Below are 114967 nucleotides of genomic sequence, written 5' to 3' on the forward strand. Positions count from 1 at the left end.
CGATGCAGACTGGTACATCAGGGTGATCAATGCGCAGCGGGAAATAAGCTCGCCCAGCAGCTGAGCCAGCACCTCGTTGCCCATGAGCTCGGCCATGCGCACGTGGAAGTCGCCCAGCAGCTCGGTGCACTGGCCCACGTCATTGGCTTCCATGGCCTTCTTCTCGGCTGCTACATGCGCTTTGAGCTCCAGCAAGCGGGAGGGTGTCTGCTGAGCGGCAAAATTGCGCACCATTTCGGCTTCGAGCATGCGACGCACAGCGAAGACCTGGCGCGCTTCTTCAACCGAGGGCGTGGCCACAAAGGCACCGCGCGTGGGCTCGAGCTTGATCAGCCGGTTCTGTGATGCCTGAAACAAAGCCTGGCGAACCAGCGTGCGGGAAACACCAAAATGATTGGCCAGCTTCTGTTCCGGCAACTTGGTGCCTGGCATCAGTCGATGTTCAACAATTGCTTTGGTCAGACTTTCTGCAATGGACCAAGTGAGTGAGGTTTCCATTGCTTCATCATAAATCTTGAACTCAACACTTGTATACAACATTGATTGTGGAAAAGCTAGGTGTTCTCCCTTAAGGCGTATCGGGCGCTTCCTGAGGCAATCGCAGGAGAAGAAAGATGAATAGCCCGCCAGGCGTATTTAACTTACGCTCCTCCTTCAGCCAGCTCTGCCACATGCTCTCTGGAACGCAAGATTTATCAGCGGCTATTGCGGGCGTGGCCGAATTTATTGACTCTTCCGATCCTCCACTTGGTAACAGCTCGGTCGCATAAAATCAATTTAATGAGTACTCCAGTCATCACCAAAACCAAGATCGCCGAGCGTCTCATAGAGTCGATCCTGACAGCCAAGCTCCGTCCGGGAGAGAAACTTGGTGAACAAGACATTGCGGACTTGTTTCAGGTCAGTCGAACCCTGGTCCGCGAGGCATTGATGCACCTTCAGACCCGGGGTTTTGTGGAGGTCCGCTCCAGGGTTGGCTGGTATGTTGCAGAGCCTTCGTTTGAGGAGGCTCAGGAAACCTATGCAGCGAGGCGCGTCGTTGAGCCGGGCATGCTGCGTGACGCTGGTCAACCCTTGCAGGCAACACTGAAACGCCTGCGCAAGCACATCGCCGAAGAGCGCAAAGCCATTGCCTGTGGGGACGCAGAAGCCCGCAGCTGGCTGCTGGCCGACTTTCATATTTGCTTGGCAGAGTGTCTCGGCAATCGGTTCCTGACCTCCATGATGGTCGATCTCTCGGCGCGAACAACTCTGATTTCAGATCTATACCAATCGAAGACTGAGGCCAGAGTCTTCAATGACGATCATGCCGCCATTGTTGAGGCGCTGGCAGATGGAGACAATTTGCGGGCTGAACAATTAATGATTGCTCACATTGATGCATTGGCATCGCGCCTTGATGAAAGCCTGATCGGTCGTCGCGGAGCACGCAACCGACTCCGCTCCATTCTGGCTCCTGAAGATTCGTCCTCAGCTAAATAGGCGTTTCAAAGCCGACGGGGGCCTTGGCGGGACCCAGCCTGGTTGAGCCGCCAGGCCGCGTCGCTGATCTCGAGCTCCCAGCACTTTGCGGCGAGCCAATATTGAGGCTTGAAGCGCTTGCCCCTACCAGGGAGCGATTGAGCTCGCCATCTGTGCCGGTGATGACTTGCGCGTTCGCTGATCGTACCCGGCAGCATTCATCAAGGAGCCGCCTCGGTCCATGGTGATCATGGCACCGGCGCTGCGCCAGTTCCTCGACCAGGACTTGGAATGGCTCGCGTTGCAGATGGACGCCGTCACGGTTTCAAGAGGGCCATGACCACATGGATAGCCATCGCAGCGTGGAATGGTCTTCCAGCAAGCATCGCCAATGCCACCGATCGCAACAAAGCGCTCGTCTTCGCATTACTGCCGAATGGACTATCCATCTATCTCGACTGCCGCCACGCATTGGTGAATGCAGCTGCCAAGGTCTTGCCCTGCATTCCAACTGATCTCAAAGCCATGGGAGCATCAGCGCCGATTGCTCGTTGGCGAGCAATATTGCTGCGATGGACGCGGGCTGAATGCCGGCTTTGCAACAACTGACCAGTGACTACTGGTACTCATTCCGGTGTGTGACTTCGAGAGTACTTTCTATAGCCCCTTGATACGCACAGCAACCTGGCTTTGCTCAGCGGGGATCGTGGAGAGGTTCATAGATGGGTATCTACGCAAAACAGCCATGATCAAAGTGTAGGTTTCAGCACCTCGCCCAGGGCAGAAATGCACGCCAGGGCTTGCTGCGCCTGCTACTGACCGTTTGTCCTCCCATCTGAGGACTCCATCGAACCAATATCTCTGGCCGATAGAACCAGGGTTCCTACTAGCATCTTGAATTCATGTCTTGTATACATTGCATGCATGTCAGCGATGTGTTCAAAGCATTTCTGGACAAGCTTGCTGAAGCAGTGGACATGAGGCAGATTCGATTCGCTTCATAAGCATCACAGCTCTTCAGCAGCGAAAACATGGCTGCAGGCCTGCGTCGCCCGTAGCCGCTAATAACGGTAGACAAGCATGACCCGCTCAGCCGAAATGAGGTCATGGCAAAGGGGCTCCACGGAGCACCCTGATGGAAGGCGGCATATGAACAACCTAGTACTGGACACCCATGGTGAGTCACTAACCTCGGGGGCCAACACCACCAGCCCAAAGCGAGATAAAGGCTTGCCGGCCGGAGTTTCTCCGGCGCTGTACAACCACGATCTGGCACCTACCTCGAAAGAGGGGCGTACCTGGGGGAGCTACAGCCTGTTCACTCTTTGGGCCAACGATGTACACAGCCTCGGCAACTACGCGTTTGCCATCGGTCTTTTTACACTTGGGCTGGGAGGGCATCAGATCCTGATGGCGCTTTTGCTGGGTGCGGCATTTCTATTCGTGCTGCTGTCCCTCTCGGGCTTTATGGGGACCCGTACAGGGATCCCATTTCCGGTGATGAGCCGCATCAGCTTTGGCACACGCGGTGCGCAGATTCCTGCATTGATCCGCGGCGGAGTCGCTATTGCCTGGTTCGGCATTCAAACCTATCTGGCATCCATGGTCCTCGACGTGATGCTGATCACGCTGTTTCCCGGCTTGCAGTCGCTGAAAGAGCAAATCGTGCTGGGCCTGCCATTGCTGGGCTGGCTTAGCTTTTCCATCTTGTGGATTGTGCAGGTGCTCATTGCCTGCTGGGGCATGGAGAGCATCCGAAAGTACGAGGCCTTTGCCGGGCCTGTAATTCTGTTGACTTTCATTGCCCTGGCAGGATGGATCTTCTACAGCGCCAAGTGGACTCTGCACTGGTCTGCCCCTTTTGAAAGCAGCGGCGGAACCATGTGGCTGCAAATCCTGGGCGCAGCGTCACTGTGGGTTGCTATCTATGGCACCTTCGTGCTGAACTTCTGTGATTTCACACGGGCAGCTACCTCAAGCAGCGCTGTGGTGAAAGGCAATTTCTGGGGCATTCCGATCAATATGCTGATCTTCGGTTTGATCGTCGTCATTCTGACAGGGGGACAACTGGCCATCGATGGCACGCTGATTCAAAGCCCGACCGACATCGTCCAGAACATTCCCAACAAGCCACTGTTGATTCTGGCGAGTCTTTCGCTGCTGATTTTGACCATCGCCGTGAACCTGATGGCAAATTTCGTGGCTCCGGCCCTGGCGTTGGCAAACCTCATGCCCAGGCATCTGAACTTCCGCCGGGCAGCTCTTGTCAGTGCAGTTCTCGGTTTCGTGATCCTGCCCTGGAATCTCTACAACTCTCCACTGGTCATCGTCTACTTCCTGGGAGGGCTGGGTTCATTTCTGGGACCGCTGTTCGGCATCGTGATGGCCGACTACTGGCTGATCCGCAAGCAGCGCGTGAACGTGCCGGCGCTCTATACGCAGGACCCCGCAGGCCCCTATCACTACCGAAATGGCATCAACCCCAAGGCAATTCAGGCTCTGATTCCTTCATCCCTGATCTCGCTGCTCTTTGCATTCCTGCCGACGCTGCAATCACTGTCCCAGTTCTCCTGGTTCATCGCAGCCGGACTTGGTGCCCTGTTCTATTGGATGGTTGCACCGAAAGGGCTCACCTACGAAGACCAGGATGGCGAAGCCATCTCCGTAGCCTCCGCCAAACACTGAGAAAGAAAGTTGAAAATCATGCGCATTCTGATCGTGAACGTGAACACCACTGAGTCGATGACCCATGCCATTGGCATGCAAGCTCGGAAAGTTGCTGCGCCTGGAACAGAGATAGTCGCGCTGACCCCGCGCTTTGGTGCCGAATCGGTCGAGGGGAATTTTGAGAGCTATCTTGCCGCGGTCGGCGTCATGGACGCCGTGATGAGCTATGGACAACCCTTTGATGCAGTCATTCAAGCCGGCTACGGTGAACATGGCCGCGAGGGCCTGCAGGAGTTGCTGGACGTTCCCGTTGTGGACATCACCGAGGCGGCGGCCACTGCGGCCATGTTCCTGGGCCACAAATACTCGGTGGTCACGACGCTGGATCGTGCTGTGCCATTGATCGAGGACCGACTCAAGCTCGCTGGCCTGGACGAACGCTGTGCATCGGTTCGCGCCAGCGGCATGGCTGTGCTGGAGTTGGAGACTCAACCCGAGCGCGCGGTGGAAGCGATTGTTCGTCAAGCGGGACTTGCCGTCAGCGAAGACCATGCTGAAGTCATTTGCCTCGGCTGCGGAGGCATGGCCGAACTGGATGCCAGGATCCGTGAACTGACCGGTGTACCAGTGGTCGATGGAGTAGCTGCGGCCGTGACCATTGCCGAGTCGCTGGTGCGCCTGGGCCTGAGCACCTCCAAGGTCCGTACCTACGCTCCCCCCCGAGCCAAGCGCGTGACCGGCTTCCCATTCGTGAGCCAAGTCGCAGGATGAATTTCCCGGAGCGGTGTCAATCGTCCTGGCCTCTTATTTCCATTCAGATAAGAGTTCATTGTGGGCGGTCAATGCGATTTCGAAGAACTCGGCAGTGAAGCGTTGAAGTAGATCCGGGCAGGCCTGCCGGTCAGCGATGATCAGGCCTGACCTGGCGTCATAGCTCCGTCACGGCCTGCTGCAGGCAGGCTAGCAATGCCTGCACCAGAGGATTGGCCGGCGTACGACGCCACATGGCCAGCATCTCTGATGATGGGTGCGAGCCTTTGAGCGGACGGAACACCAGGCGCGGCATGCCCACGCGCGTCAGCGCCTGGGGCACCAGTGCCACGCCCTGACCCAGCGAAACCAGCGAGATCACCGACAGCCAGTGCCGTACCTCGTGGCGTACTTCGGGTGCAAAGCCATGGGCCAGGCACATCTCGTAGATGCGCTGGTGATAGGTAGGCGAGACCAGGCTGGAGAACAGGATCAGACGGTCGTTTTTGAGTTCGGCCAGATCGATGGCGGCGCTGGCCTGCAGCGGGTGGCGGTCGGGCAGGCAGACCACGAAAGGCTCTTCCATCAGCAGCCGGCTGGCAATTCCTTCGGGCGGCTGTATGGAGTGGACCAGGGCCATGTCCAGCCGCATTTGCTGCAGGTCCAGGATTTGCTCTGCGCTGTTGGCCTCAAGCATGTCCACGCGCACCAGGGGGTGGTCGTGCTGGAATCGTTCCAGCGCCTGTGGCAAGCCGCGGTACAGGCTCGACCCCACGAAGCCCAGGCGCAGATGGCCGCGCGTGCCCTGGGCCACGTCGCGCGTTTCCTGTGCGGCCTGCTGACTCAGGGCCAATAGCTGGCGTGCCTTGTCCAGCAAATGTTCACCGGCCGCAGTCAGCCGTACGCCCTTGCTGCTGCGCTCGAACAACTGGGCCTGCAGTTCCTGCTCCAGCTGCTTGATGGCCACGGACAGCGGGGGCTGGGAGATCGACAGCCGCTGCGCCGCACGGCTGAAATGAAGCTCTTCGGCGAGGGTGACGAAGTAGTGCAGCAACCTCAGTTCCATGATTTATTGATATTTAAAAAGTATTGAGAAAGATTTTAATAATATTTGACGTGAATATATGAGGGTGCTGAAATTCGTGGCAGTCCTTGCCTCAATTGCCGGCTTTGTGTGCGGTACATACCGCCTGAATTCGTCATGGCCGAACCCAGAGACGGCAAGCAAGGTAAGCCCTGTAGCGAGGTTGTCGTCCTCTTTCCAATGAGAGGGTGCTCAGCTCCTCAGGGGATATTCGAATTCAGCAGGAGACGTTCATGTCCGCCAACGATAAGAGCCAGATGCATGCCGTGGCCCAGGCTGCCCATCCCGTGCCTGATCGCCACGGTGCCAATTTCTATGCCACCGATCCTGAGTTGCAGTCGCTGCTGGCGCTTTATCTGCCAGCCGATCTGCTGGCCCATCTGCAGCCCTATCTGCAGCGCATGGGCGAGTTGGCCGGTGGGCGCATCGACGAGCTGGCCGGCATGGCCGACAGGAATCCGCCCACGCTCGAGCACCGCAGCCGCGCCGGCCAGGACAGCCAGCGCATCATCAAGCATCCAGCCTATGAAGAGCTTGAGCGCATCGCCTACGGAGAGTTCGGCCTGCAAGCCATTTCTCACCGGGAAGACATGCTGGGCTGGAGCGGCAAGATGCCGCCCATCGTCAAGTACGCACTGACCTTTCTGTTCGTGCAGTCCGAGTTCGGTCTGTGCTGCCCGTTGTCCATGACCGATTCGCTGACGCGCACGCTCAAGAAGTACGGCTCCCCCGAGCTGGTGGACAAGTATTTGCCTCAGCTGCTCTCACTGGATTGGGAGAACCAGGCCCAGGGCGCGATGTTCATGACCGAGCAGGCCGCAGGCTCGGACATCGCGGGCACGCTGACTCTGGCCGCCCCGCAGGCCGACGGCTCATGGCTTCTCACCGGCGACAAGTGGTTCTGTTCCAACCCCGATGCCGAGTTCGCCATGGTGCTGGCTCGTGTGGAGGGCGGGGCGCCGGGCATGAAGGGCATCTCGCTGTTTCTGCTGCCGCGTTCCCTGGACGATGGCAGCACCAACCGTTATCGCATCATCCGTCTCAAGGACAAGCTGGGCACCAAGTCCATGGCCAGCGGCGAGATCCGCATGGACGGCGCCGTGGCCTATCTCGTGGGCCAGCAAGGCCGGGGCTTTGTGCAGATGGCCGACATGGTCAACAACTCGCGCTTGTCCAACGGTGTGCGTTCCGCCGGCATGATGCGCCGTGCTGTGGCCGAGGCCGAATTCATCGCCCATGAACGCATTGCCTTTGGCAAGCGCCTGGAGCAGATGCCGCTGATGCAGCGCCAGCTCGACAAGCTGCGCGTGCCCGCCGAACAGGCGCGCACCATGGTGTTCCAGACCGCGCAGACGCTGATGCGCTCCGACGCGGGCCAGCCGGATGCCTATGCGCTGCTGCGCATTCTGACGCCGCTGATCAAGTTTCGCGCCTGCCGCGATGCACGCAAGGTCACTGGTGATGCGATGGAAGTGCGCGGCGGCTGCGGCTATATCGAGGAGTGGAGCGATCCGCGTCTGGTGCGCGATGCCCACCTGGGCTCCATCTGGGAAGGTACAAGCAATATCGTGGCGCTGGACGTGATCCGCGCCATCAAGCGCGAAGGCTCGTTACCTGTGCTGCAGCAGTATCTACATGGCTTGCTCGATCATGCCCGCCTGGTGCCCGGTTACCGCCAGGCGCTGGAAGATGCATTGGCCCGCGCCAGCATCCTGGCCGACAGGGCCGCTCGGGACGGCGGCGAAGTGCTGGCCCGCCAGGCCGCCACAGCGCTCTACAACTGCACCACGGCCATCGCCATGGCCTGGGAAGCCGCACAGACCGGATCAAACGAGCGCCTGCGCCTGTCGCAACTGGTGCTGCTGCACCGTGTGCTGCCACGCGATCCGCTGGACGATGCGGCTGCCGTGCCGGCGCAGTGGCTGGAGTGATTGCCGGCGGCCTTGAAATAAGTAGAAGAAACGGCTGAAACGCTTCGTGAAAAGGCGTTATCGGCTCTCGGATTATTTCTGCAAGGAGACAAATATGCGCAATCACGCAAGAGAGCGCCGACGGCTGCTGGCCGCAGCCTCGGGAGCAGTGCTGTTGGCGGCAGCCCATTCGGCCGCACAGGCTCAGGGTGACTCCTATCCGGCTCGGCCGATACGCCTGGTGGTGCCCTATGGCGCCGGCGGACCGACGGACGCGCATTTGCGGGTGGTGGCACAGCAAGCCTCGCAGTTGCTGGGGCAACTGGTGGTCATAGAGAACAAGCCAGGCGCCAACGGCACGTTTGGCGCGGTGGAGCTGGCGCGCGCTCAGCCGGATGGCTACACCCTGGCGGTGCTGCCTGCCAGTGTCTATCGCGAACCGTATCTGAACCGGGTGAGCTTCGACCCCTTGAAGCTGAGCTACGTGATCGGTATGACCGACTACACCTTCGGGCTGGCTGTGCGCAGGGAAGCGCCGTGGAAGAGCTGGAAGGAGTTTGCCGAAGATGCGAGCAGGCGTCCCGGCCAGATCTCCGTCGGTGCGGCCGGTCCGGTGCAAACGCCCAGCATCGTACTGAGCGAGCTGGTGCAGTCCACGGGCCTGCAGCTCAATCGCGTGCCCTACAAGGGAGATTCGGAGCAGGCCAGCGATCTGCTGGGCGGCCACATCGATGCGGGCGTGCTCTCCGGCGTAGCCTCCCAGCATATCCAGTCGGGCCGATTGCGCTACCTGGCAATGTTCACGTCCAGCCGTGTTCCGCAGTTCCCCCAAGTGCCCACTTTGAGAGAGCTGGGCGTGGACGCGGTGATCGAGTCGCCCTATGGCATTGCCGCCCCTGCCGGCCTGGCGCCGGCGCGGCTGCGCATCATTCATGACGCCTTCAGGGCGGCGCTGGAGTCGGCACAGGGGCGCAAGATCCTCGAACAACTCAATCAGCCGTTGAACTACCGCAGCCCGCAAGAGTTCGAGCAGTACGCGAGGAGCGCCTACGCACGCGAGAAGACGCGCATGGAGCGCTTCAAGGCCGTTGCCGGCGGCACCCCGCAGTGATTTTGCCGGTTCATCGGCAACACCCTTCCAAGGAGACAGACATGCATAAAGCCAGACGCGCAGCGCTGGGCCTGATGGCATCCGCCGCCCTGTCGGCGGCACTGCCCGCGCTTGCCCAGGAGAAGTATCCGACACGCCCCATCACGTTCATCGTGCCGTTTCCGCCCGGCGGCCCTACCGATGCCATGGCACGCATTCTGGCGACCGAGCTGACCAAGGAGCTGGGCCAGAGCGTGATCGTGGAGAACAAGGCCGGCGCCGGCGGCAATATCGGAGCGGACTTCGTGGCACGTGCCAAGCCTGACGGCTATACGCTGATGTTCGGTACTTCGGGTCCGCTGGCCATCAACAAGCCGCTGTACAAGTCCATCAGCTACGACCCGCGCACCAGCTTCACGCCCATCATCTACGTGGGCTATCTGCCCAATGTGCTGGTGGTTCGGCCGGACTTGGGCGTCAGCAACGTCAAGGAGCTGATCGCGCTGGAAAAGAGCAAGCCCGGCAAGCTCAATTTCGCGTCTTCGGGCAATGGCGCTTCATCCCATCTGGCGGGTGTGCTGTTCAACGGTCTGGCCGGCACCCAGCTGCAGCATGTGCCCTACAGGGGCACGGGGCCGGCACTTAACGACCTGCTGGCCGGTCAGGTGGACATGACTTTCACCGACATCCTCACGGCCATGCCTTATATCAAGGCCGGCAAGGTCAAGGCCCTGGGCGTGGCCACGTCCAGGCGCTCCAGTGCCATGCCCCAGATCCCCACGATCGCCGAGCAGGGGCTGACCGGCTATGACGTGAGCGTGTTCTTTGGCGTGGTCGGTCCCAAGAGCATGCCGGTGGAGCGGGTGGAGCTGCTCAATCAGGCCTATGCCAAAGCGCTGGATTCCGAGAATGTGAAGAAAGCCTTTGCGGCCCAGGGCCTGGAGCGCGGCGCGGATGCCAAGCCCGCCTATCTGGCCGGCTTCGTGAAGAGCGAACTCGACAAATGGAGCGAGGTGGTGCAAAAGGCCGGCGTGAAGCTTGACTGATGGCCCTGTCGCTTGGGCCCAAGCGCAGGCATGCCATCGAAGGTTGGACGTGTTAGAACTTTTCGAAACTCCTCACCTCGGCCGTGAGGAGGACACTGTTTCGCACTGCCTGCCACTGCCCGAGAGCCCATGCAAGGCATGAGCCGGGTATTTCACCTATCCATACCATGACACCTTCAACTTCCCTTCTGCTCGCCCAACTGCAGTCCGTTGCAGCCGAGTTCGTGGAGATCCGCCGCAGCATCCATGCTCATCCCGAACTGGCTTTCGAAGAAACGCGTACCAGCGACATGGTGGCCGCATCCCTGGCTCGCTGGGGCTATGCCGTGCACCGGGGCCTGGGCGTGACCGGTGTGGTCGGCGTGCTCAAAAAGGGCTCGGGCAGCAAGTCGCTGGGCATACGCGCGGACATGGATGCCTTGCCTATCCATGAAAGAACAGGCCTGGACTACGCCAGCCGCCTGCCCGGGAAAATGCATGCCTGCGGCCATGACGGACATACAGCCATCCTGCTGTGCGCGGCAAAGTACGTCGCCGAGAAGCTCGATTTCAACGGTACGCTGAACCTGATCTTCCAGCCGGCCGAGGAGAACGAAGGCGGTGCCATGCGCATGGTGGACGAGGGGCTGTTCGAGCTGTTTCCCTGCGACGAGATCTATGCGCTTCACAACGCACCGGGTTTGCCCGTGGGCCGGATGGCCATCAGCCAGGGACCGGCCATGGCATCGTTCGACCGCGTGACCGTTACGCTGCGCGGGCGCAGTGCTCATGGCGCCATGCCGCATCACGGCATAGACAGCATGCAGTGCGCGGCCAGCATAGTGCTGGGTCTGCAGTCCATCATCACGCGCGAGATCGATGCCCAGCAGGCGGCCGTGATCACGGTGGGTTCCATCCAGGCCGGCGAGGTTTTCAACATCGTGCCTGAAAGCGCCGTGCTCAAGATCGGCGTGCGGGCCCTGCACCCGGACGTGCGCAGCTGGGTGGAAAAGCGCATCAAGGCCTTTGTGCAGGCCCAGGCCGAGAGCTATCAGCTCAGCTGCGACATCGACTACGTGCACAAGTACCCGGTGCTCGTGAATTGCGAAGCCCAGACCGAATACGCGCGGCAGGTGGCCATACGCCTGCTGGGTGAGGACAAGGTGGGCGAGCGCACGCCGACCATGGGCAGCGAAGACTTTGCCTACATGCTGCAAAAGCGCCCCGGCGCCTATATCCGGCTGGGCAACGGCGTGGGCGAGGACGGAGGCTGCATGGTGCACAACCCGCTGTACGACTTCAACGACAAGGCCCTGCCCATAGGCGCGGCCTTCTGGACTCACTTGGTGCAAAGCTATCTGGCCTGAGCGGTCGCACCCTGAACGGGAGAGAAGAGATGAACACATGGAACCGCCGCGGCTTTATGCGGCACACGCTGTGGCAGACGGCTGCCCTGGCGGCAGGTTCGAGCTGGGTCCGGGCTGCAGAAAGATTTCCTGCCAAGCCACTGATTCTCATGGTGCCTTTTCCCGCAGGCGGGGCCAGCGATGTGGCGGCGCGCATCTTTGCCGAATCCATAGGCCGCAGCATCAGGCAGCAGGTGGTGGTGGAGAACCTGGGCGGCGGAACGGGCCTGATTGCCGCAGCCAAGGTGCTCAACGCGCCTGCAGACGGCTATATGTTCTTCCATGGTTCGGCCAACGAGATCTTCCTGGCACCTATGCTTAATACGGCAGCGCGCTACAAGCCGGGGGACTTCACGCTGGCCGCTCCCACGACGGAGTCGCCCATAGTGCTCATGGTCAAGAGCGGGTTGCCGGTCAACAGCTATGACGAGTTCATTGAATATGCACGCGCCAGCAAGAACGGCCCGCTGACCTATGGCACGGTGGGAGTGGACTCCATGTACAACCTCATGGGCGATGCTCTCGCAGCCAGACTGAGGCTGCCGTTTTTGCATGTGCCCTACAAGGGCGGCGCGCCGGCCCTGCAGGACCTGGCAGGAGGGCAGGTGGACTTCGCCATCCTGCCTTATCAGGCAAGCTTCGAAGGCATGGCCAAGCAGGGGCGCCTGAAGATTCTGACCAGCTTTTCCAAGGTCTTGCCCAAGGAGCTGACCCATGTGCCGCTGATATCGCAAAGCCGCCTCAGCCCCGACTTCGAATACACGGTCAGCGCTGGCTACTTCGTGAAAAAGGGCACCCCTGCCGACCGCGTGGCCGCGCTGCGCAGTGCCATAGGGCAGGCGCTGGTGAATCCGGAAATCCGCGCCAAGCTGGAACTGGAGGGCAAGCACCTGCGCCAGCCTGTTGCCTCGCAGCTAGAGGCGGACCAGAGCTTCCATGCCATCCATCAGCGCCTGAGCGCGCTGGTGCGCAGCGTGGGCCGAAAGCCTCTGGCCTGAGACATGGGCTGCCGCGACTGGCGGTGCAAGCCCACGAGCAATCTTTGATCAACACGCAGGCCATGGGCCCGCATTCTGTCGGAAAGTGAAACATGCACAATCCAGCCACGATTGGCGCCGGAGCCCTGCAGGGCGTCAAGGTGCTTGATCTGTCACGCATTCTCGGCGGGCCGTTCTGCGGCCAGATACTGGGCGACCATGGCGCCGATGTGCTCAAGGTGGAGCCGCCGCAGGGCGATGACACCCGCACCTGGGGGCCTCCGTTTCGCGACGGCGTGGCCTCCTACTACTTCGGCTTGAACCGCAACAAGCGCCTCCAGTTTCTCGACCTGTCCGCGCCCGAAGGCCAGCAGCGCGTGCGCGCCTTGATGGCCGAGGCTGATGTGGTGGTGGAGAACTTCAAGGTCGGCACCATGGAGAAATGGGGCATAGGCTATGAGCAGATGCGCGAAGAGCTGCCGCATCTGATCTGGTGCCGCGTCACGGGCTTCGGCGCCGACGGCCCTCTGGGAAGCCTGCCCGGCTACGACGCCGCCATCCAGGCCATGGCCGGCATCATGAGCATCAACGGCGAAGCCGACGGCGACCCGCTGCGCGTGGGCCTGCCGGTGGTGGACATGGTGACCGGGCTGAATGCCACGATAGGCGTGCTGCTGGCCCTGCACGAGCGGGGGCGCAGCGGACAGGGGCAACTGGTGGATGCTTCGCTCTACGACTCCGGGCTGTCGCTGCTCCACCCCCATGCGGCCAACTGGTTCATGGGGCGCAAGGTGCCGCAGCGTTCGGGCAATGCACATCCCAATATCTATCCCTATGACGTGCTCAGCACGGGCGGTGCACCCATCTTTCTGGCCGTGGGCAACGACAGGCAGTTCCGTTTGCTGTGCCAGCATGTCGGGCAGGAGGGACTGGCGCAGGACGAGCGCTTTGCCACCGCAGGCCAGCGCTCCGTCCATCGTGCCGAACTCAAGCCCTTGCTCGAGCAGGCGTTTGCACCGCTTGATGGCGTGAGGCTTGCCGACGAGCTGATGGCCATCGGCGTGCCTGCCGCGCCGGTGCTCGATGTAGCTCAGGCGCTTGAGCACCCGCATACCGTACACCGCGAGATGGTGGTGACGATGGGCCAATACCAGGGGCTGGGCGCTCCGGTCAAGCTCAGCCGCACGCCGGCCAGCTACCGCTTTGCGCCCTTGAGCGAAGGAGAGGAGTTTCTGCCGGACGCCGGCGCCTGAGCTTGCTTCGGCGCGACTCCAGCCCGCCCCGTGCGGGCTTTCTTTTCTTGCGCCCATGTGAGCCGGTTTGCGTTGCCGGCGCCCTGTCCCACCCTTTTCACGGGCATTGTGTGCACAATGGAATGCAAAAGCGTTTTCCCTGTGTTCTGTCCATGGAGAGTCTCACGATGTCGCATGCTTTTGCCAAAACCCTGAAGTCCTTTGAACTGGCCGAGGGCAAGAAGGGCAAGTTCTATTCCTTGCCGGCCCTGGCCAAGCAGTTCCCGGAGATCAAGCGCCTGCCTGTCTCGATTCGTATCGTGCTCGAATCGGTGCTGCGCAACTGTGACGGCAACAAGATCACCGAGGAGCATGTGGCGCAGCTGGCGCGCTGGCAACCCAAGGCCGAGCGGGTCGACGAGATTCCGTTTGTCGTCGCGCGCGTGGTGCTGCAGGACTTCACCGGCGTGCCCTTGCTGGCCGATCTGGCCGCGATGCGCAGCACCGCTGCCAAGCTGGGCAAGAAGCCCAAGTCCATCGAGCCGCTGGTGCCCGTGGACCTGGTTGTGGACCACTCCATCATGGTGGACTACTTCGGCACCAAGAAGGCGCTGGACTTGAACATGAAGCTGGAGTTCCAGCGCAACCAGGAGCGCTACCAGTTCATGAAATGGGGCATGCAGGCCTTCGACACCTTCGGTGTCGTGCCGCCGGGCTTCGGCATCGTGCACCAGGTCAATCTGGAATACCTGGCGCGCGGCGTGCACAAGGCCAGGAGCGGCAAGGGCGAGGCGGTGTACTACCCCGACACCCTGGTCGGCACCGACAGCCATACCACCATGATCAACGGCATAGGCGTGGTGGCCTGGGGTGTGGGCGGCATCGAGGCCGAGGCGGCCATGCTGGGCCAGCCCGTGTACTTCCTCACGCCTGATGTGGTGGGCTTCGAGTTGACTGGGCAGTTGCGCGAAGGCGTGACGGCCACCGATCTGGTGCTCACCGTCACGGAGCTGCTGCGCAAGGAAAAAGTGGTCGGGAAGTTCGTCGAGTTCTTTGGCGAAGGAACGCGCAGCCTGTCCCTGCCGGATCGCGCCACCATCGGCAATATGGCCCCTGAATATGGGGCGACCATGGGCTTCTTCCCAGTCGATGAAAAGACCATCGAGTACTTCAAGGGAACGGGACGTACCAAGAGCGAGATTCAGGCCTTCGAAGCCTACTTCAAGGCCCAGCAGCTGTTTGGCGTGCCCAAGGCCGGCGAAATCGACTACTCGCATGTGGTCAAGCTGGATCTGGGCAAGGTGGCACCGAGTCTGGCCGGGCCCAAGCGCCCGCAGGACCGCATCGAGATCGGCCATGTGGCCGGGCAGTTCGACGAGCTGTTCAGCGCTCCCGTGGCCCAGAATGGCTTCAATCTCCCAGCCGATCAGCTGGCGCGTCGCCACGTGGTGAGCCCCGATGGTCCCGAGGCCTTGCAGCCCGAGAGCAAACCCCTGTCGGCCGGTGCGGAGCGCAACAAGGCCGAGATGGTGAGCAACACACCCGAGACAGGTAAGGTCGAGGCCAGTGCGATTGCTGCTGATGCCAGCCATGCGGTTGCAGCGCCGGAAAAGAGCTTCGATATCGGCAGCGGCGATGTGCTGATTGCAGCCATCACCAGCTGCACCAATACCTCCAACCCCAGCGTCATGCTGGCGGCGGGCCTGCTGGCCAAGAAGGCGGTGCAGGCAGGCCTCAAGGTCAAGCCGCATATCAAGACCTCGCTGGCCCCGGGCTCTCGCCTGGTCACCCGCTATCTGACCGAGGCGGGCTTGCTGCCCTACCTGGAAAAACTGGGCTTTGCGCTGGCAGGCTACGGCTGCACCACCTGCATCGGCAATGCCGGTGATCTCACCCCCGAGATCAATGCCGTCATCACGCAGAACAATCTGGTCTGCTCGGCCGTGCTCTCGGGCAACCGCAATTTCGAGGCTCGCATTCACCCCAATATCAAGGCCAACTTCCTGGCCAGCCCTCCGCTGGTGGTGGCTTACGCGATTGCCGGCACGGTGCGCAAGGACCTGATGACCGAGCCCGTGGGCAAGGGCAAGGGCGGCAAGGATGTGTATCTGGGCGACATCTGGCCCAGCAGCGAGGAAATTCAGGAGCTGCTCAAGTTCGCCATGAACGGCAAGGCCTTCCGCAGCAATTACGAGCAGGTGGCCAGTGAGCCGGGCAAGCTCTGGGAAAAGATTCGGGGTGTGACGGGCGCCACCTATACCTGGCCCGAGAGCACCTATATCGCCGAGCCGCCGTTTTTTGCCGACTTCGCTCTGGATTTGAAAGCACCACCCGAAGACGGGGCCAGCGCTGCAGGTCAGAAAGGCTCTAACTCCAGTGCGGTGCACGGTGCTCGCATCATGGCCTTGTTCGGTGACTCCATCACCACCGACCATATCTCGCCCGCAGGCTCCATCAAGGAGTCTTCGCCGGCAGGCAAGTGGTTGCTCGAGCATGGCGTGCACAAGGCCGACTTCAACAGCTATGGCTCGCGCCGGGGCAACCATGAGGTGATGATGCGCGGCACTTTTGCCAATGTGCGTATCAAGAATCTGATGATCCCCGCCGCAGGCGACGGCTCGCGCGAGGAGGGCGGTGTCACCCTGTTCCGCGACGACCATGGCCGGGCCGAGAAGATGGCCATTTACGACGCGGCCATGAAATACCAGGCCGCGGGCCGTGCCACGGTGGTGCTGGCAGGCGAGGAATACGGCACGGGCTCCAGCCGCGACTGGGCGGCCAAGGGCACGCAACTGCTGGGCATCAAGGCCGTGGTGGCGCGCAGCTTCGAGCGCATTCACCGCTCCAATCTGGTGGGCATGGGCGTGTTGCCGCTGCAGTTCAAGGGCAATGACAGCTGGCAAACCCTGGGTCTGACGGGCGAGGAGTTCATCGATGTGATCCCGGCCGCCGACCTGGCGCCGCAAAGCGATGCCCAGTTGGTGATCACCAGGCCCGATGGCAGCAAGAAAACCGTGACCGTGAAGCTGCGCATCGATACCCCCATCGAGGTGGACTACTACCGCCATGGCGGCATCCTGCCCTATGTGCTGAGGCAGTTGCTGGCCTGATTGCGCCAGCTTGCCAGGTAAAAAGGCCTGTCCTCCTCGGAGGCAGGCCTTTTTCGTGGGCTGGCGCGAGCCCTATTTCATCGAGTGCAGGCCGAACATATTGCCTTCGGTATCGATGGCCAGGGCAATAAATCCATAAGGGCCTATGGAGACTTTGTCGCGGTGCAGGCTGCCGCCGTTGCGTGCGACGCGGGCGGCCTGCTCGGCGCAGTCTTCACAGACGAAATAGACCAGCGTGCCGCCGCCGCCAGAGGGGCATTCCGGCATGCGGACCAGCGCTCCGGTGGCACCAGCGTTATCCGGCTGTCCTGGAAAGGCCCACATCTCCATGTCGGGGTGCTCGCCGCCTTCCGGCATGGCCAGCGCTTGCAGCCGACAGCCCAGCACGGCTTCGTAGAAGCTCCTGGCGCGCGACATGTCCTGCACGTAGATCTCGAACCAGCCAACGGGATTCATAGCCATCTTCAGCTCCTTGTCTGCTCATCGGTGGAAGTCCAGATGCTGAGGCAGCAGAGGCTGTGATGCAAGCAGACCCGGCCCTTAACAGGGGCTTCGAGCCTGGAACATGGGGCAAGGGCCGGGCGCGGGCTGCCGGGCGCCGGCCCGCACTCTCAGGGCTTTCTCTGGGCGGCAAGCTTTCTGGCCTTGCGGCGGTGCCACCAGAGCCAGATTCCGCTGATGCCCAAGCCGCCCAGCACCAGGCCGTTGAGGCCGGCCAGGATTTCCATCAGTACGCCACCCAGCTCGCCCGTGTGCAGCGGATAGGCCACGGCCACCGCCGCAGCGCCGGGGTCGAGTTCATTCCAGCGTCTGACGTCCAGCACGGCACCATTGCGCGGGTCCAGCCATACCGAGCTGATGCCGTTGGGGTGCGGTTCACCGGGGGCGCGAAAGCGGATGCGTACTGCCTGCTTGGCATTGGGCGGCAGCTGCACGAAGCTGGCCTGGGCATCGGGCATGGCCGCGCGGGCCGAGGCCAGCATGGCATCCACATCGGCTGGCAGCGCTTGGGCGGCGCCTTGCGCAGCCAGTGCGGGCAGCTTGGGTGGCTTGACTGCCGTGCTGCTGCTGAGCACATTGAGCCAGTCGCCCAGCGGTCGCCATGCCATATAGGCACCGGTGACGACCGACACCGCTATCAGCAGGCCCATGATCACGCCGCCGATGCGGTGCATGTCGAACAGGGCACGCACCAGGCTTTTATTGAGTTCTATGCGCCAGTTGCCCGGCCAGCGCTTGGGCCACCAGAGAATGACGCCCGTCAGCAGCAGCAGCACGTAGGCCAGGGTGGTCCAGGCCAGTATGGCCTTGCCGTTGGCGTCCAGCAGCAAGGTGCTGTGCAGCTTGAACAGCGTGTTGACAAAGCCCTCGGTCTCGCCGCGGCGGCCCTGCTCCGCTCCGGTGAAGGGGTCCAGGTAAATGGTGCCGCGCCAGTCCGCAGCCTGAACGCGCAGCCACAGGCTGTCCTGTGTCTCCTGAGGCAGCCGGAAGCGCAGAGTGGCTTTGCTGCCGAACTCCTCATGGACTCTTGCCAGTATCGGCGTCAGTGCTGCGGCCTGCTGCGCATGCGTCGTGCGGGCCTGGAACAGCTCGGGGTGCGCCATGCGGTCCAGCGGCTGGCCGATGATGAGCAGGGTGCCGGTGAGCCCGGCCAGAATCAGAATCCAGCCCAGGCCCAGGGCAAACCAGCGATGCAGCCGCAGCCACAGAGAACGTAGCGAAGTCATTGCGCGTGATGGTGTGATGCCCCGCGAGGTGGGCTCGCGGGGCCGCCGCTTAGAACGGCAGGGTGGCCTGAACGTACAGGGTGCGTGGCATGCCCACGTATTTGCCACCGCCGTTGTTGTCGGTGGAGCGGGTGAAGTAGCGGCGGTCAAACACGTTCTTCATGCCCACGGTCAGGCGCAGATTGTTCAGCTCCTTGCCGGCCTGGTAGCTGGTGCGCAGGCCCAGGATGGCAAAGCCCGGGATATCGCCCAGATTGCCATTGGCGTCTTCCTGCGTGATGTAGGGATTGGGCTTGGCGCTGGTGCCGGGCGTGCCGGGCGAGCGTTGCTTGGACTGGGCGTTCAGATCGGCATTGAAGGTCCAGCGCTCCATCGCATAACGTGCCGACAGGCCGGCCGTGTGGCGCGAATAAAGCGGCAGGTCGCGGCCTGCGAAGGGACCGGCCTGGCTGGTGGCCTGGGTGAAGGTATAGCTCATGCCCAGCGACAGGCCCTTGAGTGCCGGGTAGTTCTTGCCGAAGTCATAGCGCAGCGCCGATTCCAGACCACGGTGGCGCGTGGCACCCAGATCGGTCCAGATGCCGTTGCCGGTGCCGTCGCCCGGGCGGTCCAGGAACAGCTCCTTGTTGAAGTCGATATTGAACAGCGTCAGCTCGCCATTCCAGGTGTCGCTCTTGTAGTGCGTGCCCAGCTCATAGGTCTTGGCCGATTCGGGATAGAGCTGGTTGTTGGACGACTGGGCCAGCTGTGCGTACTGCTGGGGCCCGAAGGACTTGCCGGCATTGGCGAACACCGACCAGTGGCTGTCGACGCGGTAGAGCACCGACAGCGTGGGCAGCAGTTCGTTGGCGGCCGCCGTCGGGTAGATGGCCGCTGCGGTCGCGCCCTTGTAGTCCACCACATTGTTGAAGGAGCGGATGCGCTCGTAGCGCACGCCGGGCGTGATGGTCCAGTTGCCCACATCGATGCGGTTGTCGATATAGAAGGCATTGGCCGTGGTGCCGCCCTGGCTGGTCTGGGTGGTGTTCAGCGGCAGGGCCATGGCATCGACCTGGCCGGGCACATAGAAGCCGGAAGTGGCCAGCGCCGTTTCTGAGCTCTTTTCCTTCAGATAGCGATAGCCCACGCTGACTTCCTGCACCACGGAGCCGGTCTCGAAAATGCGCGAGTAGCGCGGCTCCACGCCGTAGTAGCTGTAGTCGCGCGGTGCGGCCGTGAGGCTGCGCTTGCCGGCATTGGCGCCGGTGGCGTCGCGTTCGATATAGCTGCCGCGGAAGGAGTCCACGTAGTAGCTGAGCACTTCGAAGTTGTTGCGACCGTCCTTGTAGCTGTACTTGAGCGAGCCGTCGGTGCGGCGGCCCGTGAACTGGTCATAGTTGCGCGTGCTCTGGAACGGGTCGGCGGCGTACTGGGCCGTGGTCAGACCGCCGGGCATCTGGCCCTTGCCCTCGAAGTGGTGCAGCGAAGCGGAAATGCTGCTGTTGTTGCTGAGCTTGTAGCTGCCCTTGACCAGCAGATCGTCGATGTCGGTCTTGTCGTTGCTGCTGCGCCAGCCCTTGCCGTGCGTGCCCGAATACAGCACGGCCAGGCCCAGGCCCGACTCGTTGGTGCCGCCCACAAAGAAGCTGGGCGTGGTCTTCACGTTGCCGCCGTGGCTGTAGATCTCGGTGCCGATGGAGGCTTCGGCCGCAAAGGTCTTTGGAATGGCACGCGTCGTGAAGTTGATGATGCCACCTACGTTCTGCGGGCCGTAGCGCACCGAGCCTGCGCCGCGCACCACGTCGATGGAGTCCAGATTGCCCAGCGCCACGGGCGCCAGCGACAGCTGGGGCTGACCGTAAGGAGCGTAGGAAACGGGCACGCCGTCCTGCAGCACATAGGAGCGTGGCGACAGGCGCGCGGTCAGACCGCGCACGCTCAGGTTCAGAGAGATATCGCTGCCGCCGGTGCCGTTGCTGTCCTGAACCTGCACACCGGGCACCAGGCGCAGCGCTTCGCGCAAGGTGGCCGCGCCGCTTTCCTGAATGCGCTCGCGCTCGACGATGGTGCGGGCGCCTGGATGCTCCAGCACCTTCTCGGCGCTGGACATGTCGCCATCCAGCCAGTTGCCGGTGACGGTGACCGAGTCCAGGGCGGCCTCGGCAGCGGCGGCGCTGGCCGTCTGTGCATGAACGGGGCTGGCGAGCACGCCAAGGGCTGCGGCAACGGCAGCGGCGGCGCTGCTCAGGCGAAAAGCGGGGGAGTCGGAAAGATGGAGGTTAGCCATGGGTGTTGTAGGGGAGTGCACACAGCACCTGGCTGGCATGAACAGCGCGCTGCCCCAGCCTTGCGCTGGCGGCATCTCTTGTCTTCAGTCGGGGCCGGAGGGGGCTATGTGGCGTTTATTGGCAGGCGCAGATATTAATGAGAATGGCTGTCATTTGGCTGTATGTGGTTATGTTGAGACACAAAAAACAGCCTCCCTGTCCGGCAATCGGGCCGTCCGGGGAGGCTGCGTGCGGGAGCTGGACGCTGGCACGGCCCTGCGAGGGCTCAGACGTATTTCCCTGTCAAGCCGCCGTCGGCCACGATTTCCGTGCCCGTGATGTAGCTGGCGGCATCCGAAGCCAGGAAGGCGCAGACGTTCGCCACCTCCCACGCAGTCCCCATACGTTGCAGTGGCACCTGCTGTGCCCGCGCAGCCTTGGCCTTGCCCAGGCTGTCGGAGAACATATGTGCCACATTGGCGGTCACGCGTGGCGTATCGATCAGACCGGGCACAACCGTGTTGGCTCGAATTCCGTGCGGCGCGTACTGCTGTGCAATCATGCGCGTCATCTGGATGACGGCAGCCTTGGTCGTGCAATAGGCGAGATGCGGATAGCCGAGATAGCGCAGTCCCGCGACCGAAGCGATCGAGATGATGGTGCCGGAGCCACGCTGCACCATCGCCGGAAGAACCGCCTGGCAGCTCAGCATCAGACTTTTCACGTTCACGCTGTGAATGCGGTCCAGGTCATCTGCGCTTGTTTCCAGCGGTCCACCCGTCTTGCCTATGCCTACGTTGTGATGGAGCACGTCGATGGCCTGGTGCCTGGCAGTTATGTCTCTGAAGGCCGAGAAGATGTCCTCTTCGCGCGCCATGTCGGCCTGATAGGCAAAGGCGCTGCCACCTTCGGTTTCGATCAGGTGCACGGTCTCCTTGGCGGAGGCAAGATCGCGGTCGATCACGCATACCGTCGCTCCCTGTCGTGCATAGGTGATGCACGAGGCTCGGCCGATGCTCCAGCCAGGGGCGATGGAGCCGCCACCGGCGACGGCGACCGTGCGGCCAGTCAGGTCAAGCAGTGCGCGCAAAGGTGGTGCCGTATCGGGAGTTATGCCGGACATTTCACTGCTCCTCTGCCGCACCTGGGCTTACGTACGCAATTGCATGTTCGACGGTTTCCCAGATGAATCGGCCCGAAGGGTTCTGCTGCTCTTCGGCGATATGTGCAACCAGTCCTGCCGCGCGCGATATCACGGCAAACCCGCGCATGATTCTGGTGGGCACACCGATCTCCCCCAGCAGGGCAGCCACGGCGCCCGTGGCATTGATGGTGATCGCGCGGCCGGCACTTTCGTTCACCGCCTGGGACAGCATTTCCAGGGCACGAATCCTGTCACCTTTCAGATCCGCCTCCTCGCGTCCCATCTCCAGCAGCTTGTAGGCGCGGGGGTCGACCGGCTTGTGAAGGTGGTGTCCGAATCCGGGGACGGGCGACTTTTGCGACTGGTAGTGACTGGCGATGCTGCGGGCTTCCTCCATGGGGCTGGAGGCCGCGATGATGCGGTCGAGCAGTCCCGAGCAGTTCTCCATGGTGCCGACAAACGAGCTGCCCACGGCCAGCAGGCCCGCAGAGACGGCTCCCTGAAGATTCTCCGGTGCGCTCATGTAGACGACGCGGGTGGCAATGGCGCTGGGAGTGAGGCCATGCTCCATCAGCACAATCAGCACCACATCGGTGATGCGCAGGTCCACGGGGCGTGGGCTGCGTCCGAGGATCTGCATGAGCATCACCTCCGTGAACGTCTTCTTGCCCATGAGATCCTGCACGAGATCGGCATCGCCGTAAGTCAGGCTGGTGAGCGTATGCGTGCACAGGCTGGTGGTAGGAGGCTGTTTCATTTGCTTCATGGCTTGCTTTCTTCAGGTGTTGCTGCCGCTGGCAATGGCCAGGTCGCGCACGGCATTCTTGAGAACCTTGCCCACGGGAGAGCGTGGCAGTTCGCTCATGAAGTGGATGCGTTTCGGGGTCTGGACGGGGCCAAGCCGTTCGCGCAGAAAGGCCGCGAGATCGGCCTCGGTGGCCTGTTGGTCCGGCCGCAGCTGCACTGCGGCCTGGACGCTTTCGCCCCATTTGTCGTCAGGAATGCCGAAGACTGCGCATTCATGCACGGCCGGGTGCTGGGCGAGGGCGTTTTCAACGTCGATCGGGTAGACGTTGAAGCCGCCCGTGATCACCATGTCCTTCAGGCGATCCTTCAGATAGAGGTAGCCGCGCTCGTCGAACATGCCGCGGTCACCGGTGTGCAACCAGCCATTGACCAGCGTCTCTGCCGTCTTCTCGGGCAAGTTCCAGTACCCGGTCATCACCAGCGGCCCGCGCGCGACGACCTCGCCCACCTCGCCGGTTTCAAGCAAGAGTCCATCGGGAGACATGATGGCCACGTCGCTGTACCAGGTGCGTCGTCCGACCGCTGCCCAGTTGGCTTCTTGCTCGAAGTCCTCGGGGCGCATCACGGTGAGAATCTGAGGGGCCTCGGTCTGTCCGTAGGTGGTGCCGAGCACGGGGCCGAAGAAATTCCGGACCTCGCGAATTTTTTCCGGAGGCATCGGTGCGCCGCCGTAGATCAGGCGCTTGAGGTGAGGGAAGTCGGCGCGCGTCGTGTCTTGCAAGCCCATCAGCATGTACACCAGGGTTGGCGGCATGAAGCACACCGTGCCGCCGCGATGCTTGAACGTGTCGCGCACCGCCTGCGCGCCGGCACCGTCCATGATCACGTGGCAGCCCCCCTGCGCAAGAATCGGAAGCACATAGGTCGAGGTGCCGTGGGTGATGGGGGCGGCCATGACATAGCGGTCCTGTTCATCGAATGACCAGGCATGGATCTGATTGACGATGTTGGCCATCCACGCGCGGTAGGGCTGCATCACCCCCTTGGGCGCTCCGGTAGTGCCTCCCGTGAACTTGATGGCTTGCGTTGCGTCTTCGTGTAGATCGAAGCTTGGAATCGGTGCGCCTGCGTGCCGGGATATCAGCTGTGCCAGAGTGGGCTGCTCTGCCTCGGCCGTGCCGATCAGGATGCGCCGAGCCCGTGCATCGCTGACCAGATCCCCGTAGCCCGCCTCGACAATCAGGATGCTGGCGTCGACGATGTCGGTGATGCGGCGGATCTCGGATTGCGTGCTCTTGGGGTTCAGGGGCACCCACACCTTGCCGCAGGCCAGCACGGCCAGAAGTGCAACGATATGCTCGGCGCTGTTGGTTGCGCAGATGGCCACGCGCGATTGCGGCCTGGGGTCCAGCGCCAGCAATCCGCTGGCCGTGGCGCAGACCTGCTGTGCCAGCTGTTCGAAGCTCAACTGCTCAAGCGGCGTGTCGATGGCGATGCGCTGCGGCCAGCGCTGTACTGCGCGCCAGAAGAAATCGATGGGATACATAAACCTTGTCCTGGTGAGTTAGTTCGCCTTGGCGCCCGATGCCTTCACGACCTCGCTCCAGCTCTTGAGTTCGCTGGCGACGAATTTGCGCATGTCGTCGGGCGTTCCTGGTGCCGTGGTCGCGACCAGTTCAGCCAGTCTTTGCTTGATGCCGGGGTCTTTCAGTGCCTGGTTGAGTGCGGTGTTCAGACGCTTGATGATGACTTCCGGCGTGCCAGCCGGAGCGGAAATGCCGAACCAGGACTGCACTTCGAAGCCGGGGAAGCCCGATTCGGCCAAGGTCGGCACATCGGGCAGCAGGGGGGAGCGCTCCTTGCTGGTGATGGCCAGTGCGCGCAGCTTTCCAGCCTTCACATGCGGCATGGACGAGGGCGAGTTGTCGAACATGGACTGCACCTGACCGCCAAGCAGGTCGGAGACGGCTGGCGCACTGCCCCGGTAGGGCACATGCAGCATGTTCAGCCCGGTCCTCATTTTGAACATCTCGCCGGAGAGATGGATGGAGGAGCCGCTGCCCGAGGAGGCGAATGTCAGGCCGTCGCTGGAATTTTTCGCGAACCTGACATAGTCCTGCACCGAGTGGATCGGCAGGCCCGGATTGACCACCAGCAGATTGGGAATCTTGGCGATCAGGCCTACCGGCTCGAAGTCCTTGACGGGGTCGTAGCCGAGCTTGTTGTACAGCGATGCATTGATGGTGTTGGCGATCGTGTAGACGTACAGGCTGTACCCGTCGGCAGGAGCGCGGGCGACGATTTCTGCGCCCACATTGCTGTTGGCGCCGGTACGGTTGTCCACGATGATGGACTGCCCCAGCTCCACGCCCATCCGGTTGGCGACTAGGCGCGCAACGACATCGGTGGCGCCGCCGGCCGCATAGCCGACGACTAGCTTGAGAGGCTTGGTGGGCCAACTGGTTTCCACGGCCGGTGCCGCTGATGCCAGGCATGAGCCCAGCGTTGCGGCGATGGCGATGCAGATGTTTCTGCGATGCCTTTCCTGCTTCATCATTGTCTCCTTGAAAGGGTTATGAGGGTTCTTCAGCGCTGTCGAACCCCATATGCCGAGAGCCATGGCTTGTCGGCGATTGTTTCAATGAAGCGGGGAAATGAATGAATGAAAACGTCTGCCTGCCGGACGAAATCACTAGGCGAAAACCCTCTGCAGGAGAGGAGAGCAAGACCTTGAGCCGTGGCTTGGCGGTGATGGATGCCGTGCTTGCCGGGCCGCAGGAGGGGATGCGTGTGGCCGAGCTGTGTCGTCAGACCGGTCTTGAGCGCGCCACCATCTATCGCCTGCTGGCGGCATTGCAGGAGGCTCGCTATGTGACGCTGGTCTCACGTTATCGCTACGGGCCCGGCGAGCGCTGGAAGGCGCTGGTGCCCTGCAGCAAGCAACGCGAGGATCTGGCGCAGCGGCTTGCGCCGGTTCTGGCCGCCATCAGCGAAGGGTGTGGGGATGCCGCATTTGCCGTGGTGCGCGACGGTGGTCTGTCCCACTGTATTGCGCGGCATGTGGGCAGCTATCCCATCCAGATTCTGGTGATACAGGTGGGTACGCGCCAGCCCCTGGGGGTCGGTGCCGCCGGGCTGGCGCTGCTCTCGGCGCTGGCAGACCGCGAAGTGGAAGCGGTGCTCGACGTCAACGCGCCGGCGCTTGCCTTGTACGGCGGCATGACGCAGCAGCGCCTCAGACTTCTGGTTCAGGCCACACGGGAGCGAGGCTGGTCATTGGTGGGCAATCATGCGACCCAGAATGTGCTGGCGGTGGGCCTGCCGGTGTGCGATGCCAGCGGCGATGTGCTGGCAGGCATCAGCGTGGCCGCCACCGAAAACCGCATGCCGCGCGAGCGCCAGCGCCGGATCGTGCAGCTCATGCGCAAAAGCCTGCGCGCCCATGGTTTCGACGCGTTCTGAGCGGCAGGCAGGGGCCATCGCAGCTGCTGCGGCTTAACCCTGTTCGGCCAGCAGGTCCTGCAAGGTCTTGACCTGCAGGCGCAGGCGCTCGTTCTCGGCTTCCAGCTCGGTGACGCGGGCCTGCAGCTCTTCGGGGCTGGCGGCTGGCGCGGCTTCTGCCGATTCTTCGGCTTCGGGCTTGGCGGCCTTGGGCTTTTTCTTGGCATCGCGCACCCGCTTGGCTGCCTGCTTGAGGGCATCGGCGCCTTCGGCGGCCACGGCTTGCTGCTCTTCCTCGGGCAGGGTGGCGACCACGGCTGCGGCATTGAGCGAGAGTTCGCCGGCCTTGACCGCGGCCACGACTTCGGGCGCGGCCTTTTCCTGGATGGTCTCGATCATCTTGACCTGACCGGCCGACAGGCGGGCGGCGCGTGCCAGGGCTTCACGTGTGTCCAGCGCTTCGTCGGGCACCTTGGCCACGCTGGCCAGAGCCTGGGCCACCACGGGGTCGGTCTCGCCTTCCCATGGGGCTTCCTCGCTGGCCGGCTGGGCGGCCTTGGCGGCGTTCACGGCAGCGGCTGCTGCAGCGCGTCGCTCGGCAATGATCTCGCGCTTGCGCAGCGCCAGCACGCCGCGCTGGAAGTCCGAGACCGAGCGGCGACCCAGATGCTGGTCGATCATCCACAGATGCACGTCGTCCATGTTCTTGAACTGCGTGGCCTGCACGGTGTTGAAGGGCAGGCCGTGTTTCTGGCAGATGCCGTAGCGGTTGTGGCCGTCGATGAGCAGATCGCCCCAGACCACCAGGGAGTCGCGGCAGCCTTCGGAAAGGATGCTGCGCTCCAGCGATTCGTGCTCGTCCGGGGTCAGAGGGTCGATATAGGCCTTCAGGCCTTCGTCAATCTTCAGTTCCATGTGTGTTCTTCAAATTGAGGAGCTGCCTGCACTTGTTATCGTTGATTTTCAACATGAATTCAATTTGAATTCAAGAAAAGACGAGCGAAAGCAGCTATAGAGAAAAGAGCAACGCCCCAGCGTATGGGGCGTTGGAAAAGCAAAGCCGGTCGAGCTTACAGCAGACGCGAAATCAGCGCACCTTCCACAGGGCCTTCCAGCGGAATGCGCACGCGCACGGGGTTGCCTTGTGCGACTTCCACGGGCTGGCCTTCGAGGTTGAACATCTTCTCCAGCTTGACTTGGCGGTTGCCCTGGGGATGAATCACTTCGATGGTGTCGCCCACGGCGAAACGGTTCATGGTTTCAATCTCTGCCATGCCGTCGGCATAGCCGCGCACCGCGCCCACGAAGTGGCTGCGCTGCAGCACGCTGTGGCCGGTTTCGTAGTTCTGGTAGTCGTTGGCAGGGCGGCGCTCCAGCAGGCCGCCGGTATAGCCGCGGTTGGCCAGGCCTTCGAGTTCGGTGATCAGATGCGGGTTGAACGGACGGCCTGCCACGGCGTCATCGATGGCGCGGCGGTAGGTCTGGGCTGTGCGAGCCACATAGTACAGGCTCTTGGTGCGGCCTTCGATCTTGAGCGAGTCCACGCCGATCTTGGTCAGGCGCTCCACATGCTCCACGGCGCGCAGGTCCTTGGAGTTCATGATGTAGGTGCCATGCTCATCTTCCATGATGGGCATCATCTCGCCGGGGCGGCCTTTTTCCTCAAGCAGATAGATGGCATCGGCCTTGGGATGGCGCTGCTGGTCACCGCAGGTGCTGGTGAACTGGTTGTCCAGATCGTTCTTGGCTTCTTCGAAGTTGAAGCCGTTTTCCATGGTCTGGCCCAGCGCCTCGCCGGTGTTGGGGTCCACGGCCGCGTCATGCGTCTTGTAGTCCCAGCGGCAGGCGTTGGTGCAGGTGCCCTGGTTGGGGTCGCGGCGGTTGAAGTAGCCCGACAGCAGGCAGCGGCCCGAGTAGGCAATGCACAGCGCGCCGTGCACAAACACTTCCAGCTCCATGTCGGGGCATTCCTGGCGGATCTTCTCGATCTCGTCGAGGCTCAGCTCGCGCGACAGGATGATGCGCGAGACGCCCATCTTCTGCCAGAACTTCACGGTGGCGTGGTTGGTGGTGTTGGCCTGCACGGACAGATGAATTTCCTGCTCGGGCCATTTTTCCTTGACCATCATGATGAGCCCGGGGTCGGCCATGATCATGGCGTCGGGCTTCATGGCGATGATGGGTTCGATGTCGCGCAGATAGGTGCGGACCTTGTCGTTGTGTGCAATCAGATTGCTGGTCAGGAAGAACTTCTTGCCGCGTGCATGCGCCTCGGCAATGCCCTGGCCGATCTGCTCCAGGCGGAATTCGTTGTTGCGCGCGCGCAAGCTGTAGCGCGGCTGGCCGGCGTAGACGGCGTCGGCACCAAAGTCGTAGGCGGCGCGCATCTTGTCGAGCGAGCCGGCAGGCAGCAGCAGTTCGGGGGCTTTGAGGGTCATGATGGCGCTATTGTCCCGCATAGCGCTTTTCACCGTGGCTTGCTAAGGCTACGCGGTCTGTAGCAGCTGAGCGTGCAGCTGCCGCGCAGGCAATGACAGGGAGGTCGTCTCGGCGGGCGTGCACAGCAGCAGCTGGCGCTGCGCCCAGGCGTCGGACAGCGGCACAGCCACCACGCCGGTGGCGGCGGCGTGGCGCTGCACGGCGGCCAGCGGCAGCACGGTAATGCCCACGCCCTGGCCCACGAGCTGGCACAGTCCCTCGAAATGCTGCAGCTGGACCTGGATGCGCAGCAGCCTGTCGTTGATCCGCAAGGCCTGTTTCTGCAGCAACTGCTGCAGGGCGGAGTCGCGTGGCAGGCCGACCCAGTTCTCGTTCAGCAGCTCGGCCAGCGGAAGGTGCGCGCGCCCGGCCAGCGCATGGCCCAGCGGCAAGGCGGCGGCCAGCGGGTCCGGCCTCCAGGGCTGGCAGTGCAGTCCTGCCAGCGCCGCCGCGTCTTCGACATCCCAAGCGGCCACGCCGATATCGCACAAGCCCTGGCGCAGTCCGGCCAGCACTTCACTGCTCGGGCATTCCTGCAGCTCCAGCGCAATCTGCGGGTGCTGGCGCAGAAAGCCGCTGACGGCCAGCGGCAGATGCTCGCGCACGGCCGAGGTATTGCCGCGCAGCCGGATCTGGCCGGCCAGGCCGGCGCCGAATTCGCCCATGGCCCCACGCAGGAGCTGCATCTGGCTGAGCACCTGACGCGCATGCTGGCCCAGGGTGTGGCCTGCAGCCGTGGGCTGCACGCCGCGTGCCTTGCGAATGAGCAGCGCCGTGCCCAAAAGCTGTTCCATGCCGCGCACGCGCTCGCTGGCCGAGGCCAGCGTGAGATGGCTGCGCTGTGCCGCCGTCGTCAGCGTGCCGCTGTCGAGGATGTGCACAAACAGCTGGAGGTCGGTCAGGTCAAAGCGCATTTGATTCAAGCCTAAGGTTTATACGAAGTCTAGTTTTGGCAAATCCCGCTGGTCAGGCGCGTCTTGCAGCCGGATTATCTGCGTTATGCAAGGTATTGATGATTCCTGCTTGGTTTTTATGGTTCGGATGATACGAAGGATTGATGATGTGGAATGAAGGCTGGATGGCTGCAGCAGCCATTGCCGTGTTTGGACTGGCGGGTTGTGTCAAAGGCGTGGTGGGGCTGGGCCTGCCCACGGTTTCCATGGCCTTGCTGGCGGTGTTCATGTCGCCCGCGCAGGCGGCGGCCTTGCTGCTTTTGCCTTCGCTGGTGACGAATCTGGTGCAGATGCGGCCTGTGGCGGGTTTGCGGGCCTTGTTGCAGCGTCTGGGCTGGATGCAGCTGGGCATTGTGCTGGGCACGCTGGGCGGTGTGGCCCTCTGGGGCGGGGTCGGCAGCCTGCCCGCAGCCAGGCCGGCGCTGGGCCTGGCGCTGGTGATGTATGCGCTGTGGGGTCTGTCGGGCCTGCGCTGGCAGACGCCGGCGCCGCACCAGGCCTGGCTGGGTGCGCTATGCGGCTTGCTGACGGGCGCCATCACGGCGGTGACCGGTGTCTTTGTCGTGCCAGCAGTGGCCTTTCTTCAGTCACTGGGCCTGGCCCGTCCCGGTCTCATGCAGGCCATGGGCCTGTGCTTTACCACCTCCACGCTGGCCCTGGGGGCCGGTTTGTTCTGGAAGGGGCAAGGCCTGGGGGCTCAGGTGCAGGAGATGGGGCTGGGACTGCTGGCGTCGGCCCTGATGCTGATTCCGGCACTGGCCGGCATGCACTGGGGCGAGTTGTTGCGAGAAAAACTCTCGCCCGAGCTTTTCAGGAGGCTGCTGATGCTCAGTCTGCTGACCCTGGGTGTCTATCTGTGCTTCTGAGTGGCCGGGGCCGTAGCTGCAAGGGATGCAGGCCCAGCCACAGATTGCCGCGCAGCAGCCCGGTGGGCCGCAGCGACATTGCCGCCGCCCCTGCGTTCGGGAGGAGGGCGGCAATGTCATCTCGGGGCGGTTAAAGGCGGAAGACCTTGACGGCCTGGCCGCGCTCCACTTCCCAGTGCTGCTGGCTGCGCAGGCGCTGCGCCTGCCCCTCGCTGCGCGCATTGTGCTGCGCCAGCTTGATGGCCAGCAGCTCGCGCGCCAGCCGCTTGTTGGCATGCTGGCTGCGTTCGCTCATGACCTTGACGGCCATCCCGCTGGGCACATGCAGGGCATGGACGGCCGAGTCCGTGGTGTTGACATGCTGGCCGCCCTTGCCCGAAGCCTTGCAGGACTGGAACTGGATCTCGCCGTCCATGGCCAGCTGGCGCGGCGGCTCGCAGCGCTGCACGGCGACGAACCAGTTCTTGCGCAGATGCCGGGGCCGGAAGGGGCTGGCGAAGATCCACTGGATGGTGCCCAGCCATTCGCGCAGGGCGGGCGTCTCGCGCTCGCAGCGCAGCAGCACCGACCTGTAGCCGGCCGGGGTGCGGAACTCCTCCAGCACCTCGACCGCGAGATCCTCGGCGGCGCAGGCCTGTAGCAGTTTGCGCAGCGTCAGCTGCAGCGCGTATTCGCACTCGGCGGGGCCATGGGCGGAGCTCAGTTGCATCAGCAGCATTGCATGGCTCCCTTCTTGTAGGTCAGCAGGGGCCTGAGACGCGCGACCAGTTCCACCAGGCCGGCTTGCTGCAGGCTGGCGACCACGGAGTCCACATCCTTGTAGGCCTGGGGAGCCTCCTCGTAGACCAGCTCGCGGTCGGCGCAGACCACGGCGCTGCCAAAGCGCGTGCGCAGCAGCTCGTCCAGCGTGAAGCGGGGCCGCAGCCGGCCCACGCAGTCCGTGCGAGCCCATTTGCGGCCGGCGCCGTGGGCCAGCGAATCCAGGGCCTCGTGCCGCCCGGCGACGGGCCGCACCAGATAGCTGTAGTCGCCGCGCGAGCCTGGAATGACGACCAGACCCCGGTCTGCCGGCGTGGCGCCCTTGCGGTGCAGAAAGCCGTCCTGGCCCTGCCAGTGATGGGCAAGCACATGGTTGTGCGTGATGTCGAGCACGGCCTCGCCCTGGATGCGGATCGCGCGCAGCAGGCGCTGGGCGATGCTGCGGCGGTTGAGCCGCGCATAGTCAATGGCGGCATCGTGCTGCAGCAGGTATTGCCTTGCGGCTTCGCTGCCGGCGGCCAGGCCGTCGTGGCTGAAGCGCTGCACATGCTCGCGCAGTATGGCGCCGCCAAGGCCGCGCGAGCCGCTGTGCACCATGAGGTGCACGCGCTTTTTGTCGAGCGCGCCTTCCTCGTAGAGGGTCTCGACCTGCTGCAGTTCGGCAAAGTGGTTGCCGCCGTCGATGGTACCCAGACTCTGCAGCAGATAGGCCGGATCGGCGACACCGCTGGTCTGCGCGATCTGCTGCAGCTGCTCCATGTCCACGGTCTCCAGCAGCTCCTGAGGCAGAGGGCCGTCGATATTTCCCACGGCTTTTTCGAGCCTGGCGCCTGAAGTCCTGTGCACGGCCAGGTCGGTCGCGTACAGGGACATACCGCAGCCTATGTCGCCGCCGACCAGGGCAGGGTAGAAGCGTCCTGTCGAGAAGAATGCCGCGCCCACGGGATAGCCCCGGCCCGGATGCAGGTCGGGCAGGCCGACGGCGGCGCGGATGCCGTCCAGATTGGCGGCTGTGGTGTGAAGTTGCTGGATGGCCGCGTCCTCGATCCAGACGCTGCTGTTGGCGAACACCTTGACGTAGGTGTCCGAAAAAGAATTGCCCATGAATGGCCCTTGGTCGAATGCATGAAATCAGCGATGGGGCAGTCGCGACATGCTCGGCCGGCAGGCATCCGGGAATTCACGCGCAGCACAAGGCCTGGCTCCATGGCGTCGATGGGCCGGGCGAGGTCTGCAGCGTGGCGGGAAGCGCTAGAAGGCTTTAGGCGGGCACGACTGCAAAGGGATTTGTCGTCTGGGACATGGCTCTCTCCTTTGCGTGAGTGGGTGAAGCGCGCAATCCTGCATGGAGTGCGGCAAAGAAAGGCATGCTATGGACTGGCGGGCGGCGGCGCAAGCCATGCAGCTCGGTGCGTTGCGGATTGGCCACAGATAGAGAAAAGCCCCGCAGGCCGTGCCTGCGGGGCTTGGGGGACAGCGCGGGGAGCAGTCCCGCGTCAGTCCTGGGGTCTGAAGCCTATGACCAAGTCCGACGGCACCTTGCCGTCGATATCGCGCGGCAGCTTGTCGGTCTTGTGCAGGGCGCGCACCACGGCTTCATCCCAGGCCGCGTTGCCGCTGGACTTGGAGATCGTGGCACTGGTGATGGTGCCGTCCGGTGCCGTGCGCACGCGGACCTCGGCACGCGGATTGCCGCTGACCGCATCGGGGTAGACGATGTTGGGTTTGACGCGCGCTGCCACCTTGGCGGCATAGCCGGCCGATGGTCCGCCGCTGGCACTGCTGCCCGCGCCGCCCGTGCGGCTGCCGCCGCTGCCGGCCTGATCGCTGCCGCCGGACCCGCCGGCCAGCCCTTGCAGGCGTGCCAGCTCGGCCTTGCGACGGTCATCGGCTGCCTTGGCATCCTTGGCGTCCCTGGCCGCCTTCTCCTTGGCTTCCTTGGCGGCTTTTTCCTTGTCGGCCTTGTCCTTCTCGGCTTTTTCCCTGGCAGCCTTGTCCTTGGCGGCTTTGTCGGCTTTCTCTTTTTCAGCCTTTTCCGCTTTTTCCTTCTCGGCCTTGTCCTTGGCAGCCTTGTCGGCCTTTTCCTTTTTCTCGTGCTCGAGCTTTTCCTTGCGTTCCTTCTCCGCCTTTTCAGCCTTCTGTTTTTCCAGCTGAGCCTTTTCGGCCTTGTCCTTCTCGGCCTTGTCCTTTTCGGCTTTTTCCTTGCGCTCTTTTTCCCGCTGTTCGCGGGCTTCCTGCTCGGCCTTTTCCTTCTTCAGCTGCTCCTGCTTTTTCTTTTTGGCCAGGGCAATCTCGGCCTCATGATCGTCGTCATGGGCCTGAGCCTTGGGGGCAGGCGCAGGAGGAGGCAGCGGTGCCACCACGGGCTCCGGCGGAGGTGGTGGCGGCTCGGGAGCCGGAGCCGGCTCCGGCGTGGGCTCCGGCGTGGGCTCCGGAGCGGGAGGCGGCGGTGTCACGGCGGCTGCGGAAGCCGGGGCGGAACTGCTCCAGACCTCGGCTTCGACCATGGCTTCGTCGGCTTCTTTGGGGGGGCGCACCGTCCACAGCAGGGCCGCGATCAGCAACCCGTGCGCGGCCAGGGCGAGCGACCATGAGCGCGCCCGGCCTTTGGGGCGGGGCGGGGCAAACTGATCGCGATCTTGCTGGTTAGGCATGGTGAATTGGTGGTCTGCGCGGGCTGCGGCTTCAAGGCATCAAAGTCGCGGCCGGCGGCAGAGCTTCCTGTAGGGGATCAATTGCTGGAAGAGGAAACGACGCCGAAGGCAATGCGCTTGACGCCGGCCTTGGACAGCGTGGTGTGCGCCTTCATGACGTCGTCAAAAGGCAGACCCTTGTCGGCGATGATCTGGATGGCGCTGTCCTCGCCCTGGCCTTGCTGCCAGGACTGGGCCAGACCCTTGAGGTCGTCGAGCTTGATGGTCTGGGTGTTGCTGCCGTTCTTGAACTGGATGCTGCCATCCTTGTCGAGCAGCACATAGGCAATGTTCTTGGTCGGCGGGCGCGAGGACTTGCCCGCGCTGGGTACGTTGATGGAGCCCGGCGTGAGCATGGGGGCCGTCACCATGAAGATGATGAGCAGCACCAGCATCACGTCGATGAAGGGCACCATATTGATTTCGTTGACGGTGCGGCGATTGCGACCGCGTGAACTCATGGCTGGCATGGATCACACTCCTTACAAATAGGCTGCTTGGCGCGCAGCCGTCCTGCTTGCGCGAGGCTCAATCCAGAGGCGCAGTGCAAAGGCCCGCGGGCCTTGTGTCCTGTCAAGGCCAGAGGCCTGAAGCGACTCGGGAACAGTTTCATCTCAATGGCCGGAGGCGGAGCCGCTGGCAGTGGCACCGACATTGCGCTGCAGGATATTGGAGAACTCTTCGATGAAGGTTTCTTCCTGGCTGGCGATGCGGTCGATGTGGTGGGCGTAGCGGTTGTAGGCCGTCACGGCGGGGATGGCCGCAAACAGGCCCATGGCGGTGGCGACCAGGGCCTCGGCAATGCCGGGGGCCACGGTGGCCAGAGTGATCTGCTCCATGTTGGCAAAGCCGGTGAAGGCGTGCATCACGCCCCATACGGTGCCGAACAGGCCGACGTAGGGCGAGACCGAGGCCACGGTGCCCAGGAAGGACAGGCCGGATTCGATCTCGTCGAGTTCGCGCTGAAAGCTTGCGCGCATGGCTCGGCGCGTGCCGTCCATCAGCGTGGCGACATCGCCGATGCGGCGCTCGCGCAGCTTCTGGTACTCACGCATGCCGCTGGCAAAGATGCGCTCCATGGGGCCGCCGGTCTTGGCGTTCTGCGCGGCAGAGGCATAGAGGTCGTTGAGGCTGGTGCCCGACCAGAAGTCCTGCTCGAAGTTGTCGTTGAGCGAGCGCACTCGCTTCAAGGTCTGGGCCTTGCGAAAAATGGTGGCCCAGCTCGCTATGGATGCGATCACCAGGATCAGCATGACCAGTTGTACCACCCAGCTGGCCTGCATGATGAGGCTGAGGATGGACATGTCTTGGGAGTTCATGAAAGTTGCTCCAGGATATGGTTCGGAATTCTCGCGGGGCGCATGGTCTTGCCATCCACCCACCCAATTCGGATGGAGCCCGTGCACAGCGGCGTGGGCTCTTGGGCTTGACTGTCGGAATGGACCAGCAGCGCCTGCTGCTCGATTGTGAGCGAAGCGCGGCCGGCACTTTTCAAGCTAGCGGTAACAAAGAGTTGGTCATCGAGTCGCGCCGGGTGCAGATATTCAAGCTGCGCAGACGTTACGACAAAGATGCCGCCGGTTTGTTCCCGCAACTTTTGCTGGGCGATGCCCAGCGAGCGCAACCACTCGGTGCGGGCACGCTCGAAGAACTTGAGGTAGTTGGCATAGAACACGGCGCCGCCGGCATCGGTGTCTTCCCAGTAAACGCGCATCGGGAATGTGAACACCCCGGCTGCGGCGGCTTGCATGGCATCGGCCCCGTCAGGCAAAGGCGCTGGTTGGCTCTGCATCATCACGGATTCAGCAGAAGAGCTTTTTCATGCGAGCAATGGCTTCCTGCAGCTGCTCCATGGAGTTGGCGGTGGAAAAGCGCACATAGTTCGCCGTCTCGGCCTGACCGAAGTCGCGGCCGGGGGTGATGGCCAGGTGAGCCTGGTTCATCAGCGCATAGGCAAAGTCCCAGCTGCCTTTCACGCCGAGCTTTTCGGCGGCAGCGCGGCAGTCGGCCCAGGCGTAGAAAGCGCCGTCGGGCTTGACGGGCACGGGCAGGCCTATCGATTCGAGAGCCGGGATGAAGTAGTCGCGGCGGGCCTTGAACTCGGCGCGGCGGCGCTCGTATTCGGCAATGCTCTCGGGCTCGAAGCAGGCGAGGGCCGCATATTGCGACACGGTGCTGGCACAGATGAACAGATGCTGGGCCAGCATCTCTATGGGCGCGACCAGCGACTCGGGCACGACCATCCAGCCCAGGCGCCAGCCCGTCATATTGAAATATTTGCTGAAGCTGTTGATGGAGATGATGTCATCGCCCAGCTTCAGGGCCGATTGGCCAAAGGCTTCGTCGTAGGACAGGCCCAGGTAGATTTCGTCGACGATGATCAGCCCGCCTTTGGCGCGCACGACGTCGTGGATGCGGCGCAGCTCATCGGGAGCAATCGAAGTGCCCGTGGGGTTGGACGGCGAGGCCAGCATCACGCCGCGCGTGCGCTCGCTCCAGGCGGCTTCGACCTTGGCGGCGCTGAGCTGGAAGCGCTCCGCCGCCGAGGAGGGGATGAGCACCGGCTTGCCCTCGGCCGCCGAGACAAAGTGGCGGTTGCAGGGGTAGCTGGGATCGGGCATCAGCACCTCGTCGCCCTCGTCGATCAGCGCCAGACAGGCCAGCTGCAGCGCGGCCGAGGCGCCGGCCGTGATGATGATGCGGCGCGCCGGCACGTCCACGCCGAAGCGGCTGGCATACCAGGCGCTGATGCGCTCGCGCAGCTCGGGCAGGCCCGGTGCCTGGGTATATTGCGTGCGGCCGTCGCGAATGGCGCGCTCTGCCGCTTGCTGCACCAGAGGCGGGGCACTGAAGTCCGGCTCGCCAATGTTCAGATAGATCATGGGCGTGCCGCTGGCGCTGGACTGGCGGGCCACTTCCTGCGCGTGCTTGGCCATTTCCATGACGTAAAAAGGCTCGATACGTTGGGCGCGGCGGGAAAGCTCGATGACGGACATGGACGACGTTATTCTTTCAATCAATCAGCGTTCGGGTGCAGTCTGATGCAGGAGGATGCAGCCGGTACAGCAGCCTGGCACCCATAAAAAAACTGCAACCAGCCAGCCGGTGCACGATAGCACCTGCGGCCCTGTTGCAGTATTTGCATTGACTATGCATGTGGCGCCAGCAGGGCCGCGCAGGCACGGCGCTGCAGATCAAGCGGTTCAGCTCGCAGACTTGTTGGCGCGGTCATGCGCCACTTCGGTGGCGCGCAGCTCGGGAGCCAGTCCGTTGAGCACGGCGTTGACATACTTGTGACCGTCGGTGCCGCCGAATTCCTTGGCCAGCTCGATGCACTCGTTGAGCACCACGCGCCAGGGCACGTCGGGGCAGTTCTGGAACTCGTACACACCAATCCACATGCAGGCATGTTCGATGGGCGAGATCTCGGTCAGGCCGCGATCGAGCTTGGGCGTGATCAGTGCGTCCAGTGCAGCTTCGTTTTCCACGCAGCCGCGCAGCAGTGCATCGTAGTGCACCACGTCGGCCTTGTGAAAGCCGGCCAGATCACGCGTGAAGCGGTCGATGTCGAGCACCGCATTGCGGCCCACGATGTGCTGATACAGGCCTTGCAGTGCGAACTCGCGTGCGCGGCTGCGATTGGATTTGGAGCCCGCCTTGCGTGCGCCGGTGCTGGTCAGGCCGGTGCGCTTCTGGGGAGGGCGGCGCGAGCCGGACTCGCTGGATTGTTCTTCACTCATGATCGTCGTAGGAGTTGAGCAGATTGGCCATTTCCACGGCGACCTGGGCGGCGTCGCGGCCCTTGTCTACCTGGCGGGCAATGGCTTGCTCCATGTTTTCAGTGGTGATGATCGCGTTGGCGATCGGCAGGCGGTAGTCCAGGGACAGGCGTGTCACGCCCGCGCCCGATTCGTTGGCTACCAGCTCGAAGTGGTATGTCTCCCCACGGATGATGCAGCCCAGCGCCACCAGGGCGTCGTACTGATCGGTGTCGGCCAGTGTCTGCAGCGCCACGGGCACTTCGAGTGCGCCGGGGACGGTGACATGGTCGATGTTCTCGCTCTTCACACCCAATGCCAGCAGCTCATCGCGGCAGGAGGCAAACAGGGTGTTGGTAATGCTTTCGTTGAAGCGTGCTTGCACGATGCCGATCTTCAGTTCGGCTCCGTTGAGGTTCTGGCCTTGGCCTTTTTCTGCGTTTTGCATCTGGTGTTCCGTCTCTTATTCTTTGGGGATGTAACCCGTGATTTCCAGGCCGTAGCCTGCCATGCTGGGCATGCGGCGGGGCTGGCCCATGAGGTGCATCTTGCTCACGCCCAACTCGCGCAGGATTTGCGCGCCCACGCCATAGGTGCGCAGGTCCATGCGGCCACGCTCCGGCGCCTGGGCCGAACGGGCCTTGCCTTCGAACTGGGTCAGCAACTGCTCGCCGGACTCGCCGCAGTTGAGCAGCACGGCCACGCCCTGGCCATTGCCGTTGATGTACTTGAGACTCTCGTCCAGGCACCAGGAATGCTGGTTGCGGCCGGTTTCGAGCGCATCGAGCACCGATAGCGGCTCGTGCACGCGCACGGGCACTGTGGTGTCGGGCTGCCATTCGCCCTTGACCAGTGCCAGATGCACGGAGCCGCTGGGCACGTCGCGGAAGGCATGGGCGATGAATTCGCCATGGGCCGTCTGCATGGGGCGGCTGCCCACTTTCTGCAGCAGCGATTCGTTGCGGCTGCGGTATTCGATGAGGTCGGCAATCGTGCCGATCTTGATGCCATGCTCGGCGCAGAACAGCTGCAGATCGGGAAGGCGGGCCATGGTGCCGTCGTCCTTCATGATCTCGCAGATCACGGCCGAGGGCGTGCAGCCTGCCAGCGCGGCCAGATCGCAACCAGCCTCGGTATGGCCGGCGCGCATGAGCACGCCGCCGTCCACAGCCTGCAGCGGGAAGATATGGCCGGGCTGCACCAGATCGCTGGGCTGGCTGTTCTTGTTCACGGCCACCTGGATGGTGCGTGCACGGTCGGCGGCCGAGATGCCGGTGGTCACGCCTTCGGCGGCTTCGATGGAAATGGTGAAGGCCGTGCTGTACACGGTGCCGTTGCGCGCGGCCATGGGAGGCAGCTTGAGGAATTCGCAGCGCTCGCGGGTCAGCGTCAAGCAGATCAGGCCACGGCCGAAGCGGGCCATGAAGTTGATGGCTTCCGCTGTGACATGGTCGGATGCCAGAACCAGATCGCCTTCGTTCTCACGGTCTTCTTCGTCAACGAGAACGACCATGCGGCCGGCACGCATTTCCGCCACGATTTCTTCGACGGGCGAGATGGGCACAGGTTGGAGGGAGCTGTTCATGGAATGCCTTCTTGGACGTGAACTGGATGCGATGCACTGCAGTCGGCGGCTGGCGCATGACACGCACCAGTGAGGCATTGCCGACGCCGCCATGGGCGCAGGCAGGACTTCCAAAGAACGTGTGAGGCGGGAGGCCGCCTGGGCGGAGCCGCTTTCTGCAGGACAAGGCCTTGCGGAAAGCGCTCATTCTATTGCAGAGCGGGCTTTGAGCGCGCAAGCCGACCCTGAAACCATGATGCAGTGCAAGAACCGGATGCAGTTCCAAGGCGTGGCATCCGGCAAGAGCCGCCCCGCCCCATGGCCTGCCCCAGCAATGATGCCGTCCCCCTTGGGGGGAAGCGGCAAGGCTGCTCAGGGGGCTTACAAATACTCATGATCCTTGAGCACCACATCGCTGTCGGGATAGGCACAGCAGGGCAGCACATAGCCTTCGGCCTGCTCTTCGGTCGTCACCCCCGGCCACTCGATGTCGTAGTGCACGCTGCCCGACACCAGTTGCCCCATGCAGGTGCGGCAGGTGCCGTTGCGGCAGGAGCTGGGCCAGTTCACGCCGCCGCTCTCCAGCGAGTCCAGCAGGGACTGATCGGCCCAGGCGTCGACCTGCTGGCCACTGGGCTCGCACTTGGCGATGAAGAAGGGAGGGGCAAAAGCAGAGTCGTTGGACATGAGGCGCTGTAGTGATTCTTTGCAAAACCCGTTGTTTTAGCCGGTTTGCCAAGGCCGTGGGCCCGGTACGGATTGCCTGTTTTTTCAGCGCTGAAAAATGAACCTTTTGAAATCAATGACTTGCCTGACTTATTCATGGGGCGGTTGCAGTTGTTCACAAGGATGTCCAGCGTAGGACGGGATAAGTGGCTGGTTGTCGGATAGGAGCTGATCAAAAAATAGGCAGTTTGAGAAATTCCATATAAATCAAGTGCTTGAGCCATTGCTGCAAAAGCTATTCAGGCTTGTCCACAGGCTTGTTGAGAAAAATTGGGGAAAAGCTCGACGCTTGTGGATGAGTGATATTTGCTATTAAAAAAAGAGCTTCTATCGCTTGCAAATATTGAAATTTGAATAGTTTTAATATTGAAACCAAGTGATTTTTTGCGGTAAAAGCTCCCGGATTAATAGCATTCTCCAGACTTACCCGCAGGCAGTCGCAAACGCTACGCTGCGCTGCAGCATGGGCGCTTAAAGTGGCTGCATCAATGCACAAGCAAGGAGCAGGACATCATGGCAATGGATTTTCAAGGTCGTGTGGCCATCGTGACGGGAGCGGGCGGCGGTCTGGGGCGTCTGCATGCGCTGGCCCTGGCCAGGCGCGGTGCCAAGGTGGTGGTCAACGATCTGGGCGGCGCGGTGGACGGCTCGGGCGGTTCGGCCACGGCGGCGCAGCAGGTAGTGGATGAAATCCGCTCGGCGGGCGGCGAGGCGATTGCCAACGCGGCCTCCGTGACCGACTTCGACGCCGTGCAGGCCATGGTCAAGCAGGCCATCACGGCCTGGGGGCGCGTGGACATTCTGGTCAACAATGCCGGCATTCTGCGCGACAAGAGCTTTGCCAAGATGGACATGGCGGACTTCCGCCTTGTCGTTGACGTACACCTGATGGGCGCGGCCAATTGCTGCAAGGCGGTCTGGCCTTATATGCAGGAGCAGAACTATGGCCGCATCGTGATGACGACTTCGTCCACGGGCCTCTATGGCAATTTCGGCCAGGCCAACTATGGCGCGGCCAAGCTGGCCCAGGTGGGTCTGATGCAGACGCTGGCCATCGAAGGGGCCAAACACAATATCCGGGTCAACGCACTAGCCCCCACGGCGGCCACACGCATGACAGCGGGTCTGCTGCCCGAGCCGGTGCTGGAAGCCTTGAAGCCGGAGGCCGTGGTGCCTGCCATGCTGGTGCTGGCGCACGATAGCGCGCCCACGCGCACCATTGTCTGCGCCGGCGCCGGCGGTTTCGAGGCTGCTCATATCACCATGACCGAAGGCGTTTATCTGGGCATGGGTGAGACCGTTCCCGAAGAGTTGGCCGCGCGCTTGGCTGAAGTCACGGCCAGCGAAGGCCAGCAGGTGCCGGCCAGCGGCGCCGTCCAGGGACAGGTGGAAGTGGGCAAGGCCATGAAAGCGCATGGACATTGATCAAGGCCAAAGTCGCAGCATTTTTTGCCCTGCACGAGCGGCAAGAGCAGTTGGCGATTGCGATTAGCACAGCTGAAAAAAGCCCTCCTGCGAGGGCTTTTTCTGTTCTGGAGTGAGCATGTGCTCATGTTTCGGATTCGGTTAACCTGACAAAATTCTGGCAGAGACCCTGGCTTGTATCCGCTCAACAGGCCGAAAAACGTGGTTAAGCGGCCAGCCGCCATCGCGTTGCGTCTTGTTTCTCTATCATTCGCCGTCTGGGCGCGATTGGGCAGACGAAGTTTGTCGTCAGCGTCTTCACTAAGAAGGTAAGAACAATGAAGACATCGCAGGCCGCCGTGAATATGCCCACCGCCGAAAGGCTGCTGGGCATTCGTCGCGGCATCGAGAAAGAGGGGCTGCGGGCATTGGCTACAGGCTCGCTGGCCCTGACGCCACACCCGGCGGAACTGGGCTCGGCTCTCACGCACCCGCACATCACCACCGATTACAGCGAGTCCCAGCTGGAACTCATCACCGGCGCACGCCTGGGTGTCGAGGAATGCCTGGACGAGCTGACCGAAGTCCATCAGTTCGTGCTGCGAAATCTCAGCGAAAGCGGCGAGCTGATGTGGAACTCCAGCATGCCCTGCCGCCTGCCCACGGACGAGACGATTCCGTTGGGCCGCTATGGCAGCTCGCACTCGGGCCGTTCAAAGAGTGTGTACCGCATGGGTCTGGGCCACCGCTATGGCCGCCGCATGCAGACCATCTCCGGGATTCATTACAACTGGTCGTTGCCCGGAGTGAGCAGCGACCAGTACTTTGCGCTGATCCGTAACTTCCGCCGCAACGCCTTTGTGCTGCTGTATCTGTATGGCGCCTCTCCCGCGCTGTGTCCCTGCTTTGTGGAAGGGCGCGAGCATCGCCTGCAACCGCTGGGCGACGGCAGGCATGCGCTGTATCTGCCCTATGCCACATCGCTGCGCATGGGACGCCTGGGCTATCAAAGCGACGCGCAGTCCAGCATCAATGTCAGCTACAACGGACTCGACGGCTATGCGGACTCCCTGCATGAGGCGCTGACCCGTCCTTACCCGGCCTACGAGCAACTGGGCGTGAGGAACCCTGGTGGCGACTACAACCAGCTGGGCACGGGCCTGCTGCAGATCGAGAACGAGTTCTACGGCACCATCCGCCCCAAGCGCACCGTCAAGAGCGGCGAACGCCCGCTTCACGCACTGCGCGAGCGCGGTGTGGAATATGTGGAAGTGCGGCTCATGGACATCGATCCCTATGAAACCGTGGGCATTGCCCCGGCCACCATGCGCATGATCGACGTCTTTCTGCTGCACTGCCTGCACAGTGATAGCCCCGATGACACGCCCCAGGAAATTGCCGACCTCAAGCACAACCAGCATCTGGCCGCGGAACAGGGCCGTGAGCCGGGCCTGAAGCTGGTGCGCAACGGCCAGCAGGTGCTGCTGACCGACTGGGCGCAGGAAGTGCTCGAGCAATGTCGTCCCTATGCCCAGGCGCTGGACGCGGCTCATGGCACAAGCGACTACAGCGCTGCGCTGGATCAGGCCCTGGCCCGCGTGCAGGACGCGCAGTCCACGCCTTCGGCCCATGTGCTCAAGGAGCTCACCGGCGCCTATGACAATCGTTTCATAGACTTCATGACCACGCAGTCCGCCAAGGCGCGCGATGCCTTGCTGGCCATGCCCTGGACGGCCGAGCAGCAGGCGCGCTACGAGCGGATGAGCCAGGAGTCGGTGACCGCGCAGCAAGCCATCGAGGCTGCCGACACCATGACGTTCGAAGAGTGGCGCCAGCGCTATATGGATCCAGCCAGCCTGCTGTAATTCTTGGAATTTGATAGCTGGGAGCGCTTGCAATCTCTGGGTTGCAGGCGCTTTTTTTATTGCATTAGGTGCTGCGGCTGTCACGTCACTGTCATCTGTGTTTCATATCGTAACGATCAGCGGAGCACTGCGCTCCGCGCTTGATCGGCGGTGTGCTCATGTTGTTGAAGAAATTCCAGAACCTTTCGGTGGCTCGCAAGATGTGGGCCTTGTTCCTGGGGCTGTTGCTGTGCAATGTGCTGGTGGCAGGCGGCCTGTTCAGCTATCTGCAGAATGTGGAGCAGCGGGTCAGCGCCGCTGTTCAGGCCACGGACAAGCGCATCAATCTTGCGCTGCGCTGGCAGGCGCTGACGCTGCAGAGCGTGGAGGCTGCGTTGGCCAGCGTGCTCTCTTCCGAAGAGCATCTGATTGCTCAGCTCTCGCAGAAAGCTCGCGGGCTGATGCAACAGGCTGGCGGTCTGCAGCAACAGGTGCAGGCCGATGCTCAGAGCGAAGTCGATCGAAGCGGCCTGGCCAGGGTGGAGCAGGAACGCAAGGCAGTGCTCGATATCTACGAGCAGGCCTATCAGGCGCGTGATCTGGGCAAGGCCTGGGAGGCGCAGAAGCTGGTGGACGAACAACTGATTCCCGCTTCCAGGCGCTATGTCCAGGCGCAGGATGCCTTTATCGAGGCTCAGCAGCAGCAGCGTCTGGACGCCGAGCAGCATGGGCGCGAGCAAACCGCCATCGCCAAGCGCATGGCCATGGGTGTGGGCCTGTTCATGGGCCTGGTGGGGGCGTTGCTGTCGTTGACGACGATTCGCTCCATCACCACGCCCTTGAGCGAGGCGGTGCAGCTGGCGCAGACCATTGCGGCGGGCGATCTCAGCTATGCACCGCCGGCGGCGGAGCGCGGCGACGAGCTGGGTCGGCTCATGCAGTCGCTGGCGCTGATGACTAGGCAGTTGCGCGGCCTGGTAGGCGAGGTGCAGGGTGGTGTGGAGGCCGTGGCTGCCGCATCCAGCCAGATGGCGCAGGACAACAGCGATCTCTCCGATCGCACAGCCCATGCTGCAGAGCAACTCAAGGCCACGGTCAGCAGCATAGAAAACATGGTCACCCTGGTCACCCATTCGGCCGACAGTGCGCGCCATGCCGACCAGAGTGCGCGCAGTGCCGCCGAGGCGGCGGCCAGCGGAGGCAGCGTGGTGCAGGAGGTGGTTCGCAATATGGAGCACATGGCGCAAAGCAGCCAGCAGGTGGCTGCCATTGTGGGGGTGATTGACGGCATTGCCTTCCAGACCAATATCCTGGCGCTGAATGCCGCCGTGGAAGCGGCGCGGGCAGGCACTCAGGGCCGTGGCTTTGCGGTGGTGGCGGCCGAGGTACGCGAGCTGGCCCAGCGCAGTGCCGAAGCGGCCAAGCAGATCCGCCAGCTCATGGAGCACTCCACCAAACAGATGAAGTCGGGACAGACATTGGCGCTGCAGGCCGGCCAGCGCATGGAGCATATCGTGCGCGATGTGCGCACGGTCAGCGGTCTGATCGCCTCGATCACCGAGGCTGCCCAGGCCCAGAACCAGGGTATCGCCCAGATCAGCGAGGCGGTGCAGGCACTGGACCATATGACCAGCCAGAACGCGGGTCTGGTGGCCGAATCCAGCGCAGCAGCGCGCGAGCTATTCCATCAGGCGCAAAGGCTGGAGGCAGGGGCGGGGCGCTTCCGTATTGACTATCAAGCGCTGGATAACGAGATCGCCGATATCGAGGTGGACGTCATGGAAAAAGAAGTCCATGTGCCTCGCCTGGCTGCGCTGGAAGCCGAAATGGCATGAGTCCCGAGTAGCGGGTTTCAGGCCTCGGTCATGGCTTGGGCCGCATCCTCCAGCCAGAAAGTCAGCGCGCCGTAATAGCCTTCCCAGACGCAGCCGTTGCAGCCGCGCCCGCAGCAACTCGTGGGCTCGGGCGGCGGCTGGCGCAGCGTCACCGCCGCTGCTGCTGCGCGCTGCTGCCACAGCGCAATCTGGCTGCGCGCCTGTGTCAGCGGCTGCAGCAGGGCTGTGTCGCTCATTTCTTGAAGCGAACCCAGAGAAACTGGGCTATGAAGGCCAGACCCAGCACCAGAGCAAACCAGCCCACGATATGGGACTGGGCAAACAGCTGGGCAATACCGCTTTCAGGCTTGAACACAGGGGCCAGCAAGATGATGATGCCGATCAGTGCAATCGTCAGGCCCTTGATCAGAATTTCGTTGCGGGCTTTGGACTTTTGGGGGGCGGAGGGCAAGGGCATAAGCGAGCTGGCAGGTCAGAAAAGCAGAGGGAGATTATCCTTGCGCGCCTGAATTCACTGACATAAAAGGGTGTTTGCGCCCATTGCGTGCTCGCACCCTGCAAAAAAGAAAGATCTCCGCTTATGGCCATCCAATGGTTTCCCGGTCACATGCATCTGACGCGTCAGGCCATCACGGAGCGCGTCAAGGAAATCGATGTGGTCATCGAGGTTCTGGATGCGCGCTTGCCCGGCTCCAGCGCCAACCCCTTGCTGCAGGAGATGACGGGCCACAAGCCGCGCCTGAAGATACTCAACAAGCAGGATATGGCCGATCCGGTCCAGACCAAGGCCTGGATGGACTGGTACAACGCCCAGAGCGAGACGCGCGCCATTGCGCTGGACGCCTCGGAACCTGCTCCCACCAAGCGTCTGATCGAGCAGTGCAAGCTGCTGGCGCCCTCGCGTGGCGGTCTGGCCAAGCCCATGCGGGTGCTGATCTGCGGCGTGCCCAATGTGGGCAAGTCCACGCTGATCAACTCCATGAGCGGCAAGACCCAGGCCAAGACCGGTAATGAGGCCGGTGTGACCAAGCTGGAGCAGCGCATCGTGCTGGCCGACGACTTCTACCTCTGGGACACGCCCGGCATGCTGTGGCCGCGCATCATCGTGGAGAAAAGCGGCTACAACCTGGCGGCCAGCGGTGCCGTGGGGCGCAATGCCTACGACGAAGACCTGGTGGCGCTGGAGCTGCTTTTGTATCTGCAAAAGCACTACGCTTCCATGCTGGAGGCGCGCTACAAGCTGGGCATTTCGGCCGATGAAATTGCGGCGTTGCATGATGACGAGCTGCTGACAATGATCGGCAAAAAGCGTGGCGCCGTGATGAGCGGCGGCCGCGTGAACCTGCAAAAGGCGGCCGAGCTGGTGCTGACCGACTTCCGTGATGTGAGCATTGGACGCATCACGCTGGAGACTCCGGCCGAATTCGAGGTCTGGCTTGCCGAGGGCCAGCAAAAAGATGCGGAGCGCCAGGCCAGGAAAGATGCACAGACCAAGGCACGCCGAAGCGCGCGGCGGCAGCAGCAGCAGCGTTAGGCTGCAGGCGACAAGCCTGATGCGGCCAGGCCAGGCCTGGCATGCACTCAAGCCGGGCAGGCCGTGCGTCTGGGCTTTCAAGACCTGGCTCGCCGGACGATTGAACTAATTGGCAACTGCCCCTAGCATTCATCATTCAGTCTGAATGCCAAAGGGCTTGCATGCAGCGTCACTTCGTTGAGGCCAGATACCGGTTGCCCATGCGCCGCATGGTGTGGCTGGGCTGTCTCTGGATGTGGGTTCTGGGCGCTGCAATGAGTCTGGTCTGGTTGCTGATGCCGGCGATGGACGACATGGATCTGGCGCTGTCCGGCGGCGTCATGCTGCTGTCGCTGCTGTGCATGGGCCTGGCCAAGGCCAGGCAGTGGGTCTGGGCAGTGTCCTGCTTTGTCTGGGGCAACTGGCTGTTGAGCTTGCTCTGGGTTTGGCACATGGGAGGGCTTTATGGGCCGGCCGTGATGGCATTTCCTGCCTGGTTGGCTGTTGCGCTCTGGGTGCAGGGTACGCGTGCCGCCCTGACGATGCTGGGGCTGTCCTCCATCGTCGTTGCCTCTCTATGGTGGCTGGCGCCGCATATCGGCACGCCATTTGCGGCTCTATCGGCGGCCGAGCATCTGCTGGCGATGATTCATTTGCTGGGCATGATGATGCTGGTGCTCATCATTTGCTTGCAGGCAAGAGCCAGCCTGGGGCGGCGCGTGCAGAAAAGCCAGGAGATGCTGGCCGCACTGGAGACCAGCCAGAACGAGTTGCGCAAGTTCTATCGGGCGGTCGAGCAGAACCCCGAGAGCATCGTCATCACCGATCCCGAGCTGAAGGTCATCTATGTCAACGAGGCCTTTCTGCTGCGCTCGGGCTATGCGCGCGAGCAGGTGCTCGGCCAGTCTACCGAACTGGTATCCACCATGGGCATGGACCGCAGTCACCGTCAGCGCGCGCTCAAGCAACTGGCCAAGGGAACGCTATGGCGTGGCGAGATGACCAATCGCACGAGCAAGGGGGAGGCCTTGCGGGAGTCGGTGCTGGTGACGCCGATTCGCACGCCTCAGGGAGAGGTCGTCAACTATGTGGAGCTCAAGCGCGATCTCTCCGAGCGCGTTCTGGCCGAGCGCCGTATCCACGACCTGGTCTACCTGGACTCGCTCACGGGGCTGCCCAACCGCCATTCCCTGACCTTGCATCTGCGCGAACTGGCCCTGGTTCGGCAGGATGCCAGCCATGGCCTGCTGCTGCTGGATGTAGATCGCTTTTCCGTCTTCAATGATGTGCATGGCATGCAGCACAGCGACGAGTTGGTGCAGGCCATGGGGGCCAGACTGGTCGAGGTGCTGCCTGACGATGCCTGGATTGCGCGTATTGCGGCCGCGGAGTTTGCCATCGTCTTCGATAGCCTGCACAAGCATGCCCAGGGCGTGGAGGAGCAGCTGCAGCAGTACGCGCTGACCTTGAAGAAGTCCTTGCAAAAGCCCTTTTCCCTCAACAGCTGGGTGGAAACCGAGTTTGTCAGCTGCTGCATCGGTGGTGCGGTGCTGGAGCCGGCCATCAGAGGCGGCAACAGCCATGACGTGCTGCGCTTTGCCAGCGTGGCCCTGCATGAGGCCAAGCTGGGCGGTCCGGGCAGCGTGGTGTTGTTCGAGCCGCGCATGGCCCAGGATGTGTATCGGCGCGTGCGCATTGCCAGGGATTTGTACCATGGCATCTCCGACGGGGAGCTGCGTCTGTATCTGCAGAGTCAGACCGATGCGCGCGGTCGCTGTGTGGGTGCCGAGGCACTGGTGCGCTGGCAGCACCCCGAATGGGGACTGGTCAGCCCGGGGGAGTTCATTCCGGTGGCCGAGGAGTCCGAGCTCATTGTGCGTCTGGGCGATTGGGTGCTGCGTCAGGCCTGCATGCTGCTGGCCAGACCGGCCATGGCAGAGCGCGGACTGCGTCTGTCGGTCAACGTCAGCGCCCAGCAATTTGCGCATGACGACTTCATGGCCACGCTGGACAAGGTCTTGAGGGAAACCGGTGCCAATTCGCGCCAGCTGACACTGGAGATCACCGAAGGCACCTTGCTACGGGATCTGGATCAGGCACGCCGGCGCATGCTGGCACTGCGCGGCCTGGGCATAGAGATTTCTCTCGATGACTTCGGGACCGGCTATTCCAGCATGTACAGCCTGCAGCACCTGCCGATTCAGGAACTCAAGATCGACAGAAGTTTTGTCAGCGGCAGTCATCGTTCCGAAAAAGATGCGGCTCTGGTGGAAGCCATGTTGCTGGTGGCGCGCCGCTTGCAACTGCGCGTGGTGGCCGAAGGTGTGGAGCTGTCCGAGCAGGCGTTGCAGTTGACGCAGTGGAACCCGGACATCGTGCTGCAGGGCATGCTGCTCGGCATGCCCATGCCGCAGCAGCGTTGGCTGGTCGAGGTGTTGGGCGAGCCCGATGCCGCAGCCAAGATATGAAAAAAGCCCGCAACCATTGCTGGTTGAGGGCTGTCAGCTATGAATGGCGTAGTTGTTGGCTGTCGTCAGGCGGCAGGCTGCTCAAAATAGCGACGTGCCAGCAGATCCCAGAACCTGGAGCCGCGGCCGATGTTGTCATCGTTGAAGTCGTAGGCCGGATTGTGCAGGCTCACGCCGGGCTGGTCGCCCTTGGCATTGCCAATCCAGCCATAGGCGCCGGGGACGGCCTCCAGCATGAAGCCGAAGTCTTCGGAGGTCATGGCGGGCAGCACATCGTCAAAGGCGTTGTCATCACCGACCACTTCACGCATCACGGCGGCCATGAACTTGGCTTCGCGGGCGTGGTTGGTGGTGTTGGGGTAGGCGCCAGGGCGCAGCGTGAACTCGGCCGTGCACAGATGGGCGGCTGCCACATGGCTGCTGATGCGCTTGAGGCCTTCGACAAACATCTCGCGCGTTTCCTTCTTCAGGGTACGCACGGTGCCGGCGATGATGGCGTCGTCGGGAATGATGTTTTCCACGGTGCCGCTGGTGATCTTGCCCACAGTGAGCACGGCCGAGTCCAGAGGGTCGGTGCTGCGCGAGACCAGGGTTTGCAACTGGCTGACGATGGCGCAGGCCACGGGAATCGGGTCCAGCGTGGTGTGGGGCATGGCCGCATGGCCACCCTTGCCATGGACCCTGATCTGAAAGCGCAGGGTGGAGGCCATGATGGGGCCAACGCGCACCGCCATTTGACCTGCCGGCAGCGATGGCCAGTTGTGCAGCGCAAACACGGCTTCGCAGGGGAATTTGTCGAACAGGCCGTCATCCATCATGGCCTTGGCCCCAGCGCCGCCTTCTTCGGCTGGCTGGAAGATCAGGTGCACCGTGCCGTCAAAGTCGGGTTGCTGCGCCAGGGTGGTTGCAGCGCCCAGCAGCATGGTGGTGTGGCCGTCGTGGCCGCAGGCATGCATGCGGCCCTTGTTCTGGCTGATGTGGCCGAATGTGTTGATTTCCGTGACGGGCAGGGCATCCATATCGGCGCGGATGCCGATGCTGCGGCCGGGGTTTTCCTTGCTGCGGCCCTTGCCGTAGATGCTGGCGACAACGCCAGTCTGGCCCAGGCCGCGATGCACGGTCAGGCCCAGGGCGGTGAGGTATGCGGCGATCTTGTCGCCTGTGCGGTGCTCTTCGTATTTGAGCTCAGGGTTGGCGTGCAGGTCGCGGCGAAAACTGAGCAGCGTACCGAGGTGAGGAGTGATATCGGGTGTAGATCGCATACAGGGGCCGCGGAGCACCCAGCGCTGTAACTGTCGTGGCAGGCAAGCGTTGCGGGCCTGCCGGTGACCGCAGCATTTCAATAGCAAGACCCCCATCATAGGCGTATGCGAAGAGTGGGGGCTTAGGTAGATACCGAAATCAGGGATTTCAGCGCTTGTGCTAACCGGGAAAAAAGCAAGTGGTGACTTACCAGGCGTGAGACCTCTTGCGTACGGCCGGATGCGCCCTGCTGGTCGCGTCTGGCAGGGCGAAACACCCGCCAGATGCAGTCAGCCGCGAACCCGCAATGCCCCGTGCGTCGCCTCGTTCCGGCGCAAACGGCGAAAATACCGGGTTATGACCGCACAGAACGCCAAAATTTCCCTGTTCCAGCAGTTGCTGGTGCGCCCTGATCGCAACGATCCCAACCCTCTCATCCTCTACCATGGCCGTCGCTGCCCCGATGGCTTCGGCGCGGCGCTGGCGGCCTGGCTGTTCTATGAAGGCCAGGCCGAGTTTCGCGGTCTGGATCACGGCGAGATTCAGACGGCCGACGACCTGGGCGATCTGGCCGGTCGCGCCGTCTATGTACTGGACTTTGCCTTTGAACCCACGCTGATGGCCGAGATCGAGTCGCGCGTGGCCAAGCTCGTGGTGCTGGACCATCACAAGAGCGCCGCCGAGAAACTCAGCGGCTACCAATGCCAATGCGGCGTGGTGCATTTCGATATGAGCAAGTCCGGCGCGCGTCTGGCCTGGGAGTTTTTCCAGGCCGACAAGCCCGTGCCCGGTCTGATTCGCTACATCGAGGACCGCGATATCTGGAAATGGGAATTCCCCGAAAGCGCGGCGTTTCTCGCGGCTCTGGACATGGAGCCCGTGCGCAGCTTTGAGCGCTGGGCCGAGATTGCGGCCTTCACGCCCGAGCAGGAAACCGTCTACATGGCCCGTGGCGGCGCCATGGACGAGAAATTCCAGAAGCTTTGCGCCGATATTGCCGACGGCGCCCAGGTGCTGGTCTTCAACGGCAGGCAGGGCCTGATGGTCAACTGCCCGGGCATGTTCCACAGCCAGGTGGGTGATTTGCTGGCGCGCCAGAGCGGCAGCTTTGCCTTGATGTGGCATGCCAATCACAAGGGCACCAAGGTGGGCCTGCGCTCGCGTTCGGAGTTCAACTGCATTCCTCTGGCAGAGAGCTTTGGCGGCGGAGGCCATGCCCAGGCCTGTGGCTTCAAGATGGGCAACGAGCGTCTGGTGGAGTTGCTGCAGGGTGAGCTCAAGGCCGAACCCGAAGCGCAATACGAGTTTGCGGCCGCACCAGGCCTGCAGTTCGACGAAGAGGGCAAGTGGATTCGCGCTACGCCCAAGTCTGCGTAGTTGCAGAAAATCATAGCTGTCAACGCTTGAGATACAAGCGCTGACAGCTGTTTCTTATGCTATGGGTTGCCAGCCCGGCAGCGCCAGCAGCTTTTGCCAGTCCCGCGCTTCCTGCAGCTGAGTCAGACTGGACCAGTCGGCCTCGAAGCGCATGAGCTGCCCGCTCACGGGGTGGGCAATCTCCAGTGCCCTGGCATGAAGCCATAGCCGCTGTTGACCCAGGCGTTCGGCCCACCAGCGATTCAGCGGCCCCTTGCCATGGGTGGCGTCGCCGATGATGGGGTGGGCCACATGCTTGAGATGGCGGCGTATCTGGTGTCTGCGGCCCGTGGTCGGCAGGGCTTCGACCAGGCTGATGCGGGTTTCGGGGTGTCGGCCGTCATAGCTTTCGGGCCAGGACAGGCGCGCCAGACAGCGCAAGTGCGTGTGCGCGTCCTGCACCGGGGCATCCTCGGGTGCATCGTCGGGCTTGAGGGGATGATCGACTTCCAACGTTTCGGGTAGCCAGCCGCGCACCAGGGCCCGATATTCCTTGCGGGTTTCATGGGCTGCAAAGCTGGCAGCCAGAGCCTGGGCCGCTTGCTTGTGCAGTGCCATGAGCAGCACGCCGCAGGTGCCCTTGTCCAGCCGGTGCACGGGCCAGACATGATGGCCCAGTTGGTCGCGCAGCGTCTGCATGACAAAGCGGGTCTCGTGCGCATCCAGGCCCGTGCGATGCACCAGCCAGCTGGCGGGTTTGTAGACCACGACCATATGCTCGTCCTGCCAGAGTATGTGCAAAGGCGGATTGGCAGAGCCGTCGGGCAGGGCGGTATCGGGCATGTGGAAGGCAGACAGAAGAGGGCGAGCCGCACTCTAGCGCACAGTGCAAAGCTTTGCTGACCAGGGTCTGCCTGCCGACAGGCCGCTTCGTGGCCGAGAATCGGTGTGGGCCGCTCGACGTCGGCTCATTTTTTTTTTGAAGTAGCTGCCAGCGCTTGACGGATCAATGCTGGCCGCCATTTGGAGGCTTGATCTTGTGTCTGTGATGTTCAAGGGGGTGGTGGTTTCGGTCCTGGCGTCCGTGCTGTTCGCCTCGCTGTACTACCTCTCGCCTTTTCTCGCCCCGCTCGATGGCGAGCAGATCTTTGGCTGGCGCGTGCTGGTGACGTTGCCCTTTACCACTGCCCTGCTGTTCGCTCTCAAGGAGGTGGCGGCGGTACGCGACTTGCTGGCGAGAGCTCTGGCCCAGCCCCGGTTTGGAATGCTGCTGGTGCTGAGCTCGGCGCTGCTGGGCGTGCAGCTATGGATTTTCATGTGGGCACCCATGAACGGGCGTGCGTTGCCAGTGTCGCTGGGCTATTTTCTGCTGCCGCTGGTGATGGTCGTGGCCGGGCGTGTGCTGTTTGCCGAGCGTCTGACGCTGGGCCAGAGCCTGGCTACGCTCCTGGCGGCTGCGGGCGTGGCGCATGAGTTCTGGCAGGCCGGCGGCATGTCCTGGGAGACCTGGGTGGTGGCGCTGGGCTATACGGTGTATTTCTCGCTGCGCCGCTGGCTGCAGACCGATACCCTGGCCGGTCACTGGATAGACATGGCGCTGCTGGTTCCGGTGGCCATTGCCTTCACGCTGCGCACGCCCGACAGTTGGCCGCTGGTCGCGGGTCATCCGACGTTATGGGGCCTGCTGCCCTTGCTGGGCATCGTCAGCGCCGTGGCGCTGGCGCTGTACATGATTGCCAGTCGCTGGCTGCCGCTGGGCCTGTTCGGTCTGCTGTCCTATGTGGAACCGGCCTTGCTGGTCGTGGTGGCCTGGCTGCTGGGCGAGAGCATGGAGCCGCAGCAGCAACTGAGCTATGCGCTGATCTTTGCCGCCGTGGGCCTGCTGATCGGCGATGGCTTGCGGCATTCATGGCGTGGGCGTTCACACACATCGGACTGAGATTGCTGCAGTTCCAGCCCCAAGTTGGTGCATCACAGGGCAATAATTGAAGTTTTGTTTTGTTTGAAGGAATAGCTCGTCATGGCATCGACCTCATCCCCTATCCGCGTTGCTATCGTCGGTTACGGCAATCTGGGCCGCGGCGTGGAAGCTGCTGTCGCCAAGAACCCCGATATGCAGCTCAAGGGGATTTACACCCGTCGCGACCCTTCCCAGCTCCAGCCCCTGAATGCAGATACGCCTGTGCATTCCATGGATGTTTTGCTGTCGCACAAAGGTCAGGTCGATGTGCTGATTCTCTGCGGCGGCTCCAAGGACGATTTGCCCAGGCAGGCGCCCGAGCTGGCGGCTCATTTCAATCTGGTCGACAGCTTTGACACCCATGCCCGCATCCCCGAACACTTTGCCAATGTGGACAAGGCCGCTCAGGGGGGTCAATGCACGGCCCTGATCTCGGCCGGCTGGGACCCCGGCATGTTCTCCATCAACCGCGTGCTGGGTGAAGCCCTGCTGCCTGACGGCGCTACCTACACCTTCTGGGGCAAGGGCCTGAGTCAGGGCCATTCCGACGCCATCCGCCGCGTGGAAGGCGTGGCCGGCGGCGTGCAGTACACCATCCCTGTGGAAGAGGCGGTCAACAAGGTGCGCTCCGGCGTGCGCCCCGAGCTGTCCACCCGCGAGAAGCACCAGCGTGAATGCCATGTGGTGCTCAAGGATGGCGCCGACGCCGAAGCCGTGCGCAAGACCATTGTGGAAATGCCTCACTACTTCGACCAGTACGACACCACGGTCCACTTCATCAGTGCCGAAGAGCTGGCTCGCGATCACTCTGCCATGCCCCATGGCGGCTTTGTGATCCGCAGCGGCAATACCAGTGCCGAAAACAAGCAGGTCATCGAATACCGCCTGCAGCTGGACAGCAACCCCGAGTTCACTTCCAGCGTGCTTGTGGCTTATGCACGCGCCGTGCATCGCCTGGCCCAGGCTGGCCAACATGGCTGCAAGACGGTATTTGACGTGGCCCCTGGCCTGCTGTCGCCCAAGAGCGCCGAACAACTGCGTGCCGAGCTGCTGTAAATCAGCCGCCGCGATCAGCAAAAAGCCTCGCAGGGTCTGCGAGGCTTTTTTGTGTCGAAGCGGGTTGCAGCGTCAATTGCCCGATGATTGGCAGCTATTGATTTTCAAGTGCTTGCGGGGGCTCGAGGCCGCTTACGCGCGCCGCATCTTCGAGCCTGTCCACATCGCGCAGGGGCTTGAACAGTGCCATCCAACCACCCACCACGCCCAGTGTGCACAGGCTGCCCAGAATGGCGGCGGGAACTGCGCCGAACCAGGACGCGCTGCTGCCTGCGCGGAACTCGCCCAGCTCGTTGGAGGAGCCGATGAACAGCATGTTCACCGCATTCACGCGGCCGCGCATATGGTCGGGCGTGGAAAACTGCACCAATGCGCCGCGAATATAGACGCTGACCATATCGGCCGCACCGGCCACGGCCAGTGCCAGCATGGACAGTACAAACCAGTGCGAGAGCGCAAACACCAGATTGGCCAGTCCGAACACTGCTACGGCGGCAAACATCACCTTGCCCACGCGGCGGTTGATGGGGCGCGATGCCAGCCACAGGCCCATGCAGACCTCTCCCGCAGCCATGGAGGAGCGCAGCAGGCCCAGGCCTTGCGGACCTACCTGAAGCACCTCGTGCGCATAAACGGGCAGCAGGGCCACAACGCCACCCAGCAGCACAGCAAACAGATCGAGCGAGATGGTGCCAAGGATGATGGGGCGGGTACGCATGAAATGCAGACCTTCGGCAAAGCGTTGCCACATGGTGGTTTGCACGTCAGTGAGGATCCTGGGGCCGGCAAAATGTACGGGGACCTGGCTCAGCAGGCCGGCTCCCAGAAGCAGAGCGACGCCGCAGACCGCATAGGTCAGCACGCCGCCGCCGAGCGCGTACAGCAGGCCGCCCAGCACGGGAGCGGCAATCGCCGAGATACGCATCAGCATGCTGTTGGTGGCCAGTGCCTGGGCCAGTTGCTCGCGGGCAACGATCTGCGGCAACAGGCTTTGCAGCGCCGGACCGCTGAAGGCGCGACTGCAGCCAAACAGCACCAGCACTGCATAAATCCAGTGCACATTGTGCGCGCCGCTCTCGGCTAGCAGCCAGAGCAGGCCCGAGCAGACTGCGGCCACCAGCCAGCTGATGCCAAGCAGGCGCTTGCGGCTCATGCGGTCGCTGAGATCGCCAGCGGGAATCAGCAGACCCGCCATGGGCAGGAACTGCGCCAGCCCGACATAGGCCAGAGACAGAGGCTCGCGGGTGATGTCGTACACCTGCCAGGCCACCACCACTGCCTGCATCTGCTGGGCAAACATGGCAAGCATGCGTGCCAGCACGAAATTGACAAAAGCGGGATCGCGCAATGGCGGGATGGAGGAGGCCTGAGGCGCTGTAGAGGTGACGGGGGTGGACAAGGTGAGATCCGTGAGTGCGGCTGAGGAGGCGGGAGTTGGCCTGGGCCGACGTCCTGCCTTGGCGACCTGAAATGTCAGAGGGCCGAGTATGCGCGATCGCCTTGTTTTCTGCAGTGCCTATGGCCGTTCTGAGCATTCACTTCTGCTGCGGTTCATATCCGGCAAGCAGGCTGCGGATTAACCTTCATGCCATGCAGGAGAGAAGCCTTGTTTGTCAAAAAATGTTTACCGACGAAGGCATGAGTCACTTTCCCACACGCAAAGAAACGGCGGCGATTCATCATAGCTTCACACAAATGGTTTGGCGTTATGAATAGCGAAGCTTTCTCTCAAGGAGTCACATCATGTCCATGCTTTCGATGCAATACGCAGGAACTCTTCTGGGCCGCGAAGCAGTCATTGAATTCCCGGACAGCCAGGCCCAAGTCCGCTACACCGCCAGCGGTCAGATGCGCTGGCGCGTGGTGGACTCGCAAGGGCATATTTCCGAGGGCTGCGAGAACCTCAGCTATCTGCAACTGAGCGACCACCTGCATTTTTTGAACTGGATCGAGAAAACCGGCTTCACGGTCAGCCAGGTCATAGATTCGGCCAAGGGCACGGTGCAGGCTTTCTGGTCCTATGCTGACAACCAGTGCGAAAGCGGCCATCGTTCCTCCATGTTTGTGGAAGGTCGTTTCCGTCTGCGTTGAATCTGTCGGCTATTGCCCGGGGCATGGAGCCGGGGCAGGAGCCAGCTCAATGATTTGTGTGTGAGGTCAGTGACTTTCCTCTCTTGCCGGCATCCGAAAGGTGTCGGCTTTTTTCTCCGTGAAACATTGCAGGCTCAATCATCCCTGCGTATTTTTTGATCGCAGGGCCCGAAGTCAATGCCTGTGCGGCCTCGCTCTGCTTTTCCGAGGCTTGTCCACAGGCGGCTCCACAGACGCTGGGCATAACCTGTAATCCTGTTTTCCGAACTACTGCGTTCAGAAAACATTCCCTAAGTAGTTATTGCCAAAAGAAAATCGTCCTTTGGCAACGAACCATGTTTGATGAAACGTGGTGCGTGAAACATCGGCGTTGAATGTACGCATGAAAATAGAAAAGCCGGCACCAGGGCCGGCTTTTTCAATGCCTGAGCGCCGGCTTACTTGCGCTTGTCGGCGATGGCCGAGGACACCACCATGTCCAGCACATAGACATAGCTTGAAGCATCGGCGGGTACATTCTGGCGCTTGAAGCGGTTGATGCGCAGCACATTGCTCACACCGGTTTCGTGCTTGTAGCCTTCAATCTCGCTGTAGAAGTTCTCCCACTGGCCGGTATAGGTCTTGACGCCGTTGTCGCCGTAGCGGATCTCGCGTACCTGCAGACACTGATGGCGGCCTGCACCTGCACTACAGGCCTTGCGCTCGGGACCGACCTCGAGAAATATGCGTTCGGGCGCGCTGCCGTATTGGGTCTGGGCAGTGGGCTTGCCGTTGAGCTGCCAGCGCGTGCCATCAATGAACTGCAGCGTCAGGCGAGGCTGTTCAGTAGTGGCGCCGCCGAGCTGCACATTCCATTGCTTGGCCGTAGGCAGAATGCGCGCTACCTTCTGCTCCAGCATCATCAGCTGGTTGTCATTGCAGGCACGCAGGGTGCTCATGCCGCGCTGCAGATTGATGCGCTGGCCCTCAACGGTGTAAGCCGACGAGATGACGTTGCACAGATTCTTGACGACGACGCGCTGATCCACGAAGTCCAGCTCGATAGGTGCCTGGCTGGAGCCCAGAAACCAGCTTTGGTCCTCATTGCCAGCCGGTGTGTAGGCCTGCTGCAGTTTCCAGTGGTAGGCGGTCAGCGACGCGGCATCGCCTGCGGAGCCTGTAGGGCCGGGCTTGCTTGCACCGCCACCGCTTGTCGTACCGCAGGCGGCAAGCGTCATGGAAGCAACAAGGGGAAGGCACCAGGTCCAGCGAAATTTCATAGGGTTTCCTTAAGGTCGAATAGAGGAATACGGCAAACCGTGTCAGCAGAAACAGAGTCTCTGTTGACCATATCAGTTCCCTGCGGGTTTTATCTGACCTTAACCCAACGTTGCGGTTGTTTTGCGCTTCGACAACCTCAGAGTGTCAACAAATGCTGCACGCGGAAGGGCGGAGAAATCAGATGTGCCGCCCGGGCGTGAAGCCCCTGTAAAGATCGAAAAAATCCGTACGACTAGACAGCGCTTCGTCAAATTAGTCTTTGCCAAGCTGCTACGCTTCAAAGGTTCGGGCTATGAAGAAACTACGGCCCAGGCATCAAGGAGTTTCTGTGCGCTTAGGTGGTGTTGCTTTGTTTGGGCTGAATTGGGGGCGGCTGGGTTCTGTGGGCATATTGGCAGGTTTGCTGGGGGCATGCTCGGCAACCGCACCTCAGCATATGCCGGTACAGGAGACTTTCGACTCCAGTTCCACGTTTTCCCGCGGCTTTGATGCGACACCGGCACAGACTTGCGAGGCCGCACGTCGCGCCTTGTTGAGCCAGGGTTATATCGCAACGGCCAGGACGCAGGAGCTGATAGAAGGGCGCAAGAACTTCCAGCCCAATACGGAGACCAATCTGGAAATCAATTTCCGTGTGGTCTGCGTGCCGCAGACCAGCGACGGCCTGGTCAGTCTGGGTTTTGCGACAGCGTTGCAGGATCGCTATTCGCTAAAGAAGAGTGCAACCTCGGCCAGCGTGGGGGTGAGCGCTCTGGGTTCGCTGTCTCTGCCGTTTTCCTCCAGCAACGATTCGCTGGTCAAGGTGGGCAGCGAGACCATTTCCAAACGCAGCTTCTACGACAGTTTCTTTGAGCTGGTGGAGAACTATCTGAAGCAGGATCGGGATGCACCATAGTTTCGAGCAAACCGGTCTGTTGCGCCTGATGGGTATGCGTTGGAGGTCCTGAGCTGGTCGTGAGAATTTAAAAAGCGGCTCGCTGAGCCGCTTTTTCGTCTGCGAGATCCGTTCAGATGAACAGCGCCGGGTCCACCATGGCGCGGTTCAGCATCACGCTCCAGTGCAGGTGGGGACCGGTCACGCGGCCTGTGGCTCCGACCTTGCAAAAGGAATCGCCTGTCTGCAACTGGTCGCCCGGCTTGCAGTCCACCTGGCTCAGGTGGCAGTACATGGTGAGCAGGCCGCCGCCATGGTCCAGCCAGACCGTGCCGCCGTTGAAGAAATAGTCGCCCACATCGATCACCTTGCCGGGTAGCGGTGCACGCACCGGCGTGCCCGTAGGGGCGGCGATGTCCATGCCGCTGTGCGGATTGCGCGACTGGCCGTTGAAGACTCGGCGCAGGCCGAAACTGCTGGAGCGGCGACCCGGCACCGGCACGCGCATGTGCAGGCTGCCGGAAGGCAGCGGCTCTGTGAAGGTGGCCATCACGGTCTTCAGGTGGGCGGCCTCGCGTTCGTAGCGGGCATTGTCTTCGGCAGACAGGTCCACCGTCTTGGGTGAGACCTTGAGGCGTTGCTCCACATACTGTTTGTCGCGCACCGTATAGCTCATGGTGTGCAAACGGCCGTCGGCCTTCACGCCAACGCTTTGCTCACCCGGTGTGGTGGCAAGCGGTATGCCCACGAGTGCGGTCCATTCGATCATGTCTCCCACCACCAGAACCTCGGCCTCCGCTGCCGTGACCAGGGGACGTGCGGAGGCAGGGCCCAGCGACAGGCGTGCGACGCCGCCGGGAACCCTGCTGTCCTGCGGCCAGAGCGCGCTGTCCGAGTTGGCGCTGCGCGCAGCCCAGGCTGGTGCTGCGGCAAACAGCGCCGATTGCGCCATCCATTGCAGCAGGCGACGGCGCTCGGGAGGGAGAGAAAGGTTGGAAATTTTTTCGGCTGGCATGGTGCTTATCGGGTTGTGCAGGCATTGTGCTGTATTGCTATCGATAGCGGAGCTAAAGGCGATACAGGGATGGGAGCTTTACGCATGTCTATGACTTGCAGGTCGGCAGCGGCGATCAGGGCAGGCGCATGCTCAGGGCCAGATCCAGCTGTCCCAGTTGCTCCAGGGCCTGCACTGCACCGAGCCGGTCGCGCTGCTGCTTGTTCTGGCTCAGCTTGAACTTGGCTTCCAGGCGGTCGACGGTAATTTCCAGGCCCACGATGGCGCCGAGCATGCGTTGCAGATAGTCGGGCGGAGCATCGCTCATTTTCCACGGGGCCTGGGCATTGTTCCGAGCCTCATGGCGGCGGGTGAGCCGGCCCACCACGCCGCGCACGAACTTTTCATCATCGCGCACACCGATGCGGCCGTGCGCATGGACCACACGGTAGTTCCAGGTCGGGACCTGCTCATGGTTCTCGTGCTTGCTGGGATACCAGTTGGGGGAGATATAGGCCTGCTCGGCACGGAAGATCACCAGCACGGAGCTGTCGTCCCGGATCTGCTGCCACACAGGGTTGGCGCGCGCCACGTGGGCGATAAGGCGCAAAACGCCGTCCTCGTCCTGCAACAGCTCGAAAGGCAGGTGATTGGCGTCCAGCCCCGAGTCGGAATGGGTGACCAGGCAACCCAGCGGGTGAGCCTGGATCAGAGCATGCAGGGCAGTGGGGTCGTCGACCTTGAAATGGCAGGGGTTGTACATGAAGACCTGCTGCAGTGAGTGGCGCAAAAACGAATGAGCTTCTATGAGCTTGTTTATACCGTCATGCAGGCTGCGCACTGACAAGCCGCCTGCATGGCAGGCGGCATGGTACGAAGGCGAGTGGCGTTTCAGCGGTGCTCGCGATCCCCGCGCGAGCGGCCCTCAGACCGCGTCGCTTGCATGCGAGCCTGTTGCTCGGCCTGGTGCTGTTGAGCCTGCTGCTGGCGTTGGGCCTGTTCCTGTGCCCGTTGTTGCTGCATCTGGGCTTGCTGCTGGCGCTGCTGTTGTTCACGAGCCTGTTGCTGCTGCATTTGCTGCTGGCGCTGAGCTTGCTCCTGGGCGTGCTGCTGTTGCATCTGCCGCAGCTGTGCCTGTTGCCGATGCTCTTGCTGATCACGGGCTTGCTGCATTTGCTGTTGGTATTGAGCCTGCTCCTGGGCGCGCTGCATCTGCATCTGGGCTTGTCGCTGGCGCTCCTGCTGCTCGCGGACTTGCTGCATCGCTTGCTGGCGCTGGGTTGGCTCCTGTGGGCGTTGCTGCATGGCTTTCTCCACCATGGCAGCCTGCATCTGCGGCGCCTGAGGTGGATGGCGATCATGGGGGTCTTGCGGCGGCATCAAAGCATTGCCATTGGATGCGCGCGGCCCGCCTGGAGCATGGTTGGGTCCCTGGGCAAAGCCCGGCCTGCCCTGTAGCTGTGTAGCCAGGGGGCTCTGTGCTGGCTGTCGCTGGTTCAGGCCATGGCCACCGGCTGTCATGGCGGCGGCACCGACGGCAGCGCCCACAGCCATCGTCCCCGGCCCAGCAAGGACGCCTGCCGCCTGGGGCGGCCCGGCCGGCTCGCGGCGCTCGCCTGCGGCATTTTCATGGATGCTGTTGATATAGGTGTTGTCCGTGCGATGGATGTTCTGCACCACGGTTCGCGACTGCGATATATAGGTGGTGTTGTTGTAGACCACGGCCGGACGGGCTTGCGGGGGCGGGGGGCGCTCGCCGTGACGCCAGGGCCTTTCGGGATCGCCCCAGTGCATATTCCAGGCATTCCAGCCCCAGGACGGATGTCTGTCCATGGACCCGGCCAGCACGATGGCGGTGCCAAAGCCCAGCAGGCCGGCCATTACTGGCACGCCTGCCACGGGAGCTGGAGGCGGCACCTCCACATAGCGGTAGCCGCCATATACGGGCAGCGGCTGACCGTAGACCGCAGCCGGGTCGTACTGAGGAACGTAGACCGTATCCACTTGGGTGGGGCTGATTTCAATGAACTGCTCCGGCGGCTCTATGACCGGGTCGGGCAGCGGTGTGACCACGGCTCCTGGCGTATAGGCCACGGCGGCAGGCGTGGACGCCAGGTTGACCTTGAGCTGGCTGGAGGTCTTGAGCGTGCCGGCCTTGTAGGCACGGTTGCGCATGACCTGTATGGCGTTCATCACATCCGAGGGATCGTTGTAATAGGCTTTGCCCAGCGCCGTGGTCCAGGGCAGGTTGGAGGCCATCTGTTCCAGCACATTGGGAAACTGGGTCAGTGATTTGACGGAAGGGTCCCAGTTCTGGGCGTTGACGGCATTGCTCATCGCAGTCTTGTGCAGGCCGGGGTTTTGCCCCAGCCAGGTTTCGGCGGCGCTGATCTGGTCTGGATAGGTGGCACCGGCCAGGATCTGGGCCACAAGCTTGTCCGGGTAAAGCGCAATCGGCGCCACCATCCGGTAGAGCGCGTCAGCACCGGGTGGCACATAGGCTGCGGGCTGAGGCTGGGCGGCATCGGGCGTGGCGGAAGGTGCCGAGGCTGGCGGCGCACTGTCCGCCTTGATCGGCGAATCCTTGTCGTTGCAGGCGCTCAGCGCCATGGCGGCGGCCAGGGCAATCATGCCTGGATGCCATAGGCGGGCGACCGTTTTTGGCTGCAGTTCCGGCTGCTCGGGCCGGGTCCTGGGGAAATGCGACATCTGACGCTCCTTGCGCCGCGCCGTGCAAATCACGGTGCTTTGGCGGATGCTGTTTTAACGCCAGTTTTGAGCCGTTGTTGACAGAGTGTTGTAAGCAAATAAAGCGTGTGGTTGCAGGCCATGCTCCGAGAGATATCGTGAATTTTGATAGCTTCTTTCGCAGTGTGGGTAAGGGCTGAAGGCTGAAAACAATGAACACTTCGGGCAGGAGTTGCTGACGGTGCTTTCTCGTCTGCATCTCCATACTCGGGGGGCGTTCTTCCCATGAAAAAGGCCTGCGCGAGGCAGGCCTTGGAGCTATCCGCGAAGCAACACGCCTCCCGGGTCTGGGTCACATCATTCGGTCATGGTGCCCATGAGTGTGCTGGTACCCATGGCGTCCAGCGGCTTGCCGTTGACCTGGAATTCGCCCTTGGCATAGACGATCTCGGTGCGCATCTTGCCGTCCTTGTCTTCAAAGATGCCTTGCTCCTTGAGCATGTCCAGGCTGGCTTGAGTCTGGGCTTTGGCGGCTTCCTCGATATCCTCGGGTTTGTACTCGCTCTCGTCTTCAAACACGGCCAGCAGGCTGGAACGTCTGCGCGAGAGCATCATGTTTTCCATGAAGGGCTTGGGCATATCGGCCTTGAGGCTGACCTTCAGATCCTGCAGCAGAGTGCCCATCTTCTCGCCATCGCCCAGATACTGAATGGCTGCCGCGAACTCGCTCACGCCGTCGGGGGTGCGCATGGACAGGCGTTTGAGCTCGATCACGGGCTGGCGCGCCAGGGCCTGTGTCAGCGACTTGAGCATTTTCTCGCGCAGATCGCCGCTGCCCTGCTCCTCGGCATCTTCGTCGTCAGTGGCCTCGCCGAGCAGCGGGTTCTTGCGCTTGCTCATTTCCACGACCTGGTTGATCCAGTTGGCATCGACATTGTTGAAGGCCATGTCCAGTATCAGGTCGTCAGCCTGTTTGTCTTCGAGTTTGGCGGTCTTGATGCCGGTCTTGAGCGTCATTTCCACGACCTCGCCTTTGAGGATGGTGTCCGAATCCATGGTGATGCCTTCGAAGTGGCTGGCAGAGCTTTTGCCTTCCTCTTCCTGCTTGGTGGCGGCAATCTTGGCAATCGTCATGGCAAACGGGCCGGTCCAGAACTGCTGGCCCGGGGGCTGTTTCATGTCGAAGCGCATATCGGCCTTGTCCAGCGTCACGCTGCCTTCCTCGTCCTTGAACTGCAGGCCGGCGAAGCTGCCCGTGCCCTTGGCGGCCTTCATGTCGGCGGGCATGTCCCAGACGATCTTCATGCCGCCCCAGTTCATTTCGCTGTCCTTGATCTTGCTGCTCACGGCCGGCGACGTCATGACGTTGGAGCTGCTGCGGCCCCAGCCGACCTTGGTGTCGACTTCCAGCGGAGAGCGGCCGTTGAGCGCGGTTTTCAGCGCCGGGTCCGCGTCTTCGGGCAGATTGAAGCTGGTGTGAATCTCGGCGGCATGGCCAAGGGGCAGCGGACCGTGGCTGATCTTGTGCTCGGCGGTGAACTGGACGGGCTCGTCGCCGCTGTCCAGGGTCCATACCGTTTTGGCGGTGGAGGAAAAAGCGCCGCGGTCATAGCTGGTGACCTGAATCTTCACGCCATGCTCGCTCCACTTGTCCAGGCCTTCGGTAAAGCTTTGCTGCAGTTTGCCGCCCATGTAATAGCTGGTGCCCAGTGTTCCTGCCACGATCACGGCGATGGCCGCTGCAATGCCTGCTCCTGCTTTTCTGTTCATTCTTGACCTTTGATGAAAATAAAAAATCCGCGAATGAATTGCGGATTGGTAATGTTGCGGTGAGCAGGATTCTAGAAAGAAAATAATCAAATGCTCTGAATTTCAGAACATTTTATGCAAATGTTTATCGAGTATTGAAAATCAATACCGGCGGTATTCATTTCAATATGTAACCAGAATTCATTGGGCGCTATCCATTTTCCTATCGGAGAACCGAATAGCTTTTCTTGGGATAAATGCCGCGGCAGTTTGCGCAATAAAAAAAGGCCGCCAGTGAATCCTGGCAGCCTTGTTGAGACTGGGTGGAGCGTTTATTTGCCCCAGCTGTCCTTGAGTCCGGTGATCTTGTTGAACACGGGCTTGTCGCTGCGGTGATCCTTGCGGTCGGCCACGAAATAGCCAAAACGCTCGAACTGGAACTTGTCGTCAGCCTGGGCCGCCTTGAGTGAAGGCTCCACATAAGCGGTGACTACCTTCAGACTGTCGGGGTTCAGCAGGCTCAGGAAATCCTTGCCGCCGGCATCGGGTTGCGGATCGGTGAACAGACGGTCGTACATGCGCACTTCGGCCTGCAGGCCATCGGCCGCGCCCACCCAGGTGATGGCGGCTTTGACCTTGACGCTGTCGGCGCCCGGTGTGCCGCTCTTGGTGTCGGGCACCACGGTGGCCAGCACCTTGGTCACATTGCCATCGGCGTCCTTTTCGGTGCCGGTGCATTCGATCACATAGCCGCCCTTGAGGCGGACCTTGTTGCCGGGGAACAGGCGCTTGTAGCCCTTGGGCGGCACTTCGGCAAAGTCTTCGCGCTCGATCCAGACTTCGCGGCCAAGGGTGAAACGGCGCTCTGGCACGGTTTCACCTTCCGCCGCGTGGGGCAGGGCGGGCAGGTGGCAGTCCTCCAGATGTTCGGCGCTGCCAAACACTTCGGCCCAGTTGCTGAGTTCGAGCTTGACCGGGTCCAGCACGACCATGGCGCGGTGTGCCTTGTTTTCCAGATCTTCACGCAGGCAGCCGTCCAGCGTGCCGTAGTCGATCCAGGCGTAGTCCTTGGTCACGCCGATGCGTTCGCAGAAGTTGCGGATGGACTCCGGCGTGTAGCCGCGGCGGCGCAGGCCGACCACGGTGGGCATGCGCGGGTCGTCCCAGCCGGTGACGAACTGGTTGTCCACCAGATGCTTGAGCTTGCGCTTGCTGGTGATCACATAGGTCAGGTTCAGGCGCGAGAACTCGTACTGGCGGGGCTGGGGGGCGTCGATCAGACCGCCTTCGCGCAGGTGGTTCAGCAGCCAGTCGTAGAAGGGGCGCTGATCCTCGAACTCCAGTGTGCAGATGGAGTGGGTGATGTGCTCGTAGGCATCCTCGATAGGGTGCGCAAAGGTATACATCGGGTAGATGCACCACTGATTGCCAGTGTTGTGATGCTCGGCGTGGCGCACGCGGTAGATGGCAGGGTCGCGCAGATTGATATTGGGCGCGGCCATGTCGATCTTGGCGCGCAGCACGGCGGCGCCATCGGCCAGCTTGCCGTCCTTCATGTCGGCAAAGCGCTGCAGGTTTTCGGCCACGGAGCGGTCGCGGAAGGGGCTGTTCACGCCGGGACGGGTGAAGTCGCCTCGGTTGGCCTTCATCTCGTCGGCCGATTGCTCGTCCACGTAGGCCAGGCCTTGCTCGATCAGGTAGACCGCACAGCGGTACATGAAGTCGAAGTAATTGCTGGCGAAGTAGAGGTTCTCGTGTCCGTCGGCATCCTTCCAGTCGAAGCCCAGCCAGCGCACGGCATCGATGATGCCGTCCACATATTCCTGGTCTTCCTTTTCTGGATTGGTGTCGTCGAAGCGCAGATGGCAGACGCCGCCGAAGTCGCGTGCCAGGCCGAAGTTCAGGCAGATGGACTTGGCATGACCCACGTGCAGATAGCCGTTGGGCTCTGGCGGAAAGCGGGTGCGGATCTTGGCTTCGTCTACCTTGCCGCTCTGGTGATGCTGGGCATCGCCGGGCGCGCCGCCCCAGTGACGGGCGGCATAAGTGCCCTTGTCCAGATCCGATTCGATGATCTGGCGCAGGAAGTTGGTGGGCTTGACCGCTTCGGGGGCGGTGTTGTTGGATTTGGAGGCGTCAGCAGAGCTCATTGCACCATTTTAGGCCGGCTGCCATGACCTCATGTCGATCTGCGGACACTGCAGCTTTGCCGCGTGTGCATTTGGACACAATGTTTTGGAGGAACCGTGCCATCCTGACGGGACTCTGAAACGTTATATCCCCAAGGGCCGAAGGCGCAGCACAGATTTGCAAGCTTGCCCCGGTGACACATAAACAGAGGAGAGATTGTGATGTCCAGAACAACTTCCCCCCGCATGGCCAGGCTGCTTGCCGCTGGCTCTATCGCTATTGCTGGCCTGATGGCTGCCGCAGGCGCCCAGGCGCATGGCGGCGTCAGCCTGTCGGTCGGCATCGGCGTGCCCGGCGTGGCCGTGGGCGTCGGCGCTCCCGTTTACGCCACACCCTATATGGCGCCCGCCCCGGTCTATATGCCGCCGCGCCCTGTCTACTATGCGCCTCCGGCACCGGTCTACTATGCGCCGCCGCCTCCCGTGTATCGTCCCGCACCCGTGATGGTTGTGCCCGGCCCGGTCTATTACGGTGGCGGCCCGCGCTGGCGTGGTCATCGCCATCATCATCACTATCGCTGATGACATCGATGACGGAGCCCTGAAAGACTCTGCACCACAGACGGCTGCCCAGGCAGCCGTTTTTTATGCCTGCGGGTTGGTTGCAGCGCTCGCATAATCCGGGCAGTCCTCAAAAATCAGGAGAGTGCTTCCGTGAAAACCGTCTATGTCCTCAATGGCCCGAATCTCAATCTGCTGGGCATGCGCGAACCCGCCATCTATGGATCGGCCACGCTGGCCGATGTGCGCCAGCTTTGCGAAGAGGCCTGTGCACGCCATGGCCTGAAGCTGGAGTTCCGCCAGAGCAACCATGAGGGCGAGCTGGTGGACTGGATTCACGAGGCAGGCCGGTTGCACTCCAAGGGGGAGTTGCAGGCGCTGATCATGAATGCAGCGGCCTACACCCATACCAGTGTGGCAATTCTCGATGCCGTCAAGGGCACGGCCGTGCCGCTGGTGGAGTTGCACATCAGCAATGTCCATGCGCGTGAGAGCTTTCGCCACCATTCCTATCTGTCGGCCACGGCGCGCGCCGTGATGTGCGGCTTCGGCGTGGCAGGCTACGGTCTGGCCATCGATGCGGTGGCGCAGTGGTGACATCGGCGGTTGAAGCAGCCTGTTCGCTGGAGCAGGTCTCGCAGGAACTGGGGGTCGAGCTGCCGGCAGCCATTGCCCGGCTGCAGGCCACGGCGCAGCGCGTGCAGACCCGGCTTGGAGAAGCCGCCGACAGCGGCTTGATGGTCTGGCATGGCTGGCAGCCCCCGGCCGGGGTGGTGCAGCGCGGTCTGCCCCTGGTGCTGCTGCATGGCGGCAGTGGCAGCTGGACGCATTGGTTGCGTGTGATTCAGCCGCTGACCGAGGCGGGCTACAGCCTGTGGCTGGCCGATCTGCCGGGTTTTGGTGAATCCGATGGAGTGCCCGGCGGCATGGATGTGGACACCATGCTGGAGCCTCTGGCCTATGGCATTCGGCAGTTGCTGGGCAATGCCGATACGGGTCCGGTCTGCGATCTGGTCGGCTTTTCCTTTGGCGGCATGACCGCCGGTCTGCTGGCTGCCGAGCATCCGGAGCTGGCCCGGAGGCTGGTGTTGGTCGGCGCTCCAGGCATGGGAATGACCGAGGGACGCAGCGTGCGCCTGCTGGGCTGGCGCCACCTGCCGGGGCTGGAGGCACAGATGCAGGCCCATCGTCACAATATCGCGGCCCTCATGCTGCATGACGAGGTGCTGATCGATGAAGAGACGCTGGCACTGCATGCGCTCAATGTGGCTCGCGACCGACTGCCGCGCAGACGGCTGTCGCGCACCGATGTGCTGGCCCGGGCCCTGACCCGTATCAAGGTGCCGGTGGCGGCGATCTATGGCGAGCATGACCCTCTGTATGCGGGCTGCCTGGCCGAGCTGCAACTGCTGATGCAGCGTCAGTGCCTGGGGGCGCTGGACTGGCAGGTGATGCGGAACGTCGGCCATTGGGTACAGCACGAGGATCCGGCCACCTTCTGCGCCGCGCTGCAGGAGGCTCTGTCGTGAGCAATGCGGCCGCCTTCGAGCTGACCGAAGCTGATGTGCAATGGAGCGCCGTGCGCGCTCAAGGCCCGGGCGGCCAGAATGTGAACAAGGTGGCCAGCGCTGTGCATCTGCGCTTTGACGTTCGAGCCTCGCGTCTGCCGGTCGATGTGCAGCAGCGCTTGCTGGCGTTGGGCGATTCGCGCATCACCACCGACGGAGTGGTGGTCATCAAGGCGCAAAAATACCGCACTCAGGAACACAATCTGTGGGATGGGCTGCAGCGCCTCAATGCGTTGGTAGCCACGGTTGCAAGGCCGCCACGCCCGCGCAAGCCCACCAAGCCGACCTGGGGCTCGCAGCAAAGACGCTTGCAGGGCAAAAGCCTGCGCTCCGGCATCAAGGCATTGCGCGGGCGGGTGCATGACTGAGCTTGTGTAGCGGCAAAGCCACGCTCAGGTCGGTCAACTGTATCAAAAGGCATGCGCGCACCCTGTCGGGCCGAGTACGGATCGGTCAGCCGGCTGCGGGTCTGCGCTATATTGTTTTGATAGCTGCAGTCGCAGAATGCAAAAGCGCTACAGCCTGTTTCCCATCAAATTCCGTGCTGCCTTCGGGAGTTGTCCATGAGCACATTGCCTTTGACTTATCTGGAGCGGCCCGCGCAGCTGGACGCCGGCCGGCCTGCCTGGCTGCTGGTGCTCATGCATGGCGTGGGCAGCAATGAGCAGGACCTGTTCGGCCTGGTGCCCTATGTGCCGCCGCAATTTCATGTGCTCAGTCTGCGTGCGCCCTTTGCCATGGGTATGGGTGCTTATGCCTGGTTTCAGTTCACTGTGGATGCCGATGGTACGCGCCATATCAATGTGCCGCAGGAGCAGCAGGCGCGTATCTTGCTGCAGCAGACGGTGGAGCAGGCCGCGCAGCAACTGGGCATTCCGCCCGAGCGGGTGGTGCTGGGGGGCTTCAGCCAGGGCGGCATCATGAGTCTGAGTCAGTTGCTGACCCAGCCCCAGACCTTGCGTGCCGCACTGGTCTGGCACAGCCGTCTATTGCCCGAGATCGCGTCGCTGCACGCGCCCGCTGCCGCATTCGAGGGCAAGTCGGCCTGGGTCAGCCACGGCACTTATGACAATGTGATTCCACTGACCAGCGCCCATGCCGTGCGTGACCGCCTGGCCTCCTTGCCCTTGCAGCTGAGCTATCACGAGTACCCGGGCGCCCATGAGATCCGGCCCGAGGAGCTGCGCGCCAGCATGCAGTGGTTGCAGGATCTGACGCAGTCAGTGGAGGACTTCGGGGGCGAGGGCGATCAGTGACCGGCGGTCTTTGAAAACAGATTGATCACCAGCACGCCCCCCACAATCATGGCCATGCCGGCCAGAGCGGGGGCATCGAGCTTCTGGCCCTGCCAGAAGTAGGCAACGGCCGAGACCAGCACGATGCCCACGCCGGACCAGATTGCATAGGCCACGCCCGTGGGCACGGTACGCAGCGTCAGCGACAGCAGATAGAAAGAAATCGCATAGCCCACCAGGGAAGCCGCGGTAGGGCCGAGCCTGGAGAAGCCTTCCGACCTGGCGAGGAAGGAGGTGGCAATCACCTCGCAGATGATGGCCAGACCCAGATACAGGTAATTTGTCATGCCGGGCACTGTAGTGCGGCTGGGGCCGGGCTGTTTCCAGGCTGGTTTCAAGACCCCGGACCGCTTCTGGCCGTTATTGCCAAAATCCAGCGGCTGTGCGCACATAGCCGAGGGCAATATGCGCGGTTCGCCGCGCTTGATCAGATGGCGGGGTAGTCGCCTGTACCCTCGGGCCAGGGGGTCAGCACCTCAAATCCGGTCTCCGTCACCAGCACCATATGCTCCCACTGGGCGGAGAGCGACTTGTCATTGGTGATCACGGTCCAACCGTCCGCCAGTTCGCGCGTGGCGGCCTTGCCGGCGTTGAGCATGGGCTCGATGGTGAAGATCATGCCGGGCTGCAGCGTCAGGCCCTGACCGGGCGTGCCGTAGTGCAGCACCTGGGGCTCGTCGTGATAGACCTTGCCGATGCCATGGCCGCAGTACTCGCGCACGATGGAAAAGCGCTCGCGTTGGGCCACGGTCTGGATGGCATGGCCCACATCGCCCAGCGTGGCCCCGGGCTTGACGGAGCGGATGCCGGCCACCAGCGCTTCATAGGTGGTGTTGACCAGGCGCTTGGCCAGATTGCTGGGCTGGCCCACGTAGTACATGCGGCTGGTGTCGCCGATCCAGCCTTCGGGCGTGGTTACTGCGACGTCGACATTGATGATGTCGCCGTCCTTGAGGACCTGCTTGGTATCGGGGATGCCGTGGCAGACCACATGGTTGACCGAGGTGCACACGGTTTTGGGAAAACCATAGTAGCCCACATTGGTGGGCGTGCATTTCAGCTCGTTGACGATGTAGTCGTGGCAGATCTTGTCCAGTTCCTCTGTGCTTACGCCGGGCTGCACATGAGGGGTGAGCATGGCCAGCACCTTGGCGGCCAGGCCGCCGGCCTTGCGCGAGAGGTAGATGTCGGTGGCGTCATGAATGGGTACGACTTTCTGTTTGCCGCGCTTCATTGCATGCCTCCTACCAGGCGCACCGGACGGGGGCGGCGCACGACTGTGTCGGCTTCATGAGCGCTGGCAGGCTGCAGCTCACGCTCGGCTTGCTGCAGCAGCAGGGCGCAGATGCCTTCGTAATTGAGCTGGGGGTGATGCTCGGCCAGCTGGCCTACACGCAGCCAGTGCTCGGCCTGGGCATTGATGGAGCGGCCGAGGGCCGCGCTGGAGACACGAATCTGGTCGTGCAACTGGTCTGAAATTTTGACGATTCCCATGGCCGAGCATCATAAGGTCTGTATACGTTTCGTATATTGACAAACGCAAATTGCATGGTTGAAGCAGCGGTTTTGCCGCTACTTGACAAGCGCTGTTCGTCGAATGGGGTTTTAAGGCCACGTCGTACGACATGGCGCTCAAGAAGTTGATAGCGCGCCACGCTTGATTGACATTGCTTGCAGCCAGGGTTATTCAGAAAATTGAAAGCTTTCAAGGCAGACCTTGCATTCGTGTAGCTCAAGTCTTATAAAAGATATATATCATCAGTATTTGCCTTGTCCATATTGAGTTTCATGCTATAAAAATTGAAGAACAATCAATGCGTGCCAGATATCTTGAGATGTTCTGGCGTCCGGTCACAACAGACGCAGAGTCAGGGTCGTTCATGGAAAACGCAGTCAATCAAGCAGAGCAGGGCGAGCAGCCCATCACCGAATCGCAGGAGCCGCAAGCTCGAAAGCCACAGCATCCACGCAATGGGCATGCGGCCCGCATCGTGGTCGTGGGCGGGGGCGTGGCGGGGCTGGAGGTGGCCACGGCCCTCGGCAAGCTCAAGAGTGAAAGCATTGACACGGTGACGCTGGTGGACAGCGACTCCGCCCATGTCTGGAAGCCCATGCTGCACACGATTGCCGCCGGCACTCGCGATCTGGCCCAGCAGCAGACCACCTATCTCGCCCAGGCCACCGATGCCGACTTTGCCTACCAGCCCGGCGAGATGTGTGGCCTGGACCGCGAGGCGCGTGAAATTCTGCTGGCCCCCATTTATGCACCCGATGGCCGCGAGCTGGTGGCGGGCCGGCGTCTTGCCTATGACAAGCTGGTGATTGCGGTGGGCAGCGGTGCCAACGACTTCGGCACGCCTGGCGTGCATGAGCATTGCTTCATGATCGATTCGCGCCGCAAGGCCGATGCCTTCAACCAGGAAATTCGTTTGCGCATGGTGCGCTGCATGACCAGCGGCGAGCAGTTGCAGGTGGCCATCGTGGGCGGCGGCGCCACCGGGGTAGAGCTTGCGGCGGAGCTGGTTCAGCTTGCAGAGAGTGCCACGGCCTACGGCGCCTTGGGCGAGGCCGCCAAGTTCCGCATCGTGCTGATCGAGGCCGGCTCGCGCCTGCTGCCCAGCTTTCCCGAGGAAATCTCCGAAGCCACGCGTGTGCGGCTGCAGGCCCTGGGCGTTTCCGTGATCGTCGGCGGCCGCGTCAGCCGTGCGACTGAGCAAGGTTTCGAGCTGGCCAATGGCGAGCTGATTCCTGCCAGCCTGCGTGTCTGGGCAGCGGGGGTAAAGGCCCCGGAATTCTTGATGCAGCTGGGTTTGCAGACCACGCGCAGCAATCAGCTGCTGGTCAATGACGAGATGCAGACCAGCGACCCCGATATCTATGCCCTGGGCGACTGCGCCAGCTATACCCTGCCGGGCAAGCAGGAGGCTTTGCCTCCTACGGCCCAGGTGGCCCACCAGCAAGCCCGCTATCTGATCGAGACTCTGCCTCATGTGCTGGAGCGTCCCGGTGCCAAACCCGTAGGCTTTGCCTATCGTGACTTTGGAGCCCTGGTGTCGCTTGCGCATTACGACGCCTATGGCTCGCTGGGCAAGTTCGGCCTGTTCAACGGCGGCGTGATCCGCGGCCGCATGGCCATGCTCAGCCACATCATGCTGTACCGCTCGCACCAGGCGCGGCTTTACGGCTTCTGGCGCGGCGGCCTGCTGTGGCTGATCGACCTGATGAACGCGCGGCTGCGGCCCTCCATCCGCCTGGACTGAGTTACAAAAATCCTTCGATGGGCAGCCAGCTCAGCACCCGCACCATGAAGCGCTGCCACCAGCTGGTGCCGGGGTCGGCACTGAAGGTCTGGGCTTCATGGGGCGGCTGCGGACTCTGGCCCGTCCAGCTCAGCCTGCCCTGCGCGTCCAGTTGCACCTTGTAGGCCATGTACGGCAGATGCTGATCCAGCGAGGTGCTGACCTGCTGGCTCAAGGCCGGGTCTTTGATGACCAAGCCCATTTCGGTATTGAGCATGGCCGAGCGCGGATCGAAGTTGAAGGAGCCGACAAAGAGCTGCTTGCCGTCGACCGCGAAGGTCTTGGCATGCAGGCTGGCGCCCGAGCTGCCCGTTGTGGCGGAGCTGCCGCTCAGCGCTGCAGGTGAGGGGGCTTCGCGCTTGGGAGTCTTTTCGGCAGGCTCGCTCTTCCGGGTCTTGTCCGGCTCGTTGGCTGCGGGCTGGTTGCGCAGATCGATCTGGCGGCGCATTTCGTAGAGCTCCACGCCCATCTTCAGCAGCGGTTTGCGGTATTTCTCGTAGCCGGCATGCACCACGGCCACATCGGTCGCCTCCAGGCTATTGGTCAGAATGCGTACTCGCACACCTTGCTGGCGCAGGTGAGCAAAGGCGTCGACTCCGGCCTGGGTGGGCACGAAATAGGGCGACACCACTTCCAGCAACTGCTGCGGCTGGCCAATCACAGGCTGGAGCTGGGACAGCAGCAAGTCCTCGGGCGCGGCTTCGCGCAGGACCTTGGCCGGGTCGTCGCTGACCAGGGTGGTCTCGGCCCATTGCAGCGGCAGTTGACCTGCCAGCAAATCGGTGCTGAAGCGGCTGCGGCTGACGGCCTTCACATAGGCCTGTGATTCGGGGCGATTCACATCGGCGTGCAGGCTTGCATAGACCTTGTCCACGGCCTGCTGTGGCATGGCGGGCAGCAGGCTGGCTGCCGGGTAGGCGGAGGGGCTGTTCCAGTAACGGTCGAACTCCGCTGCCACCTCGCCCACCACCGAGCCTGTTGCCACCACATCGAGGTCGGCGAACAGCACGCCGTCGGATGCGGCAAAGTACTCGTCGCCGATATTGCGCCCGCCCACGATGGTGGCGGAGGAGTCGGCCGTGTAGCTCTTGTTGTGCATGCGCCGCTGGGTGCGTGCGAAGTCCGTCACATAGCCAATCGCCTTGGGCGTGCGCAGGGCGAAGGGGTTGAATAGCCGCACCTCGATTAGAGGGTGCTGGTCCAGGGCGGCCAGGGTGGCGTCCGTGCCGCCGGTGCCGCCATCGTCCAAGAGCAGGCGCACGCGCACGCCGCGGTCTGCCGCAAGCAGCAGCTCATCGAGCAGCAAATGGCCGGTGGTGTCGTTGCGCCAGATGTAGTACTGCACATCGAGCGTGCGCTGCGCGGCTCGGGCCAGCAGCGCTCGGGCGGCATAGGCGTCATGGGCATCGGCCAGCATATGGATGCCGCTCTGCCCAGGATGTGCCTGCTGCAGCGGCGCCAGCGCCTGGCCGAGCCGGGTTTGCAGGGCCTGCTCGGCGGTCAGGGCCTCGCTGGCCATGCGATCCGGCAGGGGAGGCAGGCCGCAGCCTGTGAGCAGCCCCGCGATCAGCAGGGCGGCCGCCGTACCGCGCCACAGGGGAAGTTCGGGTCTCGAGGCCTGTGTGTTTTGCATGACCCGAGTATGCCGCAGCGCATCAGGCAATCTTTACAGGACCGGGGCGGCGGTCCTCGACCACAAAGCGTGCCAGCGTATAGAGGCTGCTGTTGGCGTGAAGCGGGTTGCTCACGGCGCGCAGCTCCGTGGTCATGGACTGCGGCGTGATCTCCACGAGGCTGTAGCCGCGCTCCTCGCAGCGCGCGAAAAGCACCTGAGGGTTGTGGGCCGCGATGGCATCGACCCTGGCTTGCGTGGTGCCGCTGTGCGAGCTGATGGAGGTGCCGCAAAATTCGCTGGCAATCACCGGATTGACCCTGTCCGGGGCCTGGTCGGCCTGGGCCGCAATGGCGCAGACATAGTTCTGGTGAATGTCCCCGCCGAGCAGCACGCTGTTGCGCGGCTGGCTTTCTGCAATCTGGCTCACCAGGCGTTGGCGTGCCTGAGGGTAGCCGTCCCAGCTGTCGGTCGACTGCCGGCCATTGGGATGCTTGCGGGCCGAGAACAAGGTGGTCTGCACCACGGTGCTCCAGCGGGTGGCGTCGACCCTCTCGCGTGCATCGTCCTGCAACTGCCGGGCCAGCCAGCGCTCCTGGTCCCAGCCCAGAAAGCTGCGTGCCGGATCTTGCAGGGCGGGGCATTCGGCCGGGTCCACGGTGCCGGTGCTGGCCTTGCCCTCGGGGCGGCAGGCCTGCAGATCGCGGTATTGGCGGCCGTCCAGCAGATGCAGCCTGGCGAGCTTGCCCCACTGCAGACTGCGGTACAGCGCCAGGCCTTGAAAGTTGCGCTGCAATGCGCTGTCACGCAGCGGCATGTTTTCGTAGAAAGCCTGCCAGGCCGCCATGCGCCTAGCTAAAAAGTGAGCGCTGTCCCCCCGCCCGTACTGGGCTACATAGTCGTTTTCAACCTCGTGATCGTCCCAGATGACGGACCAGTTGCATACGGCATGGGCGGCCTGCAGATGGGCATCGCTTTTGTGCAGCGCATAGCGGTCGCGGTAGTCCTGCAAGGTCTGGGCGGTACGCAGCGGCTGCGGACGCGCCAGTCCATCAGGCTTCGCTGGTTGCGCATATTCATAGATGTAGTCGCCGAGAAACAGCACCAGATCGGGCGAGGCCTGCGCGGCATCGGCCCAGGCACTGTAGAAGCCATGTTCCCAGCGCTGGCAGGAGGCCACGGCCAGACGCAGCTTGCGTACATCTGCCCCGGGCACCGGGGCGGTACGGCAGCGTGCGGTGGTGCTGAAGGCGTCGCCACAGCGGAAGCGGTAGAAATACCAGCGGTCCGGACTCAGGCCGTTGACCTGCACATGGACGGCATGGCCCCATTCGGCCCTGGCCTGAGTCTGCCCATGAGCCACGGGCTGGCGGAACTGGGCATCATGCGCCACTTCCCAATGCACGGTCTGTGCTGCCAGGTCTGGCGCGACCGCCGTACCAAGATAGGCCAGAGGCGCTGTGAGCCGTGTCCAGATCAGGATGTTGTCGGGTTCCGGGTCGCCGCTGGCCACTCCCAGGGTGAACGGGTTGTGGGCCAGTGATTCCGTGGCACGGGCCCAGGCGGGCAGGGCGCCCACGGCCGTGGCAAGGCTGGAGGCAATCAGAAAGCGCCGGCGATCCGGCGCGGGCGTGTGGGCAGGAGAAAACATGGCGATGCTGCGGTGTCGGGGTTTTGTAGCCAGTGGCTGGAAGTATCTCCCCGAGCCCACAGGCATCGCCGCGGTTTACCGCAGCTTTACGCGTTGACCAGCACCAGCTTGCCCTGTACCTGGCGCGAGCCCATGCGCTCATAGGCCGCGAACAGCTCGCTCATGGGCATGGTGCGGTCGATTACGGGCTTGATCCTGCCTTGCGCCCACCACTGTGCCAGCTCCTGCATCATGGCGGCATTGTTCTGCGGCTCGCGCTTGGCGAAATCGCCCCAGAACACGCCGACCAGGGAAGCGCCCTTGAGCAGAGGCAGGTTCAGCGGCAGCGAGGGGATGGGGCCGGAGGCAAATCCTATGATTAGATAGCGGCCGCGCCAGGCAATGGAGCGGAAGGCAGGTTCGGCAAAATCGCCGCCTACGGGATCGTAGATCACGTCGGGTCCCTTGCCGTCTGTCGCTGCCTTGATGGCTTCACGCAGATCGCCCTGGCTGTAGTTGATGGTGAGGTCAGCGCCCTGGGCCTTGCACAGCGCACATTTCTCGTCGGTGGAGGCAGCGGCAATCACCCGGGCACCGGCCGCCTTGGCGATCTGTATGGCTGCCGTGCCAACGCCCCCAGCTGCGCCCAGCACGAGTACGGTCTCGCCGGCCTTGAGCTGACCGCGATCGATCAGCGCATGGTGGGAGGTGGCATAGGTCATGATGAAGGCGGCGGCATCGACAAAGGGGAAGTCGGCCGGCAGCGGCATGCACATGGCAGCGGGTGCCAGCGTATGCGTGGCGAACCCGCCCGTGCCCGAAAGACAGGCCACATGCTGGCCTGGCTTGAGATGTTTGACCCCTTCGCCCACGGCCTGCACCACGCCGGCATATTCCGAGCCCGGCACAAAGGGCAGGGGCGGCTTGATCTGGTATTTGTTCTGCACGATCAGCAGATCGGGAAAGTTCAGGCTGGCGGCCTTGACTTCCAGCAGCACCTGGCCGGGGCCGGGCTGTGGCGTGGGCTGCTCGGTCCATTTCAGGGTCTCGACGCCGGTGGGGGTGGTGCAAAGCCATGCGTGCATATCTTGTCTCCTGATCTTCTTGAGGTGAGATTGGGGGGAATCGGCTCGCAGATGATAGAAGTGTGGTGCGAATGCCGCGTGTCTCTGTCGTGACCTTGGAGCCGCCTACAATCCGCCTCATCCATGAAGATTCTTATTTGCAATGACGACGGCTTCCAGGCCCCAGGCATCGTGGCCCTGCACGATGCGCTGCGCACCGTGGCAGACGTCGAAGTGGTGGCGCCCGAGCACAACAACAGCGCCAAGTCCAATGCCTTGACGCTGAATGCACCGCTGTATGTGCATCAGGCCTATAACGGCTTTCGCTATGTGAACGGCACGCCAGCAGACTGCGTGCATATCGCGTTGACCGGCCTGCTTGGCTACCGGCCCGATCTGGTGGTCTCGGGCATCAACAACGGCGCCAATATGGGCGACGACACGATTTACTCGGGCACCGTGGGCGCGGCCATGGAAGGCTATCTGTTCGGCATTCCCTCGATTGCCTTCTCGCAGGTGGACAAGGGCTGGGCCGAGCTGGAAGCGGCAGCTGCCACCGCCCGTCAGATGGTTCAGCAGATGCAGGCCCAGCAACTGATCGGTACTGCTCCCTGGCTGCTGAACGTGAATATTCCCAATATGCCGCTGCATGCACTCAAAAGCGTCAAGCTGTGTCGCCTGGGGCGCCGTCATGCGGCCGAGCAGGCCATTCAGCAGCAAAGCCCGCGTGGCGAGACCATGTACTGGATCGGCAGTGCCGGCGCAGCAAAGGACGACTCCGAAGGCACGGACTTCCATGCCACGGCCCACGGCCATGTCTCCATGACTCCGCTCAAGGTCGATCTGACCGATCATGAAAACCTCGGCTATTGGGCACAGACGGCCAGCAAGCTGGCAGGTCCATCCAACACATCGGCGGCCGCATCGTGAGCGAGCGTCGTCCGCCTCAGGTCCCGGGCTGGATTGCACGCTCGGTGCAGACGGGCACCGGCGCGGCACGGCCGCTTGTTGCTCCCAAGCCCATCAATCCCTTGCGTGTGGCCGCCTCGCCGGTGGGCGTGGGGCTGGACTCATCCACGGTGCGTGCCCGCATGGCCCAGCGCATCGGTGCGGCCGGGGTCAGCAACCCTGCCGTGCTGCAGGCCATGGCCACGGTGGAGCGTCACCGCTTTGTCGACAGCGCTCTGGTCAACCAGGCCTACGAAGACACCAGTCTGCCTATCGGCCTGGGCCAGACCATCTCCAAGCCCAGCATCGTGGCCCGCATGATCGAGCTGCTGCTCGACTCCGATGCGGCCCGCAACGGGCAAGGGCGCGTGCTGGAGATCGGTACGGGCTGCGGCTATCAGGCTGCAGTGCTGTCCATGCTCACCAAAGAGGTCTATTCGATAGAGCGGCTGCGCGGCTTGCATGAGAAAGCACGCAGCCATCTGCGCCCCATGCGCCTGTCGAATGTGCATCTGATTCTCGGAGACGGCATGGTAGGTTTTGCCAGTGGCGCGCCCTATGCGGGCATCATCTCCGCTGCCGGCGGTGACGTGGTGCCGCAAGAGTGGTGCGATCAGTTGGCGGTGGGCGGGCGTCTGGTGGCTCCGGTCGTGGTGGGTGCGGGTAAGCAGGCACTGCTGGTGATTGACAAGAGTTCACACGGTTTTACGCAGACAGTTTTGGAAGCAGTCAACTTTGTCCCTCTAAAATCGGGGATCGCCTAGAAGGGAATAGCTTATGTTGGTATCGCGAAGTCTTGGTGCATGGGGAACGGCCGTGCTGGCAGGTGTCATCCTGGCCGGTTGTGCTGCCCAGGCAAACAGGGCTCCTGTGGAGGATCGCGGACAGTCGGCCTCCTCGTCTTCAACTGTGGACGTCAAGTCGCTGCCCGGCGCTGAAAATGCCGGCAAGCCGGGTTACTACACGATCAAGCCTGGCGACACTCTGATCAGGATTGGTCTGGAGCACGGCCAGAGCTGGAAGGACATTGCTCGCTGGAGCAATCTGGACAATCCCAACGTGATTGAAGTCGGTCAGGTGGTGCGTGTGGTACCACCCGGACGCGAGGCGCCTGTCGCATCGTCCGGTTCGGGCCGCGGTGTCGCGCCCGTGGTTGTGGGTGGTGGCAGCGCCGCAACGACGACCACACCCGTGACTCCCCCGGCTGCAACCGCAACGCCAGTGCCATCCACGCCTGCAACAAGCCCGGCGCCTGTTGCCAAGGGAGCCGATGATGTGAACTTCATCTGGCCTGCCAGCGGCTCGTTGATTGCCGGCTTCGACGAGCAGCGCAACAAGGGCTACGACATCAGCGGCAAGGCCGGCGATCCCGTGCTGGCTGCTGCCGATGGCCGTGTGGTGTATGCCGGTGCCGGCCTGCGTGGCTACGGCAATCTCATCATCCTCAAGCACAACAACACCTATCTGACCGCCTACGCCCACAACCAGTCTCTGCTGGTCAAGGAAGATCAGGCCGTGAAGAAGGGACAGAAGATTGCCGAGATGGGCAGCACCGATGCCGATCGCGTCAAGCTGCACTTCGAGGTGCGTCGCCAGGGCAAGCCTGTCGATCCTTCGCGTTATCTGCCCTCGCGTTGAGCATGGCCTCGCAACGCAAGCAAGCCGCACAAGCCCCTGCCCCGCAGGGGCTTGTGCCTTCTGACGCGGTCGAGCAGAGTTGGGACGAAGCAGCCGAAGACGCCATTGCCTCGGCCGAGGTCGAGAACCGCGAATTCACGGTCGCCGCCGAGCATCATGGTCAGCGTGTGGACAAGGTGCTGGCGCTGGGGGTGTCCGAGTTCTCGCGCAGCTATCTGCAGCAGTTGCTGGCCGACGGTGCGGTCACTCTCAACGGCAAGGTTTTGCTCAAGCCCTCGGTCAAGGTGGCCGTGGGCGACCGCCTGAGCGTGGAAATGCGGCCCACCCAGCAGAGCATGGCTTTCCAGCCCGAGACCATGGATCTGCAGGTAGTCTATGAGGACGAGGATCTGCTGGTCATCAACAAGCCTGCGGGTCTGGTGGTGCATCCAGCGCCCGGCAACTGGACGGGCACATTGCTCAACGGCCTGCTGGCGCGTGACGAAAAAGCGCGTCAGGTGCCGCGTGCCGGCATTGTTCACCGGCTGGACAAGGACACCAGCGGTTTGATGGTGGTGGCGCGCAATCGCAGCACCATGGATGCGCTCATCAAGATGATTGCCGCGCGCGATGTGAGTCGCCAGTATCTGGCGCTTGCCCACAAGCAATGGGGCAGCCGCAAGCGCCGCGAAGTCGATGCGCCGATCGGCCGCGATCCGCGCAACCGTCTGCGCATGGCGGTGGTGGACCTGAATCTGCATCCCGGCAAGCAGGCGCGTACCGACTTCGATCTGCTCGATGGCGATGCCGCGCACAGCCTGGTGCGCTGCACGCTGCACACCGGACGCACGCACCAGATCCGGGTGCACATGGCTTCGCTTGGTCATCCGCTGATAGCCGATACGCTGTATGGCGGCCAGCCCGAGGGCGGGCTGGAGCGCCAGGCACTGCATGCCTTCAGGCTGGCCTTTGAGCACCCTGTGACGAAAAAGCCGCTGGTCCACTATGCGCCGCTGCCACAAGACATGGCCGGTGCACTGGATTTATGGGGTCTGCGTTACAATCTGCCGGAAAGCCTCTGACCATCACTCGCATGGCATCTTTGGGGCGCTTTCCTCTCTTCTTAGAATCAGGCGTCCCACCGCAGTCGGTGCGACAGCCGCTCCCGAAACGCTGCGCCCATGAATACGGTAGATGCCAAGCGGGTTCTTGAAACAGCATTGATTTGTGCCCCGCAGCCTGTGACGCTGCGGGAATTGCGCTCACTTTTTGATGATGTGCTGGGCTCGGACACGGTTAAGGATTTGCTGCTGGACCTGCAAAAGGACTGGGCCCTCAAGGGCGTGGAACTGGTGCAGGTGGCTTCGGGCTGGCGTTTCCAGAGCCGGCCAGAGATGCGCGTCTATCTGGACAAGCTTCACCCCGAGAAGCCGCCCAAGTACACGCGGGCGACGCTGGAGACGCTGGCCATCATTGCCTACCGTCAGCCGGTCACGCGGGGTGATATCGAGGATATTCGCGGTGTGACCGTGAACAGCCTGATCATCAAGCAGCTGGAAGACCGAGGCTGGATCGAGGTCATCGGCCATCGTGAGACCGTGGGACGGCCCGCGCTGTTTGCGACCACGCGCCAGTTTCTCGATGATCTGGGTCTGCAGTCGCTGGATCAGCTGCCCATGCTGGAGGAAACCCAGGCCCAGCAAAGTCTGTTCAAGGCGCTGGATGGGGAGGAGGGCGACCAGACCGCCGTGCCGCAGATCGGTGCAGAGGATGCCCAGCCCCAGGAGGGTGTGGAAGCCTTAGAGCCGGCCGAGGTCGCTGAGGATACGGATGTCGCTGCAGAGTCCGATGCTGCTGAGAGTGAAATCCTGAGGGCCCCGGACGAGGAAGGTGGCGCCGAGGAGCTGCTGGATACCGATGCCGACCCAGTGGCGCGAGCGCCTGCAGAGCTTGTGTCGGGGCTTCAGCCTGAGGCCGATGCGCCAGAGTTGGAGTCATATCCGGACCAGGCGCAGAGTCATATTGAGCAAGATGTTACTGAAGATATAGCGATTGAGCTGCCGGATTCGGAGCCAGGGCCGACTGAGGGGCCGCCATCCGTGAGCAAGCCCAAAGCGGCCAGGCCCGCCAGGACTGCCAAGGCAGCAGAGCCGGAGCCCAAACCGGCGGCCAAGAAAACAGGCCGAACCGAGTGGGTGGGCCTGAAGGCGTTTCTCGAGGATGACTACGGCAGCGACGACGACGAGGCCGAGGACGCAAAGACGAAAGCGCGGGCCGACGATGCCGTCGGGTCAGCAGAACAAGGAATTGTGGAGGGTGACGATGGCGTCATCCCCGAAGGAAAACTGGAATGAACAACGAGACATCGAACCCGATGCCCGAGTCCGCAGCCGCTTCGCCCGAAGCCGAGCCGGTCAAGAAGACTCGCAAGCCCCGCGCAGCCAAAGCCGATGGGGCCAAGGATGCCGCCGAGGCCAAGAAGCCTGCCGCACCGCGCAAGCGCGTCGGCGTCAAAAAGGACGCTGCTGGCGAGGCCAAGCCTGCGCGCAAGCGAGTGACCAAGCCGCGTGCCGAAGAAGCCGTGGTCGTCGAGGAGCCGGTTCAGCCCGTGGTCGAGCAGGAGCTGCAGTCCCGGGACCAAGACCAGGGTCATGACGCAGCAGATACCGTCGTTGCCGAAGTGGCTGTGCAGAGCGTTGCCGCTCCTCATGGGTCCAAGGGGCGCAAGGGTCAGAACATCGACTTTGCCGATGTGATCTCGGGCGACTTCGACGACGAGGAAGAGAACGGCAGCGCCATGCCCGCCAAGCGCGTGCTTGCGCCCCAGGTCGATTCTCCCAAGCTGCACAAGGTGCTGGCCCAGGCCGGCATGGGGTCGCGCCTGGAGATGGAGCAACTGATACTGGAAGGGCGCATCTCGGTCAACAACGAGCCTGCCCACGTCGGCCAGCGCATTCAGTTCGGCGATATCGTCAAGGTCAACGGCCAGCCCATCCGCTTCCGTATCGACCCGCCGCCCGCACGCGTGATTGCCTATCACAAGCCCGTGGGCGAAGTGGTGACGCATGACGATCCGCAAAACCGCCCCACTGTGTTCCGCAAGCTGCCCAAGCTGCAGCATGGCAAGTGGCAGTCGGTGGGTCGCCTGGACCTGAATACCGAAGGTCTGCTGCTGTTCACCAGCTCGGGCGAGCTGGCGAACTCGCTGATGCACCCCCGCTTCGGCCTGGAGCGTGAATATGCGGCCCGCGTGCTGGGCGCGCTGAGCAAGGAAGAAAAGCAGCGCTTGCTGGACGGCGTGCAGCTTGAAGACGGCGAAGCCAGCTTCGGTGCCGTGGAAGATGGCGGTGGCGAAGGTGCCAACTGCTGGTACCGCGTGACCATCTCCGAAGGCCGCAACCGCGAAGTGCGACGCATGTTCGAGGCCGTGGGCCATGCCGTCAGCCGTCTGATCCGCATTCGCTACGGCGCCATGATGCTGCCGCGCGGCCTCAAGCGCGGCGCCTGGGTGGAGCTCGATCAGGCCGATATCCAGGCGCTGATGTCGGCAGCCGGCGTCAAGGAGCGCGCTCCCGTCGAGCGCAACAACGGCGGTGCCCGTGGCGCCAACAATCGTGGCGGTCGTAACAACCGCAGTGGCGGCCGCGGCAATGGCATGAACGCCGATCGCGCCCCTCAGGGCCGTCGTGAAGGCGGCGGTCAGCGCCGAGGCGAGTGGGACGGAAATCGTCCGGCACCTAGCGGCATGTTGGGCGACAACCCGCGCAACAAGTCCGGCGGTCGCTCCGGTGGCTCGGGCCGTTCGCAGGGAGGCGGTCAGCCCGATCCCATGCGCACTTCGGTGGGCTATATCGGCAGCGACAGCCTGTCGCGGGCCCGCCAGAACGCCAAGCGTCGCCCTGGTGGCGGCGGTGGCGGTGGTCGCCGCGGCGGCCGCTAAAAAGGCGTCCGTAAGGATTTGAGTGCTGCCCGGACTTCAAGGTCTATGGCGGCACCGTTAAAATCAACTGTTTTGCTTTTTCGGCAAAAACCCATAGTAACCCTGATTAGGAAATAATCATCATGGCTATCGAACGTACCCTCTCCATCATCAAGCCCGACGCAGTTGCCAAGAACGTGATCGGCCAAATCTACGCCCGCTTCGAAGCTGCCGGCCTGAAGATCGTGGCTGCCAAGCTGGTGCACCTGTCGCGCGGCGAAGCCGAGCAGTTCTACGCTGTGCACGCTGCCCGTCCTTTCTTCAAGGATCTGGTGGACTTCATGGTCTCCGGCCCCGTGATGATTCAAGCTCTGGAAGGCGAGAACGCCATCCTGAAGAACCGTGAACTGATGGGCGCCACCGACCCCAAGAAGGCCGAAAAGGGCACCATCCGCGCCGACTTCGCCGACAGCATCGATGCCAACGCCGTGCACGGCTCCGACGCTGCTGAAACTGCTGCTGTGGAAGTTGCCTTCTTCTTCCCCGGCATGAACGTGTACTCGCGTTAATCCACGCTAGCTTTACAGCATGCTCTCGCTGACGCCAGCGCTTTGCATTCGTGCAAAGCGGGTGTCAGCACTTGAAGATGCTGGCCACGGCGTGGCAAACACCGTTCGCAAGACGCCTCGCCACATGCCGATATGACTACTAATTTGCTTGATTTTGACCTCGAAGGACTGACCGCTTATTGCGAGCAGCTCGGGGAGAAGCGTTTCCGTGCGACGCAGCTGTTCCGCTGGATTCACCAGCGTGGCGCATCCGATTTCGACCAGATGACCGATCTGGCCAAGTCTTTGCGCGAAAAGCTCAAAAGCCGGGCCCACATTACCGCTTTGCCTGTGGTGACGGAGCATGTCTCTGCCGATGGCACCGTGAAGTGGCTGTTCGATGTGGGTGACGGCAATGCCGTTGAATCCGTTTTCATTCCTGAGGACGACCGCGGCACGCTGTGTGTATCGTCCCAGGCAGGTTGCGCCGTGGGCTGCCGCTTTTGCTCGACGGGGCATCAGGGCTTCAGCCGCAACCTCAATACCGGCGAAATCCTTGCCCAGCTCTGGTATGCCGAGCATTCGCTGCGCAAGCGTTTCGGCACCGAAGATCGCATCATCTCCAACGTGGTGATGATGGGCATGGGCGAGCCTTTGCAGAACTACAGTGCGCTGGTGCCTGCCTTGCGCGTGATGCTGGACGACCATGGCTACGGCCTGTCACGTCGTCGCGTGACGGTGTCCACCTCGGGCGTGGTGCCCATGATGGACCGACTGTCGCAGGACTGCGCCGTGGCGCTTGCTGTGTCGCTGCACGCGCCCAATGATCCGCTGCGTGACAACCTGGTGCCGCTGAACAAGAAGTACCCGATTGCCGAGCTGCTGGACGCCTGCGAGCGCTATCTGGAGTTCGCGCCGCGTGACTTCATCACCTTTGAATATTGCATGCTCGACGGCGTTAACGATCAGCCTGAGCATGCGCGCCAGCTGATAGAGTTAGTGCGCGCGCGCGGCGATGGCAAGAGCTGGTGCAAGTTCAATCTGATCCCGTTCAATCCCTTCCCCGCTTCGGGTCTGCTGCGCTCGCCTTCGGCCCGTGTGACCGAGTTCGCTACGTTGCTGAGCAATGCCGGCATCGTGACCACGGTGCGTAAGACCCGCGGTGACGATATCGATGCGGCCTGTGGTCAGCTCGCGGGCGATGTGAAGGACAGAACTCGCGCTGCCGAGCGCATGGCCAAGCAGCGTACTATCCCGCTCAAGCAGGTGTCTTGACGGAGTTTTGAATAAAGGACAATCAATGAGGGCAGTGGTACAGCGACCGGTTTGGCAACATTGGGGCTTGTTGGCCCGGTGGGGGGTACCGGTTGCGGTCGCGGCACTTGTGGGTTGTACTTCGACAACGACCACCACCACTTCCTCTACGTCCGTACCCCAGGCTTCCGTGGTTGGCACGGCCGGGACCCAGGTCGCCGATGCCAATCGCCGTGCCCAGATTCGCCTGGAATTGGCTGCCAATTACTTTCAGGCCGGGCGCCTGGATGTGGCCATGGACGAGGTAGGGCAGGCTTTGGCTGCCAAGCCCGATTACGCCGATGCATACGGCCTGCTGGGCCTGATCCTCATGCAGAACCAGGACTGGACACAGGCGGAGATCGCCATGCGCAAGGCCGTGGATCTCAATCCGCGCGACGGCAACCAGATTCACAATTACGGCTGGATGCAATGCCAGCAAAAGCATTTCGACGTAGCCCAGCAGTGGTTTGATAGAGCCTTGCAGGCTCCGGGCTACCGTGAACAGCCCAGGACCCTGCTGGCCAAGGGCATGTGCTACCAGCAGGCGGGACAGTTGGAGCAGGCCTACCAGAACATGTTTCGTGCCTACGAGATGGATGTGGGCAACCCCGCCGCAGGCTACAACCTGGCAAATGTGCTTTGGCTCAAAGGTGATCTGAAGAAGGCGCAGTTCTACATCCGGCGCTTGAATAACAATAGCAATCAGGCCAGTGCGGAAAGCCTCTGGCTGGGGATCAAAATAGACAGGGCATTGCACGACGACATTGGAGTGCGTCAACAGGCCGATCAGTTGCGCGAGCGTTTTCCTCAATCGCGTCAGTGGCTGGCCTATGAACGTGGAGCTTTCAATGAATGAGGCTGCGGTGGAAGAGGAAACTATGCAAAGCGAAGAGCAGGTGCCAACTCAGGGGCAGGCCACGGCCGGAGTCTTGTTGCGTCAGGCACGGGAAGCAGCCCGGATGCAGTTGCCCGTGATGGCTGCGACATTGAAGGTGCCACAGCACAAGCTGGAGGCGCTGGAGGCCGATGACTATGCGGCCTTTCCCGATCATGTGTTCATGCGTGCCCTGGCCATGGGAATGTGCCGGACCTTGCATATCGATGCCGAATCGGTGCTGGCCAAGCTGCCACGCAGCGAGATCAAAAGCCTTGCCAATGCGGGTCCAGGCATCAACGAGACCGTCAAGGTGCGCAGCAGCTTCAAGGTCACGGGTACACCGCTGGACTCCGGCAACAGCAGCTCTCGCAAGATTGCGGCAGGCGTGCTGATTCTGCTGGCAGCTGCCGCTGCCGTGTACTTTGTGCCATTCCAGCAGATGGTGGACGGCCCCGATGGGGCAGGCGTGCCAGTGCCGGCTCAGGCCCAGTCCGGCCAGACGCCAGTGGTGAGCGCGCCGGCGGCAGAACCGCTTGCCCAGGCCGAGGGCGGCGCACAGGGCAGTTCTGCCACACCCGCGGCGGCAGTGACAGAACCTGTGTCGGTTGCTGCTGCCAGCATGCCAGGCGACGGAGCTGCAGCAAGCGCTCCCGCAGCTGCGACAGCTGCCCAAACCGCAGCCCTGGCAGCCGAGGTGGCCACGCCGGCGACCGGCGCTGCCGGCCTGCTGGTGCTGAAGGTGAATACCGGCCAGTCCTGGGTCAAGGTCAAGGACGGAGCCGGCAAGGTGGTGCTGGAAAAGACCCTGTCCAAGGATGAATCTGCGACTGCTGAAGGCCAGTTGCCCCTGTCGGTGATTGTGGGCAATGCCAAGGGCACGCAGGTGACGGTACGTGGCGAACCCTTCGATATCTCGAGCACACGCGACAATGTGGCTCGCTTCGAGGTGAAGTAACCGTTCGAGGTAAACAAGAGTGCAAGATTCTCAAAGCTCGCAGCAGCTCAGCCAGGCGATAGCCATCGCCAGCCCGCTGCCGCGCAAATCGCGCCAGGCCCGTGTGGTGTGGCGCAACAACGTGGTCACTGTCGGGGGTGATGCGCCCGTGCGCGTGCAGTCCATGACCAATACCGACACCGTGGATGCGGTTGAAACCGCCATTCAGGTGCGCCAGCTGGCCCAGGCCGGCTCGGAGATGGTGCGCATCACGGTGAACACGCCCGAGGCGGCGGCGGCCGTGCCCTATATCCGTGAGCAGCTCGACCGGATGGGCGAATATGTGCCGCTGGTGGGGGACTTTCACTACAACGGCCACCGTCTGCTGACCGACTACCCCGACTGCGCCCAGGCGCTGTCCAAGTACCGCATCAACCCCGGCAACGTGGGCAAGGGCGACAAAAAGGACAAGCAGTTCGGCCAGATGATCGAGATCGCTGCAAAGTACGACAAGGCCGTGCGCATCGGCGTGAACTGGGGCTCGCTGGACCAGGAAATCATGGCCGATCTGATGGATCAGAACAGCCGTCGCGAGAGGCCCTGGGAGACACGCCAGGTCATGTACGAGGCGCTGATCACCTCGGCCATCAGCTCGGCCGAGCTGGCGAGGAACATCGGCCTGAACCCCGATAACATCATCCTGTCCTGCAAGGTCAGCGGCGTGCAGGATCTGATCTCGGTCTATCGCGAGCTGGCGCGCCGCTGCGACTATGCGCTGCATCTGGGTCTGACCGAGGCCGGCATGGGCACCAAGGGCACGGTGGCATCGACGGCTGCGCTGTCGGTGCTGCTGCAGGAGGGCATTGGTGACACGATTCGCGTCTCGCTCACGCCCCAGCCGGGTGAAGCGCGCACGCAGGAGGTCGTGGTGGCCTCCGAGATTCTGCAGGCTCTGGGCCTGCGCGTGTTCGTACCCAGCGTCACCGCCTGCCCGGGCTGCGGCCGCACCACCAGCACCACCTTCCAGGAACTGGCCAAGAAGATCGACGATTTCCTGCGTGGCGAAATGCCGGTCTGGCGCACCCAGTTCCCTGGCGTGGAAGCCATGAAGGTGGCCGTGATGGGTTGCATCGTCAACGGCCCCGGCGAGAGCAAGCATGCCGATATCGGCATCAGCCTGCCCGGCAATGGCGAAGCGCCAGCGGCGCCCGTTTTCATTGACGGCGAGAAGGCCTTGACGCTGCGCGGCGAGCATATCGCCGAGGAGTTCCAGACCCTGGTGCTGGAATATGTGCAGCGCCGCTACGGCCTGAAGGCCTGAGCGACTCGAACGCTTGCAGCGGCCCGGCATGCGGGTGGTGATTACGCTTGCTGGCACAATGCCAGCGAGCCAAGACTTTGGAATTGATAGCTGCTTGCGCACTATCTGTATGGATTTGAATTAGGTTTCTAGTTGAAGGGCATGATTGCCATGCGCAATATGCTCTTGTTTTGCTAGTAACCCAAGTGTGAGACTTCACGTGGCCAAGAACGAAAAACTGACCGCCGTCAAAGGCATGAACGACATTCTCCCACCCGATTCGGCGCGTTGGGAGTGGTTTGAAGCCAAGGTGCGCGATCTGATGGGCCGCTTTGCCTATCGCAATATGCGCACCCCCATCGTCGAGCCCACGGCCCTGTTCGTGCGTGGCCTGGGCGAGGTGACCGATATCGTCGAAAAGGAGATGTACTCCTTTGAGGACCGGGCAGATAAGCATGGCCAGGCCGAGCATCTGACCCTGCGTCCTGAAGGTACGGCTGGCGTGGTGCGTTCGGTGGTGGAAAACAATCTGCTGTATGAAGGCGGCAAGCGTCTGTTCTACATCGGTCAGATGTTTCGGCGCGAAAAACCCCAGCGCGGTCGCTATCGCCAGTTCCACCAGGTCGGTGTGGAAGCCCTGGGTTTTGCCGGTCCCGAGCTGGATGCCGAAGTGATTCTGCTGGCCGCTCAACTTTGGAAAGAGCTGGGCATTGAAGGCGTGCGTCTGGAACTCAACAGCCTGGGTCAGCCCGAGGAGCGCAAGACCCACCGCGAGGCGTTGATTGCCTACTTCGAGCAGCACACAGAGGTGATGGACGAGGAAGCCAAGCGCCGCATGTACAGCAACCCGCTGCGCGTGCTGGACACCAAGAATCCTGCCATGCAGGAAATGGTCAACGCAGCTCCCAGGCTGATGGACTATCTGGGCGATGCATCCAAGGCGCATCTGAAGGCCGTGCAGGACATTCTGGATGCCAACGACGTGGCCTGGAGCCTGAACCCGCGTCTGGTGCGCGGCATGGACTACTACAACCTCACGGTGTTCGAGTTCATTACCGACAAGCTGGGTTCGCAGAGCACGATCTGCGGCGGCGGTCGTTACGACTATCTGATCGAGGAAATCGGCGGCAAACCCGCTCCGGCCGTGGGCTGGGGCATGGGTGTGGAGCGCGTGCTCGAAGTGCTCAAGGAGGTGGGGGTAGAGATTCCCCAGCCCGCAGCCGATGTCTACGCCATCATTCCCGACGCCTCGGTGCTGCCTCAGGTCTTCAAGACCGTGCAGCAGCTGCGTGCAGCCGGTGTGGCGGTTCAGATGCATGCAGCGGCCGGCGGCTCGGCCGAGGGCATGGGCTCGATGAAGTCCCAGTTCAAGAAGGCCGATGGCTCGGGTGCACGCTTTGCCCTGATCTTCGGCTCCGACGAGCTGGCCCAGGGCAAGGTGACCGTGAAGTCGCTGCGCGACGGCGAAGGCCAGCAGGTGCAGCAAGCTCTGGCGGATGTGGCCTTGTGGGCCGGCAGCCTAAAATCGGCGGTTTGATTTTCCGCACCTCGTTTTCCGACCAGCGTTCCACTCAATCTAAGTAGCCATGGCAAATCATCTCGATCTTGAAGAACAAGAGCAAATTGAGCAGCTCAAGCATTTCTGGAATTCCTGGGGAACTCTGATCACCAGCGTGCTGGTCGTGGTCTTTCTCGCACTGGCCGGCTGGAACGGCTGGCAGTACTGGCAAAAGCGTCAGGCCACCCAGGCCTCGGCCCTGGAGTTCGCCGTGGACGAAGCGCTGACGGCCAAGGATGCGGCGCGCGCAGACCAGGCTTTCAGCGAGCTGCGGGACAAGTACGCGGGCACTGCGCAGGCCGCCCAGACGGCTTTGCTGATGGCCAAGGCCTCAGTGGATGCCGGCAAGCTCGATGACGCCAAGGCTCAGCTGAGCTGGGTGGCCGACAAGGGCGATGAAAGCTTCAAGGCCCTGGCTCGCATTCGTCTGTCTTCCGTGCTGGAGCAGCAAAAAAGCTATGACGAAGGCCTGAAGGTGCTTGAGGCGGCCATGCCCGAGTCCTATGCCGGTCTGCAGGCTGATCGCCGTGGCGATCTGTATGTGGCGCTGGGCAAGCAGGCTGAGGCGGTTGCCCAGTACCAGGCTGCCTACAAGGCACTGGACAAGGATCTGGACTACCGCCATCTGGTGGAATTCAAGCTGAACGCGCTGGGCGTGGCTCCTGAAGCCGCAACCCTGGTCAAGACAACGCCGTCGGAGAAATAATCTTGAAGACTTTTGCCCATCAAGTGAAGTTCGCTGCCCCCGCAGCGCAATCCGCAGCCCGTGTGCTGGTGCTGACTGCTGTGGCCGCGTCGCTGGCTGCCTGCTCCATGTTCGGCGGCAAGGACAAGCCCAAGCCTCTGGACCTGGGGGCCAATCCGGGCAAGATCGCAGTGCATCAGGCTTGGTCGGCCAAGCTCGGCAACGAAGTGCCTCTGGCCATGCCTGCGCTGGTGCAAGGCAATACCGTCACCGTGGTCACCAAGGATGGCAGCGTTACGACGCTTGATGGCAATACCGGCAGCCAGCTGGGCAAGTTCAGTGCGGGCGAGCCGCTGACCACCGGCGTGGGCAGCGACGGACAGCGCACGGCGGTGGTTACACGCAGCAACCAGCTCATGGTGTTTGCCGAAGGCAAGCAGCTGTGGAAGAACAATCTGACTGCCGCAGTCTATACGCCGCCTCTGGTGGCTGGCGGCCGCGTGTTCGTGATGGCGGCGGACCGTTCTCTGGCGGCCTTCGATGCCAATACGGGTCGTGAGCTGTGGTCGGTTGAAGGCCCCAGCAATGAACCGCTTATTCTGCGCCAGCCAGGCGTTTTGCAGGCCGTTGGTAATAATCTGGTGGTAGGCGTGTCCGGACGTCTGGCAGGTGTTGATCCTGACAATGGCTCGGTGCGCTGGATGGCTCCTCTGGCCGCACCGCGCGGGACCAACGATGTGGAGCGACTGGTGGATCTGGTCGGCCCCGTCAGCCGTGTGGGCAGCAGTGTCTGCGCACGTGCGTTCCAGGCCTCGGTGGGGTGCGTGGATGTGAGCACTGCCAATGTGCGCTGGGCGCAGACCTCCAAGGGTAGCGATGGCGTGGCGGGCGACGAGCAGGCCGTGTTTGGCGCTGAAAGCAACGGCACGGTACAGGCTTGGAATCGTGCAGACGGTCAGCGTCTGTGGTCCATCGACAAGCTGCAGTACCGCAAGCTGACGGCACCTCTGGTGCTGGGCCGCTCCGTGGTGCTGGCCGATGATTTGGGGACAGTGCATATGCTCTCGCGTGAAGACGGCTCTGCACTGGCCCGTTTGGAAACTGACAAGGCAGGAGTTGCCACTTCCCCGGTTGTCGCCGCCAATACTCTGGTGATCGTCAGCCGAAGCGGAACTGTGTATGGCTTCAAGCCGGATTGATAGGTTGTTTTTGGAATGAAGCCAGTTATTGCCCTGGTAGGGCGCCCCAATGTGGGCAAGTCGACGCTGTTCAATCGACTCACGAAGTCGAGGGATGCCATCGTCGCCGACTTTGCAGGGCTGACGCGTGACCGCCATTACGGCCAGGGCCGTCAGGGCAAGCATGAGTACATCGTCATCGATACGGGCGGCTTCGAGCCGGACGCATCGCGCGGCATCTTCAAGGAGATGGCCAAGCAGACGCAGCAAGCCGTGGCGGAAGCCGATGTCGTGATCTTCGTGCTGGATGCGCGTGCCGGTCTGTCCGGTCAGGATCACGAGATCGGCAACTACCTGCGCCGTCTGGGCAAGCCCACGATTCTGGTGGCCAACAAGGCCGAAGGCATGAAGGATGGCGTGCAGCTGTCCGAGTTCTATGAACTGGGCCTCGGTGAGGTCGTGCCCGTGTCTGCCGCCCACGGTCAGGGTGTGCGCAGCCTGGTCGATGCAGCCCTGGGTCTGCTGAATCTGCCCGAGCCTGAAGACGAGGTCTTTGGCGAGGAAGATCAGAAGCCCGTGCGTCTGGCGGTGGCAGGTCGTCCCAATGCTGGCAAGTCCACGCTGATCAATACCTGGCTGGGTGAAGAGCGCCTGGTGGCTTTTGACATGCCCGGCACCACGCGCGATGCGATCACGGTGCCTTTTGAGCGCAATGGCCAGAAGTTCGAGCTGATCGACACCGCAGGTCTGCGCCGCAAGGGCAAGGTGTTCGAAGCCATCGAGAAATTCTCGGTGGTCAAGACGCTGCAGGCCATCGAAGGTGCCAACGTCGTGCTGCTGCTGATCGATGCCACGCAAGGCGTGACCGACCAGGACGCCCATATTGCGGGCTATATCCTGGAAAGCGGCCGCTCGGTCGTGCTGGGCATCAACAAATGGGATGCCGTGGATGACTACCAGCGCCAGATGCTGGAGCGCTCCATCGAGACGCGCCTGTCCTTCCTGAAGTTTGCGCCGCTGCACTTCATCTCGGCACAAAAGCGCCAGGGTCTCGAGCCGCTGTGGAAATCCATCATCCAGGCCCATCGTGCAGCCACCTGCAAGATGCCTACTCCTGTGCTGACACGCATTCTGATGGAGTCGATCCAGTTCCAGACGCCCAAGAAGGTGGGAGCCTATCGTCCCAAGATGCGCTATGCCCACCAGGGCGGCATGAACCCGCCCATCATCGTGATCCATGGCAACTCGCTGGAACTGGTCACCGATGCGTACAAGCGCTTTCTGGAAGGTCGTTTCCGCAAGGAGTTCAATCTTGTCGGCACCCCGTTGCGCATCGACTTGAAAACCTCCCATAATCCTTACGCCGACAAGGATTAATAGCTGTCTGCTGGTGCCTACGGGAAAACCCTTTTCGCTGTTTTTCCCGGGCCCTGTGGTAATGTGTCGGTTTACAACAACACTCTTCGAACACGGAGAATATCGTGAGCAATAAAGGTCAACTCCTCCAAGATCCGTTCCTGAACGCACTGCGTCGTGAACATGTGCCGGTCTCCATCTATCTGGTCAACGGCATCAAGCTGCAGGGCCAAATCGAGTCGTTCGACCAATATGTGGTGCTTTTGCGCAACACTGTGACCCAGATGGTATACAAGCACGCCATCTCCACCATCGTTCCCGGTCGCGCCGTGAACTTCTCGGCCGCTACTCCGGCTGACAACGACGCCGCTGCTGCCTAAGCTTTCTTGCGTCAATGCCCGCCGGCTAGTCCGGCGCGGCTCTTACCCTACGGGACAGGTATTTGAGTTCTGAATCCTTTGAACGTTCCGCGTCTGCGCCAGTGCTGCTGGTGGGCGTGGATTTTGGTGTTCCCCATTTCGATGACGAGCTGGAAGAGCTGGGCCTGCTGGCACAGACTGCTGGCTTGCAACCCGTGGCGCGCTTGACCTGCAAGCGCAAAGCTCCCGATCCCGCGTTGTTCGTGGGCAGTGGCAAGGCGGATGAGATCCGCATGCTGGCCCAGATGCACGGCGCCAAGGAAGTCTGGTTCGACCAGGCTCTGAGCCCGGCGCAGCAGCGCAATCTGGAGCGCCATATCCAGATGCCGGTCAACGACCGGACCATGCTGATCCTGGAAATCTTCGCCCAGCGTGCACGCAGCCATGAAGGCAAACTGCAGGTGGAGCTGGCTCGCCTGCAATACATCAGCACGCGCCTGGTGCGCCGCTGGAGTCACCTGGAGCGTCAGGCTGGCGGTATCGGTGGCCGTGGCGGCCCCGGTGAAAAGCAGATCGAGCTTGACCGCCGCATGATTGACGATGCCATCAAGCGCACCAAGGAGCGCCTTAAAAAGGTCAAGAAGCAGCGTTCTACGCAGAGGCGTCAGCGCTCGCGTCGTGAAGTTTTCAATATTTCCCTGGTTGGCTATACCAATGCCGGCAAATCCACGCTGTTCAATGCCATGGTGAAGGCTCGCGCCTATGCCGCAGATCAGCTGTTTGCCACGCTGGATACCACCACCCGGCAGATGTATCTGGCGGAGGCCGAGGAGTCGGTTTCCCTGTCGGATACCGTCGGTTTTATTCGTGACTTGCCGCACGGTCTGGTGGATGCTTTCCAGGCCACCTTGCAGGAGGCGATTGACGCCGATCTGCTGCTGCATGTCGTGGATGCATCGAACCCCGGATTCCCCGAACAAATACAACAAGTCCAAAAAGTTCTGGGTGAAATCGGGGCCGATGATGTGCCCCAGATTCTGGTTTTCAACAAGCTGGATGCCATTGAGCCCGAGCGTCAGCCTGCCATGCTGCAGGATATGTATGAGCTCGATGGCATGCCGGTGCCGCGTGTGTTTGTCAGTGCTCGCTCGGGGCAGGGGCTGGCGCAGCTGCGGCAGATGTTGGCTGACCGGGTTTTGCAGGTACGTGAAGAGGCGGCACGCGAAGAAGTCGAGGGGCAGGACGATACGTACTGGATGTCCCCTGATGACGACGCGCAATACTAGGGGCTTGCGTTCCTATTGGGCACAATGCTTGCCATGGTCCATGTCTTTTTGAAAACACAGAGACGTCTCGCATGAATTTTTCACAACGCGTCCATCGCCTGGCGGTGCTGCCGCAACGCATTCGCGGGATGTTCAATTTGAACGATCCGCGCTGGGGTCGTGGCGACAACAACAACGCAGATGGCTCCAAGCCGGACGGCTCGGCACCCGAAGGGGAGCGTCCTCCGATGCCGCCCGCACCCGAGCAGCGACCCCGTCCTTCCTCTCCTCAGCAAGGCCAGCCGCCTGATCTGGAAGAGGTGTGGCGTGATCTCAATCGCAAGCTTTCCGGCCTGTTTGGTGGTGGCTCCGGCAACGGCCGTGGTGTGCCGCCCAGCCGCAGCGGCGGTCAGCCTGGCGAGCCTTTCAACCCCGGCAAAGGAATTTTCCTGATTGCCGGCGTGGCCGTGCTGATCTGGCTGGGTACAGGCTTTTTCATCGTGCAGGAAGGCCAGCAGGCCGTCATCACGCAGTTCGGCAAGTACAAGAGCACCGTGGGAGCGGGCTTCAACTGGCGCCTGCCTTATCCCGTTCAAAAGCATGAGCTGGTCTATGTTTCGCAGATCCGCTCTGCGGAGGTGGGGAGCGACAACATCGTGCGCAGCACGGGGTTGCGTGAATCGGCAATGCTGACCGAGGACGAGAACATCGTCGAGATCAAGTTTGCCGTGCAGTACCGCCTGAGCGATGCGCGAGCCTGGCTGTTCGAAAGCCGCAGTCCTTCCGAGGCCGTGATCCAGGTGGCAGAGTCCGCCGTGCGCGAAGTCGTCGGCAAGATGAAGATGGACGCGGCTCTGGCTGAGGAGCGTGACCAGATCGCGCCTCGAGTGCGCGATCTGATGCAGTCCATTCTGGATCGCTACAAGGTGGGCGTTGAGGTGGTGGGCATCAATATGCAGCAAGGCGGCGTGCGGCCGCCCGAGCAGGTGCAGGCCTCGTTTGACGATGTGCTCAAGGCTGGTCAGGAGCGTGAGCGTGCCAAGAATGAGGCCCAGGCTTATGCCAACGATGTGGTGCCCCGTGCTGCGGGTGCAGCGGCGCGTCTGGGTGAGGAGGCTGCTGCCTACAAGTCCAAGATCGTGGCCCAGGCTCAGGGTGATGCCGGACGCTTCAGTTCGCTGTATTCCGAGTACCAGAAGGCTCCTCAGGTCACACGTGACCGTCTTTACATCGATGCGATGCAGCAGGTCTACACCAACGTGACCAAGGTTCTGGTGGAGTCGCGCCAGGGCTCCAATCTGCTGTATCTGCCTCTGGACAAGATCATGCAGAACGTGGGTGGCAGCGCCGCTGCTCCCGCTGCGTCGGGTGATGCAGCTGCCGGCGGCGCAGCTTCGGCTCCAGCCAACGTACGTGTAGTACCCAATCCCGCCGGTGATGCCCGCAGCCGCGATGCGCGCAGCCGTGACCGTGACGCACGCTAGGAGAGAATGCAGTGAATCGAATCGGATTTTTTGTCACCAGCATTCTCGTGGTGCTGGCCTTGCTGAGCTCGACCCTGTTTGTCGTGGATCAGCGTCAGTTCGGTGTGGTCTATGCGCTGGGTCAGATCAAGGAAGTGATCACCGAGCCCGGGCTTAACTTCAAGCTGCCGCCACCGCTGCAGAACGTGCGTTACATCGACAAGCGTCTGCTGACGCTCGACAGCACCGATACCGAGCCCATGCTCACGGCTGAAAAGCAGCGCGTGGTCATCGACTGGTATGTGCGCTGGCGCATCTCCGAGCCTTCGGAATACATCCGTAACGTGGGTCTGGATGAATCTGCCGGTGCCATGCAGCTCAACCGCGTGGTGCGCAATGCCTTTCAGGAAGAGATCAACCGTCGTACCGTGCGTGAGCTGCTGTCTTCCAAGCGTGAAACGCTGATGGCCGACGTCAAGCGTGAAGTGCTGGAAACCGTGCGCGGCTCCAAGCCCTGGGGTGTCGACATCGTCGATGTGCGCATCACGCGCGTGGACTATGCCGAGACCATCACCGAGTCCGTCTATCGCCGTATGGAGGCCGAACGCAAGCGCGTGGCCAACGAGCTGCGCTCCACAGGCGCGGCTGAGGGTGAAAAGATTCGCGCCGAGGCCGACCGTCAACGTGACATCACCATTGCCAATGCCTACCGCGATGCACAGAAGATCAAGGGTGAGGGCGATGCTGAAGCGGCACGGGTCTACGCAGAAGCCTTTGGCAAGGATCCGCAGTTTGCGCAGTTCTATCGCAGTCTGGATGCTTACAAGGAGAGCTTCTCCAAGAAGAGCGATGTGCTGGTGTTAGATCCTTCGCAAAGCGACTTCTTCAAGGCTTATCGCAGTGGCGGCTCCGCTGGCAAATAGGCCTTGGCTTGCGCAAATTCGGATCAGGCATGGTGTTTTGCCGATAGAAATGCCTGTTATGCATCCTTGTTTGCGCAAGTTCGGAAAGCTCTGACAACGTTACAAGCAATGGCCCCTTGAGGGCCATTTTCTATTGGGAGATGGCAATGGACTGGTGGGAGATCCTGGGACTGGCGATCGCCATGCTGCTGGTGCTGGAGGGGCTGCTGCCCCTGTTCGCGCCCGGGCTGTGGCGCCAGCTGTTTTCCCAGTTGCTGCAACTCAGGGATGGGCAGCTGCGCTTTTGCGGATTGCTCTGTATCGCAGCAGGCGCCATCATGCTGGTGCTGCTTTAAATACTGCCGATACTGGCTAGGCCTTAGCGGTCAAATTGGGCAGGGCTGGCAAAGCCGGTAGAATCGCATTTTTAACAGCCTCCCCATTTCTCCATGTCTGCTTGGGTCCTGCCGGATCACATTGCCGATGTTTTGCCCTCCGAGGCACGGCACATCGAAGAATTGCGTCGAGGATTGCTCGATACTGCGCGCAGCTATGGCTATGAGCTTGTCATGCCACCCATGCTGGAGTATCTGGAGTCCTTGCTGACGGGTACAGGCGAAGCTCTTGCCCTTCAAACCTCCAAACTGATTGACCAGCTCTCCGGTCGCACCATGGGCCTGCGTGCAGACATGACGCAGCAGGTGGCACGCATTGATGCACATTTGCTCAATCGCAAGGGCGTAACCCGTCTGTGCTACTGCGGTCCTGTCGTTCATGCGCGCCCCGATCGTCCGCGTGCCACGCGTGAGCCGTTCCAGTTCGGTGCTGAAATCTACGGCCATGAAGGCCTGGAAGCCGACCTCGAAGCCCTGCATCTGGCTCTCGACTGCCTCAAGGGAGCGGGCGTCAAGGACGTCATCGTGGATCTGGCCGATGTGCGCATCGTGCGCAGCCTGCTGGCTGGCGTGATGGTGGACGAGCAGGTGCTGCGTGGCGTGCATGCGGCCCTGGCCTCCAAGGATGCAACCGAGCTGGCTCAGCTGACCCGCGATTTCCCCGAAGCCTCGCGTGAAGGCCTGATGGCGCTGCTGCAGTTGTACGGCGGCATGGAAGTGCTCGATCAAGCTGAAAAGCTGCTGGAGCGCACTGCCGGCGTGCGCAATGTGCTGTCACATTTGCGCTGGCTGGTGCAGCATCTGGATGGCGTCAAGGTCAGCTTCGACCTGGCCGATCTGCGTGGCTACTCCTACTACAGCGGCACGCGCTTTGCGATCTATGTGCCCGGCGGCAGCGATGCCCTGGTGCGCGGTGGCCGTTACGACGAAGTCGGTGCAGTGTTCGGGCGCAATCGTCCCGCTGCCGGCTTCAGTCTCGATATCAAACAACTGGTGGCTGTCGTGCCCGAGCGTCCGCTCAAGGCTGCCATTCGCGCCCCCTGGGGTGATGACGCGCAAGTGGCTGCCGCCATTGCCGCATTGCGCCAGCAGGGCGAGACGGTGGTCTGCGTGCTGCCAGGGCATGAAAGCGAAGTGGATGAGTTCCACTGCGACCGTGAGCTTGCCAATGTCGGCGGGCAATGGGTCGTGCAAGCCATTTAAGGCATTTGACTAATTCTTCGATTTATCGGATTGGAATATGAATACATCCAAAGGTCGCAATGTGGTCGTCGTCGGCACCCAGTGGGGTGATGAGGGCAAGGGCAAGCTGGTTGACTGGCTGACCGAAAGCGCCAACGGCGTCGTGCGTTTCCAGGGCGGTCACAACGCCGGTCACACACTGGTCATCAACGGCGTGAAGACGGCTCTGCACCTGATTCCCAGCGGCATCATGCGTCCCGGCGTGAAGTGCTACATCGGCAACGGTGTGGTGCTTTCCGTGGGCAAGCTGTTTGAAGAAATCGAAGGCCTGGAAAAGGCCGGCGTGCAAGTGCGTGAGCGTCTGCGCGTGTCCGAAGCCTGCCCGCTGATCCTGCCTTTCCACCAGGCTCTGGACGTGGCCCGTGAAGCGGCCCGTGAAAAGGGTGGCGTGCAGAAGATCGGTACCACCGGCAAGGGCATCGGCCCCTCCTACGAAGACAAGATCGCCCGCCGTGCCCTGCGTGTGCAGGACCTGAAGCACCCCGAGCGCTTCGCCACCAAGCTGCGCGAGCTGCTGAGCCTGCACAACCACATTCTGGTGAATGTGCTGGGTTCCAAGAACTTCGACTTCGGCGCCGGCCTGGCTCCCTACATGAAGGACGGCGAAGTTCAGTTCGACGCCGTGTACGAAGAAGCCATGCGTCATGCCGAGCTGATCAAGCCCATGATTGCCGATGTTTCGCGCGAGCTCAATGCCGTGCACGCCGAAGGCGGCAACCTGCTGTTCGAAGGCGCGCAAGGCACGCTGCTGGACGTGGATCACGGCACCTACCCCTATGTCACATCGTCCAACTGCGTGGCCGGCAATGCCGCCGCAGGCGCTGGCGTGGGCCCAGGTCTGCTGCACTACATCCTGGGCATCACCAAGGCTTACTGCACCCGCGTGGGCGGCGGTCCCTTCCCCACCGAGCTGGAATGGGAAAAGGAAGGCACTCCTGGCTGGGTCATGTCCACCGTGGGCGCGGAAAAGGGCGTGACTACCGGCCGTTCGCGTCGCTGCGGCTGGTTTGATGCTGCGCTGCTCAAGCGCTCGGCCCAGATCAACGGCCTGTCCGGTCTGTGCATCACCAAGCTGGACGTGCTGGACGGCATCGAAGAGCTGCAACTGTGCGTGGGCTACGAGCTCGACGGCGAGACGATCGACCTGCTGCCTCTGGGCGCGGACGATATCGAGCGCTGCAAGCCCATCTACGAATCCATTCCCGGCTGGACAGACTCCACCGTGGGCGTGACCGAGTACGACAAGCTGCCCGTGAACGCTCGCCGCTATCTGGACCGTATAGCCGAAGTGACCGGTGTGCCCATCGCCATGGTGTCCACCAGCCCCGACCGCGATCACACCATCCTGATGCACAACCCGTACAGCGCCGCCTGATCGGGCTGGGTTTTACTGAACTTTCAAAGGAACTGTGCCCATGCTGACAGAAGACGGTAAGCACCTGTATGTGAGCTACGACGAGTACCACGGTCTCATCGAAAAGCTCGCCATCAAGATCCACCAGTCCGGCTGGGAATTCGACACCATCCTGTGCCTGGCACGCGGTGGTCTGCGTCCCGGCGACATCCTGAGCCGCATTTTCGACAAGCCCCTGGCCATCATGTCCACCAGCTCCTACCGCGCCGAAGCCGGCACGGTGCAGGGCCATCTGGACATCGGTCGTTTCATCGCCACGCCCAAGGGCGACATTTCCGGCCGCGTGCTGCTGGTGGACGATCTGGCGGACTCGGGCGCCACGCTCAAGGCCGTGATCGCCATGCTCAAGACCAACTACGCACCCATTACGGAGCTGCGCAGCGCCGTGATCTGGACCAAGGGCGTGTCGACCTTCGAGCCTGACTATTCGGTGGACTTCCTGGCCACCAACCCCTGGATTCACCAGCCTTTCGAAGGCTATGACACGCTGAACCCCGAAAAGCTGGCGGAGAAGTGGAAGGTCTGAGGACCCGTCACCGACGTTGGCAAAGGAGCCCTTTTGGGGCTCCTTTTTTTATAGAGCAATGATGTTCATCAATGGATGAGCGTCATGTGCCTTTATTCCAACGGTTTCAAGCTTTTTTAAGGCTGTACCGTAATAAAAGCAGGAGCTAGCTGCTCCTGTTTTTGAATTGTTGTCATGATGCGGCCTGCGCCGATCAGGCAAGCTTGGCGCGGCATTTCAACAAGCTTTGTAAACCAGAAGGCTTGTGTTGGCAGCGGCTGCATTGACGCAGCTACACTGCATGGATTCTGAGAAGGTGGTGGTTGTGGGACGTCTTTCTATTGGGCGCACTGGCGCTGCTGTGGCATTGGTCGTGGGCGTGGGCGCTGCGGCATGGTTGGGGGCTTCGGCCTTGCCCGGTTTCAAGTCTGCCAAGGCAGCCGCACCGGCGGTCCCTGCCGCTCCTGTGGTCGCGCCCGCGGCGGCGGTTGCAACCGGTGCACCTTTGCCGCCAGCTGCTGTCAAGCCGGCACAGGCAGCGCGTGCCGTGCAAGGCCCGACGCCCATCTTTGTGCTCAATTCCCTGGATGCATCCATCAGCGTGATCGATCCGCAGACCTGGAAGGAGCAGTCGCGCATTCCCACGGGCAAGGAGCCTCACCACCTGTATCTGACGCCAGACGAGAAATCACTGGTGGTGGCCAATGCGCTGGGCGATTCGCTGACTCTGGTGGATCCGCGCACGGGTGCCGTGCAGCGCGTGATCCGCGATATCGTGGACCCATACCACCTGCGCTTTTCGCCGGACATGAAGTGGTTTGTCACGGCTGCCAACCGCCTCAACCACATCGATTTCTACCGCTGGGATGCGGCCACGCAGACGCCGACGCTGGTCAAGCGCGTCTCCACCGGCAAGACGCCCAGCCATTTGTTCATCGACGCGCAGAGCAAGACGCTGTACTCCACCATGCAGGACAGCGACGCCCTGGTGGCCATCGATATCGCCACCCAGACCATCAAGGCCCGAGTGCCCACAGGCCCCATGCCTGCGGACGTCTATGGCAGCCCTGATGGCAAAAAGCTGTTTGTCGGCCTGACGGGCGGCGATGGTGTCGAAGTGTTCGACATCACCGGTCCCGAACCACGCAGCCTGGGTCAGATCAAGACGGCAGCCGGCGCCCATGCCTTCCGCGCCGCCGGCGATGACCGTCATCTGTACGTGAGCAATCGCGTGGCCAATACCATCAGCAAGATCGATATGGTCAGCAGCCAGGTCGTTGCCAATTACCCGGCGCCTGGCGGCCCCGACTGCATGGATGTCTCGGCCGACGGCCGCTACATCTTCGTGGCCTCGCGCTGGGCGCGCAAGCTGTCGGTGATCGACACGGTGGAGAAGAAGGTGGTCAATCAGGTCAATGTGGGCAAGTCGCCTCACGGTGTCTGGACGCTGTCCCACGCTGCGCGCTAAGGTGCTTGTCCCTGCTGCATCGAAACGGCAGGGATGGCTTGGTCTCCGTGTTGACCACCTCAAGGAGGGTGGATGCAAAGACGTTGTTTCATGCTCGGCTCGCTGGTCGGCGGCCTGCCTGCCGTCCCAGCCTTTGCTGCCGAAGCTGCAAGGAAGATGGCTTCAGGCGCTTGCTCCAAGGCGGTCTACCTGACCTTCGACACCGGGCATATGGGCATAGCCCAGCTTGTCGCCCAGGTTCTGCAAAAGCACAAGGTGCCCGTCACATTTTTTGCGGCCAATGAGGCCACGAAGGAGGGGGGCAGCAGTCTGAGCGACTTCTGGGCGCCCTGGTGGAAGGCGCGTGCCGACGAAGGTCACCAGTTCGCATCCCATACCTTCGACCATATGTACTGGCTGGCCGATATCCGCGACAAGGCCACGGGCCAGGTCACGCACTTCAAGGTCAAGCCATCGGCCGGGCCCAGAGCCGGTCAGAGCTATGTGGTGTCTGCCGATGAGTACCGCCAGGAGATTGCCCGCTCCGCTCAGAGGCTGGCACAGATCACGGGTCGCAAGACCTTGCCGCTGTATCGCGCGCCGGGCGGCAAGACATCGCCAGCGCTGATTGCCGCAGCGCAGCAGGGAGGCTTTCAGCATGTGGGCTGGGCGCCGGCAGGCTTTCTGGGCGACGAGTTGCCCAGCGACAGGTATCCCAATGAACGCTTGCTGGCCCAGGCACTCAAAAGCATAGGCGGCGGCGATATCTTGCTGGCCCACCTCGGCATCTGGTCGCGCCAGGACCCCTGGGCCCCGGCGGTGCTGGAGCCGCTGATCGTCGGTCTGCTGGATAAGGGTTTTTGCTTTCGTACGCTGGCCGAGCATCCGGCGTACCAGGGCTGGATTGCGCAGCACCGCTGAGTGCGGCAAGAGGAGTGAGTTGTGGATTGGTTGGTTCAGATGTTTGGAGAGGCGCAGCAACGCTTGTTTGAAGGCGTGGTTCAGCCGTTTCTGTTCCATTTCGGCATGGCGAACCTGCTCGAAGATGGCTACACAGCCACGGGCTGGCTGCTGGTGGGGCTGCTGCAGATAGCGGTCATGGTCGCGGTGATCGTGCCGCTGCAGCGCTGGAGGCCGGTCGAGCCAGTGGTGGACCGCCAGGCGATTCGCGTGGACATCCTCTACACGCTGATTCACCGGCTGGGATTTTTCCGGCTGGCATTGTTCTTCACGATCGATCCCTTGTGGGATGCCCTCATGGGCAGGCTTCATGTCTTGGGGATGCCTGGCTTTCATCTTGACGATATCTGGCCGGGCGTGACGGACAACGCCTGGGTCAGTCTGTTGATGTATCTGGTCGTCTTCGATCTGGTCGAGTACTGGATTCATCGAGGTCAGCACGGTTTTACCTGGTGGTGGAAGCTGCATGCCGTGCACCACTCGCAGCGCCAGATGACGGTGTGGAGCGACAATCGCAATCACCTGCTCGACGACGTGATCCATGACGCCATCATCGTGCTGGTGGCACAGCTGATTGGCGTGGCTCCGGGGCAGTTCGTGGCCATCGTGGCCCTGACCCAGCTCAGCGAGAGCTTTCAGCATGCCAACGTGCGCATCTGGTTTGGCCAATTGGGCGAACGCCTGTGGATCAGTCCACGCTTTCACCGTCGCCACCACGCCATCGGTATTGGTCACGAACCCATGGCGCCCGTGCGCAACAAGAAGGTGCATGGCAACAATTTCGGCGTATTGTTGCCCTGGTGGGACATATTGTTTGGCACGGCCAACTTTGATCTGCGCTATGACCCCACGGGTATTCGCGATCAGGTGCAAGCGAATGCAAAAGGTCAATTGCGCGACTATGGCCGTGGCTTCTGGGCGCAGCAGTGGCTGGCTGTCCTGCGATTGATGGGTCGCGCATAAGTCAATCCTTGAGTATGCTTGCCAGCATGAGCTTGCTACTTGACTCTTTTTGGCGTGCCATGGCGTATTGCCTGCATAAGCGGGTCATTGTCTGGTCACTCTTGCCGCTGCTGGCCATGGCCTTGATGGCCTGGCTTCTGGGCTACTTCTTCTGGGCCGATGCGGTCCTCAAGGTGCAAAGCCTGCTGGACGGGGTGGGCTGGCTGCATTCCTTGTGGCTATGGCTGCAAGGGCTGGGCCTTGGGTATGCCTCGGAGGTGGTGGCTTCCATTTTTGTTGTGTTGGGAGCAATGCCTGTACTCGTGGTGCTGGTTTTGCTGCTGGTGGGCCTGTTCATGGCACCAGTGCTCACCCAGCTGGTGGCCGAGAAACGCTTTGTCGGTCTCGAGAAAAAGCATGGCGGCTCCACCATGGCCAGCCTGGTCTGGTCGGGCGGCTCCACGCTGATTGCGCTGCTGGCCTTGTTTGTCACTCTGCCGTTATGGGTGTTCCCGCCGCTGATGCTGGTGGTGGCGCCTTTGATCTGGGGATGGCTCACCTACAGGGTCATGGCATTTGACGCCTTGTCTGAGCATGCCAGCAAGGACGAGCGCCGGGCCCTGTTTGCCCGTCATCGCATGTCGCTCATTCTGATGGGCGTGATCTGCGGCTATCTGGGCGCAGCGCCCGGTGTGGTCTGGATTTCCGGGCTGCTGTTCCTGGCCGCCTTCTGGATTCTTGTGCCCATTGCCATCTGGATCTATGCGCTGGTATTTGCCTTCTCTGCACTGTGGTTTGCCCACTTCTGTCTGGCGGCGCTGGAGCAGATGAGGGCGCAGACCATGCCGAGTGCTGCCGACCCGCAGGTCCCGTTTGCACCTGGTGCAGATGATTCGGATGGTGCAGCTTCGGTGGCTCGCTGAAAAGCGTCTGCAGCAGGTTGAATCAGGTGCCATGCACCAAAAACAATCTTGTTTCAGAAATGCACCAAATTGGTGCTAATTAATTCACCAAGATGGTGCAATTGTTTGGCGTGCTCTGGCAGTGAGACAATGCGCGTCTGTTTGGTGCAGTTTGCAGATGCAGCTCTGGTAAGTGCTTATGTCTTGTGCCGAATATCTTTACACCAAGGCTCGGTTTCGGTGCGCAGATGTTGTTGTGAGGCGCCGAGGTCGAGTTGGCACGCAAACTGCTAGATACTATTCATTCTTTATTTGATCAGCCAAAGTTGGCAGGAGAGATCTAATGGCGAAGACCGTTGCAGACGTGATGCAGATGGTGCAGGATAACGAGGTCAAGTTCGTGGACCTGCGCTTTACCGATACCCGCGGCAAGGAACAGCACGTGACCGTGCCCGTGTCGCACTTCGACGAGGACAAGTTCGCCTCGGGCCATGCTTTCGACGGTTCTTCCGTTGCCGGCTGGAAGGGTATCGAAGCCTCGGACATGCAGCTGGTTCCCGATCCCAACACTGCCAATATCGATCCCTTCTTCGAAGAGACCACACTGATTCTGCAGTGCGATGTGATCGAACCCGGTGATGGCAAGGCCTACGACCGCGATCCCCGTTCCATTGCCAAGCGTGCTGAAGCCTACCTGAAGGCTTCCGGCCTGGGCGATACCGCTTACTTTGGTCCCGAACCCGAATTCTTCATCTTCGACGGCGTGCGCTGGGGTACCGAGCCTCACAACCCCTTCTTCGAAATCGAAGAATATGAGGCTCCCTGGAACACCGGCACCAAGTTCGAGACCGGTAACCGTGGTCACCGTCCTCGCGTCAAGGGTGGCTACTTCCCCGTTCCTCCTGTCGACAGCACCCAGGACATGCGTGCAGAGATGTCGCTGCTGCTGGAAGCGGTCGGCATTCCTGTCGAAGTGTTCCACCATGAAGTGGCCGGCGCCGGTCAGAACGAAATCGGCACACGCTTCTCGACCCTGGTCGAGCGTGCCGACTGGACACAGCTGCAGAAGTACATCATCTGGAACGTGGCCAACACCTACGGCAAGACGGCAACCTTCATGCCCAAGCCCTACGCTGGCGATAACGGCTCCGGCATGCACGTGCACCAGTCCGTGTGGAAGGATGGCAAGAACCTGTTTGCCGGCGACGGCTATGCCGGCCTGTCCGACTTCGCCCTGTACTACATCGGCGGCATCATCAAGCACGCTCGTGCGCTGAACGCCATCACCAACCCTGGCACCAACAGCTACAAGCGTCTGGTTCCCGGCTTTGAAGCGCCCGTGAAGCTGGCTTACTCGGCCAAGAATCGCTCGGCCTCCATCCGTATTCCTTACGTCAGCAACCCCAAGGCTCGTCGCGTGGAAGCACGCTTCCCCGATCCTCTGATGAACCCCTACCTGGGTTTCGCAGCTCTGCTGATGGCCGGCCTGGACGGCGTGGAAAACAAGATCCATCCCGGCGAAGCCGCGACCAAGGATCTCTACCACCTGCCCCCCGAGGAAGACAAGCTGGTGCCTACCGTCTGCCACAGCCTGGATCAGGCTCTGGAAGCCCTGGACGCAGACCGTGCGTTCCTGACCAAGGGCGGTGTGTTCTCCGACAGCATGCTGGATGCCTACATCGAGCTGAAGATGGGCGAAGTGACTCGCTATCGCCAGTCGGTGCACCCTGTCGAATACGATATGTACTTCTCGCTGTAAAGCAGAGGTCAAAAAAGGCGGCGCAAGCCGCCTTTTTTATTGAGCGCCCGCTGCGGCGGGCGTGGCAGCAAAGGAACCAAACGGGTTGGTGGCGGTCAAGTAGTCAATAAAAGCCGCAGGCTTGGAGCGATACTCAGGGTATTGCGGACTTGCGGCCGCCGTCTGCCTGAGAGGACCGAATGAAGAAGTTTTATGTGTTGTCGTTGCTGTGTCTTGCATCCGGGCTGGTTTCTGCCCAGGATGTGATCTACCGCTGCGGCAATGAGTACACCAACAATGTTTCGCAGGCCAAGGCCAAGGGATGCAAGCCGGTCGATGGCAGTGGCGTGACGGTGATTCACGGCACCAGGCCCTCGGGTGGCAATGCCGCTGCGGCTTCGGCCAAGCCCAAGCCGGCAAGTAGCTCTGCATCGAGCGCGCCGGCCACGGCCCGTAGCGACAGTGCCGCGCAGAAAGCGCGTGACTCCGATGCACGAGCCATCTTGCAAGGCGAGCTGAACAAGGCCCAGGCCAGACTGTCCGAGCTGAAGGCGGAGTACAACGATGGCAACCCCGTGCGCACGGCGCTGGAGCTGCGCAATCCTCAGGGCTACCCGGAGCGGGTGGCCAAGCTGAAAGCCGATATCACACGCCAGGAAAGTGATATCGCAGGCATCAGGCGAGAGCTGGACCGGCTGCCTGCGGTCAATTAATCCGGCCCCTGGGGCTGGTCATTTTTGGTCTATCGAATGAGTTCCACTGCAGCCCCGCTCCCCGATATCCCCAGGCCTGATCCGGATCAGGCCAATGCTCACGGCTACCAGTCGCTGGACTGGCTTTGCACCCTGATTGCCGTGCTTGACGAGTACGGCATGGTGCGCTTCGTCAACGCGGCGCTGGAAAACGCCCTGGGCCAGTCGCGCCGCATCATGGTGGGCAGTGACTTCGCCACCTGCTTTGCCGAGCCTGCCTTGCTGGACAAGGCGCTCAGCGGCGCCCGTTCCAACGACTTTGCTGCGCTGCGCTTCGAAGCCAGCCTGCTGCGCCTGGGGCAGGAGCCCTTGCCGATTCATGCGGCCGTTTCGCTGGCCGAGAAGGCCGGCCATGTCATGGTGGAGATGTGGCCGCTGGAACAGCAGGCCCGTCAGGATCGCGAGGAGCGCATCCGAGAGCAGGCGCTGGCGAACAAGGAACTGATCCGCAATCTGGCGCACGAGATCAAGAATCCGCTGGGCGGCATTCGCGGCGCGGCCCAGTTGCTGCAGATGGATCTGGTCACGCCCGAGCTGCTGGAATACACCACGGTCATCATTCACGAGGCCGATCGCCTGCAGGCGCTGGTGGACAGATTGCTGGCCCCGCATCGCCACCCGCATGAGGTGGGCGACGTCAACATCCACGAGGTCTGCGAGCGCGTGCGTTCGCTGGTGCTGGTCGAGCACCCCCAGGGGCTCAGGATCACGCGCGACTATGACATCTCCATCCCCGAGTTCAGAGGCGACAGCGCACAGCTGATACAGGCCTTGCTCAATATCGTTCAGAACGCGGCCCAGGCGCTGGGGCGGCGCATTGCAGAGGGCGATGCCGAGATCATTCTGAGGACGCGTGTGGCCAGACAGGTCACTCTGGGGCGTGAGCGCTACAGATTGGCACTGGAATTGCATGTAATCGACAACGGGTCAGGCGTGCCAGATGCCATCAAGGAGCGGATTTTCTATCCTTTGGTCTCAGGCAGAGACGGCGGATCCGGCCTGGGGCTGACGCTGGCTCAGACCTTTGTGCAGCGTCACCATGGCCTGATCGAATGCGAGAGCCAGCCGGGGAGGACGGATTTCCGAATCCTGATACCGCTGCCATAAAGCCTGACATTATCAATATGCAGAAGAAGGGAAGGATGTTGCACGAATGAAGCCAATCTGGATTGTGGACGACGACCCTTCCATCCGCTTTGTGCTTGAAAAGGCATTGGGGCGTGAAGGCTGGCCCATTCGCAGCTTTACCCAGCCGCGCGATGTGCTCAAGGCCCTGGCTGATGTGGACAACAGCGATCCCGAGCGTCAGGCTCCACAGGTGCTGGTCAGCGATATACGCATGCCTGGCGGCTCGGGCCTTGAGCTGCTGGAGCAGGTCAGGGCGCAGCAGCCTGGGCTGCCCATGATCATCATGACGGCCTATTCCGATCTGGACAGTGCAGTCTCGGCATTCCAGCGCGGGGCCTTCGAGTATCTGCCCAAGCCATTTGACGTACCCAAGGCCGTGGAGTTGATCCGGCGCGCCGTCGAGGAAAGCCAGCGCGAGGAGGTGGCCGATGTGCAGGCTCCGGTGCAGGCGGAAATGCTGGGTCAGGCACCCGCCATGCAGGACGTGTTTCGTGCCATCGGCAGATTGAGCCAGAGTCATGTCACGGTGCTGATCACCGGGGAGTCCGGTGCCGGCAAGGAGCTGGTGGCACGGGCGCTGCACAAGCATTCTCCGGTTGCCGGCGGACCGTTTGTGGCCATCAATACCGCAGCCATTCCGAAAGATCTGCTGGAGTCCGAGCTGTTCGGCCACGAGCGCGGCGCCTTTACCGGCGCGCAGACCCAGCGCAGGGGGCGTTTCGAGCAGGCCGAAGGCGGTACGCTGTTTCTCGATGAAATCGGCGACATGCCGTTCGAGCTGCAGACGCGTCTGCTGCGGGTGCTCTCCGACGGCCATTTCTACCGGGTTGGCGGACATCAGGCCGTCAAGGCCCATGTGCGTGTGATTGCGGCGACGCACCAGGATCTGGAGCTGCGCGTCAAGGACGGTGCTTTCCGCGAGGACTTGTTCCATCGTCTGAATGTGATCCGCCTGCGCCTGCCCGCGCTGCGCGAGCGCAAGGAAGACGTCCCCATGCTGACTCAGCATTTCCTGCAGCAAAGCGCGCGTCAGCTGGGGGTTGAGCCCAAACGCATGAGCACGGCCGCCATGAGCCGCCTGCAGGCCTTCAACTTCCCGGGCAATGTGCGCCAGCTGGAAAACATCTGCCACTGGTTGACCGTCATGGCTCCGGCCCAGCAGATTGCACTCAAGGACTTGCCGCCCGAAGTGCTAGGCAGCTCTGCATCGGTGAGCACAGCAGTCTTTGCCGGCGCATTGAGCAGTGGTGTGGGCCTTGACCAGTCCAAGGTAAACCTGCCGGAGGCGGCGTCCATGTCCGTGCCTGGCACTGCGGCAGCTCCTTTGACCGAAGCTCCGACATTGACCGAGGGCTGGCTGGAAGGGTTGGGCAAGCAGGCCGAGGAACTGTTGTCGCAAGGCCACCACGATGTATGGGATCAGCTGTCCCATCAGTTCGAGGCACAGTTGCTGCGAACGGCTCTGGCAGCCACGCATGGTCGCAGAGTGGAAGCTGCCAGCCGGCTGGGGATTGGCCGCAACACCATAACCCGGAAGCTGCAGGAGCTGGGATTGGAAAACGAGAATTTCGACTGAAGCAGTGCAGTGGCCACTCGCTCTCGCGGTGGGTTTTATCCGTCCTACATGGTGCAATCACGGTTGACGACATGAGGCAGATGGCGCAGGGGTAAAAATCAACAGGCCTTTTGTTGATTGGACTGTTTGCGTTGTCTGCCTTGCCTTTATCCATCTCTTTCCCACCTGCACCGGAGTCTTTCCCGCGGGATGCGAACGCCTTGTCGCCATTGCTGCAGATGCCGGAGGCCGAGGAGGCCTTCTGGCACGAGCGCTATATGTGCGAGCCTTACTTTGTCCCAGGGCGTAGCTTTGATCAGTATTACCCTGCCTATCTGCTGGGCTGGCAGGCCGGCAGATATCGGGCTCGGCAGACGGCTTCGGGGGGGAGCAGGAGTTTCGAATCCCTGGAGGCCGAGCTGCGCCGGCATTGGTCGCTGCATTGCGGGGGCAGCCTGCTGGACTGGTCTCAGGTCAGAGCAGCCGTCAAGGCAGCCTGGCGCCGTGCGATTGTTCCACCCGCGTCCAAGCCTTGCGCGGAGGCCGTACTGGGCCAGATGGCGAAGAACAGTCTTGCTCTGGCGTTGCAGGCAGGACTGCGTTTCGCGCAAAGCTCCAGACTGTTTTTGACGACTGCGGACGCCAGCATGGCTGTCGATGCCCTGCGCCGCTTCTCGCAGGATTCACACAAGCTGGTTTCCGAGCTGGAGGAGCTGCTTGATGGTGTTCCGGCGGCCCCGCTATCCATGGCCTTGGATGAGGGCGGTCTGCTGGAGCGGGTGCGCAAGACCTGGCTTGACTATCTGGGAGAAACGGTGGCCGAAACCTGGCTGGATGTGCTGCGGCGCTTGCAGACCTGGCTGGAGCGCACGGAGCACACTGTTCAGCTGGATTTGCCGGTCAAAGTCGCCAAGCTGCTCAAACGCCATGTGATGCTGTTGCGTGGCCAGCTGCAGGCCTTGCAGTGGCTGAGCCATGGCGCCGTCTGATCCGTACCGCCTCAGTCCAGTGTGACGACCACGGGGGCGTGATCGCTGGGCTGTTTGTTCTTGCGCGGAGCACGGTCCACGCTGCAGGCGCTGACCTTGCTCTTGAGAGCCTCGCTGACCAGAATATGGTCGATGCGCAGGCCGCGATTCTTCTGAAAGCCCAGCATGCGGTAATCCCACCAGGAGTAGCTTTTTTCCGGCTGCTCGAACATGCGGAAGGCATCGCTCAAGCCCAGCTGCAGCAGGCGCTGGAAATGGTCGCGCTCTTCCACTGTGTGGTGGATCGTGTCCTTGAGGCCGACGGGGTCGTAGGAGTCGCGATCTTCGGGAGCCACGTTGAAGTCCCCCACCAGCACCAGGCGCGGATGCAAGGCCATCTGTTCCTTGACCCAGTCTTGCAGCGCCTGCAGCCAGCGCATCTTGTAGGCAAATTTTTCCGAGCCAGGTTCCTGGCCGTTGACGAAGTAGCCGTTGATCAGACGAATTTCGCCGTTCGGCGAGTCTATGGTCGTGGCAATGATGCGGGCCTGTTCGTCGTCAAGCCCAGGGATGTTGCGCACCACATCGCGCCCCGTGTCGCGCGTGATCCAGGCCACGCCGTTATAGGTCTTCTGGCCGTGGCTGACTGCCTTGTAGCCGGCTTCCTCGAACGCCATGTGCGGGAACTTGTCGTCGGTGAGCTTGAGCTCCTGCAGTCCCAGCGCATCGACGGGGTTGGCGGCAAGCCAGTCCAGCACCTGCGGCAGTCGTACGGACAAGGAGTTCACATTCCAGGTGGCAATTTTCATTGTCATATAAGCCCACTTGAATTCAATGGGTTGCGTATCTGATTTTTAGGTTTCTAGCTCTAGCTACCCAGCTAGCTACCCAAAAAAGGTGTTCAAAAGATGGTCGTGCTTTCAGCTCCTTCTATCGTATCAGCCACATAGTTCCCGCTGAGCGAGCGCGTTTTGGAATAAGGTGGCCAAGTTGCAGTCGCAAGCCTGTGAGTGATGAACATGCCCTCAAGCCGTCGCACATGTGGCATCACCTGCACGTGCATGTGCCGGTGTTACAGCCAGAGTGCGATCAGGCTACGCACACGCTCCAGGGCCTTGACGGCTTGTATCAGCGAGGTGGTTGAGCCATGTCACAGCAACAAGGCTGGTTCGGCATCTCCGTCAGGCTCGTATTTGGGCGAGTGCCATTGGCTAAAACATATGACGTATACCGACGCCGAAGCCTGTCTGGTTGATTCCGGCGACCGGCAGGCTGCCAGCCTGGCCGCTGCTAGCGCTGAATGTGGCATTGCCGCTGTTCTTCATGTGTCCCAGTGACGCATAGGCGGCGGTTCGTTTGGAGAAGTGGTAGGTGCCACGCAGCACCATGAACTGGCCTTTGTCGCTATTGGACTTGTACTGGAGCCGGTAGTACTGGGTGTCGAAAGTCCATGCTCCTGCGGGATACGAAAGGCCGACGAACCACAGGTCGCTGCGGGGGGAGACCTTGTAGCCATCGTTGTCGCGGCGCAGAAATCCCGCTCCAATCTTGATTCCGTTGAATTTCACATAACCGTTGAGCATGGTGCGCTTGTCACTCATGCCGCTTTGGCTTAGACCACCAAATGCACCTGAGCCTCCTTTGAGCACGTCATGAGCCAGCGCAGTCCCCCAACTGGCGGAGTCGTACTTGAGCAACATCGACCATTCGCGGCAAGCGTTCCTGTCGGTGCCACTCTCGCCGGCACAATTTGTGCCGGCGGGGCTAGGGCCAGCATTGGCCGTATCGCGCCCGAAGCTGTAGGTCATGCCCACGGTCAGTCCTGAGAATGTGCCCTTGTAGGAGATGGCGTTGTCGGCGCGTGCATTCGGAAAATAGCTGTCGAAGTTCGCAATGCTGTGCATACCCGGCCCGATGACATCGGCGTCATGCATCGACCAAAACAGCATCGTGTACTGCCGGCCCAGGCCAACCTGACCCCAGGGGCCGTTCAGGCCAACAAACGACTGTCGCCCAAACCCGCGCCCACCTTGGTTCAAGACGCCCGAATCAGGTGCGATGCCCATTTCGAGAACGAACTGGGCACTTATTCCGCCACCCAAATCTTCACGGCCACGAAATCCCAGCCTGGATGGAATGTTGCCCGCATTGCTGGGGATGCGCATGAGCCCAGAACCAGTGGCGCCCACATGGTTGATGTGCTCGACAGCGGTGTCGAGCAATCCATAGATCGTGATGCTTGGTTGGGCATGACAGGCGCCTCCCAACCACAGGAATGCAGCGGCACAGAAAAATTGCTTGTTCATCGGGGTCTCCTCCAGGATTGCGGTCCAACTTCCGCACGTACCTCAGGCGATAGCCGTCGGCAGTGGCGAGCAATCAGCCTGTTCGCTGAGCTCCATCAGCAACTGCATACACAACTGTCCGCGCTCGGCAGCGCGCTCATGCCACAGGTTGTGTTGCTCGAGCGGATCGGCGTGCAGGTCGTAGAGCTCGCACAGCTCGGGCAAGTTGCTCAAGGTCAGGCGCCATTCTTCGCTGACGAGGCTGCGAAGGCGGTAGCGGCGCGTTCTTCCGTGCGGCAGCACCACGGGCTCGCTTTCGACAATGACACCAGGGCGCGATGGGACTGTTTGCGATTGCCCGTCCAGCCAGGGCAGCAGATTGAGTCCCTGGATCCCGTTGTAGGGGGCGAGCCCGCAGCGCGCCAGCACGGTCTTGGCAATGTCGATGGTTCCGGATGGCAGCTCCAGGACTGGAGGAGCGGCCCGGCTGCATGGGTCCTTCCAGATGAAGGGTACGCGCGTGAGCCCACTGAAATGCATGGCGCCCTTGAGCACGATGCCATGGTCGCCCATCATGTCGCCGTGGTCGCTGGTGAAGATGATGACCGTGTCGTCCTCTATGCCCAACTCCTGAAGAGTCTGGAGTAACTGCCCGACCTGCTCGTCGATCATGCTGACCATGCCGTAGGTCAGGGCCAGCGTTTCCTGGCATTCACGGCTGGTTACGGCGTAGGCGCCGTAACCCTCGCGGGAGCCTCCCTCTCTGGTGTAGCGATGAACGTCGACCAGCAGTTGAGAGTTGCCGGGCTTGCCGAAGCTGGGCGGCAATGGCATGTCCTCAGGCTGGTACATATCCCAGAACCGTCCCGGAGGAGTGAATGGATGGTGCGGATCAGGAAAGGACAGGTTGAGAAAGAACGGCTTGCCGGGTGAGCCCTGCACATGTTTTCTGAGCCAGTTGCAGCCGCGCTCCCCCACCCAGGTCGAGGGATACAGCGCCTCGGGTATGGCCGTGCGCCATGCCTGCGGCGCGCTGTAGCCTGGTGAAGGCAGGGCGTTGGCACGGCCGCGCAGACTGTCGGGAGCCGGATGGCGCTGGGCCAGCCAGCGGGCATAGTCACCTTCAACCTGGTCGCCGTGGAACGTAGCCAGCTCCACATGTTCGAAACCGTAGTAAGGGGTGGTCACCGCAATGCGCTTGCCACTGCGCCAATCGGGCGTCC

General features: G+C 62.1%; 104 protein-coding genes (1 of these 104 cut by a window edge). 61 read left to right on the top strand and 43 right to left on the bottom strand.

Translation table 11 applies throughout. The features are described from left to right. Positions 1–498, bottom strand: a 498-nt coding sequence (locus AAIL67_RS16880; protein ID WP_343484427.1) for a GntR family transcriptional regulator, incomplete at its 3' end; no start/stop codon positions are given. Between the two features lie 282 nt (positions 499–780). Here AAIL67_RS16880 and AAIL67_RS16885 point away from each other — a divergent pair. The 4 genes from AAIL67_RS16885 to AAIL67_RS16900 all read left to right on the top strand — a co-directional run bounded on the left by AAIL67_RS16885 (position 781) and on the right by AAIL67_RS16900 (position 4899). Then, positions 781–1482: a GntR family transcriptional regulator gene (locus tag AAIL67_RS16885; protein WP_003077729.1), complete on the top strand. Its 702-nt coding sequence runs from the start codon at positions 781–783 to the stop codon at positions 1480–1482. Positions 1483–1797: 315 nt separating this feature from the next. After that, the gene (locus AAIL67_RS16890; RefSeq protein WP_156507139.1) at positions 1798–2070 is read left to right on the top strand and encodes a hypothetical protein; all 273 of its coding nucleotides are present in this window, start codon (positions 1798–1800) and stop codon (positions 2068–2070) included. A 540-nt stretch (positions 2071–2610) separates the two neighbouring features. Next, on the top strand, positions 2611–4146 hold the full coding sequence (locus AAIL67_RS16895) for an NCS1 family nucleobase:cation symporter-1 (protein WP_343484428.1): 1536 nt from the start codon (positions 2611–2613) through the stop codon (positions 4144–4146). Positions 4147–4164: 18 nt separating this feature from the next. Further along, positions 4165–4899 (top strand): aspartate/glutamate racemase family protein, encoded by a 735-nt coding sequence (locus tag AAIL67_RS16900; RefSeq protein ID WP_034378442.1) that lies wholly within the window; start codon positions 4165–4167, stop codon positions 4897–4899. Between the two features lie 157 nt (positions 4900–5056). On the opposite strand, the gene AAIL67_RS16905 is transcribed toward AAIL67_RS16900, so the two are convergent. After that, the gene (locus AAIL67_RS16905; protein WP_034378439.1) at positions 5057–5944 is read right to left on the bottom strand and encodes a LysR family transcriptional regulator; all 888 of its coding nucleotides are present in this window, start codon (positions 5942–5944) and stop codon (positions 5057–5059) included. Positions 5945–6195: 251 nt separating this feature from the next. Between AAIL67_RS16905 and AAIL67_RS16910 the strand changes: the two genes are divergently transcribed. The 7 genes from AAIL67_RS16910 to AAIL67_RS16940 all read left to right on the top strand — a co-directional run bounded on the left by AAIL67_RS16910 (position 6196) and on the right by AAIL67_RS16940 (position 16712). Next, complete coding sequence (locus tag AAIL67_RS16910; protein ID WP_343484429.1) at positions 6196–7893, top strand: acyl-CoA dehydrogenase family protein; 1698 nt, start codon at positions 6196–6198, stop codon at positions 7891–7893. Between the two features lie 94 nt (positions 7894–7987). Continuing rightward, positions 7988–8983, top strand: a complete 996-nt coding sequence (locus AAIL67_RS16915; RefSeq protein WP_034378437.1) for a tripartite tricarboxylate transporter substrate binding protein — start codon at positions 7988–7990, stop codon at positions 8981–8983. Positions 8984–9024: 41 nt separating this feature from the next. Further along, positions 9025–10008, top strand: a complete 984-nt coding sequence (locus AAIL67_RS16920) for a tripartite tricarboxylate transporter substrate binding protein (protein ID WP_343484430.1) — start codon at positions 9025–9027, stop codon at positions 10006–10008. A 167-nt stretch (positions 10009–10175) separates the two neighbouring features. Then, on the top strand, positions 10176–11354 hold the full coding sequence (locus tag AAIL67_RS16925; RefSeq protein WP_343484431.1) for a M20 aminoacylase family protein: 1179 nt from the start codon (positions 10176–10178) through the stop codon (positions 11352–11354). A gap of 29 nt (positions 11355–11383) precedes the next feature. Continuing rightward, positions 11384–12391, top strand: coding sequence for a tripartite tricarboxylate transporter substrate binding protein (locus AAIL67_RS16930; RefSeq protein WP_343484432.1), 1008 nt, complete (start codon positions 11384–11386; stop codon positions 12389–12391). Positions 12392–12483: 92 nt separating this feature from the next. Continuing rightward, complete coding sequence (locus tag AAIL67_RS16935) at positions 12484–13623, top strand: CoA transferase (RefSeq protein WP_343484433.1); 1140 nt, start codon at positions 12484–12486, stop codon at positions 13621–13623. Positions 13624–13790: 167 nt separating this feature from the next. Continuing rightward, the gene (locus AAIL67_RS16940; protein ID WP_034407471.1) at positions 13791–16712 is read left to right on the top strand and encodes an aconitate hydratase; all 2922 of its coding nucleotides are present in this window, start codon (positions 13791–13793) and stop codon (positions 16710–16712) included. 72 nt (positions 16713–16784) lie between these two features. Here the strand turns inward: AAIL67_RS16940 and AAIL67_RS16945 are convergent, their stop codons facing one another. From AAIL67_RS16945 to AAIL67_RS16975, 7 genes are all read right to left on the bottom strand, one after another. After that, a complete protein-coding gene (locus AAIL67_RS16945) occupies positions 16785–17174 on the bottom strand; it encodes a VOC family protein (protein ID WP_034378428.1) in 390 nt (129 codons plus the stop codon). 149 nt (positions 17175–17323) lie between these two features. Beyond that, positions 17324–18439 (bottom strand): PepSY-associated TM helix domain-containing protein, encoded by a 1116-nt coding sequence (locus AAIL67_RS16950; RefSeq protein WP_034378427.1) that lies wholly within the window; start codon positions 18437–18439, stop codon positions 17324–17326. A gap of 49 nt (positions 18440–18488) precedes the next feature. After that, positions 18489–20705, bottom strand: a complete 2217-nt coding sequence (locus AAIL67_RS16955; protein WP_052052653.1) for a TonB-dependent siderophore receptor — start codon at positions 20703–20705, stop codon at positions 18489–18491. Positions 20706–20971: 266 nt separating this feature from the next. Beyond that, positions 20972–21808, bottom strand: a complete 837-nt coding sequence (locus AAIL67_RS16960) for an SDR family NAD(P)-dependent oxidoreductase (RefSeq protein WP_052088139.1) — start codon at positions 21806–21808, stop codon at positions 20972–20974. 1 nt (position 21809) lies between these two features. Beyond that, positions 21810–22595, bottom strand: coding sequence for a citryl-CoA lyase (locus AAIL67_RS16965; protein WP_034378426.1), 786 nt, complete (start codon positions 22593–22595; stop codon positions 21810–21812). Between the two features lie 12 nt (positions 22596–22607). Continuing rightward, complete coding sequence (locus tag AAIL67_RS16970; RefSeq protein WP_343484434.1) at positions 22608–24122, bottom strand: AMP-binding protein; 1515 nt, start codon at positions 24120–24122, stop codon at positions 22608–22610. A gap of 18 nt (positions 24123–24140) precedes the next feature. Beyond that, the gene (locus tag AAIL67_RS16975; RefSeq protein WP_238553944.1) at positions 24141–25133 is read right to left on the bottom strand and encodes a tripartite tricarboxylate transporter substrate binding protein; all 993 of its coding nucleotides are present in this window, start codon (positions 25131–25133) and stop codon (positions 24141–24143) included. 101 nt (positions 25134–25234) lie between these two features. Between AAIL67_RS16975 and AAIL67_RS16980 the strand changes: the two genes are divergently transcribed. After that, the gene (locus AAIL67_RS16980) at positions 25235–26038 is read left to right on the top strand and encodes an IclR family transcriptional regulator C-terminal domain-containing protein (protein ID WP_343484435.1); all 804 of its coding nucleotides are present in this window, start codon (positions 25235–25237) and stop codon (positions 26036–26038) included. Positions 26039–26071: 33 nt separating this feature from the next. Here the strand turns inward: AAIL67_RS16980 and AAIL67_RS16985 are convergent, their stop codons facing one another. The 3 genes from AAIL67_RS16985 to AAIL67_RS16995 all read right to left on the bottom strand — a co-directional run bounded on the left by AAIL67_RS16985 (position 26072) and on the right by AAIL67_RS16995 (position 29409). After that, entirely contained in the window at positions 26072–26932 is an 861-nt protein-coding gene (locus tag AAIL67_RS16985; protein ID WP_034359442.1) for a plasmid replication/partition related protein, read from the bottom strand. A 155-nt stretch (positions 26933–27087) separates the two neighbouring features. Continuing rightward, positions 27088–28476, bottom strand: a complete 1389-nt coding sequence (gene yegQ, locus AAIL67_RS16990) for a tRNA 5-hydroxyuridine modification protein YegQ (protein ID WP_034407466.1) — start codon at positions 28474–28476, stop codon at positions 27088–27090. A 27-nt stretch (positions 28477–28503) separates the two neighbouring features. Further along, positions 28504–29409, bottom strand: coding sequence for a LysR substrate-binding domain-containing protein (locus AAIL67_RS16995; protein ID WP_343484436.1), 906 nt, complete (start codon positions 29407–29409; stop codon positions 28504–28506). Between the two features lie 146 nt (positions 29410–29555). Here AAIL67_RS16995 and AAIL67_RS17000 point away from each other — a divergent pair, with 146 nt between their 5' ends. Then, positions 29556–30314: a sulfite exporter TauE/SafE family protein gene (locus AAIL67_RS17000; RefSeq protein ID WP_343484467.1), complete on the top strand. Its 759-nt coding sequence runs from the start codon at positions 29556–29558 to the stop codon at positions 30312–30314. A gap of 130 nt (positions 30315–30444) precedes the next feature. Here AAIL67_RS17000 and prfH read toward each other — a convergent pair whose 3' ends face one another. From prfH to AAIL67_RS17055, 11 genes are all read right to left on the bottom strand, one after another. Beyond that, positions 30445–31032 carry a peptide chain release factor H gene (gene prfH, locus AAIL67_RS17005; protein WP_034378418.1) on the bottom strand — a complete coding sequence of 196 codons (588 nt, stop codon included), beginning with the start codon at positions 31030–31032 and terminating at the stop codon, positions 30445–30447. After that, positions 31023–32177 (bottom strand): RNA ligase RtcB family protein, encoded by a 1155-nt coding sequence (locus AAIL67_RS17010; RefSeq protein ID WP_343484437.1) that lies wholly within the window; start codon positions 32175–32177, stop codon positions 31023–31025. Before AAIL67_RS17010 ends, prfH begins: the two co-directional genes overlap by 10 nt. A 392-nt stretch (positions 32178–32569) precedes the next feature. Beyond that, positions 32570–33727 carry a cell envelope integrity protein TolA gene (gene tolA / locus AAIL67_RS17015; protein WP_343484438.1) on the bottom strand — a complete coding sequence of 386 codons (1158 nt, stop codon included), beginning with the start codon at positions 33725–33727 and terminating at the stop codon, positions 32570–32572. A gap of 77 nt (positions 33728–33804) precedes the next feature. Beyond that, entirely contained in the window at positions 33805–34236 is a 432-nt protein-coding gene (locus AAIL67_RS17020) for a biopolymer transporter ExbD (RefSeq protein ID WP_012839211.1), read from the bottom strand. A 144-nt stretch (positions 34237–34380) separates the two neighbouring features. Beyond that, entirely contained in the window at positions 34381–35085 is a 705-nt protein-coding gene (gene tolQ, locus AAIL67_RS17025; protein ID WP_003063920.1) for a protein TolQ, read from the bottom strand. Then, positions 35082–35516: a tol-pal system-associated acyl-CoA thioesterase gene (gene ybgC, locus AAIL67_RS17030; protein ID WP_034407487.1), complete on the bottom strand. Its 435-nt coding sequence runs from the start codon at positions 35514–35516 to the stop codon at positions 35082–35084. Before ybgC ends, tolQ begins: the two co-directional genes overlap by 4 nt. 52 nt (positions 35517–35568) lie before the next feature. Next, positions 35569–36762 carry a pyridoxal phosphate-dependent aminotransferase gene (locus AAIL67_RS17035; RefSeq protein ID WP_343484439.1) on the bottom strand — a complete coding sequence of 398 codons (1194 nt, stop codon included), beginning with the start codon at positions 36760–36762 and terminating at the stop codon, positions 35569–35571. 207 nt (positions 36763–36969) lie between these two features. Continuing rightward, positions 36970–37506: a transcription antitermination factor NusB gene (gene nusB, locus AAIL67_RS17040; protein WP_003063915.1), complete on the bottom strand. Its 537-nt coding sequence runs from the start codon at positions 37504–37506 to the stop codon at positions 36970–36972. Then, on the bottom strand, positions 37499–37972 hold the full coding sequence (gene ribH, locus AAIL67_RS17045; protein ID WP_003063913.1) for a 6,7-dimethyl-8-ribityllumazine synthase: 474 nt from the start codon (positions 37970–37972) through the stop codon (positions 37499–37501). Before ribH ends, nusB begins: the two co-directional genes overlap by 8 nt. A 15-nt stretch (positions 37973–37987) precedes the next feature. Next, positions 37988–39109 carry a bifunctional 3,4-dihydroxy-2-butanone-4-phosphate synthase/GTP cyclohydrolase II gene (gene ribBA, locus AAIL67_RS17050; RefSeq protein WP_343484440.1) on the bottom strand — a complete coding sequence of 374 codons (1122 nt, stop codon included), beginning with the start codon at positions 39107–39109 and terminating at the stop codon, positions 37988–37990. A 360-nt stretch (positions 39110–39469) separates the two neighbouring features. After that, positions 39470–39775: a 2Fe-2S iron-sulfur cluster-binding protein gene (locus AAIL67_RS17055; RefSeq protein ID WP_012839207.1), complete on the bottom strand. Its 306-nt coding sequence runs from the start codon at positions 39773–39775 to the stop codon at positions 39470–39472. A 552-nt stretch (positions 39776–40327) separates the two neighbouring features. On the opposite strand from AAIL67_RS17055, the gene AAIL67_RS17060 reads away from it, so the two are divergent. The 3 genes from AAIL67_RS17060 to AAIL67_RS17070 all read left to right on the top strand — a co-directional run bounded on the left by AAIL67_RS17060 (position 40328) and on the right by AAIL67_RS17070 (position 44897). Next, entirely contained in the window at positions 40328–41239 is a 912-nt protein-coding gene (locus AAIL67_RS17060) for an SDR family NAD(P)-dependent oxidoreductase (RefSeq protein ID WP_343484441.1), read from the top strand. Positions 41240–41556: 317 nt separating this feature from the next. Further along, positions 41557–43083 carry a glutamate--cysteine ligase gene (gene gshA, locus AAIL67_RS17065; protein ID WP_045840008.1) on the top strand — a complete coding sequence of 509 codons (1527 nt, stop codon included), beginning with the start codon at positions 41557–41559 and terminating at the stop codon, positions 43081–43083. Between the two features lie 158 nt (positions 43084–43241). After that, positions 43242–44897, top strand: a complete 1656-nt coding sequence (locus tag AAIL67_RS17070; RefSeq protein WP_034359491.1) for a methyl-accepting chemotaxis protein — start codon at positions 43242–43244, stop codon at positions 44895–44897. 17 nt (positions 44898–44914) lie between these two features. Here the strand turns inward: AAIL67_RS17070 and AAIL67_RS17075 are convergent, their stop codons facing one another. Beyond that, the gene (locus AAIL67_RS17075; protein ID WP_080746229.1) at positions 44915–45133 is read right to left on the bottom strand and encodes an oxidoreductase-like domain-containing protein; all 219 of its coding nucleotides are present in this window, start codon (positions 45131–45133) and stop codon (positions 44915–44917) included. Further along, entirely contained in the window at positions 45130–45354 is a 225-nt protein-coding gene (locus AAIL67_RS17080; RefSeq protein WP_003063898.1) for a hypothetical protein, read from the bottom strand. The genes AAIL67_RS17075 and AAIL67_RS17080 overlap by 4 nt, the downstream gene beginning before the upstream one ends. A gap of 123 nt (positions 45355–45477) precedes the next feature. On the opposite strand from AAIL67_RS17080, the gene ylqF reads away from it, so the two are divergent. Further along, positions 45478–46431 (top strand): ribosome biogenesis GTPase YlqF, encoded by a 954-nt coding sequence (gene ylqF / locus AAIL67_RS17085; RefSeq protein ID WP_034359425.1) that lies wholly within the window; start codon positions 45478–45480, stop codon positions 46429–46431. A gap of 161 nt (positions 46432–46592) precedes the next feature. Continuing rightward, on the top strand, positions 46593–48878 hold the full coding sequence (locus tag AAIL67_RS17090; protein ID WP_343484442.1) for an EAL domain-containing protein: 2286 nt from the start codon (positions 46593–46595) through the stop codon (positions 48876–48878). A 65-nt stretch (positions 48879–48943) separates the two neighbouring features. Here the strand turns inward: AAIL67_RS17090 and AAIL67_RS17095 are convergent, their stop codons facing one another. After that, a complete protein-coding gene (locus AAIL67_RS17095; protein ID WP_343484443.1) occupies positions 48944–50140 on the bottom strand; it encodes a M20 aminoacylase family protein in 1197 nt (398 codons plus the stop codon). A 337-nt stretch (positions 50141–50477) separates the two neighbouring features. Here AAIL67_RS17095 and AAIL67_RS17100 point away from each other — a divergent pair, with 337 nt between their 5' ends. Then, the gene (locus tag AAIL67_RS17100) at positions 50478–51497 is read left to right on the top strand and encodes a phosphoesterase (RefSeq protein WP_343484444.1); all 1020 of its coding nucleotides are present in this window, start codon (positions 50478–50480) and stop codon (positions 51495–51497) included. A gap of 54 nt (positions 51498–51551) precedes the next feature. On the opposite strand, the gene AAIL67_RS17105 is transcribed toward AAIL67_RS17100, so the two are convergent. Beyond that, positions 51552–52319, bottom strand: coding sequence for a pseudouridine synthase (locus AAIL67_RS17105; RefSeq protein WP_034359415.1), 768 nt, complete (start codon positions 52317–52319; stop codon positions 51552–51554). 205 nt (positions 52320–52524) lie between these two features. On the opposite strand from AAIL67_RS17105, the gene rarD reads away from it, so the two are divergent. Next, positions 52525–53415 carry an EamA family transporter RarD gene (gene rarD, locus AAIL67_RS17110; protein ID WP_034359486.1) on the top strand — a complete coding sequence of 297 codons (891 nt, stop codon included), beginning with the start codon at positions 52525–52527 and terminating at the stop codon, positions 53413–53415. An 81-nt stretch (positions 53416–53496) separates the two neighbouring features. Then, complete coding sequence (locus AAIL67_RS17115) at positions 53497–54492, top strand: diaminopimelate dehydrogenase (RefSeq protein ID WP_034378409.1); 996 nt, start codon at positions 53497–53499, stop codon at positions 54490–54492. Between the two features lie 94 nt (positions 54493–54586). Here AAIL67_RS17115 and AAIL67_RS17120 read toward each other — a convergent pair whose 3' ends face one another. After that, a complete protein-coding gene (locus tag AAIL67_RS17120; RefSeq protein ID WP_034359411.1) occupies positions 54587–55891 on the bottom strand; it encodes an MFS transporter in 1305 nt (434 codons plus the stop codon). A 344-nt stretch (positions 55892–56235) separates the two neighbouring features. Between AAIL67_RS17120 and AAIL67_RS17125 the strand changes: the two genes are divergently transcribed. Beyond that, the gene (locus AAIL67_RS17125) at positions 56236–56583 is read left to right on the top strand and encodes a hypothetical protein (protein ID WP_003053278.1); all 348 of its coding nucleotides are present in this window, start codon (positions 56236–56238) and stop codon (positions 56581–56583) included. Between the two features lie 437 nt (positions 56584–57020). Here AAIL67_RS17125 and AAIL67_RS17130 read toward each other — a convergent pair whose 3' ends face one another. After that, positions 57021–57842 carry an META and DUF4377 domain-containing protein gene (locus tag AAIL67_RS17130; RefSeq protein WP_034359409.1) on the bottom strand — a complete coding sequence of 274 codons (822 nt, stop codon included), beginning with the start codon at positions 57840–57842 and terminating at the stop codon, positions 57021–57023. A gap of 437 nt (positions 57843–58279) precedes the next feature. Here AAIL67_RS17130 and AAIL67_RS17135 point away from each other — a divergent pair, with 437 nt between their 5' ends. After that, positions 58280–58738, top strand: a complete 459-nt coding sequence (locus AAIL67_RS17135) for a DUF2242 domain-containing protein (protein WP_224648528.1) — start codon at positions 58280–58282, stop codon at positions 58736–58738. A gap of 112 nt (positions 58739–58850) precedes the next feature. Here the strand turns inward: AAIL67_RS17135 and AAIL67_RS17140 are convergent, their stop codons facing one another. From AAIL67_RS17140 to AAIL67_RS17160, 5 genes are all read right to left on the bottom strand, one after another. Beyond that, the gene (locus AAIL67_RS17140; protein WP_343484445.1) at positions 58851–59732 is read right to left on the bottom strand and encodes a peptidoglycan DD-metalloendopeptidase family protein; all 882 of its coding nucleotides are present in this window, start codon (positions 59730–59732) and stop codon (positions 58851–58853) included. 115 nt (positions 59733–59847) lie between these two features. Further along, positions 59848–60474 carry an FMN-binding negative transcriptional regulator gene (locus tag AAIL67_RS17145; RefSeq protein WP_343484446.1) on the bottom strand — a complete coding sequence of 209 codons (627 nt, stop codon included), beginning with the start codon at positions 60472–60474 and terminating at the stop codon, positions 59848–59850. 128 nt (positions 60475–60602) lie between these two features. Next, positions 60603–62420, bottom strand: a complete 1818-nt coding sequence (locus AAIL67_RS17150) for a DUF3300 domain-containing protein (RefSeq protein WP_343484447.1) — start codon at positions 62418–62420, stop codon at positions 60603–60605. Positions 62421–62756: 336 nt separating this feature from the next. Continuing rightward, the gene (locus tag AAIL67_RS17155; protein WP_034378405.1) at positions 62757–64169 is read right to left on the bottom strand and encodes a YdgA family protein; all 1413 of its coding nucleotides are present in this window, start codon (positions 64167–64169) and stop codon (positions 62757–62759) included. A gap of 311 nt (positions 64170–64480) precedes the next feature. Next, on the bottom strand, positions 64481–66298 hold the full coding sequence (locus AAIL67_RS17160) for a glutamine--tRNA ligase/YqeY domain fusion protein (protein WP_034378403.1): 1818 nt from the start codon (positions 66296–66298) through the stop codon (positions 64481–64483). A gap of 225 nt (positions 66299–66523) precedes the next feature. On the opposite strand from AAIL67_RS17160, the gene AAIL67_RS17165 reads away from it, so the two are divergent. From AAIL67_RS17165 to AAIL67_RS17185, 5 genes are all read left to right on the top strand, one after another. After that, positions 66524–66859, top strand: coding sequence for a hypothetical protein (locus AAIL67_RS17165; protein ID WP_063664914.1), 336 nt, complete (start codon positions 66524–66526; stop codon positions 66857–66859). Between the two features lie 132 nt (positions 66860–66991). Beyond that, on the top strand, positions 66992–67435 hold the full coding sequence (gene aroQ / locus AAIL67_RS17170) for a type II 3-dehydroquinate dehydratase (protein WP_034359392.1): 444 nt from the start codon (positions 66992–66994) through the stop codon (positions 67433–67435). Continuing rightward, positions 67429–68367 carry an alpha/beta hydrolase gene (locus tag AAIL67_RS17175; protein ID WP_034359390.1) on the top strand — a complete coding sequence of 313 codons (939 nt, stop codon included), beginning with the start codon at positions 67429–67431 and terminating at the stop codon, positions 68365–68367. The genes aroQ and AAIL67_RS17175 overlap by 7 nt, the downstream gene beginning before the upstream one ends. Then, the gene (arfB, locus tag AAIL67_RS17180; RefSeq protein WP_003063861.1) at positions 68364–68774 is read left to right on the top strand and encodes an alternative ribosome rescue aminoacyl-tRNA hydrolase ArfB; all 411 of its coding nucleotides are present in this window, start codon (positions 68364–68366) and stop codon (positions 68772–68774) included. The genes AAIL67_RS17175 and arfB overlap by 4 nt, the downstream gene beginning before the upstream one ends. Positions 68775–68969: 195 nt before the next feature. Continuing rightward, positions 68970–69662, top strand: a complete 693-nt coding sequence (locus AAIL67_RS17185; protein WP_343484448.1) for a dienelactone hydrolase family protein — start codon at positions 68970–68972, stop codon at positions 69660–69662. Here AAIL67_RS17185 and AAIL67_RS17190 read toward each other — a convergent pair. The 3 genes from AAIL67_RS17190 to AAIL67_RS17200 form a co-directional block, all read right to left on the bottom strand. Beyond that, the gene (locus AAIL67_RS17190) at positions 69656–69988 is read right to left on the bottom strand and encodes an SMR family transporter (protein WP_343484449.1); all 333 of its coding nucleotides are present in this window, start codon (positions 69986–69988) and stop codon (positions 69656–69658) included. The two genes, AAIL67_RS17185 and AAIL67_RS17190, sit on opposite strands and share 7 nt — an antisense overlap. A gap of 140 nt (positions 69989–70128) precedes the next feature. Next, positions 70129–70935 carry a type I methionyl aminopeptidase gene (gene map / locus AAIL67_RS17195; protein ID WP_034359380.1) on the bottom strand — a complete coding sequence of 269 codons (807 nt, stop codon included), beginning with the start codon at positions 70933–70935 and terminating at the stop codon, positions 70129–70131. Beyond that, positions 70932–71195: a ParD-like family protein gene (locus tag AAIL67_RS17200; RefSeq protein ID WP_003063854.1), complete on the bottom strand. Its 264-nt coding sequence runs from the start codon at positions 71193–71195 to the stop codon at positions 70932–70934. Before AAIL67_RS17200 ends, map begins: the two co-directional genes overlap by 4 nt. Before the next feature lie 386 nt (positions 71196–71581). Here AAIL67_RS17200 and AAIL67_RS17205 point away from each other — a divergent pair, with 386 nt between their 5' ends. After that, a complete protein-coding gene (locus AAIL67_RS17205) occupies positions 71582–72961 on the top strand; it encodes an FAD-dependent oxidoreductase (protein ID WP_012839185.1) in 1380 nt (459 codons plus the stop codon). A 1-nt stretch (position 72962) separates the two neighbouring features. Here AAIL67_RS17205 and AAIL67_RS17210 read toward each other — a convergent pair whose 3' ends face one another. The 3 genes from AAIL67_RS17210 to AAIL67_RS17220 form a co-directional block, all read right to left on the bottom strand. Further along, entirely contained in the window at positions 72963–74633 is a 1671-nt protein-coding gene (locus AAIL67_RS17210) for a phospholipase D family protein (RefSeq protein WP_343484450.1), read from the bottom strand. Between the two features lie 22 nt (positions 74634–74655). Next, positions 74656–76263 carry an alkaline phosphatase D family protein gene (locus AAIL67_RS17215; protein WP_343484451.1) on the bottom strand — a complete coding sequence of 536 codons (1608 nt, stop codon included), beginning with the start codon at positions 76261–76263 and terminating at the stop codon, positions 74656–74658. A gap of 86 nt (positions 76264–76349) precedes the next feature. After that, positions 76350–77327, bottom strand: a complete 978-nt coding sequence (locus AAIL67_RS17220) for an NADPH:quinone oxidoreductase family protein (RefSeq protein WP_034359370.1) — start codon at positions 77325–77327, stop codon at positions 76350–76352. A 123-nt stretch (positions 77328–77450) separates the two neighbouring features. Here AAIL67_RS17220 and surE point away from each other — a divergent pair, with 123 nt between their 5' ends. The 32 genes from surE to AAIL67_RS17380 all read left to right on the top strand — a co-directional run bounded on the left by surE (position 77451) and on the right by AAIL67_RS17380 (position 111480). Next, positions 77451–78236, top strand: a complete 786-nt coding sequence (gene surE / locus AAIL67_RS17225) for a 5'/3'-nucleotidase SurE (protein WP_034359368.1) — start codon at positions 77451–77453, stop codon at positions 78234–78236. Continuing rightward, on the top strand, positions 78233–79018 hold the full coding sequence (locus AAIL67_RS17230) for a protein-L-isoaspartate(D-aspartate) O-methyltransferase (protein WP_343484452.1): 786 nt from the start codon (positions 78233–78235) through the stop codon (positions 79016–79018). The genes surE and AAIL67_RS17230 overlap by 4 nt, the downstream gene beginning before the upstream one ends. Positions 79019–79031: 13 nt before the next feature. After that, complete coding sequence (locus AAIL67_RS17235; RefSeq protein ID WP_034359366.1) at positions 79032–79892, top strand: peptidoglycan DD-metalloendopeptidase family protein; 861 nt, start codon at positions 79032–79034, stop codon at positions 79890–79892. Positions 79893–79894: 2 nt separating this feature from the next. Next, entirely contained in the window at positions 79895–80953 is a 1059-nt protein-coding gene (locus tag AAIL67_RS17240) for an RluA family pseudouridine synthase (protein WP_034378391.1), read from the top strand. Between the two features lie 99 nt (positions 80954–81052). Further along, positions 81053–82225, top strand: a complete 1173-nt coding sequence (scpB, locus tag AAIL67_RS17245) for an SMC-Scp complex subunit ScpB (protein ID WP_063664908.1) — start codon at positions 81053–81055, stop codon at positions 82223–82225. Beyond that, positions 82222–83811, top strand: a complete 1590-nt coding sequence (locus tag AAIL67_RS17250; RefSeq protein WP_343484453.1) for a pseudouridine synthase — start codon at positions 82222–82224, stop codon at positions 83809–83811. Before scpB ends, AAIL67_RS17250 begins: the two co-directional genes overlap by 4 nt. Positions 83812–83933: 122 nt before the next feature. Then, positions 83934–84359 carry a nucleoside-diphosphate kinase gene (gene ndk, locus AAIL67_RS17255; protein WP_003053316.1) on the top strand — a complete coding sequence of 142 codons (426 nt, stop codon included), beginning with the start codon at positions 83934–83936 and terminating at the stop codon, positions 84357–84359. A 132-nt stretch (positions 84360–84491) separates the two neighbouring features. Continuing rightward, on the top strand, positions 84492–85613 hold the full coding sequence (gene rlmN, locus AAIL67_RS17260; protein ID WP_034376389.1) for a 23S rRNA (adenine(2503)-C(2))-methyltransferase RlmN: 1122 nt from the start codon (positions 84492–84494) through the stop codon (positions 85611–85613). A gap of 25 nt (positions 85614–85638) precedes the next feature. After that, complete coding sequence (gene pilW, locus AAIL67_RS17265; RefSeq protein ID WP_343484454.1) at positions 85639–86490, top strand: type IV pilus biogenesis/stability protein PilW; 852 nt, start codon at positions 85639–85641, stop codon at positions 86488–86490. After that, positions 86483–87466 carry a helix-turn-helix domain-containing protein gene (locus tag AAIL67_RS17270; RefSeq protein ID WP_063664904.1) on the top strand — a complete coding sequence of 328 codons (984 nt, stop codon included), beginning with the start codon at positions 86483–86485 and terminating at the stop codon, positions 87464–87466. Before pilW ends, AAIL67_RS17270 begins: the two co-directional genes overlap by 8 nt. Positions 87467–87485: 19 nt before the next feature. Further along, entirely contained in the window at positions 87486–88766 is a 1281-nt protein-coding gene (gene ispG / locus AAIL67_RS17275) for a flavodoxin-dependent (E)-4-hydroxy-3-methylbut-2-enyl-diphosphate synthase (RefSeq protein ID WP_034378387.1), read from the top strand. A gap of 199 nt (positions 88767–88965) precedes the next feature. Further along, positions 88966–90282, top strand: a complete 1317-nt coding sequence (gene hisS, locus AAIL67_RS17280; protein WP_012839174.1) for a histidine--tRNA ligase — start codon at positions 88966–88968, stop codon at positions 90280–90282. 49 nt (positions 90283–90331) lie between these two features. Beyond that, positions 90332–91009: a tetratricopeptide repeat protein gene (locus tag AAIL67_RS17285; RefSeq protein ID WP_034378385.1), complete on the top strand. Its 678-nt coding sequence runs from the start codon at positions 90332–90334 to the stop codon at positions 91007–91009. A gap of 2 nt (positions 91010–91011) precedes the next feature. After that, the gene (gene bamB / locus AAIL67_RS17290) at positions 91012–92187 is read left to right on the top strand and encodes an outer membrane protein assembly factor BamB (RefSeq protein ID WP_045840031.1); all 1176 of its coding nucleotides are present in this window, start codon (positions 91012–91014) and stop codon (positions 92185–92187) included. A 15-nt stretch (positions 92188–92202) separates the two neighbouring features. Then, the gene (der, locus tag AAIL67_RS17295; protein WP_012839171.1) at positions 92203–93543 is read left to right on the top strand and encodes a ribosome biogenesis GTPase Der; all 1341 of its coding nucleotides are present in this window, start codon (positions 92203–92205) and stop codon (positions 93541–93543) included. A 104-nt stretch (positions 93544–93647) separates the two neighbouring features. Beyond that, the gene (gene hfq, locus AAIL67_RS17300) at positions 93648–93902 is read left to right on the top strand and encodes an RNA chaperone Hfq (protein ID WP_012839170.1); all 255 of its coding nucleotides are present in this window, start codon (positions 93648–93650) and stop codon (positions 93900–93902) included. Between the two features lie 62 nt (positions 93903–93964). Further along, positions 93965–95167, top strand: a complete 1203-nt coding sequence (gene hflX / locus AAIL67_RS17305; protein ID WP_034349245.1) for a GTPase HflX — start codon at positions 93965–93967, stop codon at positions 95165–95167. 71 nt (positions 95168–95238) lie between these two features. After that, complete coding sequence (gene hflK, locus AAIL67_RS17310; RefSeq protein WP_343484455.1) at positions 95239–96630, top strand: FtsH protease activity modulator HflK; 1392 nt, start codon at positions 95239–95241, stop codon at positions 96628–96630. 11 nt (positions 96631–96641) lie between these two features. Further along, positions 96642–97532, top strand: coding sequence for a protease modulator HflC (gene hflC, locus AAIL67_RS17315; protein ID WP_003063801.1), 891 nt, complete (start codon positions 96642–96644; stop codon positions 97530–97532). 146 nt (positions 97533–97678) lie between these two features. Next, positions 97679–97867, top strand: coding sequence for a DUF2065 family protein (locus AAIL67_RS17320; protein WP_012839168.1), 189 nt, complete (start codon positions 97679–97681; stop codon positions 97865–97867). A gap of 93 nt (positions 97868–97960) precedes the next feature. After that, complete coding sequence (locus AAIL67_RS17325; RefSeq protein ID WP_003063798.1) at positions 97961–99109, top strand: ATP phosphoribosyltransferase regulatory subunit; 1149 nt, start codon at positions 97961–97963, stop codon at positions 99107–99109. Between the two features lie 37 nt (positions 99110–99146). After that, complete coding sequence (locus tag AAIL67_RS17330) at positions 99147–100523, top strand: adenylosuccinate synthase (protein ID WP_034359345.1); 1377 nt, start codon at positions 99147–99149, stop codon at positions 100521–100523. Positions 100524–100563: 40 nt separating this feature from the next. Continuing rightward, positions 100564–101088 carry a phosphoribosyltransferase family protein gene (locus AAIL67_RS17335; protein ID WP_003063794.1) on the top strand — a complete coding sequence of 175 codons (525 nt, stop codon included), beginning with the start codon at positions 100564–100566 and terminating at the stop codon, positions 101086–101088. A 280-nt stretch (positions 101089–101368) separates the two neighbouring features. Further along, positions 101369–102535: a beta-propeller fold lactonase family protein gene (locus AAIL67_RS17340; protein WP_034378382.1), complete on the top strand. Its 1167-nt coding sequence runs from the start codon at positions 101369–101371 to the stop codon at positions 102533–102535. 72 nt (positions 102536–102607) lie between these two features. After that, entirely contained in the window at positions 102608–103435 is an 828-nt protein-coding gene (locus AAIL67_RS17345; protein ID WP_034378381.1) for a polysaccharide deacetylase family protein, read from the top strand. A gap of 21 nt (positions 103436–103456) precedes the next feature. After that, positions 103457–104437 carry a sterol desaturase family protein gene (locus AAIL67_RS17350; RefSeq protein WP_034359337.1) on the top strand — a complete coding sequence of 327 codons (981 nt, stop codon included), beginning with the start codon at positions 103457–103459 and terminating at the stop codon, positions 104435–104437. 14 nt (positions 104438–104451) lie between these two features. Next, positions 104452–105339, top strand: coding sequence for an EI24 domain-containing protein (locus tag AAIL67_RS17355; RefSeq protein ID WP_034359334.1), 888 nt, complete (start codon positions 104452–104454; stop codon positions 105337–105339). A gap of 322 nt (positions 105340–105661) precedes the next feature. Next, on the top strand, positions 105662–107077 hold the full coding sequence (glnA, locus tag AAIL67_RS17360) for a type I glutamate--ammonia ligase (protein ID WP_003063782.1): 1416 nt from the start codon (positions 105662–105664) through the stop codon (positions 107075–107077). A 179-nt stretch (positions 107078–107256) separates the two neighbouring features. Then, positions 107257–107769, top strand: a complete 513-nt coding sequence (locus AAIL67_RS17365; protein WP_034378378.1) for a hypothetical protein — start codon at positions 107257–107259, stop codon at positions 107767–107769. A gap of 36 nt (positions 107770–107805) precedes the next feature. Further along, complete coding sequence (glnL, locus tag AAIL67_RS17370; RefSeq protein WP_034359329.1) at positions 107806–108915, top strand: nitrogen regulation protein NR(II); 1110 nt, start codon at positions 107806–107808, stop codon at positions 108913–108915. Between the two features lie 46 nt (positions 108916–108961). Beyond that, on the top strand, positions 108962–110512 hold the full coding sequence (gene ntrC, locus AAIL67_RS17375; protein WP_034359327.1) for a nitrogen regulation protein NR(I): 1551 nt from the start codon (positions 108962–108964) through the stop codon (positions 110510–110512). A gap of 200 nt (positions 110513–110712) precedes the next feature. Beyond that, positions 110713–111480 (top strand): hypothetical protein, encoded by a 768-nt coding sequence (locus tag AAIL67_RS17380; RefSeq protein WP_224648524.1) that lies wholly within the window; start codon positions 110713–110715, stop codon positions 111478–111480. 11 nt (positions 111481–111491) lie between these two features. Here the strand turns inward: AAIL67_RS17380 and xth are convergent, their stop codons facing one another. The 3 genes from xth to AAIL67_RS17395 all read right to left on the bottom strand — a co-directional run. Beyond that, on the bottom strand, positions 111492–112268 hold the full coding sequence (gene xth / locus AAIL67_RS17385; protein WP_034359323.1) for an exodeoxyribonuclease III: 777 nt from the start codon (positions 112266–112268) through the stop codon (positions 111492–111494). A 402-nt stretch (positions 112269–112670) separates the two neighbouring features. Further along, complete coding sequence (locus AAIL67_RS17390) at positions 112671–113765, bottom strand: porin (RefSeq protein ID WP_034378376.1); 1095 nt, start codon at positions 113763–113765, stop codon at positions 112671–112673. A 42-nt stretch (positions 113766–113807) separates the two neighbouring features. Beyond that, positions 113808–114967 carry the 3' portion of a sulfatase-like hydrolase/transferase gene (locus AAIL67_RS17395; protein WP_343484457.1) on the bottom strand. It continues 442 nt past the right edge of the window, so the window shows 1160 of its 1602 coding nt (coding positions 443–1602); its start codon lies beyond the right edge, outside the window — the gene reads right to left on this strand; the stop codon is at positions 113808–113810.

Origin of the sequence: Comamonas sp. A7-5, assembly GCF_039581385.1 — a bacterium.
GTDB lineage: Bacteria > Pseudomonadota > Gammaproteobacteria > Burkholderiales > Burkholderiaceae_C > Comamonas > Comamonas thiooxydans.

Coding starts and splice junctions, on each gene's coding strand:
- AAIL67_RS17055 (WP_012839207.1), bottom strand. CDS start 39,775: ATGTCCAACGACTCTGCTTTTGCCCCTCCCTTCTTCATCGCCAAGTGC.
- hflK (WP_343484455.1), top strand. CDS start 95,239: ATGAATTTTTCACAACGCGTCCATCGCCTGGCGGTGCTGCCGCAACGC.
- ribH (WP_003063913.1), bottom strand. CDS start 37,972: ATGCAAAACGCAGAAAAAGGCCAAGGCCAGAACCTCAACGGAGCCGAA.
- AAIL67_RS17160 (WP_034378403.1), bottom strand. CDS start 66,298: ATGAGCTCTGCTGACGCCTCCAAATCCAACAACACCGCCCCCGAAGCG.
- AAIL67_RS17250 (WP_343484453.1), top strand. CDS start 82,222: ATGAACAACGAGACATCGAACCCGATGCCCGAGTCCGCAGCCGCTTCG.
- AAIL67_RS17205 (WP_012839185.1), top strand. CDS start 71,582: ATGGAAAACGCAGTCAATCAAGCAGAGCAGGGCGAGCAGCCCATCACC.
- AAIL67_RS17020 (WP_012839211.1), bottom strand. CDS start 34,236: ATGCCAGCCATGAGTTCACGCGGTCGCAATCGCCGCACCGTCAACGAA.
- AAIL67_RS17365 (WP_034378378.1), top strand. CDS start 107,257: ATGAAGAAGTTTTATGTGTTGTCGTTGCTGTGTCTTGCATCCGGGCTG.
- AAIL67_RS17165 (WP_063664914.1), top strand. CDS start 66,524: ATGGCCAGGCTGCTTGCCGCTGGCTCTATCGCTATTGCTGGCCTGATG.
- AAIL67_RS17200 (WP_003063854.1), bottom strand. CDS start 71,195: ATGGGAATCGTCAAAATTTCAGACCAGTTGCACGACCAGATTCGTGTC.
- ylqF (WP_034359425.1), top strand. CDS start 45,478: ATGGCCATCCAATGGTTTCCCGGTCACATGCATCTGACGCGTCAGGCC.
- ybgC (WP_034407487.1), bottom strand. CDS start 35,516: ATGCAAGCCGCCGCAGCCGGGGTGTTCACATTCCCGATGCGCGTTTAC.
- AAIL67_RS16900 (WP_034378442.1), top strand. CDS start 4,165: ATGCGCATTCTGATCGTGAACGTGAACACCACTGAGTCGATGACCCAT.
- AAIL67_RS17345 (WP_034378381.1), top strand. CDS start 102,608: ATGCAAAGACGTTGTTTCATGCTCGGCTCGCTGGTCGGCGGCCTGCCT.
- map (WP_034359380.1), bottom strand. CDS start 70,935: ATGAAGCGCGGCAAACAGAAAGTCGTACCCATTCATGACGCCACCGAC.
- AAIL67_RS17285 (WP_034378385.1), top strand. CDS start 90,332: ATGGCAAATCATCTCGATCTTGAAGAACAAGAGCAAATTGAGCAGCTC.
- ndk (WP_003053316.1), top strand. CDS start 83,934: ATGGCTATCGAACGTACCCTCTCCATCATCAAGCCCGACGCAGTTGCC.
- glnL (WP_034359329.1), top strand. CDS start 107,806: ATGAGTTCCACTGCAGCCCCGCTCCCCGATATCCCCAGGCCTGATCCG.
- AAIL67_RS17125 (WP_003053278.1), top strand. CDS start 56,236: ATGTCCATGCTTTCGATGCAATACGCAGGAACTCTTCTGGGCCGCGAA.
- AAIL67_RS16910 (WP_343484429.1), top strand. CDS start 6,196: ATGTCCGCCAACGATAAGAGCCAGATGCATGCCGTGGCCCAGGCTGCC.
- AAIL67_RS17155 (WP_034378405.1), bottom strand. CDS start 64,169: ATGAACAGAAAAGCAGGAGCAGGCATTGCAGCGGCCATCGCCGTGATC.
- AAIL67_RS17100 (WP_343484444.1), top strand. CDS start 50,478: ATGACCGCACAGAACGCCAAAATTTCCCTGTTCCAGCAGTTGCTGGTG.
- AAIL67_RS16975 (WP_238553944.1), bottom strand. CDS start 25,133: ATGATGAAGCAGGAAAGGCATCGCAGAAACATCTGCATCGCCATCGCC.
- AAIL67_RS17210 (WP_343484450.1), bottom strand. CDS start 74,633: ATGCAAAACACACAGGCCTCGAGACCCGAACTTCCCCTGTGGCGCGGT.
- AAIL67_RS16905 (WP_034378439.1), bottom strand. CDS start 5,944: ATGGAACTGAGGTTGCTGCACTACTTCGTCACCCTCGCCGAAGAGCTT.
- AAIL67_RS17090 (WP_343484442.1), top strand. CDS start 46,593: ATGCAGCGTCACTTCGTTGAGGCCAGATACCGGTTGCCCATGCGCCGC.
- AAIL67_RS16970 (WP_343484434.1), bottom strand. CDS start 24,122: ATGTATCCCATCGATTTCTTCTGGCGCGCAGTACAGCGCTGGCCGCAG.
- AAIL67_RS17270 (WP_063664904.1), top strand. CDS start 86,483: ATGAATGAGGCTGCGGTGGAAGAGGAAACTATGCAAAGCGAAGAGCAG.
- AAIL67_RS16895 (WP_343484428.1), top strand. CDS start 2,611: ATGAACAACCTAGTACTGGACACCCATGGTGAGTCACTAACCTCGGGG.
- AAIL67_RS16955 (WP_052052653.1), bottom strand. CDS start 20,705: ATGGCTAACCTCCATCTTTCCGACTCCCCCGCTTTTCGCCTGAGCAGC.
- glnA (WP_003063782.1), top strand. CDS start 105,662: ATGGCGAAGACCGTTGCAGACGTGATGCAGATGGTGCAGGATAACGAG.
- ribBA (WP_343484440.1), bottom strand. CDS start 39,109: ATGAACAGCTCCCTCCAACCTGTGCCCATCTCGCCCGTCGAAGAAATC.
- AAIL67_RS16950 (WP_034378427.1), bottom strand. CDS start 18,439: ATGACTTCGCTACGTTCTCTGTGGCTGCGGCTGCATCGCTGGTTTGCC.
- AAIL67_RS16885 (WP_003077729.1), top strand. CDS start 781: ATGAGTACTCCAGTCATCACCAAAACCAAGATCGCCGAGCGTCTCATA.
- rlmN (WP_034376389.1), top strand. CDS start 84,492: ATGACTACTAATTTGCTTGATTTTGACCTCGAAGGACTGACCGCTTAT.
- AAIL67_RS16980 (WP_343484435.1), top strand. CDS start 25,235: ATGAATGAAAACGTCTGCCTGCCGGACGAAATCACTAGGCGAAAACCC.
- AAIL67_RS17215 (WP_343484451.1), bottom strand. CDS start 76,263: ATGTTTTCTCCTGCCCACACGCCCGCGCCGGATCGCCGGCGCTTTCTG.
- AAIL67_RS17185 (WP_343484448.1), top strand. CDS start 68,970: ATGAGCACATTGCCTTTGACTTATCTGGAGCGGCCCGCGCAGCTGGAC.
- tolA (WP_343484438.1), bottom strand. CDS start 33,727: ATGCCTAACCAGCAAGATCGCGATCAGTTTGCCCCGCCCCGCCCCAAA.
- der (WP_012839171.1), top strand. CDS start 92,203: ATGAAGCCAGTTATTGCCCTGGTAGGGCGCCCCAATGTGGGCAAGTCG.
- AAIL67_RS16965 (WP_034378426.1), bottom strand. CDS start 22,595: ATGAAGCAAATGAAACAGCCTCCTACCACCAGCCTGTGCACGCATACG.
- AAIL67_RS16940 (WP_034407471.1), top strand. CDS start 13,791: ATGTCGCATGCTTTTGCCAAAACCCTGAAGTCCTTTGAACTGGCCGAG.
- pilW (WP_343484454.1), top strand. CDS start 85,639: ATGAGGGCAGTGGTACAGCGACCGGTTTGGCAACATTGGGGCTTGTTG.
- AAIL67_RS16925 (WP_343484431.1), top strand. CDS start 10,176: ATGACACCTTCAACTTCCCTTCTGCTCGCCCAACTGCAGTCCGTTGCA.
- AAIL67_RS16890 (WP_156507139.1), top strand. CDS start 1,798: ATGACCACATGGATAGCCATCGCAGCGTGGAATGGTCTTCCAGCAAGC.
- AAIL67_RS17150 (WP_343484447.1), bottom strand. CDS start 62,420: ATGTCGCATTTCCCCAGGACCCGGCCCGAGCAGCCGGAACTGCAGCCA.
- AAIL67_RS17320 (WP_012839168.1), top strand. CDS start 97,679: ATGGACTGGTGGGAGATCCTGGGACTGGCGATCGCCATGCTGCTGGTG.
- AAIL67_RS17080 (WP_003063898.1), bottom strand. CDS start 45,354: ATGCCCTTGCCCTCCGCCCCCCAAAAGTCCAAAGCCCGCAACGAAATT.
- AAIL67_RS17355 (WP_034359334.1), top strand. CDS start 104,452: ATGCTTGCCAGCATGAGCTTGCTACTTGACTCTTTTTGGCGTGCCATG.
- AAIL67_RS17325 (WP_003063798.1), top strand. CDS start 97,961: ATGTCTGCTTGGGTCCTGCCGGATCACATTGCCGATGTTTTGCCCTCC.
- AAIL67_RS17010 (WP_343484437.1), bottom strand. CDS start 32,177: ATGGGCAATTCTTTTTCGGACACCTACGTCAAGGTGTTCGCCAACAGC.
- AAIL67_RS17070 (WP_034359491.1), top strand. CDS start 43,242: ATGTTGTTGAAGAAATTCCAGAACCTTTCGGTGGCTCGCAAGATGTGG.
- AAIL67_RS16920 (WP_343484430.1), top strand. CDS start 9,025: ATGCATAAAGCCAGACGCGCAGCGCTGGGCCTGATGGCATCCGCCGCC.
- scpB (WP_063664908.1), top strand. CDS start 81,053: ATGAATACGGTAGATGCCAAGCGGGTTCTTGAAACAGCATTGATTTGT.
- AAIL67_RS17235 (WP_034359366.1), top strand. CDS start 79,032: ATGTTGGTATCGCGAAGTCTTGGTGCATGGGGAACGGCCGTGCTGGCA.
- AAIL67_RS17115 (WP_034378409.1), top strand. CDS start 53,497: ATGGCATCGACCTCATCCCCTATCCGCGTTGCTATCGTCGGTTACGGC.
- AAIL67_RS17335 (WP_003063794.1), top strand. CDS start 100,564: ATGCTGACAGAAGACGGTAAGCACCTGTATGTGAGCTACGACGAGTAC.
- AAIL67_RS16945 (WP_034378428.1), bottom strand. CDS start 17,174: ATGGCTATGAATCCCGTTGGCTGGTTCGAGATCTACGTGCAGGACATG.
- yegQ (WP_034407466.1), bottom strand. CDS start 28,476: ATGCGGGACAATAGCGCCATCATGACCCTCAAAGCCCCCGAACTGCTG.
- AAIL67_RS16960 (WP_052088139.1), bottom strand. CDS start 21,808: ATGTCCGGCATAACTCCCGATACGGCACCACCTTTGCGCGCACTGCTT.
- AAIL67_RS17105 (WP_034359415.1), bottom strand. CDS start 52,319: ATGCCCGATACCGCCCTGCCCGACGGCTCTGCCAATCCGCCTTTGCAC.
- prfH (WP_034378418.1), bottom strand. CDS start 31,032: ATGCTGCTGATGCAACTGAGCTCCGCCCATGGCCCCGCCGAGTGCGAA.
- rarD (WP_034359486.1), top strand. CDS start 52,525: ATGTTCAAGGGGGTGGTGGTTTCGGTCCTGGCGTCCGTGCTGTTCGCC.
- AAIL67_RS17390 (WP_034378376.1), bottom strand. CDS start 113,765: ATGAACAAGCAATTTTTCTGTGCCGCTGCATTCCTGTGGTTGGGAGGC.
- xth (WP_034359323.1), bottom strand. CDS start 112,268: ATGAAAATTGCCACCTGGAATGTGAACTCCTTGTCCGTACGACTGCCG.
- nusB (WP_003063915.1), bottom strand. CDS start 37,506: ATGAGTGAAGAACAATCCAGCGAGTCCGGCTCGCGCCGCCCTCCCCAG.
- gshA (WP_045840008.1), top strand. CDS start 41,557: ATGAAGACATCGCAGGCCGCCGTGAATATGCCCACCGCCGAAAGGCTG.
- AAIL67_RS16935 (WP_343484433.1), top strand. CDS start 12,484: ATGCACAATCCAGCCACGATTGGCGCCGGAGCCCTGCAGGGCGTCAAG.
- AAIL67_RS17130 (WP_034359409.1), bottom strand. CDS start 57,842: ATGAAATTTCGCTGGACCTGGTGCCTTCCCCTTGTTGCTTCCATGACG.
- AAIL67_RS17330 (WP_034359345.1), top strand. CDS start 99,147: ATGAATACATCCAAAGGTCGCAATGTGGTCGTCGTCGGCACCCAGTGG.
- AAIL67_RS17240 (WP_034378391.1), top strand. CDS start 79,895: ATGGCCTCGCAACGCAAGCAAGCCGCACAAGCCCCTGCCCCGCAGGGG.
- AAIL67_RS17190 (WP_343484449.1), bottom strand. CDS start 69,988: ATGACAAATTACCTGTATCTGGGTCTGGCCATCATCTGCGAGGTGATT.
- AAIL67_RS17095 (WP_343484443.1), bottom strand. CDS start 50,140: ATGCGATCTACACCCGATATCACTCCTCACCTCGGTACGCTGCTCAGT.
- AAIL67_RS17060 (WP_343484441.1), top strand. CDS start 40,328: ATGGCAATGGATTTTCAAGGTCGTGTGGCCATCGTGACGGGAGCGGGC.
- AAIL67_RS16995 (WP_343484436.1), bottom strand. CDS start 29,409: ATGCGCTTTGACCTGACCGACCTCCAGCTGTTTGTGCACATCCTCGAC.
- AAIL67_RS17145 (WP_343484446.1), bottom strand. CDS start 60,474: ATGTACAACCCCTGCCATTTCAAGGTCGACGACCCCACTGCCCTGCAT.
- ntrC (WP_034359327.1), top strand. CDS start 108,962: ATGAAGCCAATCTGGATTGTGGACGACGACCCTTCCATCCGCTTTGTG.
- AAIL67_RS16930 (WP_343484432.1), top strand. CDS start 11,384: ATGAACACATGGAACCGCCGCGGCTTTATGCGGCACACGCTGTGGCAG.
- surE (WP_034359368.1), top strand. CDS start 77,451: ATGAAGATTCTTATTTGCAATGACGACGGCTTCCAGGCCCCAGGCATC.
- AAIL67_RS17035 (WP_343484439.1), bottom strand. CDS start 36,762: ATGTCCGTCATCGAGCTTTCCCGCCGCGCCCAACGTATCGAGCCTTTT.
- AAIL67_RS17340 (WP_034378382.1), top strand. CDS start 101,369: ATGGATTCTGAGAAGGTGGTGGTTGTGGGACGTCTTTCTATTGGGCGC.
- AAIL67_RS17220 (WP_034359370.1), bottom strand. CDS start 77,327: ATGCACGCATGGCTTTGCACCACCCCCACCGGCGTCGAGACCCTGAAA.
- AAIL67_RS17135 (WP_224648528.1), top strand. CDS start 58,280: ATGCCGGTACAGGAGACTTTCGACTCCAGTTCCACGTTTTCCCGCGGC.
- tolQ (WP_003063920.1), bottom strand. CDS start 35,085: ATGAACTCCCAAGACATGTCCATCCTCAGCCTCATCATGCAGGCCAGC.
- AAIL67_RS17140 (WP_343484445.1), bottom strand. CDS start 59,732: ATGCCAGCCGAAAAAATTTCCAACCTTTCTCTCCCTCCCGAGCGCCGT.
- AAIL67_RS17075 (WP_080746229.1), bottom strand. CDS start 45,133: ATGAGCGACACAGCCCTGCTGCAGCCGCTGACACAGGCGCGCAGCCAG.
- AAIL67_RS16915 (WP_034378437.1), top strand. CDS start 7,988: ATGCGCAATCACGCAAGAGAGCGCCGACGGCTGCTGGCCGCAGCCTCG.
- AAIL67_RS16985 (WP_034359442.1), bottom strand. CDS start 26,932: ATGGAACTGAAGATTGACGAAGGCCTGAAGGCCTATATCGACCCTCTG.
- AAIL67_RS17000 (WP_343484467.1), top strand. CDS start 29,556: ATGTGGAATGAAGGCTGGATGGCTGCAGCAGCCATTGCCGTGTTTGGA.